Source organism: uncultured Selenomonas sp., assembly GCF_963528755.1.
Lineage (GTDB): Bacteria > Bacillota > Negativicutes > Selenomonadales > Selenomonadaceae > Selenomonas.
This window is the reverse complement of sequence record NZ_CAURXA010000002.1, coordinates 1-113,854: the sequence shown is the minus strand read 5'-3', so window position 1 is coordinate 113,854 and position 113,854 is coordinate 1. Positions and strand designations below refer to the sequence as shown.

Sequence of the window (113,854 nt, the reverse complement as noted above, 5' to 3'; positions counted from 1 at the left end):
GTGCCGTGCGCAATATAGTCGTCGTGGGATTCGGCGGCGAGACGGTGGAAAAGGCGCTTGCGGGTGAGGCGGATTTCGTCACACAGGAAGAGCAGCTCGGCACAGGGCATGCCGTCCTGCAGGCGGAACCGCTGCTGCGCGAGGAAAGGGGCACGGTTCTCGTACTCTGCGGCGACACGCCGCTTTTGACGGGGAAGCTCCTCGAGAAGCTCGCGAAAGAACACGCGGCATCGGGCGCGAAGGCGACCGTTCTGACCGCCGTCATGCCCGATGCGACGGGATATGGGCGCATCATCCGCGCCGCAGACGGCACGGTGGAACGGATCGTCGAGCACAAGGATGCGACGGAGGAGGAGCGCACCGTGCGCGAGGTCAATTCGGGCATCTATTGCTTTGAAGCGCCTGACCTTTTCGCCGCTCTGCACGAGGTCAAAAATGACAATGCACAAGGCGAGTACTATCTGCCCGACGTGCTCGAAATCCTCCGAAAGAAGGGCGAGAAGATCTTTGCCGCCATGGCCGACGACTACGAGGAAACGCTCGGCGTCAACTCGCGCGCCCAGCTCGCTGCCTCGGAGAAGATCCTGCGCCGCCGCAAGAATGAGGCGCTGATGGCAGAGGGTGTGACACTCATGGATCCCGATACGACCTATGTCGACGTCGATGTCATCGTCGGCCGCGACACCGTGATCTATCCGGGCACGTGGCTTGAGGGTGCGACGGTCATCGGCGAGGACTGCGAGATCGGCCCCCATTCGCGCTTTCAGGACGTGAAGGTCGGTGCCCATGTCACGGCGCATTTCTGCTATGCGCATGAATGCGAAATCGCCGACGGTGCGACGCTCGGCCCATACGTCCATCTTCGCCCCGCGACGAAAATCGCTGCGCACGTCAAGATCGGCAATTTCGTCGAGGTCAAGAACTCCGTCGTCGGCGAGGGGACGAAGCTGCCGCATCTCTCGTATATCGGCGATTCCGACATCGGTGCGGGCGTCAACATGGGCTGCGGCACGATCACGGTCAATTACGACGGCAGGCAGAAGTTCCGCACGAAGGTTGGCGACGGCGCTTTCGTCGGCTGCAACTCGAACCTCGTCGCACCCGTCAGCGTCGGTGACGGCGCCTACATCGGAGCAGGGTCGACGATCACGAAGGACATCCCCGCAGGCGATCTCGCCATCGCGCGCGCCCACCAGAAGAATATCACGGGCTGGGCGGACAAGCGCAAAGAAGAAATGGAGGCTACTGGAAAATGACGAACCTTGACAACCTATGCATCATGACGGGCAACGCCAACCCCGAGCTCGCGAAAAAAATCGCATCGCACATCGGCGTGCCGCTTTGCGATGCATACGTCGGTCATTTCAACAACGGCGAGACGCAGGTGATGATCAGCGAGAGCATTCGCGGCAAGGATATCTTCATCATTCAACCGACCTCGCAGCCGGTCAACGACAATCTCATGGAGCTTCTCATCATGACGGACGCCTGCAAGAGGGCGTCGGCGCACAGCATCACGGCCGTCGTGCCGTACTACGCCTATGCGCGTCAGGATCGCAAGACGCGCGGGCGCGAGCCGATCTCGGCGAAGCTCGTCGCGAACCTCATGGAGACGGCGGGCGTCTCGCGCGTCGTGACGGTCGACCTGCATGCAGGTCAGATCCAGGGCTTCTTCGACATCCCCGTCGATCATCTCGGAGCGGCTCCCGTCCTCGCCGCGTATCTGAAGGAGCACAATCTCGAAAATGCCGTCGTTGTCTCGCCCGATCTCGGCGGCGTCACGCGCACGCGAAATCTTGCTGACCGCCTGCACGCACCGATCGCCATCATCGAGAAGCGCCGCCCGCAGCCGGGCGTGGCGGAGGTCATGAACCTCATCGGTGACGTCGAGGGCAAGACGGCAATCCTCATCGACGACATCGTCGACACGGCAGGCTCTCTTTGCGAGGGAGCGAAGGCACTTGCAAAGCTTGGTGCAAAAGAAGTCTACGCCGCCTGTTCCCATGCGATCCTGACCGATCCTGCCATCGAGCGCATCAACGCGTCGGTGCTCAAGCAGTTGATTGTTACGGACACGATCCCCTTGGGCGACAAGAAGTCGGACAAGATCGTCGTGCTCTCGATGGCGGACGCTATCGGCGACGTGCTCATCAGCATACAGGAGCATCGTTCGGTCAGCCACCTGTTCCGATGATGGAGAGCGTCATGGAGGTCAAGGCATACCATCGTGTGAATTTCTACGACACGGACGCCATGGGCGTCGTGCATCATGCGAACTACATCCGTTGGTTCGAGATCGGCAGGGTCGAGTTCCTGCGTGCGCTCGGCATCACATTGGGCGATCTGATGGAGGCGGGCTACGTCTTTCCACTGACTGATGTCAGCGCAAAGTTCGTCGCCTCAGGCAAGTTCGACGATGAACTCGCCATCGTCACGCGCCCGACGGCGTTGACAAAGGTCAAGATGGCGTTCGACTACGAAGTGCGGCGCGCAGCGGACGACGCATTGCTCGTGCTCGGTCATACGCAGAACGTCTTCACGAGCCGAGAGACGGGACGCATCACGAAACTGCCTGCAGAGTTTTATGAAAAGCTTCATGCCGCGTTCTCGGAGGATGCGCCGATGGGCGCAGGAAATACCTGAACGTTTGCTGGGAAGCTTTGGGAGGTCTTGAAAGTTGTATATTGCAGTCGGTGTTGTTCTCGCCGCGATTTTCCTTTGTATCATCGCGGTGAAATTCTTCTTTGTCAAGGAGGGTACGGAAGAGGTCGTCGTGAAACTCGCAGAGCGCACGCCCCTCGAAGTAACGGCGCAGGATGAAAAAAGCGTGACGCTCATCACGAAAATGGAGTTCGCCAATATCGGCAAGCAGGTCGGCACGATCATGGACGCCCTTGTGCGTCCGCTCGTTCCCTACGAACAGTACGACGGGCTTGAGGTGCGCGGCAGAGCCGAGCGGGAGGGCGCGCCGCGCGAGGACGATTACTTCGAGGCGGTGCTCATCGAAGCGGGTGAAAGCATCTTCGTCAAGGCGTATGTGACGCTTACGGCGCGAAAGGGCAGGAGCATCAAGGAGGCGGCCGCGCACATGGTCGATTTCCCGGTGGAGCTCATCTACCAGGAGACAGGCAGACGGCCGTGGCGTTATTCGAAAGTGACGATTCCTGTGCGTGCGGCGGAGGTTGCCGCGCTCGTCGGTGTGACGCTGGCGGACGATTGAGGAGGGGCAAACATGAAAGAGAAAGTAGAGATTCTGCCCGTTCCCACGCGCATTCTGACGGACAGGGATGACATCGTCGACTGCGTGGAGAAGTATACGCGCGGCAAGATCGGCAAGGACGACGTGATTTCCGTGGCGGAGAGCGTCGTCGCCATCACGCAGGGACGCATCGTGCGTCCCGAGGATCTGAAGATTTCCTGCCTCGCGCAGTTCTGCTGCCGCTTCATCCCGGACTACGGCAGCCTTGCGAGCCCACACGGCATGCAGTCCTTGATGAACGTCGAGGGCAAGTGGCGCGTCGCCGCCGCGCTCTTCGCGGGATTCTTGGGCAAGATCGTGGGAAAGAGCGGCCTTTTTTATAAATGGGGCGGCGAGCAGACGGCGCTCATCGACGATGTGACGGGCACGATGCCGCCTTTCGACAAGCATATCGTCTACGGGCCACGTGATCCGGAGGACGTCGTCGCGCGTCTCAAAGAGAGGCTCGGCTGCTTCGGCGCTGTCATCGCTGACGTCAACGATCTCAAGCGCTCGCGCATCGTCGGCGTGACAGACGGCACGAAGGGCGAGCTCGTCGCGAAGCTCCTTATCGACAACCCGTTCGGCAACGCTTCGCAGAAGACGCCGATCTGCATCATAAAGAACTTCCGGCAATATCAGGAGGGATGAAGAGGGGCAGGGCTTGACGCCCTGCCCCTCTTCGAGTGAGAGGAGAGGAACATGCGCTATGCAGAGAATACGCGGACGTGCCGCTGACGCGCTGCGTCCCTTGAAGATGATGCGAGGCTTCCAAAAGGGGCCGGCGGGTTCGGTGCTCATCGAGATGGGACGCACGCGCATCATCTGCGCTGCGTCCGTCGAAGATCGTGTGCCGTACTTTCTGCGCGGCACGGGAACGGGATGGATCAAGGCAGAGTACGCGCTCTTGCCGAGTGCGACTTCGACGCGTACGCCACGCGAGGCCTGCCAAGGCCGCCAGTCGGGGCGCACACAGGAGATCCAGCGTCTCATCGGCCGTTCGCTGCGCTCCGTCGTCGACCTTGCGGCGCTCGGCGAGCGCACGATCGCCTTGGACTGCGACGTCATCGAGGCGGACGGCGGCACGCGTACGGCGGCGATCACGGGCGCTTTCGTTGCGCTCGTAGAGGCGTGCGCGAGCTTCTATGAGAAGGGCAAGACATTCCCTGTGAAAGATTTCCTCGCGGCGGTCAGCGTCGGTCTCGCAAAGGACGGCGAACCGATCCTCGACCTTTGCTACGAGGAGGACAGCACGGCGCTCGTCGATATGAACGTCGTGATGACGGGCGCCTATGACTTCGTCGAGGTGCAGGGCACGGGCGAGGGACGACCCTTCTCACACGAGGAGATGGCGGAGCTCCTCACACTGGCGGAAAAGGGCGTCGACGAATTGATTGCAAGACAAAAGGACGCGCTCGGCGGCGAGCTCGTCTGGAAAGTGGGGCGAATCGGATGAAGAAGATCGTAATCGCTACGAAGAATGAAGGCAAGGTGAAGGAAATCCTTGCAGCTTTTCAAAAGCTCCCTGTGGAGCTTTTGACTCTCAAGGATTTTGGGGAGCTTCCCGATGCTGTTGAGGACGCTTCGACCTTCGAAGGGAACGCGCGCATCAAGGCGCGCTTTTATGCAGAAAGGACGGGATGCGCGTGCCTTGCTGATGACTCGGGGCTTGAGGTCGAAGTTTTGGGCGGTGCGCCAGGCGTTCACTCGGCACGTTACTCGGGGCAGCACGATGATGCGGCGAATAACGAGAAGCTTGTGTCAGAGCTTCAAAAGAGGGGGGCTGTCGAATCCGCCGCCGCCTTTCGCTGCGTGCTCGTCCTGCACGACACGGACGGCACGGAACTCACCTCTGAAGGGACGTGTGTCGGACGCGTGCGCCAAAGCCCTCGCGGTGCGGGCGGCTTCGGCTATGACCCGTATTTCTATCTCGCGAGCGGCAAGTCGCTGGCGGAACTGACGGTTTCTGAAAAGCAGGCGGTCAGCCATCGTGGCGCGGCTCTTCGCCTCATGGCGGCGCAGATGAAGGAGCATCTCACATGAAGATCGGCATTATGAGTGACAGCCACGGCGATCGCCGCGCGATCGACCGCGCTGTGGAACGTGCGGGCAAGGTCGACCTTTGGCTTCATGCGGGAGACTGCGCTCCCGATGCGGCGTACCTCGCGCTCGTCTCGGCAGTGCGCGTGGAAAACGTCGCGGGCAACACGGACTGGCCCGACGGCAAGACGCCTGACGAGATCGTTGTCGAAGCGGCAGGGCACCGCATCTTCCTCACGCACGGTCATATCTACGGCGTGCGCTCGACGCTTGAAATGCTGGTGGCAGCGGCGAAGGAGGCACAGGCGGACATCGCTGTCTACGGTCATACGCATGTGGCGCAGGAGGTCGTGGGAGATGTTCAGGTCCTCAACCCCGGCAGTGTGGCGCGTCCGCGCGATGAGGCGCGGCCTTCCTTCATGCTCGCCGAGCTTGAGGTAGGGAAGTCGCCGCAAGTCGAACTCATCCGCATGGGAAGAACTTGACGGCAGAGGGCTTGCTGGCAAGCGCACGAAAGGAATATCGGGAGATGAATTCCGGTCGCATTTTCGCCGGTTTTCGGCGTGAAAAAAGCGAACGGGATTCATCTTTTTCTCTGCAGAAACTCAAGAAACACAAGGGTTTCGGTGTTGAATGTGCGATGAAAATATGATATGATGGAGCTATGTGAGTATTACAATTTCTTATGGGAGGGTTTATCTTGCGTACAATCGAAGCGAAACAGATTACGGAAGCCGTTGCCGAGATGTGCAAAGAGGCTGCCTACTATCTGCCAGACGACGTCTACGAGGCTTTGAAGCGCGGACGCGAGGCAGAGGAGTCGCCGGTAGGGCGCGACGTGCTCGACCAGATCATCCGCAATGCGGAGATCGCCAAGGCCGAGGATCGCCCCATCTGTCAGGACACCGGCATGACGATCGTCTTCCTTGAGATCGGTCAGGATCTGCACATTGCAGGCGGCGATCTCGAAGAGGCGGTCAATGCCGGTGTCGCCAAGGGATATACGGAAGGGTATCTGAGGAAGTCCGTCGTTGCCGAGCCGCTGTTCAACCGCAAGAACACGCAGAACAATACGCCTGCCGTCATCTACACGAGCATCGTGCCAGGCGACAAGCTCAAGATCACGGTTGGCCCCAAGGGCTTCGGCAGCGAGAACAAGTCGGGCGTCAAGATGCTCGTTCCTGCGGATGGCGTCGAAGGCGTCAAGAAGGCCGTGCTCGACATCATCCTGCACGCAAGCTGCAACCCCTGTCCTCCCATGGTCGTCGGCGTCGGCATCGGCGGCACGATGGACCGCGCCGCTTACTACTCGAAGAAGGCGCTCGTGCGCTCCATCAACGAGCGCAACCCCATGCCCGAGTACGCGAAGCTTGAAGGCGAGCTTCTTGAGATGATCAACAAGACGGGCATCGGCCCTCAGCTCGGTGGCTCCGTATCGGCTCTCGCCGTCAACATCGAATGGGGCCCGACGCACATTGCGGGACTGCCCGTGGCCGTCACGATCTGCTGTCATGCGATGCGCCACAAGGATCGCGTCCTTTAATTGCTCGGGATGGGAGGATAAGAAAAATGGCTGAAAAGATTCGTATCGAAACACCGTTTACCGTGGAGCAGTCCAAGAAGCTCAAGGCGGGCGACAGCGTGCTCATCACAGGCACGATCATCAGCGCACGCGATGCGGCGCACAAGGTCATGTGCGAGGCTCTGGCACGCGGCGAGAAGCTCCCCGTGGACTGGAAGAATGAAATCGTCTACTACCTCGGACCTACGCCTGCGAAGCCCGGCGATCCGATCGGCTCGTGCGGCCCGACGACTGCCGGCCGCATGGACGCCTACACGCCGACGATGCTTGAGCAGGGCATCACGGGCATGATCGGCAAGGGATCGCGCGACCCGAAGGTCATCGAGTCGATGAAGAAGAACGGCGTGACGTACTTCGTCGCCGTCGGAGGCGCGGCGGCTCTGATCGCCAAGTCCGTCAAGAAGTACGAAGTACTCGCCTATCCGGAACTCGGCCCGGAGGCCGTGGCGCGTCTGACCGTTGTTGACTTTCCAGCGATCGTCGGCATCGACTGCGAGGGAAATAACTTCTACGAGATTGGCCAGGCGCCGTATCGTAAGTTATAGGAAGCGCTTGTTTGGCGCTTTCATGGGAGGCGCTGAACTTGTCAGCGCTTCCTGTAATCCGCCCCCGCACGATGCGGGGCGCAAAGAATTTATAGGAGGTATAGAATGATTAACACAACTTTTTACGCCCGCCGCCTGCATTCCCTGGTCGGCTTGCTGGCACTCGGAGGATTTCTCATGGAACACATCCTCACCAATGCTTCGGCTCTGGGCGGTGCTGAAGCCCTGAACGGCAAGCTCGCAATGATGGAGCTGATACCGAAGCCGATTTTCCTCGGACTTGAGGTCGGCGCCGTCGCCATCCCGTTCCTCTTCCATGCGATCTATGGCATCTACATCTGCATGCAGGCGAAGAACAACCCGACGAAGTATGGCTACCTCAACAACTGGAATTTCGCTTTCCAGCGCTGGACGGCATGGTTCCTGCTCGTCTTCCTCGTATGGCACGTCGGCTACCTGCGCTGCTATGTCAAGGGTGTCCTCGGCACACCGATCACCTATGAACTGATCCAGAGCTACGTCACGGGCAGTCCGATCGTCTTCGTCCTCTACCTCATCGGCATGCTCGCAGCGATCTTCCATTTCACGAACGGCATTGCGACCTTCCTCATGACGTGGGGCGTCGTCAAGGGGCCTCGCGCCCAGAAGACGGCGGGGCTCCTCTCCATGTTGCTCTGCGTGGCTCTGAGCCTCGTGACGATTGCCTTCATGGTGAGCTACTTCGTTCCCATGCATTGATCGATTGATTGTGATGTATAGATAAGGAGAGAACCTACATGGCTGAAAAGAAAAAAATCATTATTGTAGGCGGCGGTCTCTCGGGTCTCATGGCGACCATCAAGGTCTGTGAGCTCGGCGGCGAAGTCGACCTGTTTTCCTACTGCCCCGTAAAGCGCTCCCACTCGCTGTGTGCGCAGGGTGGCATCAACGCCTGCATGGACACGAAGGGCGAGCATGACAGCGTTTACGAGCACTTCGATGATACGGTCTACGGCGGTGACTTCCTTGCCGATCAGGTCGCGGTCAAGGGCATGGTCGAGGCGGCGCCGAAGCTCATCAAGATGTTCGACCGCATGGGCGTTCCCTTCACACGCACGCCGGAAGGCAACCTCGACCTCCGCAACTTCGGCGGTCAGAAGAACAAGCGCACCTGTTTTGCCGGCTCGACGACGGGTCAGCAGCTTCTCTATGCGCTCGATGAGCAGGTTCGCCGCTGGGAAGTCAAAGGCGGCGTCAAGAAGTATGAGTTCTGGGAATTCATCCGCATCATCAAGAACAAGGACGGCATCTGCCGCGGCATCGTCGCGCAGAACATGAACTCGATGGAGATCAAGTCGTTCCCCGCCGACGTCGTCATCCTTGCGACGGGCGGCCCCGGCCAGGTGTTTGGCCGCTGCACGGCTTCGACGATCTGCAACGGCTCGGCCGTTTCCGCTGTCTACCAGCAGGGTGCACACATCGGCAACCCCGAGTTCATCCAGATTCATCCGACGGCGATTCCGGGTTCCGACAAGAACCGTCTGATGAGCGAGGCGTGCCGCGGCGAAGGCGGACGCGTCTGGGTCTATCGCGACGGCAAGCCCTGGTACTTCCTGGAAGACATGTATCCGGCATACGGCAACCTCGTGCCGCGTGACGTCGCCTCGCGCGCCATCTTCAAGGTCTGCGTGCACATGGGTCTGGGCATCAACGGCGAGAACCGCGTCTACCTCGACCTCTCGCATATTGATCCGCATTACCTGGAGCGCAAGCTCGGCGGTATCCTCGAAATCTACATGGACTTCGTCGGAAAAGATCCGCGCAAGGTGCCGATGGAAATCTTCCCGTCCGTCCACTATTCGATGGGCGGCATCTGGGTCGATCGCCTGCACCACACGAACATCAAGGGTCTCATGGCCTCGGGCGAGTGCGACTACCAGTATCACGGCGCGAACCGCCTCGGTGCGAACTCGCTCCTTTCCGCTGCTTACTCCGGCACGGTCTCCGGCCCTGAAGCCATGCGCATGGCGAAGTCCGGCGAGCTTGGCGACGCCCTCACGCAGGCGGAGCTTGACAAGGCGCGTCAGGAAGTCGTCGACCAGTTCGAAGGCATCCTCAAGATGGATGGCCCTGAGAACGCGCACAAACTCCACCACGAGCTTGGCGATCTCATGTACAAGTATGTTTCCATCGAGCGCGACAACAACGGACTCGACCAGTGCCTCGTGGAGCTCAAGGAAATCCTCAAGCGTTGGGACAACATCGGCTTGACGGATCGCGGTCATTGGGCGAACCAGGAAGCTATGTTCGTGCGCCAGCTGCGCAATATGATCCTCTACGCGATGTGCATCACGAAGGCAGCTCGCTGCCGCGACGAGAGCCGCGGCGCTCATGCCAAGATCGCCCTCGACGCGAATGGCAAGCGCATGATGGACGGCGACGAGCTCGTCTTCATGCCGCGTGACGACAAGAACTTCATGCGCATCTCCATCGTCGACTACGACCCAAAGACGGAAGAGCCGATCGTCAGCTACGACGAGTTCGATCATTCGCTCATCAAGCCGCGTGCGCGTAACTACGCGGTAGCGAAGAAAGAGTAAGAGGAGGAGATAGCAAATGGCAGAACAGAAGAAAGTAAGATTCATCATAGAGCGTCAGGATGGCCCTGACGCCAGCCCCTACAAGCAGGAATTCGATGTCGACTATCGTCCCGGCCTCAACGTCGTCGCGGCTCTGATGGAGATCCAGAAGAACCCTGTGACGGTCGATGGAAAGACGGTCGCTCCTGTCAACTGGGAGTGCAACTGCCTGGAGAAGGTCTGCGGCGCCTGCATGATGGTCATCAACGGCAAGGCGCGTCAGGCCTGCTGCTCGCTCATCGACGAGCTTGAGCAGCCGATCACGCTCGCACCGGCACGCACCTTCCCCGTCATCCGCGACCTCCTCATTGATCGTTCCGTCATGTTCGAGAGCCTCAAGCGCATCCATGGCTGGATCGAGATCGACGGTTCGTGGGACAACCCCGATGCTCCGCTGCAGAATCCCTATACGGCGGAGACGACGTATGAGATTTCGCACTGCATGACGTGCGGTTGCTGCCTTGAGGCGTGCCCGAACGTCGGCCCGCAGTCCGACTTCATCGGTCCTGCGCCTACGGTGCAGACGCTGCTCTTCAACCTCCATCCGCTCGGAAAGTTCGATGAGCCGAAGCGCCTCGAAGCTCTCATGGGCAAGGGCGGCATCACGAGCTGCGGCAACAGCCAGAACTGTGAGAAGGCCTGCCCGAAGGAGATCAAGCTCACGAAGCACCTCGCACAGCTCAACCGCGACGTCAACAAGCAGGCGCTGAGGAATATCTTCAACAACTAAAAAAGGAACGACGGCGAATTTTTCACCATCGTCCCAAGATGGACGGAGCGCACTTCCCGATTTCGGGGGAGTGCGCTCTTGTCTTGTGCACTCACGGGAAGCGGAAGGTTGAAATATTTCTTTTAGATTCCTTGACAAGCCCCCCATCGCTCTGTATAATACTATTTGTTGCCGACCTTACGGAAGGCGATGGATGGCCCGGTAGTTTAGTTGGTTAGAATGCCGCCCTGTCACGGCGGAGGTCAGGGGTTCAAGTCCCCTTCGGGTCGCCACTTCATGCGGAAGTAGCTCAGTGGTAGAGCACCACCTTGCCAAGGTGGGGGTCGCGAGTTCGAGCCTCGTTTTCCGCTCCATACGGCGACATAGCCAAGCGGTAAGGCAGGGGTCTGCAAAACCCTCATTCCCCAGTTCGATTCTGGGTGTCGCCTCCAAAACGATAGGCAAGACTGCTGCAGAGATTCTGCGGCAGTCTTTTTTTCAAATGACAACGGTGTGGGAGGATGTATTTTGTCGCAGGAAGAATTGAAGAAGGAAATAGAGAAGAGGCGCACGTTCGCCATCATTTCGCATCCGGATGCGGGAAAGACGACACTGACGGAGAAGCTCCTGCTCTACGGCGGGGCGATTCACCTCGCAGGCTCGATCAAGTCGCGCAAGACGCAGCGCCATGCCGTGTCTGATTGGATGGAGATCGAGAAGCAGCGCGGCATCTCCGTCACGTCGAGCGTGCTGCAGTTCGACTACGCAGGCTGCCGCATCAACATCCTTGACACGCCCGGGCATCAGGATTTCAGCGAGGATACGTACCGCACGCTGATGGCGGTCGACAGCGCCGTCATGATTCTCGACGTGGCGAAGGGCGTCGAGGCGCAGACGAAGAAACTCTTCAAGGTTTGCCGCGAGCGCCATATTCCAATCTTTACCTTCGTTAACAAGCTCGACCGCTTTGGCAAGGCGCCGCTCGATCTCATGGCGGAGCTGGAAGATGTCTTGGGCATTCGCTCTTATCCAATGAATTGGCCGGTCGGTACGGACGGCAATTACAAGGGCGTCTACGATCGCGCGAAGCGCGAGGTCGAGCTTTTCGCTGCCGACGCGAGCCACGGGCAGACGGAACGTGTCTCCGTCTGCGGCTCGATCGACGACGAGGCTTTCATGGCGCAGCTGACGGAAGAGGAGCGCCGGACGCTCGCCGACGACATCGAGCTTCTCGATGCAGCGGGCGAGGACTTCGACCGCGAGAAGGTCGATCGCGGCGAATTGACGCCGACGTTCTTCGGTTCTGCCATGACGAATTTCGGCGTTAAGAATTTTCTGGAAGAGTATCTGCGACTCGCGCCAGCGCCTGCGCCGCGCGCTTCGACCGATGGCATCATAGAGCCGACGGACGAGCGCTTCTCGGCTTTCGTCTTCAAAATCCAGGCGAATATGAATCCCGCGCACCGCGACCGCCTCGCCTTCATCCGCATCGTGTCGGGCGCATTTGAGCGCAACATGAGCGTCTGGCACGAAAAGAGCGGCAAGCTGATCAAGCTCGCGCAGCCGCAGCAGTTCCTCGCGCAGGATCGGCAGATCATCGACGAGGCGTTTCCGGGCGACATCGTGGGGCTTTTTGATCCCGGCATCTTCTCGATCGGCGATACGCTGACGGACGCCTCGCACAAGTTCAAATACGAGGATTTCCCCGTGTTTCCGCCCGAGAAGTTTGCACGCGTCTCGGCAAAGGACACGATGAAGCGCAAGCAGTTCGTCAAAGGCGTCGAGCAGCTCACGCAGGAGGGCGCGATTCAGCTTTTCATGCAGGAGGGCGCGGGCGCGGACGCCTACATCGTCGGCACGGTCGGCACGCTGCAGTTTGAAGTGCTCGAATACCGTCTAAAGAACGAGTACAATGTCGATATCGTGCTGCAGATGCAGCCATACGAGGTCGCGCGTTGGATGACATTCGCCGATGGGCGCGAAATCACGCCCGCAACCCTGCACGGCGCAGACCGCGGTATGTTTGTGCGCGACCGCCGGGGCAATCCCGTGCTGCTCGTGAGCAACGAATGGGCGCTCGGCTGGATCACGGAGAACAATCCCGACCTCCTGCTTCATGCCGTACCCGTCGACCGTACGGAGGCATAAAGCCTTGTCGAAGAGGCGAAAAGTATGGTAAAATACCATGATATAACAAAATGAAGGAAACGCTGAGGAGATTGGCGGTTCCCTGAATGAGCAGGAATGGGGGGCTGTTGGCATGAAAAGCATGACGGGGTTCGGCGCGGCGGGCCGGGAGAATGAGGATTACAAGGTTCATGTGGAAGTGAAATCGGTCAATCAGCGGTATCTGGACATATCGTTTTCCATGCCACGCGCTCTCAATGTCTTTGAGAGCGATATGCGCCATGCCATCAAGAGATTCTCGGCGCGCGGCAAGATCGATGTGAACATCGCCTTTCAGGACAAGCGCGAAAAGGAAGCGACCATCGTCGTTGATAAGAACTTGGCACGCGCCTATCAGACGGCGCTTTACGAACTTGGCGATTTCCTGCATTTGACACCGCCCGCCGATGTATGTAAAATAGCCTTGTATCCCGATGTCCTGCGCGTACGCGAGGAGAGCCGCGATGTGCTTGACGCCCGCGGGCTCGTCTTTGACGCCTTGGAAAGTGCTTTGGAACATTTCGCCCAGATGCGAAAAACGGAGGGCGAGCATACGCACCTCGACTTTGAGCCGCGCCTCGATTTCCTTGCCGAGGCAATCGAAAAGCTCTCGGCCTTCGAGTCGGAGATCGTCGAGCGCTACCGCACGCATCTGAGGAACGTCCTCAGCGAAATGCTCAAGGGGCAGGGCATTGATGAGATGCGCATCCTGCAGGAAACGGTGCTCTACGCTGACCGCATCAGCTACAACGAAGAGGTCGTGCGCCTCAAGAGCCACATCGCTCAGTTCCGTGAGACGATCGAGGTGGAGGAAGCGCCCATCGGCAGGAAGCTCGACTTCCTGATTCAGGAGATCAATCGCGAGACAAACACGATTGGCGCGAAGGCGAACTTCACGCAGGCGGCGAAACTTGTTGTCGAGATCAAGAGTGAGGTCGAGAAACTGCGCGAGCAGGTGCAGAACATCGAGTGAGGGGTCAATATGGACATCAAGCTCATCAATATCGGGTTTGGCAACATCGTTTCGGCGAACCGCGTCGTGGCGATCGTCAGCCCTGAATCGGCGCCGATCAAGCGCATTATTCAGGAGGCGCGCGACGGCGGAAGGCTCATTGATGCCACTTACGGCAGACGAACGCGCGCCGTTGTCATCATGGACAGTGATCATGTGATTCTTTCTGCCGTGCAGCCGGAGACCGTGGCGCATCGCGTTCTTGATTCAGACACTCCGGAAACGAAAGGAAGAGAAGACGGAAAATGAGAAAAGGACTTTTGGTCGTCGTTTCCGGCCCGTCGGGTGCGGGCAAGGGCACGATCTGTCAGGCGCTCTTGGAAAAGACGCCGCTTGCCTACTCCGTTTCGGCCACGACGCGAAAGCCGCGCGCGGGCGAGGTCGACGGAGAGAGCTACTATTTCCTCTCGGTCGAGGCATTCGAGGAAATGATTGAAAAGGACGAATTGCTCGAATGGGCAAAGGTCTACGACAATTATTACGGAACGCCATTGAAAAAGGTGGAGGAAAAGCTCGCGGCGGGCGAGGACATCTTGCTTGAGATCGACACGCAGGGCGCGATGAAGGTGCGCGAGAAGTTTCCTGAGGGCGTCTACATCTTCATCTTGCCGCCGTCGCTCGCCGAGCTGGAAAGGCGCATCCGCGGGCGCGATACGGAGACGGAGGACGTCTTGCAGAAGCGCCTCGCCGCGGCGATCGATGAGATTGAAGCGGGAAAGTGCTACAAGTACGTCGTCACGAACGACGAAGTCGATGGCGCGGTCGATTCCGTATGCGCCATCCTTGCGGCGGAGAGGCGCCTTGTCACACGCAATGGAGAGCTTTTTGACGAAATAGAAAAGGGAAGGGAAGATCCGATATGAGCATGGCAGATCCTTCAATCAACAAACTCTTGGAGGTAGTCGACAGTCGCTACACACTCGTCGTCTTGGCGGCGAAGCGTGCGCGTCAGCTTTTGAGCGGCGACGAGCCGAAGGTGGTGGCGAAGTCCTCGAAAGATGTGACGATTGCTCTGGAAGAGATTTCCGAAGGCGATATTCTTTATCGACGCAGCAAAGGCGGCATAAAGTAATGGTTCTTGAGGGCAGGAAGATCCTTTTAGGCGTCACGGGCGGCATCGCCGCCTACAAGGCGGTGGAGATTGCGAGCCGCCTGCGCAAGAAGGGGGCGGAGGTTCACGTCGTCATGACGAAGGAGGCCGCCTGTTTTGTCACGCCGCTGACCTTCCGCGAGATCACGGGACAGCCCGTGTCGCTCGACATGTGGGAAGAGCCTGCGCATTGGAACGTCGAACATATCGCTCTGGCGCGTCTGGCGGATCTTGTGCTCATCGCGCCCGCTACGGCGAACATCATTGCCAAGGCGGCGGCGGGCATAGCCGACGACATGCTGACGACGACGCTGCTTGCTGTCACATCGCCGATTTTCTTCGCTCCGGCGATGAACAGCGCGATGTATGAAAATCCCGTGACGCAGGAAAATATGGCAAAGCTCCAAGCGCGTGGCTGGCATAAGATCGAGCCGGCAGCGGGATACTTGGCTTGCGGCGTCTCGGGCGTCGGGCGTCTGCCTGAGCCTCAGGACATCGTGCGCGAGCTGGAAGAAGCGGGCGCGCGCGGCAAGACGCTCGCCGGCAAGAAGGTGCTCGTGACGGCGGGCGGCACGCTTGAAGCCATCGATCCCGTGCGCTTCATCGGCAATCGTTCGAGCGGCAAGATGGGCTATGCCATCGCGCAGGAGGCGGCGCGCCGCGGCGCTGACGTCGTGCTCGTCGCGGGCGGCACCGTCGCGCTCGCCGATCCCGACGGTGTGCGCGTCCTGCGTACGGAATCGGCGCTCGCCATGCGCGATGCCGTGCTGCAGGAAGCCGAGGACGCTGCGATCGTCATCAAGGCGGCCGCCGTCGCCGACTATCGCCCGAAGGTGCGGCAAGCGCAGAAGATCAAGAAGAACGACGCTGAACTCACGCTTGTCTTGGAGAAGAATCCCGATATTTTGCTGGAACTGGGCGGCCGGAAAAAGGAGAAGCAGATCCTTGTGGGGTTTGCGGCAGAGACGCAGAATCTCCTCGACTACGCGAAGGCGAAGCTCCAAAAGAAGAATCTTGACCTCATCGTGGCGAACGATGTGACGTGCCCCGACGCGGGATTCAATACGGAGACGAATCTCGTGAAGATTGTGGCGCGCGACGGCTCCGTCGAGGAAATTCCTTTGATGAGCAAGCAGAAGGTGGCAGAGGTTCTCCTCGACCGCATCGAATCCCTACAAAAATAGTTGACAATTGAAATGTTTTCTCGTATAATAAAGCCAAATCGAATATCACTCATCAAGAGCAGTGGAGGGACTGGCCCTATGAAACTGCGGCAACCGTTGGCGTAGGCCAAAAAGGTGCCAATTCCTATAGGTATTGCCTATGAGATGGGAGCGAAGGAAGACTCTCTTTTCGTAGGAAGAGAGTCTTTTTTGATGGATGATGTATGCTGCGAATCGGCTTTTGCTGAAGATGTTTCGCGGACGATTTCATGAAAGCGGCGCTTTGAGGCCGCCGGGCAGGGAAGGTCGCACCTTGCTTTTCCAGATATTTGCCGCAGGCGGCAGCGGCGGAATGGAGCATACCATGAGCAAAACGATGTTGTTCACTTCCGAGTCGGTGACGGAAGGTCATCCCGACAAGATGGCCGATCAGATTTCTGACGCCATTCTCGATGCGATTCTCGCAAAAGATCCGCAGGGGCGCGTGGCGTGCGAGACATTGGTGACGACGGGGCAGGTGCATGTCGTCGGCGAGATCTCGACCTCGTGCTATATCGACATCCCGCACATCATCCGCAAGACTGTGGAGAAGATCGGCTACACGCGTGCGAAGTATGGCTTCGATGCAGCGACGTGCGGCATTCTCGTATCGCTCGATGAGCAGTCTGCCGACATCGCACTCGGCGTTGACAAGGCGCTTGAGGCGAAGGAGGGTGAGTCCGATGTCGCCGACTCCATCGGCGCGGGCGATCAGGGCATGATGTTCGGCTATGCGGCGAATGAGACGCCTGAGCTCATGCCGCTGCCGATTGCACTCGCACATCGTCTGGCACGCCGCCTTGCAGAGGTGCGTAAGAACGGCGAACTCGGCTACCTGCGCCCCGACGGCAAGACGCAGGTGACGGTGCGCTACGAGGACGGCAAGCCCGTCGCCGTCGATACCGTCGTCATCTCCACGCAGCACGATCCGGAAGTCGACCTGGCAACGATTCGCAAGGATATGATTGAAAAGGTCATCAAGGTCATCATTCCGGCAGAGCTTCTGACGGCAGACACGAAGTACTTCGTGAACCCGACGGGCAAGTTCGTCATCGGCGGCCCGCAGGGCGATTCGGGTCTCACGGGCCGCAAGATTATCGTCGACACTTACGGCGGCATGGCGCGTCACGGCGGCGGCGCCTTCTCGGGCAAGGATCCCACGAAGGTCGACCGCTCCGCTGCCTACGCCGCGCGCTATGTGGCGAAGAATGTCGTCGCCGCAGGACTCGCCGATCGCTGCGAGATCCAGCTTGCCTACGCCATCGGCGTCGCGCGTCCCGTATCGATCATGGTCGATACGTTCGGCACGAACAAGGTGGACGAAGCTCTGATCGAAAAGCTTGTGCACGAGAACTTCGATCTGCGTCCGGCCTCGATCATCAGCAACCTCGACCTGCGCCGCCCGATTTACGAGCAGACGGCGGCCTACGGCCACTTCGGCCGCACCGATGCCGATCTGCCGTGGGAGAAGACGGACAAGGCGGACGCCTTGAAGAAAGCTGCGGGAATCTGAAAAGGATACATATACAAAACGGGACAGCTGCAAGGCTGTCCCGTTTTGTCGCGCATCATGGCTTCCCTTGTAATGAAGATGTTTTCATAGTATAATGGCAATAGGAGGTGATTCCATGAAGAAGATGCTTTGTGCCGCCCTTCTGGCTATGCTTGCGGTGAGTGCGGCTCCTGTTTTTGCGGCTTCGATGTCATCGGCGAAAGATACGGCAGGCGTGCAGCGCTATAATTGCTGCGGCAGCAGATACTATCGCGACAGCGAACAGAGCGGCCCCTACTGTGACGAGAACGGCTACTGCACTTACGATCGCAGATAAAGCCGAAGCTATGGAGCATTGCTCCGTGCGCCCCGCAGGAAAAAATCCCCTTCGCGACTCTTTTGAGAGAGGCGAAGGGGATTCTTCATTTCCGCATTTGTCCTAGATAGTGCACGACGAATTGCTGCGCCGTGCGGCCGCTGCGTCCGGAGTGCTCAAGCTCCCAGCGATGAGCAAGAACGCGAAGCTCCTCGGGGGCGAGGCGGATGCCTTCCTTTTCAAGGTAGTGGGAGATGATAGCATGATATTGCTCTTGGTCGGGTGCGAGGAAGGTGATGATGAGACCGAAGCGGTCAGAAAGGGAGACGGTTTCGTTCACGCTGTCCTGACGATAGAGTTCGTCCTGTGCCTGATCGCGGTCGCGCCAGCTTTCCTTGATGAGGTGGCGGCGGTTGGATGTCGCGTAGATGAGTACGTTTTGGGGACGCGCCTCGACGCCGCCTTCGATGGCGGATTTCAGATACTTGTACTCCGTCTCAAATGCCTCGAACGAGAGGTCGTCGAGGAAGAGAATGAAGCGCTTGGAGGGAAATCGGCGAAGCGCCGCGAGAATGCGCGGCAGTTCGCCGAGCTGCGATTTCGTGAGCTGCACGAGCCGAAGACCGCGGCCATAGTATTCGTGAGCGAGAGCTTTGACGGAGGAGGACTTGCCCGTGCCGCGCGCGCCGATCAGGAGTACGTTATTGGCAGGACGCCCTTCTAGGAAGGCTTCCGTATTGTCTGTCAGCTGCTTCTTTTGGCGGTCGTAGCCGATGACGTCAGTGAGAGGGAGCGCTTCGAAGTGCTCGACGCCTTGAAGCTTGTGCTCTTTGTCGTTCCAGGAGAACGCCTTGCAGCTCGAAATCTCGCCGCAGCCGTAGAGCCGGTAAAAATCGAGGAAGGCGTCTGCGGCATCTTCTGCCGATGCCGCAGATGCCATGCGTTCGTGGAGGAAGGAGGACGCTTCGCTCGTGCAGCGCTTCGTCGGTTCGTAGTCGTCAAGGAGGTCGCATGGCAGCATGGCGCTTGGCGGCTCGTGAAAGACGTCGGCGAGGATTTCCATATCGCGCACGAAGGCGCGGCGAAGACTGTTGCCGACATTGCCGGAAGATTGTTCCACCGTGCATGCGAAGGTGTTTTCCACATGAGCGAGCACATGGAGAAAATAGGAGCGCAGGATATTTCCGGAAAGGCCGAGCGATTCCGCCTTCTCGATGAGCCCTGCGGTGAAATCGTAAGCGTGCGAAGTGTTCTCAGGATTTTCCAGAAAGCGCAGGAACTTTCCGATGAGCGCATCCTGCAATATGGGACGGCAGATGCAGAGTTCGTGCAGGCGGGGTTTGAGCATGTCTTTCTCCTCTCGTCAGAACGTCAGTTTTTCCTTGATGCGCTCGACTGCTCGCTTCGTATTCTCTCGGTCGCCGAAAGCCGTGAGGCGGAAATATCCTTCGCCGCATGGGCCGAATCCTGCGCCCGGCGTGCCGACGATGTCCGCGCCTGTGAGAAGGTGGTCGAAGAAGTCCCACGAGGAGAGTCCGTGCGGCGTCTTGAGCCAGATGTAGGGTGCGTTTACGCCGCCGTATGCCTCAAGACCGATGGATTCAAGGCCCTCGCGGATGAGTCGGGCGTTTTCGAGGTAGTAGGAAATGGCAGCCGCCGTCTCTCGTTTCCCTTCGGGCGTGAATATGGCCTCTGCGCCGCGCTGGATGATGTAGGAGGTGCCGTTATACTTCGTCGTGTGGCGGCGATTCCAGAGCGGGTTGAGGCTCTTCTTCGTGCCGTCGGCGCTCCTGCCCTGCACGCTCTTCGGCAGCACGATGTAGCCGCAGCGCGTGCCCGTGAAGCCCGCTGTCTTCGAGAAGGAGCGGAATTCGATGGCGACCTCCTTCGCGCCCTCGATCTCGAAGATGGAGTGCGGCAGATCGTCCTCGGTGATGAAGGCCTGATAAGCGGCGTCGAAGAGAATGACAGACTCGTTCTCTCGCGCGTAGGCAACCCATCGGGAGAGAGACTCGCGCGTCATCGCCATGCCCGTCGGGTTGTTCGGTGAGCAAAGATAGATGATGTCGACATGCTCCGTGGGCAGCTCGGGCAGGAAGCCGTTCTCTGCCGTGCAGGGCAGGTAGACCACGCCCGAGAAGTGTCCGTTTTTCTGCAGTGCGCCCGTGCGTCCCGCCATGACATTCGTGTCGAGGTAGACGGGGTAGACGGGGTCGGTGATGGCGATTTTCGCCTTTTCGCTGAAGATTTCCTGGATGTTGCCGCAGTCGCTCTTGGCGCCGTCGGAAATAAACACCTCGTCCGGCTCGATGCCGAGTCCCGGGAAGTTGTTTTCTATGATTTTCTCGATGAGGAAGCCGTAACCTTGCTCGGGTCCGTAGCCGCGGAAGGTCTCGGCTGCAGCCATCTCGTCGACCGCCTTGTGCATGGCGGCGATGCAGGCGGGCGGCAGGGGCTGCGTCACGTCGCCGATGCCGAGCGAGATGACGTTGGCTGCGGGATTCTTTTCCTTATAGTCAGCGACGCGGTGCGCGATCTCGCGGAAGAGATAGCTGCCGGCGAGTTTCAGATAGTTTTCGTTGATGTAAGCCATGGTGATTCCTCCTGATGCTTCATGCAAGGTGGACGGATACGGTTCGCGTCCGTCAGAGTTTACGGCTACCATTGTAGCACATTTCCCGTAAATTCCCATAAAATTTTTGAAAAAAAGACCGCCCTCTTCGGAGCGGCCGTCTGAAAGCACATCATTTTTCTTTTTTCAGCGTGTTCTGGCAGAAGTCGATGAAAGCCTGCGCGGCCTTGGAAACGTAACGATCCTTCTTCCAGGCAAGCCCGACATCGACGAAGACGGGCTTGTCAAAGGGCAGCGTCACGATCCCGGGCGTCTCCTCGACGATGAAGTCGAGCAGGAAGGCGATGCCTGCACCGCTCGCGATCAGCCCCTTGATGGTCTCGATCTGATTCGACTCGAGCACGATGTCGGGCGTGATGCTTTCCTGCTTGAAGGTGTCGAGCAGGAGCTTTCGCAGGAAGGAACCGTCCTTGAGCATGATGAGGTTCACGTCTTCGATGTCGTGCAGGGAGATGGCCTTTTTTTTGGCAAGTGGGTGCTGCTCGGGCAGGCACGCGACGATCTGGCTCTTCGCCATGGGAAGCGTCTGCAGGCTCGCCGCTGCATTGGAGAGGATGACGATGCCAAAGTCCAGCTCATCGCGTTCGAGCTGCTCGCGGATGCGCATCGAGCCTTCTTCGTAGAGATAGACGTCGAGATGCGAGTATTTCTTTTGGAAGCTGGAGAAAATCTTGGGGAAGAGGTAGGCGCCGATCATCGACGGGATGCCGATCTTGATCGTGCCTTTCTGCAGCTGTTTGTAATCGTTGACTTCGAGCACGGCGTCCTGGATATTGCGCAGCGCAAGCTCAATGCGCGTCAGGAATACAGCGCCCTCGGGCGTCAGAGACAGCTGCTTCTGACTGCGGTCAAAGAGCTGAATGCCGAGTTCCGCCTCAAGCTTCTTGATCGCGACGGTGATGTTCGGCTGTGATACGCGAAGCCTTTCAGCGGCGCGCGTAATGTTTTTCAGTCGGCTTGCCATTTGAAAGTATTCGAGTTGTCTTAGTTCCATGCTTGATCGCCACCCATTCCCTGTCGTCCATAAAGATGAATTATTTTCGTTAAACCTATCATACTTCAAAATCATCTATGATACAATAAGAAAAATTTATTTTTTATGATTAAAAACAGATGTAATTTTTTTGAAAATGTTCCTTTACAGCGACACCAATCTAGTGTACACTGTAAAGGAATCACTGATAAATTCCGTCCCGCATCTTCATACATCTGGGCGACTTCATTTATCAGCATTTCCTAAAGTACCGGCTTCAGATTCGCGAGGATGGAAGTTCAAAGAAAAATAGTGGCAAAGTCCTTTAGCGAGTCATGAATTTTTTTTGCATTTGTTTCGATATATATTAAGCAGTGGATTGTGCTCTGCACTTTTGCCATGAAGTTTCGACGGTCATGACCTGCACAGGTCGAGCGGGCTTCGTGTGAGAGGAAGGGCAGCCAAGATGCTCTATCCGACGTACTCCGTCGGTCGCAAGCAAGGATGAAGACGCCGCAAAAATCATCTGCATCGTTTGCGGGTGCTGGATGCAAGTGGGCAGACGGCGTTGCAGGAGACGCCCTGCGTCTCTGCCATTAGGGAAGAGGGGGATTTTTTTGGAAAAATCAACGCTAATCGGACTGTTGTCGGGACTCATCGCTATCTTCGGCGGCATGATCCTCAAGGGGGCTCCAATCAGTTCGCTGAACAATCCGGCGGCATTCATGATCATCATCCTCGGCACGTTTGCCTGTCTTTTCACGGCTTTCCGCATGGATGAGATGAAGATGCTGCCGAAGCTGATAAAGATGACTTTCCAAGCACCGCCTTCGCATCAGAAGGGTGAGCTTCTGCAGCTTTTCATCGAGCTTTCGCAGATTGCACGTCGTGAAGGTATCTTGGCACTGGAGAGCCGCGTCGAGGACATCTCCGATCCGTTCTTCAAAACGGGGCTTAGCATGGTCATCGACGGCATGGATCCGGACTTTGTCAGCGACGTTCTCGATGCTGAGATTTCTGTCATGCAGGAGCGTCACTCCCTGGGGCGTCTGATGCTCATGCAGGCCGGTACCTACGCGCCTACGCTCGGCGTTCTTGGTGCCGTTATCGGTCTGATTGCAGCTCTGAGCAACTTGTCGGACGTCAACGTCGTCGGTCACGCCATCGCGGCCGCGTTCGTCGCTACGATCCTCGGTATCTATACGGCGTACGTTCTTTGGCTTCCGTGGGCAAATAAACTCAAGATCATGTCAGATTCTGAGATCGGTCAGAAGCGAATGATCGTCGAGGGCATCCTGTCTCTGCAGGCAGGTGATTCGCCGACGGCCATCGAGGCGAAGCTCATGGTCTTCATTCCGCAGTCGGAGCGCGATCTACTGAAGAAGGAGGCGTAAGGCATGGCAAGAAAGAAGCGGCATGCACCGCATGAAGAAGAAGCGGGCGAGGCTTGGCTTCTGCCTTACTCCGACCTCATGACGCTGCTCCTTGCCACGTTCATCGCTCTCTATGCCATGTCCGCTACGGACTCGGCCAAGATGGCGCAGATGGCGCAGGCGTTTACAGCGGCTTTCAATACGGGCGGGCCTTCGTTCTTCAGTCAGATGGGGCCGAGCGAAAGCCGCCATGCCGAACGCATGGCGACGGAAGACAAGGGTAACAGCGCCTACATTCAAGAAGCGAAGGCTTTGGAAGAAGTGCAGAAAGAACTTGATAATTACATCAAGCAGAACGGCCTGCAAGGCGAGCTGAACACGACGATGACCGATGATGGATTGATGATCCGCATCAAGGAAAAGGCACTGTTCCCCTCGGGTTCGGCGGAGCTCGTGGGCGAGGCGCAGAAGATCGGTCCTGTCGTCGCAGGCCTTCTCGCGAAGATTCCCGAGCGCGTTGTCATCTCGGGGCATACGGACAATGTGCCGATCGCTACGGCGCGCTACCCATCGAACTGGGAACTGAGTTCGCAGCGCGCCTTGAATTTCATGAAATTCCTCTTTGCGAGCAATGCGTCGCTCAATCCGGCACGGTTCAGTTCCATCGGCTACAGCGAATACCGTCCGATCGCGGACAATAAGACGGACGAGGGCAGGTCACAGAACCGTCGCGTCGAGGTTCTGATCGCCAGGACGTACCAGTTCAATCCCGACAGTTCATCGACGGAAACACTGACGGCAAAACCTGAACTGCCCGATATTTCTCCCAACCTTTCGGGCGGCGGCACGAATCCCGTCATCACGCCGATGCGCCCGACGGCGCCCGGCAATGTCGAGCAGCCGCAGGCGCCTGCGCCTGTACGGCAGGAACAGTAGAATAGTGGATGAAAGCCGGCTTTATTTCTTTCCGCATAAAGCCGGCTTTTCTTGTGGAACGTCTGACTCGCCGTGCATTTTGGCGATGGGCGCGGATTGCGAGCTGGGGTGATGCGATGGTTTTGGGAGTCGGCACGGACATTATCGAGATCGAGCGTATGAAAAAAGCGATGGGGAGAGAGGCATTTCTTGCACGCGTCTTCACGCAGGAGGAACGGGCTTACTGTGATGGACGCGGTGCGGGCCGTGCGGCGTCGTATGCAGCACGCTGGGCCGGCAAGGAAGCTGTCTTGAAGGCGTTTGGCACGGGACTGCGTCAGGGGACGCTGCTGAATGTTGAGATCGTGCCCGATGTGCTCGGCGCACCTGAGGTCCATCTTTCTGGGTTCTTTGCGGCGCTTGCAGAGGAGAGGGGCGTGTGGCGCATACATCTTTCCTTGAGTCACGCCAGGGAATATGCCGTCGCACAATGTATTCTGGAGGGGGAGAAGCATGAAGATCGCTTTGGCAGATGAGATGAAGAAAATCGACAAGAGGGCCATCGAGGAATACGGCATACCAGAGATTCTGCTGATGGAGAATGCGGGACGCGAAGTTGCCGCCGCCTTTGAGGAATACTTGGGCGGCGTCTCGGGCAAGCGTATATGCGTACTCGCAGGAAGCGGCAATAACGGCGGCGATGCCTTCGTCGCTGCACGCCATCTGATGAACCATGGTGCGCAGATCAGCATCTTCCTCGTGGGCAGTGCTGCGCATCTGACGAAGAGTGCGGCGCTCAACCGTGACATCATCATCAAGATGGGCGTCGTCGTACACGTCCTTGAAACGGAGCGCGATTGGGACAAACTGCAAGTGACTCTGCGCTTCGTGGATGGAGTTGTCGACGGCATCCTGGGCACGGGATTCAAGGGCAGTCTGCGCGACGCGGCCGCGCGTGTCGTGCGCATGGTCAATGGTCATGGCAAGCCAGTCGTCGCCGTCGACATTCCGACGGGTGTCGAGGCGGATACGGGGAACGCTTCTCTCGAGGCGATTCGCGCGGATCTCACTGTGACCTTCGGGCTGCCGAAGTTCGGGCATATGATTGGCGCCGGCGAAACGGCGACGGGAAAACTTCTCGTCGATGACATCGGCATACCGAAAGTCTTGCTCGAAGACGATACGATTCGCCAGACCTACCTTGACGATGTGACGGTGGCGCCCATTCTGCTGCCGCGCCCGCTTGATGCGCACAAGGGTTCCTGCGGGCGCATCCTCGTCATTGCGGGTTCGCGCGGCATGACGGGGGCGGCGGCGCTCGCCGCTTCCGCAGTTCTCAGAAGCGGCGCGGGCGTTGCTGTGCTGGCTCTGCCGAGAAGTCTGCAGGAGATGATGGCGGGAAAATTGACCGAGGTCATGACGAAGCCTCTTCCCGAGACGGAGGAGGGCGTGATTGACATCGCGGCGCTCAGCGAGGCATTGGCACTAGCGGAAGGTTTCGACGCCGTCCTCATCGGGCCGGGACTTGGAAGGGCGCAGGAGACGCAGAAGTTTGTGCAGGATTTCTGCGCCGCCGTCAAGAAGCCGTTGATTCTCGATGCCGATGCCGTTTACGCGTTTTGCGGCAAGACGGATCTGTTCAAGAACTTCGCATTCGTGCCGATCTTGACGCCGCATCTCGGCGAGATGGCACACCTTTTGGGACTCGCTGTCAGCGATCTGCGCACGTCGCTTCTTGACATGACTCGTGAAGCCGCACGCGAGTATCATGCCGTGTTCGTCGTCAAGAGCGAATGCACGATCATCGTCTATCCCGACGGACAGGTCTTCCTCACGTCGAAGGGCAATTCGGGTATGGCGACGGCAGGTGCGGGTGATGTGCTTGCAGGTGCGATTGCCGGGCTTATGAAGCAGACGGCGGCGGGGCTTGCGCCGCTCGCAGGTGTTTACATCCATGGTCTTGCCGGAGATCTGGCGGCGAAGGAGAAGGGCTATGGACTCATCGCCTCCGATATTTTGGAGAATCTACCGTGTGCACTGTGCACCTTGGTTTGAAATGGGTCTTTTGGGCAAATTCGTTTTCTCGAAAGGATTTCCCTGCACACGAGAAGAAATAGGTTTTATGTTCAACTATGGTGGGATGCTTTTCTAGGGGTTTTGTTTATGCCGTTCCATATTCCGATTCACTTTCAAGGAATCTTGTCGACGATCAGCTTGTTGGACGTTCTTGACATCCTAATCGTGGCATTGATTCTTTACAAACTCTATGTGATGCTGCAGGATACGCGCGCCATCACATTGGTGAAGGGGCTGCTCGTGCTCCTAGGGCTCACGATTGTCTGCAACTGGCTGTCGCTGCACGTCATCTATTGGCTCTTGCAGCAGACGCTGACCTTGCTCTTCGTCGCGCTTCCCATTGTATTTCAGCCGGAACTTCGCCGTACGCTTGAGCATTTGGGTCAGGGACGCTTCTTCGGCAAATCACTTTTTCTCGATGACAACGAGGCGCGGTCACTCGTCAATGAGCTTGACAAGGCGGTGATGCTCCTGTCCTCGCGCAAGATCGGCGCCTTGCTCGTCTTTGAACGTGAGATGGGACTCAACGACATCAGCGCCACGGGCGTCCAGATCGACGGTCTCATCACGGCGGATTTTCTCATGAACGTCTTCATTCCGAACACGCCCTTGCACGACGGTGCCGCTGTCATACGCGGTAAGCGCCTGATCGCGGCGGGATGCCTTCTGCCTTTGACAGAAAATCGCACGCTGAGCACGGAACTTGGCACGCGTCACCGCGCTGCCATCGGTCTTTCTGAACAGTGCGATGCTCTTGTTGTTGTCGTCAGCGAGGAGACGGGCACGGTCTCCGTCGCGGAAAATGGCAGGATCGTGCGTCGTCTTAGCTCAGAGCATCTGAAATCTTATTTGCGCCCTATCTTCACGCCCAAGACGACAGGTATCAAGGACATGGTGTTGAATTGGAGGAAGGGGAAATGATGACACGATTGCGTGCGCTCGTCCAGCGCAACCTCCCGGCAAAAATCATCGCCCTTGTTGTCGCCGTCGTGCTCTGGCTTTTCGTCATGAACGAGCAAAATCCGCAGATCGAAGGCAGTTTTACTGTCGCTGTTGAGTTGCGCAATGTGCCTGAGGGATACAAGATTACGCAGTCAGAGAAAAGTGTGAAACTCAAGGTGCGCGGAGCGCGCTCCTTCTTTGTTTCAGCAGAGCCGGAAGGATTCAAGGCTTACGCTGATCTTGAAGGGCTTGGCTCAGGCGAGCACGAGGTCAAGGTCAAGGCCGTTCTGCCGCAGGGATTCGAACTCGTCGACGCGCAGCCTGAGACCGTTTCGGTCACCTTGGACAAGATCGTGCGGCGATCGGTTCGCATCGATCTCATCGTCACGGGTTCGGCGTCTGCAGGCTACACTGTGGGCAAGATTTCGCAGTCGGCGAACACCACGGTCATCGAGGGCCCTGAGTCGCGCATTGCGGAGGTCGACCGCGTCATCGGCTACGTCGGCCTTTCGGGAAATCGTGACGATTTCACCTTGCAGGTGCCGTTGACGCCGATCAACAGCGACGGCAAGGCGGTCGACGATGTGGAGCTTCTCGCGCGTACGGTTGAGGTTTCCGTACAGCTTGCGCGTGGGTTGACGCGCAAGATTGTCAGCATCCATCCGGTTCTCGACGACGTTCTGCCCGAGGGCTTCACTCTGGGCGAGGTGCAGGTCGAGCCGACAAAGATCGAAATCGCGGGCGATGCCGCTCTCATCAGCAAGGTGGCGAGTATCGACACGGAGAAGATCGTCATCTCAGACATGAAAGAGAGCGGCAAGAAGACTGTACATCTTGCGATACCCAATGGCGTTGCGATTTCCAATCGAGAGGTCACGGTTACGGTCGAGTTGAAACCGAAGGCGCAGGCAAAGGGAGCGGACGCGCCATGATCCGAATCAGCAGCTATGCTGTTCCCTTGAGCGACGAACGTCCATTTGCGGTTCTTGCCGCTGAGCGTTTGGGTGTTTCTCCAGACGATATTCTTGCAGTGCGCATTGTGCGAAGGGCGCTCGATGCGCGACGCTACCATGGAGCGCCGCTCGCCTTCCTCTATACGCTCGATGTGCGCATCCAGGGCAGTGAGAAAAAGCTGTTGGCGCGCTTGCGGCGTGACCGCCATGTTGCGCTTGCCGAAAAGGAAGAGAAGCTTGACCTTGCACGCTTTTCCCCGCTCGTGCCGGGCGAGGCGCGTCCTGTCGTCGTGGGCTTCGGCCCTGCCGGCATATTCGCCGCGCTGACGCTCGCACGCGCGGGGCTTTCCCCGCTCGTCCTAGAGCGCGGCTATGACGTCGAGGCGCGTCATGCGGCGATCGAGCGCTTCTGGCAGACGGGAATGCTCGATGTGCGCTCCAACGTCCAATTCGGTGAGGGCGGCGCGGGGACGTTTTCTGACGGCAAGCTGACGACGCGCATCGGCGATTCCCTCATAAGCGAGGTGCTCGACGCTTTCGTGGCGGCGGGTGCCCCCGAGGAGATCAAGTATCTGCACAAGCCGCATGTCGGTACAGACCTCCTGCGCGGCATCGTCAAGAACATCCGTGAGAAGATCCGCCGCCTGGGCGGCGAGATTCGTTTTTTGGCTCAAGTGACAGACATTGAGCTGAAAGACGGCGCGCTCCACGCGCTCATCGTCAACGGCGAGGAGCGCGTGAAGGCCGGAGCAGCTTTCTTCGCTATTGGACATTCAGCGCGCGACACCTATGAGATGCTTCTTTCGCGCGGGCTTTTTCTGGAGGCGAAGGCGTTTGCCGTGGGCGTGCGCATTGAGCATCCCCAAGAATTCATCGATCGCGTGCAGTACGGGGAGGATGCTGGGAATGTGCGCCTGCCTGTCGCCGACTATAGTCTCACTTATCAGGACAAGTTGCGCGGCAGGGGCGCGTACTCCTTCTGTATGTGCCCAGGCGGGCAGGTCGTCGCGGCGGCGTCCGAGCTTTCCCGCGTCGCGACGAACGGCATGAGCTGCTACAAGCGCGATTCGGGCGTGGCGAACGCTGCGCTTCTCGTGCAGGTCGGCCCGAAGGATTTCGGCGGCGAGGTGCTCGCAGGAATGGAATTTCAAAGGCAGTGCGAGAGCCTCGCCTTCAAGCTTGCAGGTGCAGACTACCGTGCGCCCGTGCAGTCCGTTGGTGACTTTCTTGCACACCAAAAGGGCGCAGCGGACTTCCTCGTGCAGCCGACGTATTTGCCTGGCGTGCGCCCCGTCGATTTGCACGAGTGCCTGCCGCGCTTCGTTACGGATACGCTGGAAGACGCCCTCTGCGCCTTCGACGGGCGCATGAAGGGATTTTCCGCGCCCGATGTGCCGCTGACGGGTGTCGAGACGCGTTCTTCTGCGCCGTGCCGCATCGTGCGCGAGAAGGAAAACTTTTTGGCGCATGGCCTTTCGGGGCTTTACCCCATCGGCGAGGGTGCGGGCTACGCGGGCGGCATCATGAGTGCTGCCGTCGACGGCATGAAGGCGGCGCTCGCCTTTCTGACGCAAAGGGAGTCTATGGAATAAGATCGCCAAGGGCGATGAAGAATAGGAGAGAATTTCATGGCAAGACTTTTTGGTACGGACGGTGTTCGCGGAGAAGCAAATGTGGCGCTCTGCCCAGAGTTGGCATATCGTCTCGGCTGGGCGGCAGCCCTGTACTTCGGCGAAAAGGTGCAGCAAAACCCTTTGATCATTATCGGGCGTGACACGCGCATCTCGGGCAACCTCTTTGAGTCCGCTCTCGCGACGGGCATCTGCTCAGCTGGCGGGCGCGTTGAGATCATCGGCGTCTGCCCGACGCCCGCCATTGCCTATCTGGCGAGGACGCACAAGGCGGCTGCGGGCATCGTCATCTCGGCGTCGCATAATCCCTTCTATGACAACGGCATCAAATTCTTCGGCGGCGACGGCTACAAGCTGCCCGATGCTGTGGAGGACGAGATCGAGAACCTCGTGCGCCGCATCGAGGCGGGCGAGAAGCTGCCGCGTGCGACGCGCGAGAACATCGGCCGCATCAAGCGCCGCAAGGAGTATGTGCGTGAATACATCGACTTCGTGCAGGGCACGGCAGGCGTGCAGCTCAACGGCTTGAAGGTCGTGCTCGATTGTGCGAACGGTGCGGCGTATGACTGCATGCCGCGCGTCCTGCGCCGCTTGGGCGCCGACGTGCATGTGATTCATGCAGAGCCGGACGGCGTCAACATCAACGAAGCTTGCGGCTCAACGCATCTTGAATCGTTGCAGAAAATGGTGCTTGCGGATGGCGCGGATATCGGCATCGCGCACGACGGAGATGCTGACCGCTGCCTGTGTGTGGATGAGAAGGGCGAGGTCATCGACGGCGACCACATCCTCGTCATGTGTGCCAAGGACATGATGGAGAAGGGAACGCTCACGGGGAATACCGTCGTGACGACGGTCATGGCGAACATCGGCTTTCACAAGGCGATCGAGAAAGCGGGCGGGCGTGCGGAGATCACGCAGGTAGGTGATCGCTATGTGCTCGAAAACATGCGCGAGCATGGCTACCGTCTCGGCGGCGAACAGTCGGGGCACATCATCTTTTCCGACTTCAGCACGACGGGCGACGGACTCATCACCGCCCTGCAGGTGCTCGCAGCGCTGAAGCGCACAGGGCGCAAGGCGTCGGAGCTTTCCACTCTGATGAAGAGCTATCCGCAGCTTCTCGTCAACGTCGTCGTCGCTTCGAAAGAAGGCTGGGAGGAGAATGCGGCGATTGCTGCGGCCATTCGCGCAGGAGAAGAAGAGCTTGGCGGTGATGGCCGCATCCTCGTGCGCCCGTCGGGCACGGAGCCTTTGATCCGCGTGATGGCGGAAGGCCCTGACCAGACGCAGCTTGAGACGATCTGCCGCCGCATCGCTGACATCGTCAAGAAGGAGCAGGGGTGATGCGCCCTGCTATCGTCGTCACGAGCTTTGGCGTCAGTGCGTCTGAGGCACGGGAGAAAAGCCTCGTGCCAATCGTGCGCGAGATCACGGAGGCCTTTCCGGACTTCACGGTTGTCGAGGCGTATACGTCCGCCTTCATCCGTCGCCGCCTGCAGGAGGCGGGAATCGATATGGCTTCTTTGGCGGAGCGTTTGGAAGAACTTGGTCGGGCGGGTGTGCGTGAAGTCTATGTGCAGCCGACGCATTTGACGCCAGGAGAGGAATACGAGAACAAGATTCTCAAGGAAGCGGAAGCGTTCTCTTCGCGCTTTGACGTGCTCAAGGTCGGCGAGCCTGTGTTCTTTCGCGCAGATGGTACGGAAAACGATGATATCGCGCATGGTTTGGCCGCGATCTTTTCTGGTCTTGCTCCGCAGACAGGAGAGGCGACAGTGCTCCTCGGCCACGGTTCGCCGCACAGACACAATCCCGTCTACAGGCTGCTGCAGCAGCGTGCCGATGAAGAGGGGCTGCCCGTACATATCGGCGTGTTGGAGGAGGCGGATGTGCCGAACTTCGCCATGGTGCTTGAGCGCCTTGAAAAGAGCGGGAAAAAGCACGTGCTGCTAGCCCCGCTCCTCTTGGCGGGCGGACGCCATGTCACGCACGATCTGGCAGGGGAAGAGGACGGCTCGTGGAAGAGCCGCCTGCAGAAGGCGGGATTTTCCGTGCGGCTTGACAGGAGGACGCTTGGAGAAAGAGCCGCCTTTCGGAGAATCTATGTGGAAAAAGTACGTTGTCTTATCATAGGATAACTAAAAGTTATTCTTTTCATTCATATAATATATTTTAAGTTTTTTGAAAATTCATCTATAATAGAAATGAGGAAACGATACACTTCCTTGCAAGACGCAGCATTTTCATCTATCAAGAATGAGGTGAGTGTATGTCACAGCCAGTAACAACGAATCCTTTGATCATCATGCTGATCAACATGACCGTCGTATTCATCGTCTTGATCTCGCTGAGTCTCCTGATTCGGCTGATCCATGCCGTTGATCCGACGCGCAAGAAGGAAACGCCGGTTTCCGTTGCAGCCCCCGCAGCAGCACCGATTGCCGCGCCGGAGCCTGTGCGCGCTCCCGAGCCGGAAGGCCTTTCGGCGGAGGTTGTCGCGGCGATTGCGGCGGCCGTCACGCTCGCGGGATTTTCGGCAGGCGCGATCCGCACGATCCGCCCGCTGGCGCGCGATGGCTGGAAGAACTCCGGCCGCGCCCTGCGCTAGATCATCGGATGCAAAGGAGGCAAAATCATGGAATTCCTCAATGCTTTTATCGTATCGCTGCAGGCCGTCTGGGCAGGATCGGGCTTTTCCCACTTCACGATGGGCAACGGCATCATGATTCTCGTCGGACTCGTGCTTCTTTATCTGGCCTTTGCCAAGGAGTTCGAGCCGCTGCTCCTTGGCCCGATCGCTTTTGGCTGTATCTTGGCGAATTTTCCGGAGACGGGCTTCTTCGCTGAAGAGATGAACGTCATGAAGGCGATCAACTTCGGCATCACCTACGAAATCTTTCCGCCGCTGATCTTCCTCGGTATCGGCGCGATGACGGACTTCGGCCCGCTGATCGCCAATCCGAACACGCTCCTCTTGGGAGCGGCGGCGCAGATCGGCGTCTTCGTAGCCCTCGGTCTCGCCATGGTATTATTCGGTTTCTCTGTCGAGGAATCCGCCGCCATCGGCATCATCGGCGGCGCTGACGGACCGACGTCCATCTATCTGGCGACGAAGCTCGCGCCGAATCTCTTGGGGGCGATCGCTGTCGCAGCGTACTCCTACATGTCGCTCGTGCCGCTCATCCAGCCTCCCGTCATGAAACTCCTCACGACGAAGACGGAGCGCGAGGTCGTCATGGAGCAGCTGCGTGACGTCACGAAGTTCGAGAAGGTCATCTTCCCGCTCGTCGCGACCATCTTCATCAGCTTGCTGCTGCCGTCGATCGCAGCGCTTTTGGGCATGCTCATGCTCGGCAACCTCTTCCGTGAGTCGGGCGTCACCGACCGCCTTTCGGATACGGCGCAGAATTCGCTGTGCAACATCATCACGATTTTCCTCGCCACGGGCACGGGCATGACGATGTCGGCGGAGCACTTCCTCACGCGCGACACGCTGCTCATCATCATGCTCGGATTCGTCGCCTTCATCGCCGGTACGGCGGGCGGCGTCATCTTCGGCAAGATCATGTACGTCGTTTCGGGTCACAAGGTCAACCCGCTGATCGGCTCCGCCGGCGTCTCCGCTGTGCCAATGGCAGCGCGCGTCAGCCAGGTCGTCGGTGCAAAGGCGAAGCCCGGCAACTTCCTGCTCATGCACGCCATGGGACCGAACGTCGCCGGCGTCATCGGCACCGCCGTCGCCGCAGGCACGATGCTCGCGATGCTCGGGCGGTAAAAGGAAAAATATAGCAAAAGTCATACTGCTTTTGAGGCGGCAGGAGTTCGGACTCCTGCCGCTTTTGTGTGCGATAAAGAAAAACGCTGCTGAGCATTTTCAGCAGCGTTTTTGTATCGTTACTTCATTTCAATCCCCTTGACCTTCTCGCGAATCTCTTCGAGCTGCTCCTTGCTCGGCACATTCGCGATGCGGATCATGTCGAGGCAGATGTTGCATCCGGCGGCCTTGAGCTCGTCCTCGACGAGCTTGATGCTCTGGCCGCCCCAGCCGTAAGAGCCGAAGGCGAAGGCTTCGCGTCCTTTCGGCGCGAGTCCCTTGAGGTAGCAGAGGAAACCCGCGATGGTCGGCATCATCTGGTTGTTGATGGTCGGCGAGCCGACGGCAAGGTAGCGGCTCGTGAGGACGTCGACGACGATGTCGGACATATGCGTCTTCTTGATGTCATAGAACTGCGTGGGCAGACCCTTTTCAGCGAAGGCCTCGGCGATGGCGCGCGCCATCTTTTCCGTCGAATGCCACATGGAGTCGAAGACGACGACGGCCTTATCTTCCAGCTCGCCCGTACTCCACTTCTGGTAGGCGGCGAGAATGTCGGGGATATGGGAGCGCCAGAGTCGGCCGTGTCCTGTGGCGATCATCTCGATGTCGATCCCTGCGAGCGCTTTCAAGGCCGTCTGCGCCTGGCGTCCGTAGAGCATGAGGATGTTCGCATAGTACTTTTTCGCCTCTTCCATGAGTACGGCGAAGTCCACTTCATCGTCGAAGAGCTTGGAAGCGGCAAGGTGCTGACCGAAAGCGTCGTTCGAGAAGAGAATCTTCTCTTCGGGGCAGTAGGTGACCATGCTGTCGGGCCAGTGGAGCATGGGCGTCGGCACGAACGTGAGCGTGCGCTTGCCGAGGCTCAGTGTGTCACCCGCCTTGACGCCGTGGTAGGGAAGATCGCCGTAGTGGGCGGTCAATCCCTTGAAGCCGTTGGGATCGCTCGTATAGATTTCCGCCTTGGGGCAAAGCTTCATCATCGCAGGGATAGAGCCGGAGTGATCGGGCTCGACATGGTTTGAAACGATGATGTCGATCTTGGCGGGGTCGATGACGGAAGAGATGCGTGAAATCAGCTCATCACGGAACGGTTCTTTCACCGTGTCGATCAGCGTGATTTTCTCGTCGAGGATGAGGTAGGCATTGTAGCTTGAACCGCGTCCCGTCTCGTAGCCGTGAAAACTGCGCATCGACCAGTCGATGGCGCCGACCCAGTAGATGCCTTTCTTGATTTCGATTGCCTGCATGAATATGACCGCCTTTCTTTTGGAACGGAACATGTCCGTGTATTTTGAATCTATACTCCCTATTCTATATCGGAAGAGAGATAAATACAACATATTCTCCCTAATATATTGTCATTGCGTCCAAAAACCTACTGCACGGGAAGTCGGTCAGCCTGCTGCTTCGCTTCCTGCCAGGCGCGGTTGACCGTCTGGGCGATGAGCTGCTTTCCGATCACGTCCTCGTGCAGTCCGTCCAGAGCCAGTTCCGTCGGCAGCAGGGGATGGGTGGAGAATGCCGCCGCCACATCGATGTGCACCTCGGTGCGCAGGAAGGCGTTGACGAGGGAGAACTGCGTCTGCCAGTCATCCACCGTCGGCTCGTCAAAGGCGCGTGCGATGTTCTCGGGGTTGATCGGCGGCAGCGTGAGGAAGATGGGGCGGATGCCGTTCGCGAGGCAGCGTGCCTTGAGTTCTTCAAGGTCGGCGATGACCTCGGCGGCGCTGACGCCCGCACGCAGGCTGTTCGTGCCATTCAGGATAAGCAGGTAGCGCGGATGGAAGGGCAGGACGTCCGTTTCGAAGCGTTCGAGCATTGTCACGCTCGTATCGCCGCTCATCGAGAGGTTGATGGCAGGAAAGTCGAGATAGGAGAGCCAGCTGAATTCGTGGTCGGCGGGCCCGTAGGAGATATGACCGCCGCCGTGGCTGATGCTGTCGCCGAAAACAGCGATTTCCCAGTTGTCTTGGGGGTCGTTGCGGAACTTCAGCACGGGAGACCAGTCGCTTGCGGGTTCGTCTGCCTCGTCGAGCGAACGCACGCGCCAGTAGAAGAATCCAGAGCCGATGCGGGGCTTCTGGTCGTAGATTTCAGAAAGCCGCGTCGTCATCGTGTCGATCGGCTCGGCGTCGGGGGTTTCCGTCGGATCTTCTGCGTAGAGTGCGACCTCGAAGGCATGCGCACGATAGGGGCGCACCCAATGGTAGACGGGATAGAGAAGAGGCGCTGTGAGCTCGGAGAAGGCGATGGGAAGTGGCACGGTCATGACGCTCGGCGCGACGGCGGCGCTCGTGTAGAGCGGCATGACGGCACTGAAAAGCGAGACGGGCGTGCCGTCGAAGTCGAGGGCGCGCACGCGCCAATAGAGCGGCGCACGCCCCAAGAGATCGGCAGCGAAGAGGAAGAGCGGCGGGTTGTAGCTGCTCGCATAGACGTCATCGGAGCGCCAGACGGCTTCGGAGGACGCCGTATCGGGATAGCAAATGGCAGGCTGTTCGCGGAAGAATTCGATTTCGTAGTGCGTGGCATTGACGTTCTTCTCCCACGAGAGAATGGGGGAGAAGGACAGAGGATGCAGCATGGATGTCTCCGTTATGGCGCGAAGCGGCGCCTTGGCATAGAGAGCTTCGTCACTTTCGATGACGGTTGCCCAAAGGATCAGAGGGACGATGAGTGCGGGCACGAGAGGCCTCAGGCGGTGAAGGTGATGCAAGCGATTCCACTCCTAGCTTTCTTGGCGGTCTTGGTGCAGTTTTCATAATGGTTTCTATTATATCGGGAGGTGGACGCAAGGTCAATCAATCGATGATTTTCTCCTATTTTTCCGAATTGTTCCTCATGCTGTTTATTTACAACAGGAATGGTTCGGTGTATAATAGGTCATAGCGGGTATTACCCACATTTATGTGTTTTGTATCTTTTTATAAAGAGGGGAGCAATTCAAAACATGAGCAAAAAAATGAAGACCATGGACGGCAACACGGCTGCGGGATATATTTCCTACGCATTCACCGATGTTGCCGCCATCTACCCGATCACGCCGTCCTCGCCGATGGCGGAGCATGTCGACGCTCTGGCGGCGAAGGGAACGAAGAACATCTTCGGTCAGAAGGTGCGCGTCATCGAGATGCAGTCCGAGGCAGGCGCTGCAGGCGCTGTGCACGGCTCTTTGCAGGCAGGCGCTCTGACGACGACGTACACGGCTTCGCAGGGCTTCCTGCTGATGATCCCGAACCTCTACAAGATTGCCGGCGAGCTCCTTCCCGGTGTCTTCCATGTGAGCGCCCGTGCTCTGGCGACTTCCTCCCTCAATATTTTCGGCGATCAGCGCGATGTCATGGCAGCGCGTCAGACGGGCTGTGCGATGCTGTGTGAGGCGAGCGTGCAGGAGGTCATGGATCTCGCCGCTGTCGCGCATCTCGTCGCCATCAAGGGCCGCGTGCCTTTCATCAACTTCTTCGACGGTTTCCGCACGTCGCATGAGATTCAGAAGATCGAAGTCATCGACTTTGACGATCTTGCGAAACTCCTCGACTGGGATGCGGTCAAGGAGTTCCGTGCACGCGCACTGAACCCGAATCATCCGGTCATCCGCGGTACGGCGCAGAACCCGGATATCTACTTCCAGTCGCAGGAAGCCGCCAACAAGTACTATGAAGCGCTGCCTGAGCTTGTCGAGGAAGCCATGGCAGATCTCGCGAAGATCACGGGACGCGAGCACCATCTCTTCGACTATCATGGTGCAAAGGATGCCGAGCGCATCATCATCGCCATGGGCTCGATCTGTCAGACGGCCGGCGAAGCCGTGGATTATCTCAATTCCAAGGGTGAAAAGGTCGGCCTTCTTTCCGTGCATCTCTATCGTCCGTTCTCGCTCGAGCATTTCTTCAAGGTTCTGCCGAAGACGGTCAAGAAGATCGCTGTCCTCGACCGCACGAAGGAGCCGGGCGCGATCGGCGAGCCGCTCTACCTCGATGTCAAGGCGGCGTTCTACAACTCCGACATGAACCCTGTCATCGTCGGCGGCCGCTACGGTCTCGGCGGCAAGGACACGACGCCCGATCATGTCCTCTCGGTCTACGAGAAACTCAAGAAGGACGATCCGAAGCACGGCTTCACGATTGCCATCGACGATGATGTCACGCATACGTCGCTCGCTGAGTATCCCGAGGACGTCGATCTCACGCCGGAAGGCACGACGGCCTGCAAGTTCTGGGGTCTTGGCTCGGACGGCACGGTCGGTGCGAACAAGAGTGCCATCAAGATCATCGGCGACAAGACCGACATGTATGCGCAGGCGTATTTCGCCTACGACTCGAAGAAGTCGGGCGGTATCACGATGTCGCATCTGCGCTTCGGCAAATCTCCGATCAATTCTCCGTATCTCATTCACAATGCGAACTTCATTTCGTGTTCGCAGCAGTCGTATGTGACGAAGTACGATCTCCTCGCAGGTCTCAAGCGCGGCGGCAAATTCCTGCTCAACACGGTCTGGAGCGAGGAGGATCTCTCGAAGCACCTGCCCGCCTACATGAAGCGCTACATTGCGAAGAACGACATCGAGTTCTACACGGTCAACGCTGTGGAAATCGCCAAGGAGCTCGGCCTCGGCGGCCGCTTCAACATGGTCATGCAGTCCGCGTTCTTCAAGCTCGCGAACATCATTCCGATTGAAACGGCTGTCAAGTACCTCAAGGATGCTGTCGTCACATCGTACGGCAAGAAGGGTCAGAAGATCGTCGACATGAACAACGGCGCCATCGACAAGGGCATCGAGGCTCTGCATCGCGTCAATGTTCCTGCGGACTGGGCGAATGCTGAGGACGAGAAGGAAGAAGCACATGATATTCCGGCGTTCATCACGGGCGTTCAGAACGTCATGAACCGTCAGGAAGGCGACCGTCTCAAGGTTTCGCAGTTTGCTGAGGAAATGGTTGACGGCACGTTCCCCGTCGGCGGCGCGGCTTACGAGAAGCGCGGCACGGCGATCAATGTTCCCGTATGGAATGCCGAGAAGTGCATCGGCTGCAATCAGTGCTCCTACGTCTGCCCGCATGCGACCATTCGTCCCGTGCTCACGACGGACGCCGAGAAGGATGCGGCGCCGGAGGGCTTCCCGTGGAAGAAGACCAAGGCGATCAAGGACTACAACTTCACGATTGCCGTCTCCACGATGGACTGCCTCGGCTGCGGCAACTGCGCGCAGGTCTGCCCGGCGAAGGCGCTCGACATGAAGCCGCTCGACGACGATCTCAAGGCGAAGCAGGTCTACTTCGACTATGGCGTCGATGCGACGAAGGTCGCACCGAAGAAGAACCCGATGAAGAAGGATACGGTCATCGGCTCGCAGTTTGAGAAGCCGCTGCTCGAATTCTCGGGCGCTTGCGCAGGCTGCGGCGAGACGCCGTACGCGAAGCTCCTCACGCAGCTCTTCGGTGATCGCATGATGATCTCGAATGCTACGGGTTGCTCGTCGATCTGGGGCGGCAGCGCACCGGCGATGCCGTACACGAAGAACGAAAAGGGCTATGGCCCGGCTTGGGCGAACTCCCTCTTCGAGGACAACGCAGAGTTCGGTCTCGGCATGTTCCTCGGCGTTCGTGCGATCCGTGACCGCATTGCGGCCGATGTCGATGCGGCGCTTGCGGACGGCAAGGGCAGCGCAGATCTCCAGGCTGCTTTGAAGGACTGGAAGGACAACATGGCCGAGGGCGAAGGCACGCGCGAGCGTGCTGACAAGCTGACGGAACTGCTCGAAAAGGAGAAGGGCACGGACGAGCTTCTGAACAAGATTTACGATGAGCGCGACTACTTCGTGAAGCGTTCGCAGTGGATCTTCGGCGGCGACGGCTGGGCTTACGATATCGGTTACGGCGGCGTCGACCATGTGCTCGCTTCGGGCGAGGATGTCAACATCTTCGTGTTCGATACGGAAGTCTACTCCAATACGGGTGGTCAGGCTTCGAAGTCCACGCCGGCGGCTGCGATCGCAGAGTTCGCTGCGACGGGCAAGAGGACGAAGAAGAAGGATCTCGGCATCATGGCGATGTCCTATGGCTACGTCTATGTCGCACAGGTCAACATGGGCGCCGACCACAACCAGGTCTTGAAGGCGATCAAAGAGGCCGAGGCTTATAAAGGACCGTCGCTCATCATCGCTTATGCGCCGTGCATCAACCATGGCATCCGCATCGGCATGGGCTGCAGCCAGGAAGAGGGCAAGCGTGCCAACGCCTGCGGTTACTGGGCGAACTACCGCTTCAACCCGACGCTCGTCGGCACGGACAAGAATCCGTTCACGCTCGACTCGAAGGAGCCGGATTTCAGCAAGTTCCAGGAATTCCTGCAGGGCGAAGTCCGCTATGCTTCCCTGAAGCGCAGCTTCCCCGAGGCTGCCGACGCACTCTTCGAGAAGACGGAGAGCGACGCAAGGATGAGAATCGAAGGCTACAAGAAGCTCGCTGGCAAGTAAGGCGAGGTTTGCTGCAAAGAAAAGAGGCTGCCGCACGATTTGTGCGGCAGCCCTTTTTTCTTTGACGGATGCTGTTTTGTGTCGCAGAAAGGCGTTAATAAAACTTTAGGAATCACTGATAAATTCAGCCACCCATCTTCACACATCTGCGCTGTCCTCTCGTCGTCGACAAATCCTCGACGTAGCACCGCTACGCCTGCGGTTTGTCTCCTTGCTGAGCCGTCCAAGAGTCAAGTCCGAAGGACGCAGACGATTGGGCAACGGCTCGTATGCGAAAACGTCCCAAGAATGCAAGTGCGAAGCGCGCCGCATGATTGGTTGACGTTGACCGCTATAGATACAGCGCATCTGTGCAAATCTGGGTGACCTCATTTTATCAGCGCTTCCTTTATTCTTGAATTGCAGTGCGAAGTACGATATAATGATATAGATTATCATTGATAATAGCTTTGCATATCATTGCCTAAAGATTCGCTAAACTTATCATGGAATCCAACCGGAAAATATTGAGGAGGTGCGGACATGGATGCGAAAAGCGCTTTGCTGCGTCTGTGGGAGTTGGATGAAGAGGAGCATGGCAGGCTTCTCTTTTCGATTTTCCTTTCTGTTACGGCAGTGCTCTGCGGACTTGTGCCGTATTTCGTCGTATCGTCACTCCTCGCGGCGCTTCTGGCAGGACGAGGGCTGCAAAGGGATGAGGTTTTTCTGCTGTGCTTCGCCGCGTTTGTCGGCTATCTTCTGCGCAGCATCCTCTATGCGTACGCGCTTTCCGTCTCGCATAAGGCGGCGTTTTCCATTCTGCGCGAAGTTCGCTGGAAGATCCTGCAAAAACTGCCGAAGCTGCCGCTCGGCACGGTCGCGGATCTGCCTGTCGGCGAGGTCAAGCATATCATCGTCGATCAGGTGGAGAGCACGGAGCGCACGCTCGCGCATCTTCTGCCCGAGCTGACGGCGAATCTCGTCGGCCCTTTCTGCATCTTCTGCTATCTGCTTGTGCTTGATTGGCGCATGGCGCTTCTGGCAATCGTTTCCATCCCCGTCGGGCTCTTCTGCCTGAGCTTTGCCATGCGCGATTACAAGGAGCGCTTCGAGGCGTCGGTGGCGGCGACGGAGACGATGAATGCCGCTATCGTCGAGTACATCGGCGGCATCGAGGTCATCAAGGCGTTCAACCAGGGCGCGGCGTCCTACGAGAAGTTCTCGCGCAGCATCGCGGCGAACGCCGCGTATTTCTATCAGTGGATGAAGGACTGCCAATTTCCCATCTCCTTGGCGATGACGATCGCGCCGACGACGCTTCTGACGGTTTTGCCCGGCGGCTGGCTTCTTTACATGCAGGGGTGCATGAGCATGGAGGTGTTCGTGACGGCGGTGATCCTTTCGCTGGGGGTCGCAGGGCCGTTGATCGAGGCCATGGGGTTTATTGACACGGTGTCGCAGGTCGGGACAGTCGTCGCTTCCGCTGACAAGCTGCTGAGAGCGGAGGAACAGCATCATGGCACATCGGATGTCGAGCTTCTCGATGCTGGCATCGAGCTTACGGATGTGCGCTTTTCTTACCAAGATGGCAAGGAAGTGCTGCATGGCGTGAGCCTTGCGCTTGCACCGCATACCTTGAATGCATTCGTCGGACAGAGCGGCAGCGGCAAGACGACGCTCGCACGCCTGATTGCCGGCTATTGGGATATAGATTCGGGCAGCTTGAAGATCGGCGGCAGGGAGAGTACGGATATTCCACTCGCGCAGCTCTACGATCTCGTTTCCTTCGTTGCACAGGACGCCTATCTCTTCGACGACAGCATTCGTGAGAACATTCGCATGGGCAGGCCGCAGGCCTCCGACGAGGAGGTCGAGCGCGCCGCGCGAGCTGCGGGATGCGAGGACTTCATCCTGCGGCTTGCGCATGGTTATGACACGCGCGTCGGCACGGGCGGCAGTCATGTATCGGGTGGTGAGCGTCAGCGTATCGCCATCGCGCGCGCCGTCTTGAAGGATGCGCCGATCGTCGTGCTCGACGAGGCGACGGCCTATGTCGATCCTGAGAACGAGGCGATCCTGCAGCGGGCGGTCGCACGCCTCATCGCGGGGAAGACGGTCATCATCATCGCGCATCGGCTGTCGACGATTACGGACGCCGACAAGATCTTCCTCGTAGAAGCGGGCATGGTTGCGGCGAGCGGCACGCACGAGGAGCTGCTTGAAAAGAGCACAGCGTATCGCGCGATGTGGCACGCGCATGTCGGGGCAAAGGATGGTGATTGCCATGCTTGAAGCGCTGAAGATGATTTGGCATTTTGCGGGAAAGGAGAGGGGAAACCTCAACAAGTCGCTCGCTCTGGGTGTTGTTTACGCGCTCTTCCACATCTTGCAGATCACGGCGATCTACATCGTCCTGCGAGCCTTGGTCGAAGGAAGGGCTACGGCGGAGGCGGCGCTTTCTTCTCTGGGGCTGCTCGCATTGAGCGTGACGGGCAGGGCGGTTGCCCATTATTTTTCGCAGCTGCAGCGCGTCCATGCCGGCTACTTCATGGTGGCACAAAAGCGCATCGCCATCGGCGACAAGCTCAAGACGGTTCCCATGGGCTATTTTGATGAAAGCAGCAGAGGTGAGCTTACGGGCGTTGCGACGACGGTTCTGAACGATGTGGAGAACACGGCGCCGCGCCTCTTGGTCACCCTTTTGAGCGGCTTTTTGAATACGTTGATCCTCATGCCCATGCTGCTTTTCTGGCAGTGGCGCATCGGCGTGCTCTTTATTCTCGGCGTCTTCTGCTACTTGTTCGTGACCTCCTCGGTGGAAAAGAAGTCGCGCAGCCTTGCGCCGAATCGGCAGAAGGCGCAGGCGAAACTGGTCGAGGCGGTTCTCGAGCAGATCGAGGGAATGCCCGTCATCAAGGCGTTCAACCTGCGCGGCAAGGGCGATGCGCGCGTGCGCGAAGCCCTTGATGAGAGCCGTGCGGCGAATCTCGCCATCGAAAGGATCTTCACGCCGTACGCCATCGCACAGGAGACGACGCTGCGCCTCTTCAGCGTCTTGATCATGTTCGTCGCCTTGTTTTCTTACGAGGCAGGTACGATGGATCTTCTGACAGCTCTCATGGGACTGGTGCTCTCGTTTCTGATTTTCTCGCAGATTGAGTCTACGGGAAGCATGCTGATGATCCTGCGCGTTGTGACAAGCTCCATCGAGCAGGCGGAGCGGGCGACGGATCTGCCGCAGATGGATTCGGGCGGCACGGACATCGAGCCGGAGCATCACGATGTTTCCTTCGAACACGTCGACTTTTTCTACGGTACGCGAAAGGTTCTCGACGATGTGTCGCTGACTATCCCTGAGCGCGCCTTGACGGCGATCGTCGGCCCGAGCGGCTCGGGCAAGACGACGCTCTGCCATCTCATCGCACGCTTCTGGGATGTGGCGGACGGCAGCATCAAGGTCGGCGGACATGATGTGCGCGACTATACGCTCGAATCTCTGATGCGACAGATCAGCATCGTTTTCCAGAACGTCTATCTTTTCCGCGATACGATAGAAAACAATATCCGCTTCGGCAAGCCGACGGCAACGCACGAGGAAGTTGTCGCCGCTGCACGCGAGGCCTGCTGCCACGACTTCATCGAGGCGCTGCCCGAGGGCTACGATACTGTGATCGGAGACGGTGGTGCGAGCCTTTCGGGCGGTGAGCGCCAGCGTATTTCCATCGCGCGTGCCATCTTGAAGGACGCACCGATCATCATCTTCGACGAGGCGACGGCGAATGTCGATCCCGAGAACGAAGACCGTCTGCAAAAGGCGATGGAATCGCTGACGAAAGGCAAGACGGTCATCATGATCGCGCATCGGCTCAACACCGTGCGGAACGCGCGGCAGATTATCGTCGTCTCTGAGGGAAGGATTGTGCAGCGCGGCACGCATGAGGAACTTTTGCAAGAGCGCGGCATCTACGCCGATTTCATCCGTGCGAGGCAGGCAGCGCTCGGCTGGAAGGCGGCGCGTGGGGAAACGGGCGTTTGAACGAAGATTCATTCCTGCCATTGACAAGCCGCCGCATCCTTTGCTAAACTAATGGAAGCACTGATAAATTCAGCCACCCATCTTCGCACATTTGCACTGTCCTCGCGTCGTCGACAAATCCTCGATAGATACAGCGCACCTGTGCAAATCTGGGCGACTTCATTTTTATCAGCGTTTCCTAAACATGCGATGAAGAAGAAAAGGAACTTCCGTACAGCGAGACGGTGGCAGTGGAAGACCGTCAGGGCGGCGCACGATTCTTGCGCGGTTCTTGGGAGTGACGGGCGCTTTGGAGCAGCAGTTCAATAAAATTCAAGGTGGGCGTTTGCCGTAGCATGCTTTGCTGCACGGCGGCGCCAATCAGGGTGGAACCGCGGGATACGTCTCGTCCCTGTGACATTTTTGTTGCGGGGCGGGGCATTTTTTTGTCCGTTTCGCGAGATAAGGAGTTGTTCGATTTGAAGTTTCAGGAGATCATCCTCGCTCTGCAGAAGTTCTGGAGCGAGCAAGGCTGCATCCTGGCGCAGCCGTACGACGTGGAGAAGGGCGCGGGCACGATGAATCCGTCGACCTTCCTGCGCGTCTTGGGGCCAGAGCCGTGGAACGTCGCCTATGTCGAGCCTTCGCGCCGCCCGGCGGACGGGCGCTACGGCGACAATCCGAATCGTCTGTATCAGCACCATCAGTTCCAAGTCATCATGAAGCCGTCGCCCGACAATATCCAGGAGCTTTACCTCGAAAGTCTTGAAAGCCTCGGCATCGATCCCAAGCAGCACGACATCCGCTTCGTCGAGGACAACTGGGAGTCGCCGACCTTGGGCGCATGGGGTCTTGGCTGGGAAGTCTGGCTCGACGGCATGGAGATCACGCAGTTCACCTACTTCCAGCAGGTCGGCAGCGTAGACGTCAAGCCCGTCTCTTCAGAGATCACCTATGGGCTGGAGCGTCTTGCCATGTACATCCAGGGCGTCGAGAACGTCTTTGACATCCAGTGGACGGCAGATTATACGTACGGTGACGTCTTCCATCAGAACGAGGTCGAGCAGTCGGCGTATTCCTTTGACCTGTCGGATGAGGTTCTTCTCTTCGATCTCTTTGACAAGTACGAGAAGGAGGCCGTGCGCATCATTGAGCTGGGGTGCGTCCATCCCGCCTACGATTACGTTTTGAAGTGCTCGCACGCCTTCAATCTGCTCGACGCGCGCGGCGCGATCAGCGTGTCGGAGCGCACGGCGTTCATCGGACGCGTGCGCAAACTCGCGCGCCTCTGCGCCCAGTGCTATTTGAAGCAGCGCGAGGAACTCGGCTATCCGATGCTGAAGAGGGGGGCGAAAGCATGAGCAAGGATTTGTTGTTGGAGATCGGTACGGAGGAAATTCCGGCACATGCGATGCCCGGGATGCTCAAGGAGCTTGGCGAGAACGCGAAGAAGGCTTTGAAGGAACTGCGCCTCGCGCACGGCGCGGTGCGGACGCTCGGCACGCCGCGCCGCCTCGCGCTCGTCGTCGAAGGACTCGCGGAAAGGCAGGAGGACGTCGCCGAGGAGAAGCGCGGCCCCTCCGTACAGGTGGCATTCGATGCGGCAGGCAAGCCGACGAAGGCGGCGGAAGGCTTCGCGCGCGGGCAGGGATTGAAGGCGCAGGATCTCGTCGTGCGTGACGGCTATGTCTACGCGCTCGTCGAAGAAGCGGGCGAGAGTGCGGAAAAGGTGCTGGCAAAGATGCTGCCCGAGCTCATTTCAGGTCTTCCGCTTCCGAATAGCATGCGCTGGGGCGACCTCGACTTCCGCTTCATCCGTCCCCTGCGCTGGCTCGTTGCGCTCTACGGCGATAGGATCGTGCCCTTCGAGCTTGCATGTGTCAAGAGCGGCAATACATCGCGCGGCCATCGCTTCCTCAGCACGGGCGACTTCACGATTGAGGATGCCGCGCATTACGAGGAGGCGTGCGAGAAGGCCTTCGTCATCGTTGACCCCGCGCGGCGTAAGGCTCTGATTGAGGAGGGACTCGTCGAAGCGGCGAAGGCGCATGGCGGCACGGCGGAAATCACGCCGAACCTCCTCGAAGAGGTGCTTTACCTCGTCGAGTATCCGACAGCGCTTGCGGGAAGCTTCGAGGACAAGTATCTCGCTCTGCCGCCCGATGCCGTCATCACGCCGATGCGCGATCATCAGCGCTACTTCCCCGTGAAGTCGGCGGACAGCAAGCTCCTGCCGCTCTTTCTCACGGTGCGAAACGGCGGGAAAGAGTACCTGGAGACGGTGCAGCACGGCAACGAGCGCGTGCTGCGCGCGCGTCTTGCCGACGCGCAGTTCTTCTTCGACGAGGACAGGAAGAAGAGCCTTGCAGAGCATTTGGACAAGCTCAAGACCGTCGTATTCCAGGAAGGGCTTGGCACGGTCTATGACAAGTCGCTGCGTCTCGAAAAGCTCGCAGAAAAAATCGCTGACGCCATCGATGCGAATGATGCCGAGAAGAAGGCGGCGATGCGTGCAGCGCTCCTTTCCAAGGCGGATCTCGTGACGGGAATGGTCACGGAGTTCACGGAGCTGCAGGGCGTCATGGGCAAGGAGTACGCACGTCTCGACGGCGAGGGTGAGGACGTAGCCCTCGCGATCGACGAGCACTACATGCCGCGCTTTGCGGGCGATGCGCAGCCGAAGACGCGTGCGGGGCTCGTCGTGAGTCTCGCGGACAAGATGGACAACATCGTCGCGACGTTCAGTCGCGGCCTGATTCCGACGGGTTCTCAAGATCCCTTCGCCCTGCGACGGCAGGCGCTCGGCATGGTGCACAGCATCATTGAAGCGGGAGTCACCGTTTCCTTGCACGACCTTGTGGACTGGACGATGGATCTGCTCAAGATCACGGATGCGGCGGTGCGCGAGAAGATGCAGGCGGATGTCGCTGACTTCATGCGCCTGCGCCTCAAGAACGTGCTTGCCGAAGAAGGCATACGCTACGACATCGCTGATGCTGTGCTCGGCAATGTCGACGACGTGTGCCGCGTGCTGCTCGCGGCGAAGGCGGTCAGAGATCAGCTTGCCGCGCTCGGCATGGCGGACGCCGTGCAGGCCTTCGTGCGCGTGGCGAACCTCGCGGCAAAGGCGGAGAAGGGTGAAGCGCACGTCGATGCAGCGCTCTTCGAGACGGACGAGGAGAAGGAACTGATGAAGGCCTACACCTCTGCCAAGAGCGCAGCTGAGAGCCTCATCGAGGCGCACGACTTCGTCGGCGCCATCGACGATTTCAAGGATCTTGCCGAGCCGATCAACGCCTTCTTTGACGCCGTCATGGTCATGGCGGACGACGAGAAGATTCGCAAGAATCGCCTCGCCCTCTTGAAGGGCGTCGACGATCTCCTGCGCGAGGTTGCTGACTTCAGCAAGATCGTGCAGGCGTAAGAAGAGATCGCTGCAAGTACGCGCGGTCTCCCCGATATGGCGCATGACCTCAATGTGGCGGCCGCCAAGTTCAAGACCTGAAGGGCGGCACGAAATGAAAAATGGGCGATGCATGTCTATGCATCGCCCATTTTTGACTGTTCATGCTGCGGGTTCTCTTACTTCATGCGCGCCTGACGAAGCATCCACAGCGACTTGGCGTATTTCTTGATGAGGTCGTCCATGAGCATGGAAGTGACGTAGCGGTTCGCCTCGTCGGCAGCTTTCTTGAGGCTGCGCACCTGCTCGTAGATATAGGAGAAGTCCTTCTCGACTTCAGCAAGGATCTCGTCCGAGGTCACGAAGCCGGGCTTCGCTTCCTCAATCTTCGCGGTTGCGAGGAAGTCCTTGAGGGACGACAGCGGTTCGTGGTTGATCTGCAGCAGGCTCTCGGCGATGGCGTCGATGTCTTCGCGCACGCCGTCGTAGTAGCTTTCCAACTGCGCGTGAACGGGGAAGAAGTCGGGACCCTTGACGTACCAGTGGTAGTGCTGAAGTTTGTGATATTCGACGACGAGGTCGGAAAGAAGCTGGTTCAACATCTTGTGCATGAAAAATCCTCCTTTGCGATATAGGGGCGGAACTTTGCCCGCAAATTCATCGCTCCCATTATAGCATAAATGGTACGGATTCACAAATAAGATTTATTATCTTTTATAATTCAAGGATTCATGGGTGGGCAGTGATTCCGCAAGTTTGCGAATGGAAAGAGCAATCCTTTTTGTTCCAACGACGCGGCAACTGTGGTATAATGTTCCCATTCAATATCTCGTAAGGAGAATTAGGGGGATTCTGTGTGGATTTAAGTATTATGGAGCTTTTGAAAACGGTTGTCCTGGGCATTGTCGAAGGGCTGACGGAGTGGCTGCCGATCAGCAGCACGGGACATATGATTCTTGTCGATGAGTTCATCAAGCTCGACGTGTCGAAGTCCTTTATGGACATGTTCCTCGTCGTCATACAGCTCGGCGCCATCCTTGCCGTCGTCGTGCTGAACTTTGAGAAGCTCAACCCGTTTTCGAGCTGGAAGTCAAGCTGGGAGAAGCGTGCTACGTGGCAGCTCTGGTACAAGGTCATCCTTGCCTGCGTGCCGGCGGCGGTCATCGGACTTTTGTTCAACAAGTTCATGGAAGAGCACTTCATGACGGCGCCTGTCGTCGCGGCGACCTTGATCTTCTACGGCGTCATGTTCCTCGTCGTCGAGACGTACAATAAGCGTCGCACGCCGCGCGTGCGCGAGATCGAGCGGCTCGACTACAAGACGGCGTTCATCATCGGCCTCTTTCAGGTGCTGTCTCTCGTGCCGGGCACGTCGCGCTCGGGCGCGACGATCTTGGGCGGCATCCTCTTCGGCACGTCGCGCTATGTGGCGGCGGAATTCACGTTCTTCCTCGCCATTCCCGTCATGTTCGGCGCGAGTCTCTTGAAGATGGTCAAGTTTGGCTGGCACTACACGGGCAGCGAGATCTTGATTCTCGTCGTGGGCATGGCGACGGCATTCGTCGTGTCGATCCTTTCGATCAAGTTTTTGCTGCGCTACATCAAGAACAATGATTTCAAGGCGTTCGGCTGGTATCGCATCGTGCTCGGCATCATCGTCGTCCTCTATCTCTACTTCGTCGGCGATCCCGTGCAGGGCTGAGGGGGAAATATCATGCGTTTTGTATCATGGAATGTCAATGGTCTGCGCGCTTGCCTCGGCAAGGGCTTCATGCAGTCGTTCAAGGCGCTTGACGCCGACGTCTTCGGCGTGCAGGAGACGAAGATGCAGCCGGAGCAGGCAATCTTGGAGCTTACGGGCTACAAGCAGTATTGGAACAGTGCGGAGAAGAAGGGCTACTCGGGCACGGCGGTCTTCAGCCGCATCGAGCCGCTTTCCGTCAGCTACGGTCTCGGCATCGAAGAGCACGATCACGAGGGACGCGTCATCGCGCTGGAGTTCGACGATCTCTACTTCGTGACAGTTTACACGCCGAATTCGCAGCGCGGCCTTGAGCGTCTCGCCTATCGCATGACTTGGGAGGAGGCGTTCCGTGACTATCTTTTGGCGCTTGACGCGAAGAGGCCCGTCGTCGTCTGCGGCGACCTCAACGTGGCGCATACGGAAATCGACCTCAAGAATCCCAAGACGAACCGCAAGAATGCAGGCTTCACCGACGAGGAACGCGAGAAGATGACGGAGCTTCTCCAAGCGGGCTTCACCGACACGTTCCGTGCGCTCTACCCCGACAAGACGGGCATCTATACATGGTGGTCGTATCTTCGCAAGGCGCGTGAGACGAATGCAGGCTGGCGCATCGACTACTTCCTCGTTTCCGACCGCCTCGCGCCGAAGATCAAGGAGGCGACGATCCACAACGAGGTCTTCGGCAGCGATCATTGCCCTGTGGGACTGGTGCTGGGGTGAGGGAGAGGATTTCTCCCTAAAAGGTCAAAAAATCAAAAAAAGTCCTTGACTATTTGTTGAAAAATGAGTAATATAAGAACTGTGATTAGCACTCAAGCAATGCGAGTGCTAACAAAAAGAATTTAGGAAGAGCTGATTCGTCAGCGATTCCGTTGATTTGGGAGGAAGATAAACATGATCAGGCCATTGGGCGACAGAGTTGTCATCAAGGTTTCGGAAGGCGATATGAAGACGGCGAGCGGCATCGTGCTGCCGGACACGGCGAAGGAGAAGCCGCAGGAAGGCGAAGTCGTCGCAGTCGGCACGGGCAAGATGCTCGACAACGGCACGCGTGCGCAGATGGAAGTCAAGACGGGCGACAAGGTTATCTTCTCGAAGTACTCGGGTTCTGAAGTCAAGGTCGACGAGCAGAACTACTTGATCGTTCGCGAGAGCGACATCCTCGCGGTTCTCTGAGATTTGTCTGAGAGAGCGCAGATTCGATAGATTCGATAGATATTGGGAGGTTTTACCATGGCAAAGCAGGTTTTGTTCAATGAAGAAGCGCGCCGTGCGCTCGGCAAGGGCGTCGACGCTTTGGCAAATGCCGTAAAGGTCACGCTTGGGCCTAAGGGTCGCAACGTCGTTCTCGACAAGAAGTTCGGCGCACCGACGATCACGAACGACGGCGTGACGATTGCGAAGGACATCGAACTCGAAGATCCGTTTGAGAACATGGGCGCACAGCTCGTCAAGGAAGTCGCGACGAAGACGAACGACATCGCGGGCGACGGCACGACGACGGCTACGCTCCTCGCGCAGGCAATGATCCACGAGGGCATGAGGAACGTCGCTGCGGGCGCGAACCCGATGATTCTCAAGAAGGGCATCGACCAGGCGGTCAAGAAGCTCGTCGATGAGATCAAGAGCAACTCGAAGAAGGTCGAGGGCAAGGCGGCGATCGCGCAGGTCGCGGCAATTTCCTCGGGCGACGAGGAAGTCGGCGAGCTGATCGCCGAGGCGATGGAGAAGGTCGGCAAGGACGGCGTCATCACGGTCGAGGAGTCGAAGTCTATGGACACGAACCTCTCGGTCGTCGAGGGCATGCAGTTCGACCGCGGTTACATCTCCCCCTACATGGTCACGGATACGGACAAGATGGAAGCCGTTCTCGACAATCCGTACATCCTCATCACGGATCGCAAGATTTCGGCGATTGCCGACATCCTGCCGATTCTTGAGAAGGTCGTAAAGCAGGGCAAGGAACTGATGATCATCGCCGAGGATCTCGACGGTGAGGCGCTTGCGACGCTCGTCGTCAACAAGCTGCGCGGCACGTTCAAGGCTCTTGCCGTCAAGGCTCCGGGCTTCGGCGACCGCCGCAAGGCGATGCTCGAAGACATCGCTATCCTGACGGGCGGCACGGTCATCTCCGAGGAAGTCGGCAGGAAGCTCGACAGCGTCGAGATTGAGGATCTCGGTCAGGCGCGTCAGGTTCGCGCATCGAAGGAAGAGACGACGATCGTCGATGGCTCCGGCGACAAGGCTGCGATCGACGCTCGTGTCGAGCAGATCAAGAAGCAGGTCGCGGAGACGACTTCGGACTTCGACAAGGAGAAGTTGCAGGAGCGCCTCGCAAAGCTCGCGGGCGGCGTCGCCGTCATCGAGATCGGCGCTGCGACCGAGGTCGAGATGAAGGACAAGAAGCTGCGCATCGAGGACGCGCTGAACGCTACGCGTGCGGCAGTCGAAGAGGGCATCGTCGCCGGCGGTGGCACGACGTTCGTCGACATCCTGCCTGCGCTTGACGCTTTGAGCGCCGAGGGTGACGTGCAGACGGGCATTAACATCGTGAAGCGTGCCATCGAGGAGCCGGTTCGCCAGATTGCGAACAACGCGGGTCTCGAAGGTTCTGTCGTCGTCGAGAACGTCAAGAAGTCGGCGAATGGCACGGGCTTCAACGCTCTGACGGGCGAGTACGTCGACATGATCGGCGCGGGCATCGTCGACCCGGCGAAGGTCACGCGTTCCGCTCTGCAGAATGCGGCGAGCATCGCGGCGATGGTCCTGACGACGGAGACGCTCGTGGCAGACAAGCCGGAGAAGGAGCCTCCGATGCCGATGGGCGCACCGGGCATGGGCGGCGGTATGCCGGGCATGATGTAAGGCGCGGAATTCCCTCACAAGCAACTTGAAAATAGAAAAGCTTCCTGCTGCACCGCTGTAGCAGGAAGCTTTTTTGTGTCCGTATTTTTTAGCCGCGGCTTCGCGCGAGCCAAGCGTTCATGGCGGCGACGAAGACGAGGGAGAAGAGGACGAGAGCCGTCGCCCATTGGAAGGCGAGGTCGTAGTCGTTCGCCTGTACGGCGGCGTAGATCGCTGTGGACATCGTCTGCGTCGTACCGGGGACGTTGCCTGCGAACATGATCGTCGCGCCAAACTCGCCGAGCGCACGCGTGAACGTCAGCACGAGTCCCGCAACAATGCCGTGCTTGGCATTCGGTACGAGGATGCGCCAGAAAATGCGCCACTCGGAGATGCCGAGCGTGCGTGCCGCATAGACGATGTTCTTGTCGAGCTGCTCGAAGGCGCCGCGCGCCGTGCGGTACATGAGGGGCAGTGAGACGACGACGGCGGCGATGACAGTCGCCTTCCATGTGAAGACGAGCGGCATGCCGAAGTCGAGGAGCATCTGCCCGAGGGGGCTTTTCCTGCCGAAAACGAGTAGGAGGAAAAAGCCGACGACGGTCGGCGGCAGCACCATGGGCAATGTGATGATGGCGTCGGCAATGCCTTGGAAGCGCCTCATGTGAAGGACGGCGTAGGCAAGTGCGATGCCGAGGAAGAAGGAGATGAAGGTGGCGGCTGTCGCCGTCTTCAAGGTGATCCAAAAGGGAGAAAATTCCATGTGCGCCTCCTATCGTTCGAGCAAGATGAGCCGATCGGCGGGAAAATGCAGATAGAATTCTTTTTGCCCCAGCCCTTGCCAAGCGATTTTTTCAATCTCCCAACGCACGGGCGCGGCGTCTGAATCCGCCTTCTTCGCCATGACGAGGTAGGAAAAAGCATCCTCGATGATCTGCACAGCTTCCATGCGCGGCGTGTTTTCCGCCGCTTCTTCGCGCAGGGAAAAGAAGTGGGCGCGGATGCCGACGTAGCGGAGATTCTCGGGCACGGGAGCGGCAGAGTGCAGCGTGATCTGCCAGTCCTCGGCGAAGAGCTCATGCTCTGCTGTGCGGCGTGCGCGGGAGACGTTCTTACAGCCCGTGAGGAGAGTCGCCGCGAGTGTGCCGGGCTGCTCGAAGAGCGCGTGCTTCGTGCCGAGCGATTCGAGGGCGCCGCTGCTCAGGACGGCGATGCGATCGGCCAGGCGGTAGGCTTCGCCGCGGTCGTGCGAGACGAGGACGGCGGCGCGTCCGTAGTCGTCGAAGAGGTGCAGCAGTTCCAGCTCCAACTGCCACTTGAGGTAGCTGTCGAGCGCGGAAAATGGCTCGTCGAGCAGCAGCAGTTCGGCATCGGAGGCGAGGATGCGCGCGAACGCCGTGCGCTGCTTCTGCCCGCCCGAGAGCTCCTTGGGGTAGGAGTTTTCGAGTCCCGCAAGCGAAAAGCGCGCAAGCTCCCTTTCGAGGAGCTTGCGCTTTTCTTCTTTCGTGCCGCGTGCCGAGAACGTGATGTTCTCGGCCACGGTCATGTTGGGAAAGAGGGCGTAGTCTTGGAACAGGTAGCCGACGCGGCGCTCCTGCGGCGCGAGGTTCACGCCCTTTTCGCTGTCGAAGAGCGTGCGCCCGTTGAGCAGGATGCGACCTTCATCGGGCTTTTCGATGCCCGCGATGCACTTCAAGGTCATGCTCTTGCCGCAGCCCGAGGCGCCGAGCAGCGCGAGCACCTCGTCGCGCACGGAAAATTCCACGGCAAGATCGAAGCCGCGCAGCTCCTTGCGGATTTTGACTTCAAGCTCCATCACTTGCCAGCGGCTTTGAAGCCGTACTTTTCAAGGATTGCCGTGCCCTTTTCCGAGGAAACGAAGTCGAGGAAGGATTTCGCCTCGTCCATGTGCTTCGTGTCCTTCAAGATGGCAGCGGGATAGATGACGGGCTTGTGCGAGCCTGCCGGAGCTTTCGCTGCGACCTTGACCTTGTCGGAAATGGCAGCGTCCGTCGCGTAGACGACGCCGCAGTCCGCGTCGCCCGTCTCCGTCCACGAGAGAACTTGGCGCACGTCGGAGCCGTAGACCGCCTTGGCCTTCACCTGGTCGAGAATGCCGAGCTTCGTGAGGATTTCCTCTGTGTACTGGCCGACGGGAACGCCCTTCGGCTCGCCGAGAGCGATGCGCGAAGCTGCGGGCGTCGCAAGCGCGTCAAAGGAGGTGATCGCCTTGCCGCCATCCTTGGGAATGATGAGCACGACCTCGTTTTCGAGGAGGTTCTTGCGCGTGCCGTCGGCGAGAAGCCCCGCCTTTTCGAGCGCATCCATCTGCTTCTGCGCCGCCGAGAAGAAGAGGTCGGCGCTGCCGCCATTCTCAATCGCCTGCTGCAGGGCGCCGCTGCTGCCGAAGTTGAAGACGACCTTCGTCTGAGGATGCTCCTTCGCGTACTCGGTCGCCAGCTCATTCATCGCGTCGGTCAGGCTCGCGGCAGCGGAGACCTGCAGCTCGACGGAATCTTTCTTCGCGTCCGAAGCGCTCGGTGCAGTGCCGCAGCCCGCGAGAACGAAGAGGGCGAGGCACGAGAGGAGAAGGGCGATTTTTTTCATGGAAAAACTCCTTTCTTCGGTGAAAATCATTATACCATATCATCTTAGTATAGCATAAGAAAAGCGACTTGCAGTAATATTTATCACTGCATATCCCATATTCGATAGAAAATTTTTCATCTGTGATATTTGTTACAAGACAAATCCGAGAAAATTTTGCTATAATAAATCGGATTAAAAGATTTAGAGAAATGCGGATGAAATATCCGTATTCCTTAAGGAAATGAGATTTCCTCAGGAGGGAGATGGAGAAGTGAGCAGCATTTTCCAGAAGTTCCGTTATCTTATCCCGAAGGAGCGGACGGCGAGCGGTCACCAACAGATTCATGAGGGCGGGCGCGACTGGGAGAACATGTACCGCGACCGCTGGTCATTCGACAAGCGGGTGCGCTCGACGCACGGTGTGAACTGTACGGGGTCGTGCAGCTGGAACATCTATGTGAAGGACGGCCTCGTGGCTTGGGAGAACCAGGCGCTCGACTATCCAGAGACCGCGCCCGACATGCCGGACTTCGAGCCTCGCGGCTGTCCGCGCGGTGCTTCGTTCTCGTGGTATCTCTACAGCCCACTGCGCATCAAGTACCCGTACCTTAGGAGCGATCTCGCCGAGCTTTGGCGCGAGGCGAGAAAGAATCATAAAACGGCGCTTGAGGCGTGGCGCAGCATCGCCGACGATCCCGCGAAGAAGAAGCGCTACAAGGCGGCGCGCGGCATGGGCGGCTTCGTGCGCTCGAATTGGGACGAGGTGTCGGAGCTCATCGCCTCGTCGCTTCTCTATACGGTGGAAAAGTACGGCCCGGACCGCAACTTCGGCTTTTCCGTCATTCCCGCGAAGTCGATGCTCAGCTATGCCGCAGGGCTTCGCTTCATGCAGCTCATGGGCGGCGCGGGTCTTTCCTTCTATGATTGGTATGCCGATCTGCCGCCGGCAAGCCCGCAGGTCTGGGGCGACCAGACGGATGTGCCCGAGTCGAGCGATTGGTACAATGCGGGCTACATCATCACGTGGGGCTCGAACGTGCCGCTGACGCGCACGCCCGATGCGCATTTCTTGACAGAGGTGCGCTACAAGGGTACGAAGGTTGTCTCCGTCGCGCCCGACTACGCGGAGTCGACGACGGTCGCCGATACGTGGATCAGCCTGCATACGGGCAGCGACGCCGCCCTCGCCATGGCGATGGGACACGTCATTCTGAAGGAGTACTACATCGACAGGAAAGTGCCTTTCTTCGTCGACTATGTGCGCCGCTTCACGGACTTCCCGTTCCTCGTGCTCCTCGACGAGAAAGAAGACGGCAGCTTCCTGCCCGGACGCTTCCTCAACGCGAAGGACATGGGACGCGCCGACGAGAAGCACGCCGACTTCAAGTTCTACGTCGTGGATGAGATGACGGAAAGGCTCGTCGTGCCGAACGGCACGATGGGTGACCGCTGGGATCGCCAGGCGAAGTGGAATCTCAAGGAGGAGGACAGCGACACGGGCGAGGCGATCAAGGCGCGTCTTTCCGTCCTCGACATCAAGGATGACGCGGTCGAAGTCACTCTGCCGTACTTCGGCACGGAGCGCGAGGAAATGCTCTTAAAGCGCATGGTGCCCGTAAAGAAGATCAAGACGGCGGCGGGCGAGCGCCTCGTGACGACGGTCTACGATCTGACGATGGCGAACTATGCGATCGATCGCGGCCTTGGCGGCGAGGCGGCGTCGTCCTACGAGGATGATGTGCCGTACACACCGCATTGGCAGGAAAAGTACACGGGCATCTCGCCCGAGCTTGCCATTCATACGGCGCGTGAGATGGCGGACAACTCGATCAAGACGGACGGCAGAACCATGGTCATCATGGGCGCGGGCATCAACCACTGGTACAATGCCGACATCATTTACCGCACGATCTTGAACCTCCTGCTCTTCATCGGTGCGGAAGGCAGGAACGGCGGCGGTTGGGCGCACTACGTCGGGCAGGAGAAGCTGCGTCCGGCGGAGGGCTGGGCGCGTGTCATGACGGCGACGGACTGGCAGCCGGCGGCGCGCCTGCAGAACAGCACATCGTTCTTCTACTTCGGCACCGATCAGTGGCGGAGCGACGAGATCGACACGCAAGAGATTGTCGCGGCGACGGGCAAGCCGCGCTACCGCCACCCCGGCGATTACAACGTGCTTGCGGCACGTCTCGGCTGGCTTCCGTTCTACCCGACGTTCAACAAGAGCGGGCAGAAGATCATCGACGAGGCGAAGGCCGCGGGGCATGAGGACTTCGAGGACGTGAAGAAGTTTGTCGCCGAAAGCCTCAAGAAGGGTGAGCTGAACTTCTCGGCGGAAGATCCCGACGCGCCCGAGAATTTCCCGCGCAACCTCTTCATTTGGCGTGCGAACCTCATCACCTCGTCGTCGAAGGGGCACGAATACTTCCTCAAGTATCTGCTCGGCACGAAGAACGGTCTTTTCGCCGAGGAGAAGTGCCCGACGCGTCCGACGGAGATACGTTGGCGCGAGGAGCAGGAGATCAGTAAGCCCGGCGGCGCGGCCGAGGGCAAGCTCGACCTGCTCATCGACCTCGATTTCCGCATGGCCGGCTCGGCACTCTATTCCGACGTCGTGCTGCCGACGGCGACGTGGTACGAGAAGACCGACCTTTCTTCGACGGACATGCATCCGTTTGTCCATCCGTTCCAGCCTGCCGTCGATCCCTTGTGGGAGGCGCGCACGGACTGGGACATCTTCCGCACGCTCGCCGAGGCCGTCTCGCGCGTCGCCAAGGAAGCGGGCATGAAGCCGTACACAGATGTCGTCGCCGTGCCTCTGCAGCACGATACGGAAGGCGAGACGGCGCAGCCTGAGGGCAGGATTCGCGACTGGAAGAAGGGCGACTGCGAGCCGATCCCGGGCAAGACGATGCCGAATCTCGTCAAGGTGGAGCGCGACTATACGAAGGTTTACGAGAAGTGGATCGCGCTCGGCCCCAACGTGGAGAAGGGCATGGGCGCACACGGCCTCTCGTGGGAATCGAAGGAGGACTACGAGGAGATCCGAAAGCGCAACGGCGTCATTGAAAACAAGGATTTCGTTTCTTACGGCATGCCGTCGATCTTCGAGGCGCGCCAGGCCGCCGACGCCGTCATGGGGCTTTCGTCGACGACGAAAGGCTCCGTCGCCGTGCGCGCATGGCAGTCGATGGAGAAGCGCACGGGTCTGACGAATCTCACGCGGCTTGCCAAGGATCGCGAGATCGAGCGCTTCACGTTCGATCAGGTCGCCGTGCAGCCGCGCCAGACGATCACGACGCCGACGTTCACGGGCAGCAACCGCAATCGCCGCTATACGCCGTTCACGACGAACGTCGAGGAGCTCGTGCCTTTCCGCACGGTGACGGGACGCCAGTGCTTCTACGTCGATCACGAGCTCATGCAGGAGTGGGGCGAGGCGATGGCGACGTACCGCCCGATCTTGGAGAACCGTCCGATCGAGAAGAAGCTCGGCGAGGGCAAGGAAATCACGCTGCGCTATCTGACGCCGCACAACAAGTGGAGCACGCACAGCATGTACTTCGACAGCCAGCAGCTCCTGACGCTGTTCCGCGGCGGGCAGACCGTGTGGTTCAACGAGAAGGACGCTGCCGATATCGACGTCAAGGACAACGACTGGGTCGAGCTTTACAACCGCAACGGCGTCGTCGCCTCGCGCGTCGTGACCTCGCCCCGCCTGCCGCGCGGCGTCGTATTCATGCACCACGCGCAGGATCGCCACATCAATGTGCCCGGCTCGAAGATTTCGGGCACGCGCGGCGGTACGCACAACACGCCGACGCACATCATGATGAAGCCCACGCACATGATCGGCGGCTACGGGCAGTTCAGCTACGGATTCAATTACTACGGCCCGACGGGCAACCAGCGCGATACCTACGTCGTCGCGCGCAAGATGAAGGAGGTCGATTGGCTTGAGGATTAAAGCGCAGATAGCGATGGTCATGAACCTTGACAAGTGCCTCGGCTGCCATACTTGCTCGATCACGTGCAAGAACGTCTGGACGAACCGCGAGGGCGCGGAGTACATGTACTTCAACAACGTCGAGACGAAGCCGGGCATTGGCTACCCGAAGAATTGGGAAGATCAGGAGAAGTGGAAGGGCGGCTGGAAGGTCAAGGACGGCGAGCTTTCGCTCGCCTCCGGCGCGAACAAGGCGGTGCGCCTCATGAAGCTCTTCTACCATCCCGATCAGCCCGAGCTTGACGACTACTACGAGCCGTGGACATACGACTACGAGACGCTGATCCATTCGGGACGCAAGAACCATCAGCCCGTGGCGCGCCCGCGCTCCTTGATCACGCAGAAGCGCATGGAGATCAAGTGGGGGCCGAACTGGGAGGACGATCTCGCGAGCGGCGAGTCAGCGCGCAATGATCACAATTTGAAGAAGCTCGGCGAGAAGATCAAGCTGGAATTTCACGATCTCTTCATGAAGTATCTGCCGCGCCTCTGCAACCACTGTCTGAATCCCGCCTGCGTCGCCGCGTGTCCTTCGGGCGCGATCTACAAGCGCGACGAGGACGGCGTCGTCCTCATCTCGCAGGATGTCTGCCGTGGCTGGCGTCACTGCGTGCCCGCCTGTCCGTACAAGAAAATCTATTACAACTGGAAGTCGAACAAGGCGGAGAAGTGCGTCTTGTGCTATCCGCGTCTGGAAAACGGCCTCCCGACGGTCTGCACCGACACCTGCGTCGGGCGCATCCGCTACATGGGCGTGATTTTCTACGACATGGACAAGGTGGAAGAGGCGGCAAAGACGGAAAATGCCGCGCACATTCCTGCGAGCGAGCGCGGCATCTTCCTCGATCCGCACGATCCGGACGTGCAGAAGGCGGCGCGTGAGGCGGGCATTTCCGATGCGTGGATTCATGCGGCGGAGCGTTCGCCCGTCGACAAGATCATCCGTCAGTGGCAGATCGCTCTGCCGCTGCATCCCGAGTACCGCACGTTGCCGATGGTCTGGTACATCCCGCCGCTCTCGCCGATCTTGAAGCATGTGGAAGCGGAGGTCTATCTGCCCGACGCAGCGGACATGCGCATCCCGCTCGAATATCTGGCGCAGCTCTTCGCGGCGGGCGACGTCGCCGTCGTCAAGAATACGCTCGCGCGGCTCTTGGAAATGCGCACGGTCATGCGCTACAAGGAAACGAAAGAGTCGCTTCCCGAAGAGCTTTCCCTGCATGAGGCGGAGTACGAGAAGATGTACCGCTTGCTTGCCATCGCCAAGCGCAAGGATCGCGTCGTCATTCCGGCGGGACTGCAGGCGGAGACGCACGAGCGTCTGCGCGAGCTGCAGGGCAGCGCGGGCTATGTCTGCCCGGGAGGTTGCTGATGGAAGAGTACAAGAAGCTGCTGAAGCTCGCGGCATATCTTTTGGAGTATCCGAGCGAGGCGTGGTGGCAGGATTTCGATGCCTGCCGCGCCGCGGCGGCAGAGATTGAAACGAAGCAGGCGCGAGAGGTCTTGGAAGAGCTTTTTGACTACGCGCAGGAGCTCGGCAATAAGGCTTACGAAGAGCAGTATGTGCGCTCTTTCGAGTTCTCGCCGAACACGAATCTTTATCTGACGACGCAGGATCGCACGGACTTCGGCAAGCAGGCGAGCGAGATGCACGTCTACAAGCAGCTGTTTCTCAAGAACGGCTTCGACACGCAGAACGAGCTTCCCGACTATTTGCCGGCGCTCTTGGAGCTTGCCGCCGCCCTGCCCGAAGAGAAGGCGGCGGAGGTCTTTCGCACGATGAAGGACAAGCTCAAGCTCTTGCGCGACCGCTTCATCGAGGCGAAGCTTGCCTATGCTTTTCTTTTGGACGTCGTGCTCATGCAGGCGGAGAGATGGGAAGGGGATGCAGCATGAATGAGTTCTTTTGGGGCGTACTGCCCTACATCGCTTTCACCGTGCTCATAGGCGGCACGATAGCGCGCTACGTCTTGATGGAGCGCGGTTGGACGACGAAATCGAGCGAATTTCTCTCGAAGAATGATTTGAAGATCGCCGGCCCGATGTTCCACCTCGGCCTCTTCATGGCTTTGGGCGGTCACATCATCGGCGTGCTCATCCCGAAGGTCTGTACGGAAGCGGCGGGAATCAACGAGCATCTCTATCACATCATCGCGCTGGCGGGCGGCATACCGGCGGGCATCCTGTTTTTCCTTGGCTTCCTGCTGCTTTTGAAGCGCCGCTTTCTGGGCAAGGACTACATGCAGGTCAACACGTCGTGCATGGATCGCTGGCTCTACCTCGTGCTCTTCCTCGCCATCCTGACGGGCTGCGCGGGGACGCTGTCGAACGCCCTGGGCGGCTTCGCTTTTGACTACCGCGCGACGATCTCGCCGTGGTTCCGCTCGCTCCTTGCGTTCTCTCCCGACGTTTCGCTGATGGAGGGCGTGCCGTTCGTGTTCCGCGCGCACATGCTGCTGTGGATGGTGACGGCAATCCTCTTTCCGTTCACGCGCCTCGTGCATTGTCTGAGTTTCCCGTTCCTCTATCTGACGCGCAGTCCCATCGTCTATCGCAGGAAGGAGAGCCGCTCGTGAGCGCCTTGGCGATGCAGGAAATCGCCGTGGAAGATGCGGTCGGGCAGATCCTCTGTCACGACATCACGGAGATCGTGCGCGGCGTGAGGAAGGGGGCACGCTTTCGCAAGGGGCATGTCGTCGAGGCGGCGGATATCCCCGTGCTGCTCTCTTTGGGCAAGGAGCATCTCTACGTCTGGGAAAACGACGGCACGCTGCTGCACGAGAACGAAGCGGCGGAGATCCTGCGCGGCTTCTGTCAGAACGAGGGAATGGAAGCCTCTGAGCCGAAGGAGGGCAAGATCGAGCTTCGGGCGCTTCATGACGGCGTATTTGCCGTCGATGTTGAGCGCTTCCATCGGCTCAACGATTTTGATGACATCATGGTGGCTTGTGCGCCGCAGTACATGGCGGTCAAGAAGGGCGACTTGCTCGCGGGCATGCGCGTGATTCCGCTTGCCGTGAAAAAGGCTTTGATGGATGAGGCGGCGCGAGCTGTCGGCGAGGAGCCGATCTTTCGGCTTCTGCCGTACCGCTCGCTGAAGGTCGGTGTCGTGACGACGGGATCGGAGGTCGCGCACGGCAGGATCAAGGACACGTTCACGCCTGTCCTTGCGGCGAAGCTTCGCGCCTTCGGGCTTTCGGTCAACGAGCACCGCATTTCTGACGACGCTTTGGAGCACACGCAGGCGGCGATCGAGGAGCTTCTTGACCTCGGCATGGACATGGTGCTGTGCACGGGCGGCATGAGCGTCGATCCCGACGACCGCACGCCCGCCGCGATTCGCGCTGCGGGTGCGGAGGTCGTGACGTACGGCGCTCCCGTCCTGCCCGGTGCGATGTTCCTTCTCGCCTATGCCGAGCGCGACGGGCGCACGGTGCCCGTGCTCGGCCTGCCGGGCTGCGTCATGTACAGTGCGGCGACGATCTTCGACATCGTCCTGCCGCGCATCTTGGCGGGCGAGCGCGTGACGCGCCGCGAGATTCGCCGCCTCGGTCTCGGCGGACTGTGTCTCGCGTGCGAGACGTGCCACTATCCGCGCTGCACCTTCGGCAAGTGGGAGTAGGTGGAGCGATGCAGGACATATCATTGGAAAAGGCGCAGGAGCTTCTTTTGCGCGAGGTGCGCGAGATTCCGCTGTCGGAAGCCGAGCCCGTGCCGCTTCTTGCGGCGCTCGGACGAAGGCTCGCCGAGGATTGTTGCGCCGCTTTCGACCAGCCGCCATTTGACCGCTCGCCGCTCGATGGCTATGCGCTCTTGGCCGCCTGCACGCAGGGGGCGTCGGCGGATGCGCCCGCGCGCTTTCGTGTCATCGGCGAGGAGTGTGCGGGCAGCTTCTTCGCCGGCAAGGTGGGCGCGGGCGAGGCGCTTCGTCTGATGACGGGCGCGGCGATGCCCGAGGGCGCGGACACCGTCGTGCGGCAGGAAGACGTGCGCGTGGAGGGCGAGGAAATTCTCGTGCCTTATGCGCTCAAGCATCACGAGAACTTCTGCTTTCGCGGGGAGGATGTGGAAGAAGGCGCCGTGCTCGCCAAGGCGGGCGATCGTCTGACGGCGGCGCACATCGCCGTCCTGGCAGGGCAGGGGAGGAAGCGTCTTCCTTGCGTGCGCCGCGTGCGCATCGTTTTGGCGAGCACGGGCGACGAGCTTGTCGAGCCGGGCGAGCCGCTCTGCCCCGGCAAGATCTACAACAGCAATCTCTACCTGCTCGCGGCAAGACTTAAGGAGATGGGCTTCGAGGCAGAAATCCTCGGTGCGCTGCCCGACGATGCGGAGGAGGTTGCGCGTGCGCTCGTGAGTTCTGCCGAGCCGCCCGATCTCGTTCTGACGACGGGCGGCGTTTCCGTGGGCAAGAAGGACATCATGCACGACGTCGTCAAGGAACTGAATGCCGAGCGTCTTTTCTGGCGCGTTCTGATGAAGCCCGGAGCGCCCGCAATCGGCTATACGTTTTCGGCGGCGGGCGACTCGCGCCGCACGCTCGGCATCGCCCTGTCGGGCAATCCGTTTGCCGCTTCGGCGACGTTCGAGCTTCTCGTGCGTCCCGTGCTCGCAAAATTGACGGCGCAGGACGTGCTCCTGTCGAGGCGCCGCCGCGCCGTCTTGCGGGACGGCTTTTCCAAGGAGAGCCGCGGCAGGCGCTTCGTGCGAGCGCAGTATGCGCAGGGCGAGGTGCATCTGCCCGAGAAGCACGCTTCCGGCATGTTCTTCTCCGCCGTCGGCTGCAACGCGCTCGTCGATATTCCCGCCGGCTCGCCGCCCCTTGCGGCGGGTGCGGAGGTCGATGTCATCTTGTTGTGACGTTGTTGCACGTTGATTGCGAGTCTGCCGATGCGTCTGCGCCCTTTGGGTCTGATTATCGGATATTCATGGTAAGAGAGGCGTCGTATGCTTGATTTTTATCGCCGAAGAATCGAATATGTGCGCATTTCCGTGACGGATCGCTGCAATTTGCGCTGCCGTTACTGTATGCCGGCAGATGGCGTGGAGAAGCTCTCCCACGAGGATATTCTGTCCTTCGAGGAGATCGTGCGCGTCGTGCGTGCTCTCGCGCAGCTCGGCATACGCAAGGTGCGTCTGACGGGCGGCGAGCCGCTCCTTCGGCGCGGCATCGTCGATCTCGTGCGCGAGATCAAGGCGGTCGAGGGCATCGAGCGCGTCGCTCTGACGACGAACGGCGTTCTCCTCGCCGACCTCGCAGAGGAACTTCGCGCGGCAGGGCTTGACGGTGTGAACATCAGCCTCGATACGCTGGCAGAGGACGCTTTCTCTGACATCACGCGCCGTTCTGCTTCGCTGCTGCCTGCCGTGCGCCAGGGCATGGAGGCGGCGCTCGCCGCAGGGCTGAAGACGAAGCTCAACTGCGTGCCGCTTAAGGGAGTCAACGAAGCGGAACTTGTTTCGCTCGCCGCCCTCGCGAAGGAGCACCCGATCGACGTGCGCTTCATCGAGCTCATGCCGATCGGCATGGCGAAGGAGGCGGGGCTGACGGGCGTGCCGACCGCTGAGGTGCGCCGCATCTTGGAGGAATCTTTCGGTGCGCTCGTTCCTGTAGTCAAAGAAGCGCTCACCGGTCCCGCCGCGTGCTTTCGACCGGCAGGATTTCGCGGTGCGCTCGGCTTCATCGACGCGCTGGAGCATAAGTTCTGCAGCTCGTGCAACCGCGTGCGCCTGACGGCGGAGGGCTATCTGAAGCTGTGCCTTGCGTTGGAGGCAGGGCTTGATTTGCGCACACTTCTGCGCGCGGGTGCGGATGACGCGGCGCTCTTCAGGAAGCTGCGGCAGGTGATTGCCGAAAAGCCGCGCGAGCATCACTTTGAAGCGGCGGGCGGCGCGGGCGAGGAGAAGCGGCGCATGTACCAGATCGGAGGGTGAGGATTGGGAAAGATTGTAACGATTGCCGCGAGCGAGCGGCGCGGCACGAAGAAGAAACCGCTGGAAAAAGCGCTCTTTCATGTGGGGCACGGCATCGTCGGCGATGCGCACGCGGGGAAATGGCACCGGCAGGTGAGCTTTCTGGGCGCGGCGGAGATCGAGGCGTTTCGCGCACGCGGTGCGACGGTCTCCCACGGCGATTTCGGCGAGAACATCGTCGCAGAGGGCTTCTCCTTCCGTGAGCTTCCCGTCGGTACGCGCCTCGCGGCGGGCGATGTCATCTTCGAAATCACGCAGATCGGCAAGGAGTGTCATGCGCACTGCGCCATCTACGCGGCGGTCGGTGACTGCATCATGCCGCGCGAGGGCGTCTTTGCACGCGTGCTGCACGGCGGCACGCTGAAGCCCGGCGACGAGCTGCACCTTTTCGAGGGCAAGCTGCCGCTTGATGCCGCCGTCATCACGGCGAGCGACAAGGGTGCGCGCGGCGAGCGCGAGGACAAGAGCGGCGACTTGGCGCAGCATCTGTTGGAGGAGGCGGGCTATCGCATCGCACGGCGTGTGATTTTGCCCGACGATGAGGAGGCGCTCGCGAAGGAGATGCAGGAATGCGCCGATCTCGGTCTCGCACTCGTCGCTACGACGGGCGGCACGGGTTTTTCCGAGCGCGATGTGACGCCCGAGGCGACGCGAGCCGTCATCGAGCGCGAAGCGCCGGGCATCGCCGAGGCGATGCGCGCCCTTTCGATGCAGGTGACGCCGCGCGCCATGCTGAGCCGCGCCGCCGCCGGTATATGCAAGCGCACGCTGATCGTCAATCTGCCGGGCAGCGCCAAGGCGGTCGAGGAGTGTCTCGGCTTCGTCCTGCCGCAGTTGGCGCACGGCATCGAGATCCTGCGCGGCGACGCGGGCGAGTGCGCGAGAAAGTGAGGCCGCAGAGCCTCGCCGATGTGACGCTTCTCGTCGTCGCGGGCGGCGGAAGCCGGCGCATGGGCGAGGACAAGCGTTGGCTCGATGTCGGCGGCGTGCCGCTGTTGGAGGGATTGCTGCAAAAGGCGGCTGCTGCGGGATTTGCAGAAATCTTCCTGTGCGTCGAAGAGAGGAGCGAGCGCCTGCAGGCCTTGGCAAGCCGTTATGGCGCGAGGATTCTCGTCGATGAAACGGCGGGGCAGGGACCTGTGGCGGGGCTTTCACGCGGCCTGGCGGCGAGTTCTCATACTTGGTCCTTCGCCGTGTCGGCGGATATGCCCCTTTTCTCCTTCGACGCAGCGAGAGAACTTCTGCCCAAGGCAAAAGGCGCGGCACGAGCTGTCGTGCCCGTCGCCGAAGGACGGTGCGAGCCGCTTGCCGCGCTCTACCACAAGGAAACGGCGCATGTGTTCTCTGCAGCTATGGCGGCAGGCGAGCGCAGCCTTCGGCGAGCGGCCGCCGCGCTTCCCGTGCTTGACGTTCCCGTTCGCGCGGGCGCATGGTTTTTCAACGTGAACACGCCCGCCGCCCTTCGCTTGGCGCGCGGCCGAGCGGCGAACCTCGTGCGCCGCGTGCCCATCGTATCCATCGTTGCTCCCGCCTCGGGCACAGGCAAGACAACCTTTGTTGAAAAGCTCCTGCCGCTCTTGACCTCGCGCGGCGTGCGCGTCGGTGTCGTCAAGAGCGATGCGCACGGCATTGTCCTGAACGACGAGGCGAAGGACAGCGGACGTTTCCGCGAGGCGGGCGCGTCGAGCGTCGCCGTCGTCGCGCCCGCGGGCTTCTGGCTCTACGAGCGCACGCAGGAGAAGCTCTCGCTGGAAGCGGCCGCCACACGCATGACGGGCGTCGACCTCGTGCTCATCGAGACGCGCTCGCACGGCGTATTTCCCGCCTTGTCGCTCTGGCGCGGGCTGGAAGAGCCGCTGCTCGACGAGCGCGTCGCGGCGCTCTTCTCCTCTTGCCATGAGCGGCAGGTGGAAGGGATTTTGCAGCTTGACCTCGAAGCTATGAAGGACGCCGCACATCTCGTCCTTTTTCTGATGGGGCGGGAGGCAGGATTCGATCTGCATCGAATCGCATGGGACGGCGGCCACAGCGGAAAGGGAGGCACATAGCGCATGAATGATATCGAAAAGAAAGAGCGCAAGGTGCAGCGCGCGTATCGCCAGCTCGGCAATATCGCGCGCCTATACGACGGCATGATGACGAATACGAGTTGGGCGGGGCGCTTTGCCATCCGCTGGCTCTGGGGCTTCGCCTCCTATCCGGAGTTTCTGGCGATGGCGTATCGCGGACTCCCCGCAGATTTTCGCGGCAGGCTGCTCGAAGTTCCCGTCGGCACGGGCGTGCTGTCGTTTCCGCATTATGAGAAGATGAAGGAGGCGCAGATCACCTGCCTCGACGCTTCGGAGACGATGCTGGAGGCGGCGAAAAAGCACGCGGCGAACTTTTCTCTCGGCGCGACAGACTTTGCGCTCGGCGATGTCGGCGATTTGCAGTATGCGGATGAAACTTTTGATTTCGTATTGTCCGTCAACGGCTTTCACGCGTTTCCCGAGAAGGAGAAGGCGTACCGCGAGACGGAGCGCGTCCTAAAGCGCGGCGGCATATTTTCCGGCTCGATGTATGTGCGCGGCAAGAGCCGGCGCACCGATTTTTTCGTCAAGCAGTTCTGCGAGCGGCGCGGCTTCTTCTCGCCGCCCTACGAGACGGAGGAGAGCCTGCGGGAAAGGCTTCAGGCGATGTACGGCGAGGTCGACATCATGACGATCGGCTCATTCGCAGGCTTTCGTTGCAAGAAGATTTAAGTTGTTTTCATGAGGAGTGTTGAATCAATGGCTGATGAAATGGCATGGAAGAATCTCGGTCCCAATCCATCGCGCAAGGAGATCCTTGCATGCTGGAATCCCGAGGACGCGGGCTTTTGGGAGAAGTATGGCAAGCGTATCGCGACGCAGAATCTCTACACCTCGACTTGGGCGCTCGTCCTGAGCTTCGTTGCGTGGACGCTCTGGGCGACGATCGCGGCGAAGCTCAAGTTTATCGGCTTCAACTTCTCGGACGATCAGATTTTCACGCTCGCGGCGCTGCCCGGTCTTGTCGGCGCGACGGGACGCCTGTTTTACACGTATCTGCCGGGGCTGATTGGCGGCAGGAACTCCACTTTCATCACGACGGCGCTTCTTCTGCTGCCGCTCTTCGGCTTGGGTCGCGCTCTGCAGGATCCCACAACGTCGTATGAGACGTTCGTCCTTCTCGTGTCTTTCATCGGCATCGCGGGCGCAAACTTCTCCGCTTCGATGGCGAATATCGGCTTCTTCTTCCCCAAGGCGAACAAGGGATTCGCGCTCGGCATCAATGCGGGCATCGGCAACCTCGGCGTATCGCTCATCTATCTGACGACGCCGATCCTCTTGGGCTGGAATCTCTCCTCGTTCTTCGGCGAGGGCGTGCCGGGTCCTGACGGCATGATGTATGTGCAGAATGTCTGCTACTTCTGGACGATTCCGACGGCGCTGACGCTCGTCCTCGTCTGGCTCTTCATGGACAACCTGCCGCTGCCGAAGCAAAGCCCCAAGAGCATGATGTCCATCTTCGGCAACAAGCATACGTGGCTCATGTGCTGGATCTACACCTGCGGCTTCGGCTCCTTCATTGGCTTTTCGGCGGCGCTCGGACTGCTCGTCGCGAAGGAGTTCCCCGAGATGCCCTTTTCTTACGCCGCTTTCCTCGGCCCCTTCATCGGCGCGGGCATCCGTCCCGTCGGCGGTCTTCTGGCAGACAAGATGAACAGCGGTTCGCGCGTCACGCTCATCTCGCTCTTCGTCATGCTCGGCGCGAGCTTCCTCGTGCTCTTCGGCGTGGAGGCGCATCGCTTCCCTGTGTTCTTCGGCGCATTCCTGCTGCTCTTCTTGACGACGGGTTTCATCAACGGCGCTTCCTTCCGCATGATTCCTTACATCTTCAACAATCCGTTCCACTCCTCGCTCGTCACGGGCTTCACGGCGGCGATCGGAGCCTACGGCGCGTTCTTCATCCCGAAGCTCTTCGGCTTCGCCTACGCGAACTACGGCGTCGTCGCTCCCGCCTTCTACATCCTCATCGCGTTCACGGTCAGCACCATCGTCATCACATGGTACTTCTACGACCGCAAGGGTTCGGGAATCCGTTGCTAGGATGAGGTGCGTTTCATGGTAAACGAATTGACGCATTTTGATGCGGCGGGCAACGCGCACATGGTCGATGTCAGCGAAAAGAAGGAAACGGAACGCATCGCGCGTGCGAGCGGCCGCATCCTCGTAAGCCCCGCCGTCTACGAGGCGATTGGGAGCGGAACGGCAAAGAAGGGCGACGTCCTCGGCGTCGCGCGCATCGCCGGCATCATGGCGGCGAAGAAGACGAGCGACGCGATCCCGCTGTGCCATCCGCTGCCGCTGACGCGCGTGAGCATCGACTTTGGGCTTCTGCCCGAAGCATCTGCGGTCGAAGCGCGTGCCGAGGTCAAGACGCGCGGCGTCACGGGCGTCGAGATGGAAGCGCTACACGCTGTGAGCGTCGCGCTCTTGACGATCTACGACATGTGCAAGGCGCTCGACAAGCGCATGGAAATCACCGCGCTGCACCTAGACGCCAAGAGCGGCGGCAAGAGCGGCGATTTTCGGCGCTGATGGAAAATCAGCAAACGGCAATAAAAATCCCGCGCACTTTTGAGGTGCGCGGGATTTTTATTGCATCGCCGATGGTTGATGATGTTTTTCAATTCAAATTGGGCATCTTTTGGTGCAAGGCTTTGATTTCAGTCTCTTCCCGACAGCATACGCAGCAAATCGAGAATCTCAACGTAGAGCCAGATAAGCGTCACGAGCAGCGAGAAGGCGCAGTACCATTCGTAGTCTTTCGGCAGACCTTCCTGCACGCTGCGGTTGATGAGCTCGTAGTCCATGAAGAGGCACAGCGTCGCGACGCCGATGATGACGAGTTCGATGGCGATGGCGACGATGCCACCGTCGTGCAGCATGGGGAAGTGGATGCCGAAGAAGCCGAGCACCATTTCCGCGATGTACGTGAGGACGACGCCCGTCAGAGCGATCATCGTGATACGCATGAACTTCGAGTTGACCGTCACGAGGCCGCGCGCGTAGACGAGTCCGGCGGCGATGGCGATGCCGAAGGTCAGCATGACGGCATTGACGAGTATGCTCGGCGAGATGAACGCGACCGTCACGGACAGGCACGCGAGGCACATGCCCTCAAGGATCGCATAGAGCGGCGCGAGAAGCCCTGCCGTGCCGGGCTTGAAGGAAACGATCAAGGCCGTGATAAGCCCCATGACGGCGGTGACCATCGTCGTCGTCGGCGTTGCATAGCCCGTGAGCCAAGTGATGACGGCAGATGCCGCGACGATGAGGACAAGCCCCGTGCTCTTTATGGCGATGCCGCTGTAGCTTGCGGCTTCGCCCGAAAAGACGGCGTCCGTTGCTCTGCTCACTTTGGATAACATGGGATTGTTCAAGAGATCAGCTCCTTTGCTGTAGTTGATGAACCAAGGCGCAGACAAGCTGCGACTTTCTTCTATTATAAAGGGAGGCAGATGTTTTGTCTACGTTCCTCATGAAATGTAAAGGAAGCGTTGATAAAACGAGGTCGCCCAGATTTGCGAAGATGGGTGGCTGAATTTATCAGTGATTCCTATAGAAACGGTGCACCACGAGCGGCGAAAGAGGGCGCGTGAATCCTATTGACAAATCAGGGAAGATAAACTAAAATAGCAAAAATATACATCATGCGGTGCATGGAAAAAATGCTTTCATGCGCTGAATATGAGCGGTCTGCCTGTCGGCTGCGGTGATGGGAAGGAGCATGGGAGAACGGGAAAAGGCGCATGCCTTAGCGCGAGACCTTGCAGGAGCGTACTGCAAGGGGACGAGGAAGAGGTTGTCGAACATTCAGCGGATGCCTCTCGGCTGCATCGGTCGTAAAAAGCTGCAAAGCCCCTTGGTGACGAGGGGGACAAGGCAGTTCATAAGATGGGCAGGAACAGAAATGAATATGGAATGGCAGGCGGTTTGCCTGCCGGAAACTTGGGAGGTTTTTGCCTATGTGTGGAATCGTTGGTTATGTCGGCAAGCGTCAGGCGACGCCGTTTCTCATCGAGGGGCTGACGAAGCTTGAGTATCGCGGCTATGATTCGTCGGGCATCGCCGTCTTGAATGACGCGAAGATCCGCGTGGAAAAATGCGTGGGTCGTCTTGCTGAACTCAAGCGAATCATCGAAGGAAATGAGCCGGCAGGTCATATTGGCATCGGTCATACGCGTTGGGCGACGCATGGACGTCCGTCGGACAGCAACGCACATCCGCATACGGACTGCGCGGGCAATTTTGCCGTTGTGCACAACGGCATCATCGAAAACTATATGTCGCTGAAGGAAGATTTGATTGAAAAAGGTCATTCCTTCAAGTCGGAGACGGATACAGAGGTCGTCGCACACCTGTTGGAGGAGGTCTACAACGGCGACTTCGAGGCCTCGGTGCGCGAGGTGCTTTCGCGCATCGAAGGCTCTTACGCTCTCGTATTCATGTCGCGCGAGCATCCCGATCGCCTGATCTGCACGAAGCAGGATAATCCGCTTGTCATCGGTCTCGGCGAAGGGGAGAATTTCATCGCGTCCGACATCCCCGCGATCATCGCGCGCACGCGGCGCACCTACATCGTCAATGACGGTGAGATGGCGGTCGTCAAGGCGGACGGCGTGCATATCACGAATCGCCGCGGCGAAGTTGTGACGAAGAAGGTCTTCGAGGTCAACTGGAATGCCGAGGCGGCGGAAAAGGGCGGCTACGAGCACTTCATGCTCAAGGAGATTCACGAGCAGCCGAAGGCCGTACGCGACACGATGTCGCCGCGCATCTCCAAGGACGGCAAGCATATCGTCATGGATGAACTGCGCTGGAGCCGCGAATTCCTCGACTCGTTCAATAAGGTTTACATCGTTGCCTGCGGCACAGCGTATCATGCGGGTCTTGTCGGCAAGTACTACATCGAGAAGCTCGCACGCATCCCCGTCGAGGTTGACGTTGCATCGGAATTCCGCTACCGCTCGCCGATTATCGACGAGAACACCTTGATGATTGTCGTCAGCCAGTCGGGCGAGACGAGCGACACGCTTGCCGCTTTGAAGGAAGCCAAGCGTCTGGGCGCGAAGAGCCTCGCCGTCACGAACGTCGTCGGCTCGTCCATCGCGCGTGAGGCCGCGCAGGTGCTTTACACTTGGGCGGGACCGGAGATCGCTGTTGCCTCGACGAAGGCGTATACGACGCAGCTCATCTTGATGTTCATGCTCGCCGTCTACATGGCAGACCTCAAGGGAACGCTCGCGAAGGAGCGCAGCGAGGCTTTGATCGAGGGACTTACGAAGATTCCCGCGCAGATCAGCGAGACGCTGAGCGACGTCGAGCCGATCAAGACCTTTGCGAAGCAGTACGGCTTCAACGAGGACGTCTTCTTCATTGGACGCGGTCTCGACTATCATGTGGCGCTTGAAGGCTCGCTGAAGCTCAAGGAGATTTCCTACATTCACGCTGAGGCCTATGCGGCGGGCGAGCTCAAGCACGGCACGCTCGCGCTCATCGTCGAGGGCGTGCCCGTCATCGCGCTCGCGACGCAGAAGAGCGTCTACGAGAAGACCTTGTCGAACATCAAGGAAGTCAAGGCGCGTGACGCCGTTGTCATCGGCATCGCCGCCGAGGGCGATACGGAACTCGAAAAGTACGTCGATCACGTCATCCATGTGCCCGAGACGGATGAACTTCTGATTCCTCTCTTGACGGTCGTGCCGCTGCAGCTGCTCGCCTACTTCGCCGCTATCACGCGCGGCTGCGATGTGGACAAGCCGCGCAACCTCGCGAAGTCCGTCACGGTCGAATGATGCTAGAAGAAATGAGGGGTTAAAATGGCATATTATTTCACAGAGCCGTCGCATACCTTTGGTGAATACTTGCTCGTGCCCGGGTACTCCTCGGAGCAGTGCGTTCCGGCGAATGTCTCGCTTCAGACGCCGCTCGTGAAGTTCCGTCGCGGAGAAGAGCCGAAAATCAAGATGAACATTCCGATGACCTCGGCGATCATGCAGGCGGTATCGAACGACACGATGGCGATCGCTTTGGCGCGCGAGGGCGGCGTTTCCTTCATTTACGGTTCGCAGACGCCCGAACAGGAAGCGGCGATGATCTCGCGCGTCAAGAACTACAAGTCAGGATTCGTGAGCAGCGATTCGAACATCAAGCCGACGACGACGCTCGGCGAGGTCTTGGCGCTCAAGGACGCGACGGGACATTCGACGATGGCGGTCACGGAGGACGGCACGCCGAACGGCAAGCTCGTCGGCATTGTCACGAGCCGCGACTACCGCGTGACGCGCATGAGCTTCGACACGCCCGTCAAGGATTTCATGACGCCGTTCGAACGCCTCATTTACGCGGATGCGAATCTCACGCTGCCGCAGGCGAACGATCTCATCTGGGAGCACAAGCTCAACATGCTGCCGCTCATTGACGAGAACCAGCGTCTGCGCTACATGGTGTTCCGCAAGGACTATACGGACAACAAGGAGAATGAGCTTGAGCTGATCGACGAGCGCAAGCGCTACATCGTCGGCGCGGGCATCAACACGCGCGACTATACCGAGCGCGTGCCGGCGCTCCTTGAGGCGGGCGCGGACGTCCTTTGCATCGACTCTTCCGAGGGATATTCGGAGTGGCAGAAGAAGACGCTTGAGTACATCCATAAGGAGTTCGGCGAGGATGTCAAGGTCGGTGCGGGCAACGTCGTTGACGGCGAAGGCTTCCGCTTCCTCGCGGACGCGGGCGCGGACTTCGTCAAGGTTGGCATTGGCGGCGGCTCGATCTGCATCACGCGCGAGACGAAGGGGATCGGCCGCGGTCAAGCTACGGCGGTCATCGACGTCTGCCGCGCGCGTGACGAATATTTCAAGGAGACGGGCGTCTACATCCCCGTCTGCTCGGACGGCGGCATTGTGCACGACTACCACATGACGCTCGCCCTGGCGATGGGCGCGGACTTCATGATGCTCGGCCGCTACTTCTCGCGCTTCGACGAGAGCCCGACGGACAAGGTCAAGGTCAACGGCACCTACTACAAGGAATATTGGGGCGAAGGCTCGAACCGCGCGCGCAACTGGCAGCGCTACGACCTCGGCGGCGACCGCAAGCTGTCGTTTGAAGAGGGCGTCGACTCTTACGTTCCCTATGCCGGTTCCCTGCGCGACAACATCCACATCTCGCTGAGCAAGATCCGCTCGACGATGTGCAACTGCGGTGCGCTCAACCTCAGTGAACTGCGCGACAAAGCGAAGATCACGCTCGTATCCTCGACGAGCATCGTCGAGGGCGGCTCGCACGACGTTATCCTGAAGGACAAGTTCGGACGCGATTGATTTTTTGCGATAAACAGCATGGCAAAAGCCCTTCCGCATCGGCGGAAGGGCTTTTGACGTGGTGCGCTGCATTGCGGACGAGGGGCTATATCAAGGAGCTGTTGACGACGAGAGGACAGCGCGGATGTGCGAAGATGGGTGCTGAACTTGTCAGCGCCTTCCAGTATTTTCCGTTTCTCGGCTTATAATAATAGGTGTGTTTAAGAAAAAAGAGATTATTCGATAAAAAAGACGAAAGGGTTTGATTGCCAGGGAGGGAATTGACATGACTTGCTTTGATGTGGGGGCATGGAAACAGGCATATACACGAGTTCGCTGGTCTTGTAATATGCAGACGGGAAAAACCTCATACTGGGTCGCGGACGATCCGCGCCTGCGCGCCAGCGTGCGTTCAACACATCAGAAAACTCCTGCCTGCACGGTAGAGCTTGGTTGGGACAAGCTCTACGATACATTTGATGATGCTCTTGCTGTCGCTAATCGTGTCTATGGGCAGGCACAACAGACGTATTATCGCACTGCTTTGGCGGATGACTATATTCTCCATGAATCGTATATTTGTCATCGTTCGTTTGCTCACTACGCTGGACATGATGAGTATGCGAAGAATCTTTCCTATGCACGGGAATTTTGGGATGATTTTCAGCTTTCGAGCGCCTACAGCAAGATGATGGGTCAGGGGGGCACGAAAAGCCAGAAGGATGTCGACGAGTTGATGGCGGCGGCAGAGGCGTATCGTTGGGAGAAAGCCTATCGGAAATTCGATGTCTACGATGAAGATATGTTTGAATTTGCCGATAAGATGCGCCGGGATACGGGCGTCACGGTTACAACGCGTGGTGGCAATGGTAGTCTGGCAATTTATCGCTATTTTGGCGATAAGCTTTGTAAAATGGGAAATACCACGTTTCAGTTTATGGCGAAGCATCAGGAGCATATCGATATCTGGGAAGATGCCGTCCGTGGGAAGTATGCAACGTTTGATGAACTTCATGAAGCTGTCTTGCAAACAGGAGATAAGCAGTTGGAAGCCGATTGGCAGGTGATGATGCGCGGCACAAAAGGAGGGCTGATTGATTCTGTAGAGCATAGAAGATGGCTTTACAACACAGTGGGTCAACCGCCGAGTGTAAGCGCGAGCAAAGGGGGGTATGACTCTTTAGAAGAGGGAAAGACAGCGCTTGATTTTTGGAATGAATTCCGCTATGATCGCGGTTTGACCGATACGTATGAGAATCATCGTTCAGTGAAGGACTTCTTCTGGGAGAATAGTCTCCATTGGATAAAGGATCGCAGACTGAGTGAATTTGCTGACGAGCTGTTCGATAAGAGTGATGCGGAAGTTCCGTATCTGACGGGAGCCAATGAACGGAGCGGCAGAAGTTATTTTGATGCACAGATCGATATCCTTCGTGATCGCATTCAAGGGCTGCGTCGCAAACTTGCTGCAGCTAAGAAAGGAAGTGTCATCAGCGGAGGAAATACGAAGACCGAGGCGGAGTACAAGAGCCAGATTGCTGCTTTGGAGACGCAGATTGCCACGATTAAGAAGCAGCAGGAATTGGAGCAGAAATATAAGAAGTATAGATGAAGTCCGTCGTTGCAAGGTGTCGTTTGCTGCATGTTTTTTGCAACAGGCGGCATCTTTTTGCTTGTTGTAAATTTCCCAATAAATCTCCCTAGGGATTTGGTCATCTAAAGCGTTTGACTTTTCCCGTCTCCTATGATATTATCTTACGGTAAATGTGTGCGTCTTTCACGCAGCATTTTTCAACCGCTCGGCGAGGTTTTGAAACGGCTTTGCCGTACCGTAGTCGGCGAGTAACACGCAGGGAGGTGTTTTCATGTACGCTATTATCAAGACCGGAGGCAAGCAGTATCGCGTTGCCGAGGGCGATGTCATCCGCATCGAGAAGCTCAGCGCTGAAGAGGGCGAGGGCGTGACGTTCGATGAGGTTCTGACGGTTGTTGACGGTGATACCGTCAAGGTTGGCCGTCCGCTCGTCGAGGGCGCGAAGGTGACGGGCAAGGTTCAGGCGCAGGGCAAGGACAAGAAGATTCTCGTCTTCAAGTACAAGGCGAAGTCGAACTACCGTCGTCGTCAGGGCCATCGTCAGCCTTTCACGAAGGTCGTTATCGAAAAGATTGAAGCTTGATGATCGAGATCGAGATCGAGCGTCAAGACGGGAAAATATCGGGCTGCCGGGTCAAGGGGCACAACGGCGAATATGGCGCCGACATCGTCTGTGCGGGAGTTTCCTCCATCGTGCAGACAGCTCTTCTCGGCATAGGAAAGCATCTGCATCGCGAGGTAAGCTATCGTGTCGCGAGCGGGGACTTTTTCCTGAAGCTCAAGGAAGCGCCCGACGATTTCACCGAAGCTGTGTTGGAAACAATGCGGCTGGGGTTGGAGGAGATCGAAAAGATCGAGCCCGACGCCGTAAAGATTTCATACAAAGAGAGGTGAGATCCATGTTTAAGTTTGATTTGCAGCTTTTCGCGCATAAGAAGGGCGTGAGCAGCACGCGCAACGGCCGTGACAGCGAGTCCAAGCGCCTCGGCGTAAAGGAGCACGCGGGCACGGTGGTGACGGCGGGCAGCATTCTCGTGCGTCAGCGCGGCACGCATTTCCATCCGGGTCACAACGTGGGCATCGGCAAGGACGATACGCTTTTCGCCAAGGTGGCGGGCAAGGTCGCTTTTGAGCGCAAGGGTCGCTACAACCGCCAGGTCAGCGTTTATCCGACGGCTTAAGGCTTAAGGAGGTGCTGAGTTTATTGGCGCTTCCTTAAATATGTTGCAAGAAAGAGTACCTGCGCCTTTTGCGACGCAGGTATCTTTTTCTATCTGAGGATTGGGGCGCTTGGCGCTCATGCTCCAGCGCCGCAGGTTTTGCGGCGCTGAGGCATGTGCATCAAGGGCGCAGGGACGACGTCGAGGGCATTCTTGAAAGGAGGCAGCGATGCAGTTTATCGATCGCGCGAAGATCAGCGTGAAGGCAGGGGACGGCGGCAAGGGAAAGTCGGCGTTCCGCCGCGAGAAGTTCATTCCCAAGGGCGGTCCTTCGGGCGGTGACGGCGGCCGCGGTGCGGATATCGTCTTCGTCGTCGACCGCAATATGAACACCTTGCTCGATTTCCGCTATCATCGGAAGTTCAAGGGCAAGGACGGCGGCAACGGGGACATCAAGAATATGACGGGCGCGAACGCCGAACCGTGCTACATCAAGGTGCCGCCGGGAACGCTCGTCAAGGATGCGGCGACGGGCGCGGTGCTCGCCGATCTCACGGAGGTCGGTCAAGAGGCCGTCATTGCGAAGGCGGGGCGTGGCGGGCGCGGCAATGCACGCTTCTCCAATCCGGCGAACCGTGCGCCAACGTTTGCGGAGCTTGGCGAACCGGGAGAGAGCAAGGAGCTTCTGTTGGAGCTCAAGCTGCTCGCCGATGTCGGACTCGTCGGCTATCCGAGCGTCGGCAAGTCGAGCCTCATCACGGCGGTTTCGGCGGCGCGTCCCGAGGTTGCCGCTTACCACTTCACGACGCTCGTGCCCGTGCTCGGCGTTGTGCAGACGGACTACGAGAAGAATTTCGTCATTGCGGACATCCCGGGACTCATCGAGGGCGCGGCGGACGGTGCGGGCCTCGGGCACGACTTCCTGCGCCATGTCGAGCGCACGCGTCTCATCCTGCATCTTGTCGATGCTTCCGGCATCGAGGGGCGCGATCCTGTCGAGGATTACTACCGCATCAATGCGGAGCTCAAGAAGTACAGTGAGAAGATCGCCTCGCGCACGCAGATCCTCGTCGCTAACAAGATGGACTTGCCCGAAGCGGCTGAGAATCTGCCTCGTCTGGAAGCCCTCGCAAAGAAGGAGGGCATTCGCATCTTCGCCGTTTCAGCGGTCGCGCATCAAGGCTTGAAGGAACTCATCGACTATGTGGGCGAGACGCTCGAAACCTTGAAGGAAGAGCCGCAGGAGAAGGCGGAAGAGGTGCGCGTCTACGATGCGTCCTTTGAAACGGCAGAGGAGGACGCCGTGACGATCACGCGCAACGACCGCGCCGATTTCATCGTCTCGAACAAGGCGTTGGAAAAACTCGTCGCCATGACGAACTTCGGCAACGACGAGGCGGTGCGCCGCTTCCAGTATATATGGCGCATGAAGAAGATCGACGCGCTCTTGAAGGAGCGCGGCATCAAGGAAGGCATGACGGTTCATATCGGCGATATGGAGTTCGAGTACCGCGAGTAGCGGTAAAAAGGGAAGCGCAAATGTGTGAAGACAGGCGGCTGAACGTATCAGCGGTTCTTCGAGGGAGGCATGATGTATGAATGCACGCGAACGTCTGCGCGAGGCGAAGCGCATCGTCGTCAAGGTCGGTACGAGCACGCTCGTGCGCACTTCGGGAAAGCCTGACTTTCGGCGCATGGATCGCCTCGTGCGCGAGATTGCCGACCTCAAGAACGCGGGGCGCGAGATGGTTCTCGTGAGCTCGGGCGCCATCGCCATCGGCATGGACAGCATCGGCCTGCAGAAGAAGCCGGCGGAGATTCCCGCACGCCAGGCCTTGGCGGCCATCGGGCAGTCGAGCCTCATGACGCTTTATAAAAAGTTTTTTGCCGACTACGGACAGACGGCGGCGCAGGTGCTCCTGACGAAGGAGAATGCCGCGCGTCACCACCAGTACGCCAATTCGCGCAACGCGCTCCTGGAGCTTCTTGCCATGGGCGCCGTGCCCGTCATCAACGAGAACGATGTCGTCGCCGTCGACGAGATCAAGATCGGCGACAATGACACGCTGTCGGCGACGGTCGCGACGCTTATCGACGCCGACGCCTTGCTCATTCTTTCGGATATTGACGGGCTTTACACGGCAAATCCGCAGGAAGACAAGACAGCACGATTGATTCCTGAGGTCGCGGAGATCACCCCAGAGATTGAGCGCATGGCGGGCGGTGCCGGCTCTTCCTTCGGCACGGGCGGCATGGCGACGAAGATCGAGGCGGCGAAGATCGCCGTGAATGCGGGCGCGACGTTTGTCATCGCTCCGAGTGCGAAGGATGACGTGATTTCCGCTGTCCTTGCGGGTGAGTCTGTGGGCACGGTGTTCCCTGCGAAGGATTCGCATCTTCGGGTCAGAAAGAGCTGGCTTGCCTTCGGCAAGCGCATCGCGGGTGACGTCATCGTCGACGAGGGGTGCGAGGAGGCAATGCGCACGCATGGCTCAAGCCTTCTGGCAGCGGGCATCGTCGCCGTCGATGGCGGCTTCGCGGCGGGCACGACGGTGCGCGTGCTGTCGGCGCGACAGCAGGAGATTGCGCGCGGCATCGTCAATTATAGTGCGCAGCAGATCGAGACAATTGCAGGGCGCAAGAGTCGTGATTTTGCAGGACTTATCGAGGGCGAGATCCACGAGGAGGTCATCCACCGCGACAATATGGTTCTGATGGTCTGAAGGCCTGCATAGCGGTGGGGCTGCAGTATTGGGAGGGGTTCATCATGGACATTGAGGCGTTGGTCAGGGAAAAGGCACAGGCGGCGAAGGAGGCATCGAGACTTCTGGCAGTCATGAAGCCTGAGGACAAGAACAGGGCGCTTTATGCCATGGCGGATATGCTCGAAAAGCGCGCGAAGCTTATCTTGGATGCGAATGCCGAAGATCTTGAAGAGGCGCGCATGAAGAAGGCGATCAAGCGCTCCTACCTCGACCGCCTTATGCTTGATGAGAGCCGCATTCACGCGATGGCGCAGGGCCTGCGCGAGACAGCGGCTCTTGCCGATCCCGTCGGGCGCGGCGACTTCTCGACGGTGCGCCCCAATGGCCTCGAAATCCGTCGCGTGCGCGTGCCGCTCGGGGTCGTCGGCATCATCTACGAGGCGCGTCCCAATGTGACATCAGATGCGGCTGGGCTTTGCCTGAAGTCGGGCAACGCCGTGCTGCTGCGCGGCGGCGCAGACGCGATCCGCTCGAATACGGCGATCGCGTCGCTTCTCGCGCAGGCGGCGCAGGAGGCGGGAGTGCCTGCGGGTGCGATCGGCTTCATCGACTCGACCGACCGGCAGGGGGTCGAGTCGATGCTGCACCTCGACGGCCTCTTGGATGTCGTGATTCCGCGCGGCGGTGCGGGACTTATCCGCGCTGTGGTGCAAAACAGCACGGTGCCTGTCATTGAGACGGGATGCGGCGTCTGCCACACCTTCGTCGACGAGAGCGCCGATCTTGCCATGGCGGAGAAGATCGCTCTGAATGCGAAGGTTTCGCGCCCGTCGGTCTGCAATGCGATGGAGACGCTGCTCGTGCACGAAAGTATCGCTGAGGAATTTCTGCCGCGCCTCGTGCGGGCGATGGAAGAGGCGGGCGTCGAGCTGCGTGGCTGTGAAAAGGCGCGTGCCGTCTGCACTTCGTTCAGGGAGGCGCAGGAGGAGGATTGGTCGACGGAGTACGGCGATCTCATCCTCTCCGTCAAGGTCGTGCGTGATCTGGGAGAAGCCATCGCACACATCAACCGCTACAATACGGGGCATTCGGAGACGATCGTCACGAACGACGTCAAACATGCGCATCGCTTTCAGGCGGAAGTCGACGCGGCGGCGGTCTACGTCAATGCCTCGACGCGCTTCACGGACGGCGGCGAGTTCGGCTTCGGCGCGGAGATCGGCATCAGCACGCAGAAGCTGCACGCGCGCGGCCCCATGGGACTTCTGGAGCTGACTTCGATGAAGTATCTGATCTACGGCGAAGGACAGGTGCGCGAATGAAGCGCCTCCTCGGCTATGCGCGTGCCATCAGGCAGTATCTGGCGACGGAAAAGGGCGCGTACGATTTCTACGATGCCGTACGTGCCGTCCTCGTCATCTTCCTGAGCATGGCGGCGGCGCTGGCCGTGGCGTTCTTTCTCTTCGGCTGATTCACGAAGGGAGCTCTCGCTGAATCTGTTCGTCGCATTCGTTTGTCGCATAGGAAGCGGGGTGAGGTCGTGGCACAGGAGAAGAAGCGCGTCGGCATCATGGGCGGCACCTTCGATCCCATCCATCTCGGGCATCTTGTCATCGCGGAGGCGGCTCGGGAGGAACTGGCGCTCTCCGAGGTGATCTTCATTCCGGCGGCGCAGCCGCCGCACAAACCCGGACGGAAGGTGGCGGCGGCTGTGCACCGCCTGCGTCTCGTGCAGCTTGCCGTGGAAGGCAATCCCTTCTTCCGTGCGCTCGACGTGGAGATGCGGCGCGAGGGTCCGTCGTATTCTTACGATACGCTGCGTGACCTCGTCGAAACGCATGGCGAGAGCGTGGACTTCTATTTCATTGTCGGCGGCGATGAGATCAGCGCCATCCTCACATGGCATCGCGTCGCCGAGCTTTTCTCCCTTTGTCGCTTTGTGGCGGCGAGGCGCAAGGGTTCGTCACTTTCCCTAGATGAGGTGCGCACGCATCTCGGCGAGGAAGCGCTCTCACGCATCCGACTCGTGCAGGCGCCGGAGCTGGAAATCTCCTCTACGGACATCCGGTGCCGCCTGCAGGAGGGGCGTTCGATTCGCTATCTCGTGCCCGAAAAGGTCGAAGCCTACATCTATAAAGAAGGTCTGTATTCATGAATTACGAGGCGATGAAAGAAGAACTCGCTCAGCGGCTGCAAAAGAAGCGCTACGAGCACTCCCTCGGCGTCGCGGACACCGCCGCCATGCTCGCCGGGCGCTTCGGCGTGGACGTGGAAAAGGCGCGTATTGCGGGGCTTCTGCATGACTGCGCACGCGAATATCGGACGGCGGATCTTCCCGCTGAGGCGGCGCGGCGCTCGATTGTCTACGGCGAGGTTGAGCGCGCGATACCGCTCCTCCTTCATGCCTACGTGGGCGCAAGGCGTGCGGAGGAACTGTACGGCGTGACGGACGCGGAGATTCAGCAGGCGATCTGGCGTCATACGGTCGGCGGTGAGCGCATGACGAAGCTCGATAAGATCATCTACTTCGCTGACATGATCGAGCCGCAACGCGACTATCCCGAGGTCGAGGAGTTGCGTGCGCTGTCACGCACGGCGGGCCTCGATGTGATGGTGCTCGAAGGGCTTTCCCAGTCCATCGCCTTCGTCCTGCAGTCGGGGAGACTCATTCATCCGGCGACGGTGGCGGCACGCAACGAAATTCTCCTTCGCGCCCGTGCGAAAGAGGGTCATGCGCCATGACGCAGAAAAAGAGGAGCCGCACGCAGGAAAACATCCGATTGAAGCGCAAGGAGCAGGCACGTCGCCGCCGCATCGCTCGCGCACGCTTCCTCGTGCTGATGTTCTTCCTTACCATATTTATCGCCGTGCTCGCCGTCGCAGGCTACTTTCTCTACGGCATCGGACACAGCATTTATCAGGAGATCGACGCCGTCTACCAGGGCTACGAGGAGCGGCGACAGGAGCGCGACCGTCACATCGATGCGAAGTTTGACGGCTACACGAACGTCCTCGTGCTCGGCATTGACGACGGCGCGGATGAGAACGGCACGGAAGGGCAGCACGCCGACACGATCCTTCTCCTCAGCATGGAAAATGCGACTGGGCGTCTGCGTGCCATCACGGTGCCTCCCAATATGATCGTGCAGCTGCCGCAGAAGGGCGGCGAGATACGTGCAACCGATCTCTATGCGCACGGCGGCGCTCCGACGATGGTGCAGGCGCTGTCGGATCTTCTCGGCGTCTCCATTCATCAGTATGTGACGCTCGATACGCACGCTCTCGCTGATCTCGTCGATGTCTTAGGCGGCGTCGACCTCTACGTCGAGGACGAGATGAACTACGACGACCCCGAGGCGGGGCTTTCCATCCACATCCCCAAGGGATTTCAACACTTAGACGGTGACACGGCACAGAAGTATCTGCGCTACCGCAGTTCGGAGCTTGGCGAGGTCGGCAGGCTGCATCGCCAGCAGCGCTTCGCCAAGGCGCTCTACGAGAAGTTCCTGCAGGTCGACACGATCCCGAAGCTGCCCGATGTGGCGGACATCTTCAAGTACCGCATGACGACGAGTGCGGAGATTTTCGATTCGGCGCGTCTTGCGAAGGTCTTGAAGAATCTCGGCGATGAGCCGCCGACGACGCTGCTTCTTCCCACCGTGCAGCGCGACGGCTATTGGTTGCCGGATCGCGCGGCGATCGGGCAAAAGATTGAAGAATTATTCCCAGAATTGGTAAAGCATGAGGGAGAAAATGACGATAATAAGTGAAGAGCAGTAGGAGGCATGGATTTTGAGCAACACACCGGAAGAAATGAGTCGGGCGATCGCCAGAGCTGCGAGTGACAAGAAGGCGGAAGATATCGTCATCATGCGCATGGCGGAGCTCACGACAGCGGCGGACTATTTCATCGTCTGCTCGGCGAATACGGCGACGCAGGTGCGCGCTATCGCTGACAATATCGAAGACGAGATGCTGGAAAAGCACGAGAAGCCGTATCTGCACAAGGAAGGCTACCGCGAGGGCGAGTGGGTTCTCCTCGACTACGGCGATTGTGTCGCGCATGTTTTCATGACGGAAAGCCGCGCGTTCTACGCTTTGGAAAGGCTATGGAGCGATGCGCCGGTCGAGCATTATGAGGACTAGATGATGGCGGAAGAAAAGCGCAGGAAGTACGGACCGAGTACAGTCGCCAAGCTTCGCGTCGCGCGTCTTGGCGACTTCGGTGTGTTCCTTGACGCTGAGACAGGCAGTACATCGGATGACATCCTGTTGCACAAGACACAGCAGACGCGCGAACTCTCCGTCGGAGAAGAGGTCGAAGTGTTCCTCTACCTCGATCCCAAGCATCGCCTGACGGCGAGCATGAGGACGCCGCGCATGAAGGAAGGGCAGGTCGCACGGCTCACGGTCATTAATGTGAGTCGCGACGGTGCTTTTCTCGATGTCGGCGCTGAGCGCGGCATCTTCCTGCCTTATGCGGGAATGCGCGGCAGGCCGCAGATCGGCGAAGTCGTCTGGGCGAAGCTCTACACGGACAAATCGGGCAGGCTTGCTGTGACGATGGAGGTTGAGGACGAACTGCGGCGCGCCTCGAAGCCCGCGACAGATGTGCGTGTTGGCGCCCGTCTATCTGGCTCGATCTACAACATCACGGAGAGCGGCGCATTTATTTTCACGAACGAACGTTACATCGTGTTCGTTCCCCACAAGGACATGCGCGAGCGGCCGCGTGTAGGCGAGGAAGTTACCGTGCGCATCACCTATGTGCGCACGGACGGCAGGCTCAATGGCTCCCTGCGTGAGCCGAAGGAGAAGGCGCTCGTCACGGACGCCGAGAGGATCCTCACCTATCTTGAGGAGCACAAGGGCAGGATGCCCTACAGCGACAAGACGACGCCTGAGATCATCAAGGCGAAATTCCAGATCAGCAAGGCGGCGTTCAAGCGCGCTCTCGGGCATCTGCTCAAGGCGGGAAGCATCGAGGAGAAGGACGGCTGGACGCTTCTTAGAGACGGGGCTTCGCTTGAGGAGGGCGAGGGGAAGCGCGAAAATAATCCGTGATTCCCTGCAAATAAAAGAAGGATTTCAGAGCTTTTTAACGAATTGAATCTTTATGAAGTATGAAATAGGGGGCGGATTTTTCATGGCAGAAGGAAAAGACGAGAAGAAGGGCATTTTGCTGGAAACCGGTACAAATGAGTTTGAAATCATCGAGTTCAACATCGGCGCTGTCGATTATGGCATCAACGTCGCGAAGGTGCGCGAGGTCATCAAGGCCTCGGACTTCCCCGTGACGACGATGCCGCAGGCGCATCCGTACATCAACGGGCTTTTCACCCTGCGCGGCAGGGCTGTGCCGCTCGTCGATCTGCCGCGCTGCCTCGGCGTCATGAGCGGACAGGCGGCGGGACGCTCGCAGAACATCATTGTGACGGAGATTAACGGCTATGACATGGGCTTCCTCGTCGACAATGTTTCGCGCATCCATCGCATCTCGTGGAAAAACATGGAGCCGGCTCCGGAAGTCGGCGACCAGTCGCGCGTCGTCGGTCTCGTGAAGATGGAAGGCAAGATCGTCCTCCTGCTCGACTTCGAGACGATCATGGCGGAGATCAATCCCGAGATCAACCAGAAACTCACGACGGTCGACGACACGTCGGAAGACATCAAGCAGAGGCGTGCCTCGCAGCACATCATCGTGGCGGAGGACTCGGTGCTCCTGCGTGACCTCCTTGTCAATACGCTGCACGGCGCCGGATATACGTTCGTGCGCGACTTTGGCAACGGCGAAGATGCGTGGAACTTCCTTAGAGAGGTTGCGGAGAAGACGGAGCCTCAGCAGATTCCCGAGAAGGTGCGCATCATCATCTCCGATGTCGAGATGCCGAAGATGGACGGACATCGTCTGCTGAAGCTCGTGCGCGACGACGACCGTCTGCGTCAGATTCCGCTCATCCTCTTCTCATCTCTAATCTCCGAAGAAATGCGCCGCAAGGGTGACGACCTCGGTGCAAGCGCCCAGATTTCGAAGCCCGAGATCAACCAGCTCATCCATACGATTGACAAGCTGATCTTCGGCGTCGACACGACGGGCATGGGCGATGACTTTTAAGGAACAACTCTTCTTTTTGCCGCAGCGCCTTTGTGGTGCTGCGGTTTTTTGCGTCAGGGAAAAGAAAATTTTCGCGAATCCCTTGCAAAGCCATGGTGTATCGTGTATAATCCTATTGTTGTCGATTTGCTGATGTAGCTCAGTCGGCAGAGCGTATCCTTGGTAAGGATAAGGTCACCGGTTCAATCCCGGTCATCAGCTCCATCATAATAGGGCGGCATAGCTCAGTTGGCTAGAGCATGCGGTTCATACCCGCAGTGTCCGGAGTTCGAATCTCTGTGCCGCCACCATTTTCAAGCCCCGCGAGGGGTTTTTGTTATGTTGGCGGGAAGTTCGGGGATTTTTCCTTGCATATTGTTGACACTCGGTATTAAGTGTGATAAAGTATGTTAGTGATTTTATGGAAGGGAAGGAGTGCTGAAACATGCGCAACGCCGTTACGTTGGCCTGCACGGTTTGCAAGAACCGCAACTATCAGACCAACAAGAACAAGAAGAACGATCCCGATCGGCTTGAATTCAACAAGTATTGCAAGTTCTGCAAGAAGCATACGCCGCATAAGGAAACGAAGTAAGCCCTGCGGCTTGCAGCAATATGATACGGGGTGTGAATGCTTTGGCGGATGAAAGATCGTCAGCGCCGCAGTCTTCTTCGGGCGGTTTCAACCTTTTCCGTTTCTTGGGCGAGGTCAAGGCGGAGATGAAGAAGGTGACATGGCCGACTCACAGAGAGCTGGTGACGTATACCGGTGTCGTGGGGGTGGCGGTCGTTGTCGTCTGTGCGCTGATTTGGGTATGCGATACGTTTTTTGCAAGACTGTTTAAACTTATTCTGCAATAGAAGGCTGGAGGCGCGATGGAATCTGAGAAGAAATGGTATGTGATTCATACCTATTCCGGATATGAGAACAAGGTCAAGGCGAATCTTGAGTCTCGCGTCCATACCATGGGGATGGAGGACAATATTTTCAACGTCATCGTCCCGATGGAGGAAGAGGCCGAAATCAAGGACGGCAAGAAGAAGCTCGTCAAGAAGAAGGTTTTCCCCGGCTACGCCTTGGTTGAGATGATCGTCAATGACCGCTCTTGGTACGTTGTGCGCAACACGCCGGGTGTCACGGGATTCGTTGGCTCGGGAACGAAGCCGATTCCGCTGTCGGAAGCAGAAGTAAAGCATATCTTGAAATCTATGGGGACGGAGGAAGAGAAGCCCGTCGCCCACATCGATCTCGAGGTCGGGCAGGCCGTACATATTAATTCAGGTGCTTTTGAGAATTTCGCCGCTACGGTGGCGGAGGTCTTCCCTGAAAAGGGTATGGTCAAAGTCCTCGTCGATATGTTTGGACGCGAGACTACGGTTGAGCTGTCGTACAACGAGGTTGAAAAAATCTAGGGAATCGCTCGGTGTCTCGATATGAGAAGCAGCATAAACCCCTTTTAAGGAGGTGTTAAAAAGTATGGCAAAGAAGGTCGCAAAGCTCGTCAAGTTGCAGGTTGTTGCCGGCAAGGCAAGTCCGGCTCCTCCGGTAGGTCCGGCGCTCGGTCAGGCAGGCGTCAACATCATGGCTTTCGTCAAGGAATTCAATGAGAGGACGGCCAAACAGGCTGGTCTTGTCATTCCGGTCGAGATCACGGTCTTCGAGGATCGTTCGTTTACGTTCATCACGAAGACGCCGCCCGCCGCAATTCTTTTGAAGAAAGCTGCCGGCATTGAAAAAGCTTCCGGTGAGCCGAACAAGACGAAAGTCGCTAAGGTGCCGCGCGCGAAAGCGCAGGAGATTGCGCAGTCGAAGATGCAGGATCTCAATGCGGCAGACCTCGAAGCTGCTACGCGCATGATCGAGGGAACGGCTCGCAGCATGGGCATCGAAATCGTCGATTGATTCGAGGCGCTCATGCTCGTGGCAGGAAACTACGCGCACAGACATCCACTTTGTGGACATTGTGCGCCGCTCTTACATGAAACCAGCCAATCGGTCTGCGCCTTCGGCTTGATCTCTTGGGGTTTCATTGTAAAAAACCGCTATGACCACGAAAGGGGAATTTTGAATGGCAAAACACGGCAAGAAATATCAGGATGCCGCGAAGCTTCTGGAAGACGGGAAGTTCTACAGTGTCGCTGAGGCCATGGAACTCGTGAAGAAAACTGCGACGGCAAAGTTCGATGAGACGATCGAGCTGCACGTCCGTCTCGGCGTTGATCCGAAGTACGCGGATCAGCAGGTTCGCGGTGCTATGGTTCTGCCGCACGGCACGGGCAAGGCGAAGAAGGTTCTCGTCTTTGCCAAGGGCGAGAAGGTCAAGGAAGCCGAGGATGCAGGTGCTGATTACGTCGGCTCGGACGAGATCGTCACGAAGATTCAGGGCGGTTGGTTCGACTTCGATGTCGCCGTCGCTACGCCCGATATGATGGGTACGGTCGGCCGCCTCGGTAAGGTCTTGGGTCCTCGCGGTCTCATGCCGAACCCGAAGCTCGGTACGGTCACAATGGATCTTGTGAAGGCGATCAGCGAGATTAAGGCCGGTAAGGTCGAGTACCGCACGGACAAGGCCGGCAACGTGCATGTCCCGATTGGCAAGGCTTCGTTCGATGTCGATAAGCTCAAGGCGAATTATCAGGCGCTCATCGACACGCTCGTCCGCGTTCGCCCGGCAGCAGCGAAGGGGCAGTACATCCGTGCGATCACGGTCAGCTCCACGATGGGCCCCGGCGTTCCGATTGCTACGCTTGCTTAATCCGATAAAACAGCATACGATGACTGTAGACAGCAGGTATGGATCTTCCATCTAACGAGCAAGTTGCTCGCCCGCCGAGGTCGGATTCAGGCGCATTGCTTCAAAAGATGCGGCTTCCGGCATACAGTTGGGAGCCGTTTTATTTTGTTGAATCTCATTGAGAGGGGGTGCAAGAATGAATGCAAAGGTAAATGCAAAGAAGGAAGCGGTCGTCGCTGAGCTGAAGGAAAGGCTTCAGACGGCGAAGGGAGCCGTTTTTACAAGCTACAAAGGCCTGACGGTAGCGCAGGACACGGCGCTTCGCCGCGCGCTTCGTGAGGCAGGCGTTTCGTATCATGTTGTCAAGAACACGATGACGCGCATCGCCGCGAAGGAACTCGGGCTCGACGAACTTTGCGATCACTTAGAGGGGACGACGGCTCTTGCCGTTTCCACTGACGACGCTGTGGCGCCGGCGAAGGTCATCTGCGAGTTTATGAAGAAGAACAAGCTCGATGAAGCCGGCATCCTGACGCTCAAGGCAGGTCTTCTCGACGGACGCGTCATCGACGTCGCCGAGGTCAAGGCTTTGGCCGATCTGCCGTCGCGCGAGGTTCTTCTCGCAAAGCTCTTGGGCAGCATGCAGTCTCCGATTGCGGGTACGGTCAACGTACTCCAGGGAGTCATCCGCAATGCGGTCTATGTGCTTGAGGCGATCCGTAAGCAGAAGGAGGAGCAGGCTTCTGCCTGAACCTTATAGAGTGCAGCGGTTGGGCAGATGTCCGCCGCTTGCAAGCTGAATACATTTGAAGAAAACAATTTTATGGAGGTACAATCATGACTAAAGAAGAAATCCTGCAGGCCATTGAGGGCATGACCGTCCTCGAACTTTCCGAACTCGTCAAGGATATGGAAGAGAAGTTTGGTGTCAGCGCTGCGGCTCCGGTCGCTGTTGCTGCTGCCGGTGCTGCTCCGGCCGCTGCTGGCGGCGAGGAGAAGACCGAATTCACGGTCGTTCTCGCTGCTGCTGGCGACAAGAAGATCAATGTCATCAAGGCTGTCCGCGAAGCTACGGGTCTCGGTCTGAAGGAAGCGAAGGAACTCGTTGATGGCGCTCCCGCTCCGATCAAGGAGAACGTCGCGAAGGCAGAGGCAGAAGAGCTCAAAGCGAAGCTCGAAGAGGCTGGCGCAAAGGTCGAGCTCAAGTAATTTGGGCGCGGCAGAAGCTGCATAAGAAACCGCCCTTGCAAGTCGATTTCCGACTGCAAGGGCGGTTTTGTTTGGTTGGTTTATGCTTCCTGCTGCAGAGAAAGCGGATGTTCGCTTTCCGCTTGTGGTGTCTTTCGCTCACCGTTCCAGTGGTATTGGATCGTCAGCACCGTAAGCGCGGCGACGAACATGAAGAGCGCCATGAGGAAGTATCCCGTGTCGAAGGATCCTGTCTCCGTCTTGAGCCAGCCCATCATGTAGGGGCCTACCCAGCCGCCGAGATTGCCGCAGGAGTTGATGAGGGCGACGCTGCCGGCGGCGGCGGAGCCAGAGAGAAAGCTCGTCGGGATCGTCCACCAGACGCCCATGGCGGCGTAGATGCCGATGGCGGACAGGCAGACGAGGAAGAGCGCCGTATACATGTCATCAGCAAAAGGGCTGAGTCCGAGGCCGACGGCGCCGACGAGGAGAGCGCCCGCGACGTGCCAGACCTTATCACCCGTCTTCGTCGAGGTCTTGCCGATGATGACCTGCACGAGGAGCGCCGCCGTCATCGGAATGGCGATGGCGCCGCCGAGGAATCCGGTTGACCAGCCTGAAAGCCCCTTGAGCACCGTCGGCATCCAGAAGTTGAAGCCCCAGAAGCCGATGACCCACATGAAGTAGATGAAGCAGAGCTTCAAGACCTTGGGATCGGAGAAAGCCTGGAAGATCGTGTACTTCTTAACGCTCTGCATACGCGCCTGCTCTTCTTCGTACTGGCGGTTCAAGTATTCCTTTTCTTCTGCACTGAGCCAAGAAACCTGGTCGGGCTTGTCCTTGACAAAGTAGAAGAAAAATACGGCAAAAGCGAGGGCGGGCACTGCCTCCAAGATGAACAGCTCCTGCCAGCCGTGCATGCCGAAGAAAGAGGTCTGCAGCAGGAAGCCCGCGAGTGGTGCGCCGATGATCGTTGAGATGAGAAGTGACGTCAACATGAGGGAATTGGCGCGTGCTCTCTCCCTTTCGGAAAACCAGCGTGCGAAGAGCACGGAGTAGATGACGGGATATAGGCTCGCTTCCGAGGCGCCGAGCAGGAAGCGGCAAAGGTAGAACTCCGTCTGCGTCTGCATGAATGCCATGAAGATGCAGACAAGCCCCCAGGTGAACATGATGCGTGCAATCCACTTCGAGGCGGAGAAGCGGGCGGCGATGAGTGCGCCAGGGATTTCCAGGAGCAGATAGCCCATGAAGAAAATGCCCGCACCTGCACCGAAGATTTCGGGCGTGATCCAGTCGAGATCCTGCGTCATCGTCAGCGCTGCATAGGCGATGTTCACGCGGTCGATGCAGGCGATGATGGACACGAGGAAGACGGGCAGGATGATGTGCAGGTCGCGCTTTCGTCTGAGACGAGCGAGATCTAAATTTTCCATAATGATTCCTCCTAAAATAATGCGGGATGATAAACAAAAACTCCGCCCCTTGAAAGGGACGGAGAATTATCCGCGGTACCACCCAGATTCCCGCATGAAGCGGGCGCTTTCCGCGTACAGTCATACGCGCTTCCTCTAACGCGGAAGGGACGGCTCGGCTTACTCGATTTCAGCTTTGCTTCTCGGGGAGGATTTTCTTCGTGAGGCTTTCTGCCGCTTTTCAGCACAGGAGCGGCTCTCTGTAAGACAGCGTATCACGAATACTCTTTCCCGTCATAGAATTTTGGCGATGTATTCTTTTACCATGAAAGTCCAAGAAGTCAAGCCGTAGGCGCAGACTGATTGGCTCTTTCATGTAAGGGCGGCGCACAATGTCCACAAAGTGGACGTTTGTGCGTGTAGTTTACCATGAAGCCCCGAGAGGTCAAGCCGAAGGCGCAGACCGATCGGCTAGGCTTCTGTAAGGCGTGAGGACATATGTACAGCGTGACTCCTTGATGACGCCGTTGTCAGAAGCGGCGGTGGAAGCAAGTCCTGCCGCTCTGCTTCACGGCTGAACATGTGTCCTGAAAGTTTGCGTCGTAGCTTGTTAAGTTGTAACCTCGATGAAGCATAATATACTCCTCGGAAAGAAGGTTGTCAAGCATTTGGAGAAAATTTATTTTCGCTTGGTCGATCGGGCTGCTTTTTCATGTAAGGATGGCGCACAATGTCCAAAAAGTGGACGTTTGTGCGTGTAGTTTGCTATACTAAAAGGGAAGTACTGACTTTATCGGTGCGTCTTGGAAGGGCATGCCGACTGCCGCGCTGGTAAGAAGCGCAGAAGAGAGGGGAAAACTCATGTATTTTCGCACACAGCAATATTATCACATCAACCGTCAGCTGAAAAAATCTTACCATGCCTGCATCCGAAACGGCGGCACGGAAGAAGAGGCGCGAGCGATCCGTGAGACGAATGCGCACATCGTCGAACTTTTTACCCATGGCGGACTCATCGGTCATGAATGGGCGGCAGCCTTGGGGCATAGGCATGGACATGATCTGGACTCATAATGTAAGAGGATTGTCCCCAATATGGTAAAATATAATTGACAGGAAATGAGGGATATGATAAACTGATTATTTTCTTCCAACTTCTGAAGATTTGTGCTATAATGTATGCGGATAGTTTTTTAATTCCATGCGTTTTGCATGGGGAAAGGGCAGGAGGTGTAGCATTGCTTCAGGTTGGTGACACGGTTGTCTATCCGATGCATGGGGCGGGCGTGATTTCCGGCATAGAGGATTGCGAGGTGCTCGGCGAGGGCAAATCCTATTATGTGCTTCAAATGCCATTGGGCAACATGAAGGTCATGATACCGACGGACAACGTGGATAATATGGGTCTTCGAGACGTGATTCCCGAAACGCAGGTCGAAGAGGTCAAGGACATTCTGCAGATGGCTCCCGAGCGTGCGACGGGAAGCTGGAACAAGCGCTTTCATGCGAATCTTGAGCGTATGAAGAGCGGTGACATCTGCGATGTGGCGGCTGTCGCGCGAAATCTCGTCCTGCAGGATCGCCTGCGCAAGATTTCGAGCGGCGAGCGGCGCCTTCTGGATCTCGCGCGGCAGATCATCGTCAGTGAGCTTGTTTATGCCTGCAGCAAATCGCCCGAGGAAGTCAAGTCGTGGATGGATGGCATCCTTGCGGAAAACGATTTTGCCTGATGCTGACGATCGCCGGGAAGACCCCAGCGATTCGAGAGTGATTTCTTTTGACAAAGCCGAATAGATTTAGTATGATAAATCTGTTTGGCTTTGTCATTTCCATTATATGGGGAGGGATGTTTATTGCTCGAAAAAGTATTGCGTTTTTTCATCACGCTGATCTTCGCCATTCTCGGCGGAGCGCTCATGCAGCTTGCCAGTCCGCTTCTGACCTTGTTTCTGAGCACGGAAGTTCTCAAACTGGATCTCGGACTCTTCGGCCTGACGCTCGCTTCGCTCGTCTGCATCCTTGTCGGTGCTGTTTTGGGCGGAGTTCTCGGCTTCATCACGACGCCACTTTTCACGGCTACGCTCAAGCGCTTCACCTATTGGGTCGAAACGCAGCTGAGCAAGATGCCGATTCATGATGTTATCGCAGGCGCAGCGGGGCTGGCCATCGGACTTATCATTGCAAATTTATTGGGAGCGGCGTTTTCCAAGATCCCGCTCGTCGGTGCATATTTTCCTGTCGTTTTCAGCATCGTGTTCGGCTATCTCGGCATTCATATCACGATCAAAAAGCGCAAGGAAGTCGGCGACCTTCTCGGCACGTTGCCGAATCTGATCAGCAAGAGCCGCGAGGCGAAGGCGCAGGCGAAGGCTAAGGAAGCACTGGGGCAAATCGGTAAGGAACAGAAATCGTCCAAGCTCTACAAGCTGCTCGATACAAGCGTCATCATCGACGGACGCATCGCCGATATATGTGAGACGGGCTTCATTGACGGTACATTGCTCATCCCTGAGTTCGTCTTGGAAGAACTGCAGCATATTGCCGATTCCTCAGATGCGTTGAAACGCGTGCGCGGCAGGCGCGGACTCGATGTCCTGCAGCGCATACGCACGGAATCGAAGATGGAGGTCGAGATCACGAGCCAGGATTTCGACGACATCGCCGAGGTCGACTCGAAGCTCGTGCGCCTCGCGCAGGTCGTGGGCGGCAAGCTCATCACGAACGATTTCAACCTGAACAAGGTTGCAGAGTTGCGCGACGTGCCCGTCCTCAACATCAACGAGCTTTCCAATGCCGTGAAGCCCGTCGTCATTCCGGGCGAGACGATGCGCGTTTCCGTCGTCAAGGAAGGCAAGGAGCCGGGACAGGGCGTCGCCTATCTCGATGACGGCACGATGATCGTCATCGAGAACGGTCGCCGCCATATCAACAATACGATTGAAGTGGAGGTCACGTCGGCGCTGCAGACAGCAGCCGGACGCATGATTTTTGCAAAGCCCAGACATTGGTGAATGAGAGTGCCGCCGATAGGTCATGCGACTTATCGGCGGCGCGTTTATAAGGCAGTATATGCAAGGAGGCTTTATGGTTTCCGTGATTTTTCCGGCGGCGGGTGCAGGAAGGCGCATGAAGGCGGACAGAAACAAGGTGTTTCTGGAACTTTTAGGCGTGCCGATCCTGCTTCGCACGCTGCGGCGCTTTTCCGCCGTGCCTGCAGTCGCCGAACTGATCGTCGTCGTCGCCAAGGACGAGGTCGCTTTTGTCGAGGAGATGCTGGAGAAGGCGCAGGGCTTGAAGCCCTGGCGCGTCGCTCAAGGCGGCGCTGAGCGCCAGTATTCAATCGCGAACGGCATGGCGCATCTCGCCGCAGATGCCGACATTGTGCTCGTGCACGATGCGGCGCGGCCTTTAGTGAGCCTTGCTGCAATCGAGGCGGTCATCTCTGCGGCGCGTGAGAAGGGCGCGGCCATCGCTGCCGTGCGTGCGAAGAACACGATCAAGGTCGTCGGCGAGGACGGGCGCGTCGAGGCGACGCCGTCGCGTGCAAGTCTCTGGGAGGTGCAGACACCGCAGGGATTTCGCCGCGAGATTTTGCAGCGCGCCTATGAGAAGGCGGCGCAGGACGGCTTCCTCGGCACGGACGACGCGAGTCTCGTCGAGCGAATCGGCGCGGCGGTCTTCGTCGTCGAGAGCGACTACGGCAATCTGAAGATCACGACGCCTGAAGATTTGTGGATGGCGGAGGCGCTTTTGGCGCATTCTGCAGGAATTGTGGATGAAATGAAGGTGACGATATGACGAGATTTGGCATGGGATACGACGTGCACCGCCTGGTGACAGGGCGCAAGCTCATCGTGGGCGGCGTCGACATCCCGCATGAATATGGGCTCCTGGGACATTCGGACGCCGATGTGCTGCTGCATGCCGTCGAGGACGCCCTCTTGGGCGCGGCGGCGCTCGGCGATCTCGGCAGGCACTTTCCCGACAGTGACGATCACTGGAAAGGCGTGTCGAGCATGAAGCTCTTGGAGCATGTCGCGGAGATGATTCGCGCGAAGGGCTATCGCGTCGGCAACATCGACGCGACGATCGTGGCGCAGCGTCCGAAGTTCGCGCCCTACATCGAGGAGATGCGCCGAAACATCGCCGAAAAGCTCGATTTGGAGCTTGATCAGGTGAACGTGAAGGCGACGACGGAAGAAAAGCTCGGTTTTACGGGCGAGGAGAAAGGCATATCCGCCTACGCTGTCGCTTCTTTGGAGCGAATGGAGGAAAAATAAATGCTGAGGGTTTACAATACGCTGACGCGCGAGAAAGAGGAGTTCAAGCCCCTTGAGCCGGGCAAGGCGAGCATCTACTGCTGCGGCGTGACGCCGTACAACGACCCGCATATTGGCAACGCGCGTCCCTTTGTCACATGGGACGTCGTGCGCCGCTATCTGGAGAAGAAGGGCTATGCTGTGCGCTACGTGCAGAACTTCACGGACATTGACGACAAGATCATCCGCCGCGCAAAGGAGGCGGGTGAGACGTGGAAGGAACTCGCCGATCACTACATCGCGGAATATTTCAAGGCGATCGACGCGCTCAACGTGCGCCGCGCCGACGCTTATCCGCGCGTTTCGGAGCATATTGCGGACGTGCTCGCCGTGATCGAAAAGCTCATCGAGAAGGGTTACGCCTATGCGCTCGACGGCGACGTCTACTACAGCGTGGAGCGCTTCGCGGGCTACGGCAAGCTTAGCGGCCGCTCACTGGACGACATGCAGGCGGGCGCGCGCGTCGGTGTCGACGAGCGCAAGCATCATCCGATGGATTTCGCGCTGTGGAAGGCGGCGAAGCCAGGAGAGCCGTCTTGGGACAGTCCGTGGGGCAAGGGGCGTCCAGGCTGGCACATCGAGTGTTCGACGATGTCGATGAAGTATCTGGGCGAGACGTTCGATTTTCACGGCGGTGGCAGCGATCTCATCTTCCCGCATCACGAGAACGAGATCGCGCAGGCACAGGCATGCACGGGCGACGACCATAGCTTCGCTCGCTACTGGCTGCACAACGGCTTCATCACGATCCATGACGAGAAGATGTCGAAGTCGAAGAACAACTTCTTCACGGTCAAGGACATTTTGGAGAAATACGCGGGAGAGGTCGTGCGCTTCTTCATCGTGCAGACGCACTACCGCAGTCCGCTCGATTTCACCGACGAGCGTCTGGCGGAGGCGAAGACGAGCCTCGCACGCCTCAAGAATTCGTGGGACAATGCCGCGGAACTCTCGTCGCGCAAGGACGAGGGCGCTGGCAGCGCGAAGTCGCTTTTGGCAGCGGCGATGGAAGCCAAGGCGGCGTTCTATGAAGCGATGGACGACGATTTCAATACGGCGCTCGCCATCAGCCACATCTTCTCCCTGTCGAAGGAAATCAACATCTATTATAACGAGGTCACGACGGGCGCAGCTGCTTTCGACGCGGCGAACTTCGCCAAGGTTCGTGCCGTTTACGCCGAGATGGCGGAAGTCATCGGCATCTTCGAGGCGAAGGAAGAAAAGGTGGACGACGGGCTTGTCGACAGCCTCATGGAACTTCTCCTCAATCTGCGCCAGAAGGCGCGTGAGGAGAAGAATTGGGCGCTCGCCGATCATCTGCGCGACGAACTCAAGGCTCGCGGTGTCGTCATCGAGGATACGCCGCAGGGCGCACGGTGGAAGCGCGCATGAGGTTCGATCGCTTTCGCGCCATCGTCGGCTCGATGTTCACGCCCGACGGCGAGGGCGGCATCGCCGAGCGCTACGAAGGAATCGATGTGCGCCTTGCCAGCCCCCTCGTGCTTGCCTACATCGGCGACGCCTACTTCCATCTCTTCGTGCGCACGCGCCTTCTATCCTTCGAGCAGTCGCAGGTGCACATCCTGAGCGATTTCGCCGCGCAGATCGTCTCGGCGGTTTGGCAGGCGAAGGCATATCACGCGATTGAGGAGCGCCTGACGGAGCGCGAGCGCGGCATCTTCCGCCGCGGCAGGAACGCGAAGAGTCATGCGCCGCGCCGCGCGAGCGTCGCCGAGTATCATGCGAGCACGGGCTTCGAGGCGCTTCTTGGCACGCTATTTTTGGAAAAAGATACGGAGCGTCTTGACGAGATCGCCGAATGGGCGTTTCAGGCCATCGCGCAGGACATGATGGCAGAGATTGCCGCTAAACGCGGACAGCGCGTGAAAAAAGGGGCGGCTGAATGACGGCACGCCTTACGAAGAGGAAAGGAAAAGAGCCTTGGAAATACAGTTGATTGCAAAGACGCCGAATTACCTCAAAACGTGCTGGACGGCAGCGCGTACCTGCTACAGCGCGGATTCGCCCATCGAGCTTCTGGCTGAGGAAAAGAGCGAGGCGGACATGCTGCGCCTGTTGGAGCGCATCATGACGAGCAAGCACCTCTCGGTCGTCGAGCACTGCTCGATGACGTTTGCCGTCAAGGGCGTTTCGCGCACGCTTCTCGCGCAGTATTCGCGCCACCGCATCGGCGTGTCCTTAAGCGTCCAGAGCCAGCGCTATGTTTCGGAGCAGTCGGAAAAGCAGGCGGACGGCATCTTCGCCCACGTCGTGCCCGAGACGATTCGTGAGAAGGAAGCGGCGTATGCGCGCTATCTTGAGACGATGCAGGTGATTCAGAGAGCCTACGACGATCTTCTCGCGCTCGGCGTGGCGAAGCAGGATGCACGCTTTGTTCTGCCGGGCGCGGCGTGCACGAACTTCGTGACGACGCTCAACCTGCGTTCCTTTATGGACGTCTACGAAAAGCGCGTGACGACGCCGGGCGCACAGTGGGAGATTCGCGACATGATGCTCCGGATGCGCGACCTCCTCGTCGAAGAAGAGCCGTGGCTCGCGAGGTACATCGTGAAGCCTGAAGCGCGCTGAATGAAGAGCAGAAGATGGTGCAAAGTGATGGAAACGAAGCAGAAGAAACGGACTGCAAAGGAGGAGAGGGCAGCCTTGAGACGCGACGGGAGACAGGAAGAGCGGCGCGATGCGCCTTCTGCCGATGAGATTCTCGTCGGCAGGAACGCCGTCTTCGAGGCGCTGAAGGCGGGGCGCGGCATCAATCGCATTCTCGTCGCACAGGGCGCGAAGGAGGCGGCGCTCGCGCCGCTCCTCTCGCTTGCACGCGAGCAGGGAGTGCCCGTGCGGGCGAGCAAGCGAGAGAAGTTCGATCAGCTCGCGCCCGACATGCGCCACCAGGGTGTCATCGCCTACGCTGCGCCCGTTGCTTACGCCTCGCTCGATGACGTCTTCGCGTGCGCCGAGGAAAAGGGCGAACCGCCTCTCCTCCTGCTGCTCGACGAGATCGAAGATCCGCACAACTTCGGCGCACTCCTGCGCACGGCGGACGCGGCGGGCGTGCACGGCGTGCTCGTGCCCGAGCGCCGCGGCTGCGCGCTGACGGCGACGGTTGCCAAGACCTCGGCGGGCGCCGTCGAGCATGTGCGCGTCGTGCGCATCGGCAACATCGTGCAGGAGATGAAGCGTCTCAAGGAGCGCGGCCTCTGGTTCGTCGGCGCCGATATGGCGGGCGATGAGGACATGTTCCATGCCGACTTGACGGGGCCTTTGTGCATCGTCATCGGCAGCGAGGGTAAGGGACTCGGCCGCCTCGTCAAGGAGACGTGCGACTTTCTCGTGCGCATCCCGATGCATGGAGCGATCAACTCGCTCAACGCTTCCGTCGCCGGGGCGCTCCTCATGTACGAGGCGAGGCGCGCACGCCTCTTGGGCAAGGGGTAAGGCGATGGCGAAGAAGCGTGAACACTTCATCATCGACGGCTACAATGTCATCCATGCGCTGCCCGAGCTGGCCTCCCTTGCGGGCGACCTTGCAGAAGCGCGTGACCGCTTGCTTCACCTGCTCATGGAGTACGGCGCTTACGAAAAATACGATATGACCGTTGTCTTTGACGCTCTCTTTGCAAGCGGTGAGGAGCACAAGGAACAGGTCGCGCCGCACTTCGAGGTCATCTACACGGGCGAAGGCGTGACGGCGGACAGCTGCATCGAGCGCCTTGCCTACGAATCCGTGCGCACCTCGCGCGAGGTGCACGTCGTGACCTCCGACGGTGCCGAGCAGTCGGCGATCCTCGGTGCGGGCGCCTATCGCATCTCATCGGCGGAGCTTTGGCGGCGCGTGAAGAAGACGAAGAAAAAAATTGCCGACGAGTACTTGGGCGAAGTGACGCTTCCCCTTTCGCGTAACGAAGTCGGCTCGCGCATCGACAGCTGCACGGCGGCGAAGCTAGACGCTCTGCGAAAGCGAAGACGCTGAAATGTACGGGAAAAGGTGCGTACAAATGAGAAATATGCGCAGCAAAATGCGCCAAAGGCGGAAAAAGCCGCGCCGCGCTTGACGTTTCGGGCATCTGTGGAGTATAATCAAAGCAGTCGAGGGGAGGCTGAAGAATTGGCCCCCCTCTGGGGACATCGTTTTCTTCAGAAGTGGAAAACAACACGAATGGGGTCGATGCTATGGAAGCGGAAATGAGAGACAGCAGCAATGATACACGGTTTGAAGGATTTGACGGCCTGACGGATGAGGAAGTCATTTCTCGGATCAAGGAAAATTGCAGCAACATCGCTCTGGATTACTTGATCAACAAGTATCGTAACTTCGTTCGCGCAAAGGCGCGCTCCTACTTCCTCATCGGTGCTGACCGTGAGGATATCGTGCAGGAGGGCATGATCGGCCTTTACAAAGCGATTCGTGATTTCCGCAACGACCGCCTTTCGTCCTTTCGCGCGTTTGCTGAGCTCTGTGTGACACGCCAGATCATCACGGCGATCAAGACGGCGACGCGCCAGAAGCATATCCCGCTGAATTCATACATATCGCTCAACAAGCCGATTTACGATGAGGATTCTGACCGCACGCTCCTCGATATTCTGCCAGGAGCACGCGTTTCAAATCCCGAGGAGCTCGTCATCAGTCAAGAAGAGTTCGTCGACATCGAGGAAAAGATGGAAGAGATTCTGAGCGATCTCGAATGGCGCGTGCTCATGAGCTACCTCGACGGCAAGTCGTATCAGGAAATCGCCGTCGACCTTGACCGCCATGTCAAGTCCATCGACAATGCGCTGCAGCGCGTGAAGCGCAAGTTGGAGCGCTATATGGAAAACCGCGGGGACGAGGTTGACATCACGACGGTCTACCGAGGTTTGAGCACGATCAATCATCGTATGCACGATGCCCTTGACGCCCAGATGCAGCGGAAATAGAGAGGGCAGCCGCTTTCAGCCAAGGCGCTTGGCATGGGAGCGGCTTTTTCGCATACAGGGGGAGGGCGCTCGGAAATCGGACGGCGAGCGCCTCTTGACGGTGGGTTCGCGTGAGCTTTCCGATGCAAAAGCGTGCAGGAAAAGCAAGGGGAAAGGTGAAATGCATGGAAAAACTGAAAAGAATACGCAAGCTCGATTGGTTCATCCTCGTCGTGGCCGTTTGGCTCATGGCCACGCTTGACTATGACAATTTGCAGACCATCGACATCGCCTATCTCGTTTCGATGGCGCTGTGGACCGTGTTCCTCATCATGCGCGTCGTCTTCGATCTGCCGCATGAGAAGAAGAACGAGGTCGGCGAAGAGAAATGAGAAAGGCGGTTTTCTTCGACCTCGATGGCACGATCATCGATGTCATGCACAAGAGGCCGCTGCCCACCGAGGCGGTGCGCACGGCGATTCGTCGTCTGCAAGAAGCAGGGCACTATGCCTTCGTTGCCACAGGGCGTCCGTACAGCTTCATTGAGCAAGGGTTGCTCGACTTCGGCTTCGACGGTTTCGTGCTCATGAACGGCGCCGTCGTCATGGTCGGCGGTGAACTCATTTTTCAGAAGCCTCTGCCGCCGCCGCTCGTCTGCCGCATCGTGCGCCTGGCGCAGGAGAAGGGCCTGGACTTCTGCCAGGAGAGCGTGGACTTTACCTACATGGGTGCGGAATGCAAGGGGTTGGAAGCCTTCTTCAAGAGCTTCGATGTTCCGCTTGACTTCTTTCGCCGCGATTTTTCCTGGCGCGATGTTGTGACCTACAAGATGGAGTTTTATGCCGCAGAGCGCACGTCCTTTGCAGCCTTTCTGCAGCTTCCGGGCGTCACGGGTCTCGTCGATGCGGCGCACGGCAGGAACTTCGAGCTGTATTCCGCGCACGAATCGAAGGGCACGGGCATCCTTCATGCGCTCGAGCATATCGGCGTTCCCGTGGAAGAAAGCTACGCTTTCGGCGACGGCGAGAACGACATCGAGATGATGCAGACCGTCGCGCACGCCCTCGTCATGGGGAACGCCAACGAGAGGTTGTTGCCTCATGCTGAGACCGTCGTGCCTACGGTGCTGGAAGACGGTGCGGCGTGGGGAATCGAACACTGTATCTTGCAAGACGATTGAGATGTGACAGCTCAGACGAACGATAGGAGAATCCTTATGAAGAAAATGCTGGGCATGCTCGCCGCACTCGTTTTTGCCTGCACATTGCTGACAGGCTGCATGGGAGCACCGAACGCGGCGCAGGAAGCGGCGCAGGCAAAGGTCGACGCTCTAAACGTCAAAGTGCTCGACATCGGGCAGGGCGACGCCATCCTCATACGAACGGCCGATCAGACCATATTCATCGACACGGGCGACCTCGACGAGCATCCGAAGCTTGAAGCGGCGCTCAAGAAGGAAAATGTCAAGACGGTCGACAAGCTCATCATCACGCACCCCCATGCCGACCATCTGGGCGGCGCCTCCGTCCTCTTCAAGAACTGTGAGGTCAAGGCGGTCTATGACAACGGCGAGCCGACGACGGCGAAGTTCTACCGCGACTACCTGAAGACCATCAAGTCGAAGAACATTCCCTACAAGGCTCTCGTCGACGGCGATGTGCTCGACTTTGGCGGCGGCGTTTCGTTTCACGTTCTGAGTCCGACGGCGCAAATGGTGAAGGAGGGTGGCAAGAAGAACGGCAAGCCGAATCTCAACATCAACTCGATTGTCGGCAGGCTCGAATACGGCGACTTCACGATGCTCTTCACGGGCGATGCAGAAAAGGAGACGGAGAACTCGACGCTTTCGCGTCACAGCGCGGCCGATCTCAAGAGCCTCGTTCTCAAGGCGCCGCACCACGGCAGCAAGACTTCGTCGACGGTGGCGTTTTTGAAGGCGACGGCTCCCGAGGTCGTCGCGATCTCCTGCGGTGCGGGCAACGACTACGGGCATCCGCACAAGGAAGTCCTCGAAAGATACAAGAAGTTCAACATCAAGGTCTATCGCACCGATCAAGGCGGCACGATCGCCATAACCTCGGACGGCAAGGCCTACAGCGTGAAGGAGGAAAAGTAAATGGCGTTTGCCGTCATCGATCGCTTCGAGGAAGAAAAGGCGGTTCTCCTCGTGGGAGAGGAAGAGAAGAAAGTTGTATTTCCTGCGGACGAACTGCCCGCGGGGCTTTCGGAGGGCGATTACATCCGCTGGGAGATTTCCTTTGACGAAGAGCGTACGAGAGAAGCGCGTGAAGAAGCGGCGGATCTCTTAAGGAGCCTCAAGGGAGAATGAGAAGTGAGATGGAAATTCGGAGCTTGACGCTCTTATGAGATTGACGATAGGAGTGGTTTTTTTGTTCAAACGATTTTTTTTATCCGTCAGCCTTTTTCTGATGGCGCTCATGCTCTTTGCCCCCGAGGCTTTCGCCGCGAGGGCACTTGAGCTCAATGACCTCCAGTATCAGGTGGTTGAGGAGGATGGACGCAGCGTGCTGCGCATCGAGATTGGCATGAATCGTGCGGATGCTTCCTATATGGTTCAGAAAGATCCGGCGAAGCCCAAGCATCTGATCGTGGCCGTGCAGGATGCGAAACTCGGCGCCATGCGCACGGACGCGACGCTCGACGGCGCACTCGGACGCTTCATGACGCTGCGCGAGGAGGGGCGGCGCGGCGTGGAGATCATGGTTTCCTTCGCCTCGGAGGTGGAAGAGCAGAATTACGCCGTCTACACGCTGCCTGCCGATCGCAGCGCGAAGAAGCCGGATCGCCTCGTCATCGACGTGATGACGCCCGTCGCTCTTCCTGTGCCGGCATTCGTCGCACCCGATGGCATCGAAGGCGTCGCTGGGCATACGATCGTGCTCGATCCCGGGCACGGTGGCAGCGATTCGGGTGCGGTCGGCCCAAACGGCGTGCGTGAAAAGGATGTGACTCTCCAGGTAGCGCAGAAGGTGCAGCGGCTCTTGGAAGGTGCAGGTGCGCACGTCGTGATGACGCGCACGACGGATCGCGACGTCTACGGCCCAAATGCTTCGGATGGACAGGAATTGCAGGCACGTGTCGACGTCGCCGAGCGCACGCCGGGAGCGGATCTGTTCTTGAGCATCCACTGCAACGCTTTTTCCAACCCGATGGCGAACGGTACGGAAACGTATTCGTATTATGGCTCGATCGAGGGCGGCAGACTCGCCGCGATCCTGCAGGAAGAGCTTCTTACAGCAGGTGGCCTGCAGGATCGCGGTGCGAAGGAGGCAAACCTCTACGTGCTCAAGCATTCGAGCATACCTGCCTCTCTTGTCGAGCTTGCTTTCATCTCGAACGAACGTGAAGAAGCCTTGCTGACCTCGGAGGATTTTCAAAATAAGATGGCATTTGCCATAGCGAAGGGGCTGAGCCGCTTCTTTGTGGGCGAATAAGTGAAAAGAAAGGCGGTTTTTTAGAATGAAAATCATGAAATCCATGCTCGCGCTCTTCATGCTTCTGATGCTTCTCCTTGCTGTGGGCTGCGGGGCAGACGATAAATCCAAGGGCGCGGACACGTCGGCGGCAGACAAGCCAGCGGCGACGGACAAGAAGGACGCGGGGACGAAGAACGGTGCGGCCAAGCAGGCGGAAAAGATTGGCATCAAGGTCTACTATCCCGACGACAACGGCATGAAACTCGTAGCTGAGACGCGCACGGTCGAGACGACGCAGGACGGCAAGTACAAGGTAGCGATGGAATCCCTGCTCTCGGGCACGAAGGCGAAGGGCGTCGTCACGATCATCCCCAAGAAGGCGAAACTCAAAAGCGTCGCAGTCAAGGACGGAATTGCGACCGTCGATTTTAACGAAGACCTCGTTAAGAACTTTGCAGGAGGCTCGACGGGCGAAGAAATGCTCGTCGGCTCCATCGTCAACACCTTGACCGAGTTCCCCGAGGTGAAGTCCGTGCAGATCCTTCTCGAAGGAAAGAAAGTCGACTCTCTGGCCGGTCATCTCGACACATCGAAGCCGCTCAAGCGCATGACAGACCTTCTGTGAGAATAATCCCGATGATTTCGGGATGAGGAGCGATATTTCTCTATGGAAAAGGGGCTGCCGCACATGATCTAAGTGCGACAGCCCCTTTTGTTTGCTGTAAGACGGTCATTTATCTCTGTAGTGAGAGCCGCATTGGACGATCTTCATCGTATCATGCTTGCAGTTTAAGAGACAACAAAAAAAATTCGATGAAATAAAGAAGAACAGCGGAAGATTACCTCTCAGCATAGGGAAGGGATGAGGAAATGAGCATGAGAATCGGAACTGTCGTGCGCGGGCGCGAGGCGAGCGCTTCTTTTGTATCTGAGCCCTCCTCTGCCATGGCATTGAAGGGCAAGGAGAAGGAGAAGACGCATCTCGGCAGTGCAGCGGAGGTATGGATCAGCAGGAAGGCGCGGCTTCTGCAGCTTGGGGAAAAGGACGCGAAGGAGATTCTGCGCGACGCCGAGGAGCGGGACGACATGTCGGCACGCGGCAGGATCGAAAGTGTGGAGGACACGCGGGATGTCGTCAAGGCGGAGAAGGAGCGCGTCGTTGCCATCAAGGAACTGCTCAAGGATGATACCTTGACCGACGATGAAAGAAAGGTGCTCAAGGAGGAGAAGGAAAAGCTCCTGTCACACATCGTCGCGACCTCGTACGACGACAAGATCTCCATGATTTATGACCTTAAAACAAAGTTGGAGAAGAAGGTGACTGAAGCGCGTGCAGAAGTCGAGGAAGACCGCCTGTGTGCGCCTTTGCCGAAGGATGAGGACGAGGATTTCAATTGGTTTGAAGCCAGCCACGAAGAAGTGGAAAAGATGATTGAGAAGATAAACAAAAGAGAGGAGGCGCGGATGGCAGGCCGGCGTATAGAGGATCCTCTAGGGCTGCGGGGCAGAGAACAGAGAGACTTTGATGAACTCGATGCGAGTTTTTCAAAACTCAATATATGGCTTGAGGACACACAGGCTTTGGCGGAAGATCTGGAGTGGACGCTTCTGAAGCTTGCCGAATGCGGTCGTCAGGAAGACTCGGATGAGGCCACCGAGAAGATGAAGGAAGAGCAGAAAAAGCTCGAGGAAATCGCGAAAATGAAAGAAGGTCTTCTGCCTCTGCCGCCTGAAAAGAAGCAGAAGGAAGATGCCGACACCGATGATGCTGATGGAAAAGACAAGGGCAAGATTGCCGGCACCGCTGCCCCGACTGCATCGCCCGCTGCCCGCGCAGCCGTCCGCATCGCCATGGCTCGCTATGCGGCGAAACATTGAAACATGAAAAAAGAACGGTCATCAGAAGCTCCTGAGGTGCTTCCGGCGACCGTTCTTTTTCTCGTTTCGGAACTATATCTATATCTCGCTCTTTCCCACGGCGTCGAACGTGTCCGTGATGCTCTTTGCAGGCTCTTTATCCAAGAGGCTCACGACATAGATGGCGCAGAGGGCAAGGACGAAGCCCGGGATGATCTCGTAGAGGCCGAAGAGGGCGAACTGCTTCCATACGAGGACGGTGATGCCGCCCGTGATGATGCCCGCGAGGATGCCGTTTCTCGTGGCGCGGCGCCAGAAGAGCGAGGCGAGCAATGCGGGGCCGAAGGCGGCGCCGAAGCCTGCCCAGGCGTAGGCGACCATGTCGAGGATGAGGCTCTCGGGGTTCATGGCAAGCGTCAGAGAGAGGGCGGCAATCGCGAGGACGGAGAGGCGACTGACCCAGACGAGTTCGCTTTGGCTCGCGTTCTTATGAAGCAGCGAGCGGTAGAAATCCTGCGCGAAGGCTGAAGCTGCGACGAGGAGTTGCGCCGATGCTGTGCTCATGATGGCGGCGAGGACGGCGGAGAGGATGAGTCCGGCGACGAAGGGGTTGAAGATCGAATCCGTCATCACGAGAAAGACCGTCTCCGTTGCTGTGCCGAAGAGCGGCTCGGTAAGGTAGGCGCGTCCGACCATGCCGACGAGGACGGCGGCAGCAAGCGAGATAGCGACCCACGTCATGGCGATGTGCATGGCGCGTTCAAGCTCAGCGGATGAGCGGATCGCCATGAAGCGCACGAGGATGTGCGGTTGACCGAAGTAGCCGAGTCCCCAGCCCATGAGCGAGATGAACTCGATGAAACCGAGCGTCGAGCCGTCGGGTTTCTGGAAAGGATTGAAAAACGACGGCTCCATCGTGTAGATGGCGGCGAGCGTCACAGATGGACCGCCGAGCAGATAGGAGGCGGCAGCGGGCACGAGCAGGATGGCGAAGAACATCATGACGCCTTGAATGAAGTCTGTCCAGCAGACGGCGAGGAAGCCGCCCGCGAGCGTGTAGAAGACGACGACGAAAGCGCCGAGAAATAGCGCTTCTGTGTAGGGAAGCGCGAAGATCGTCTCGAAGAGCTTGCCGCCTGCGACGAAGCCCGACGATGTGTAGATGATGAAGAAGAGCAAGATGAAGACGGCGGGAATGATGCGCAGAAGGTTTGATTTGTCCTCATAGCGATTCTGCAGAAAATCGGGCAGCGTCAGCGAATTGTTGGCAAGCTCCGTATATTTTCTAAGACGTGCAGCAACGAACTTCCAGTTCGCATAGGTGCCGAGCGCAAGCCCCAAGGCGATCCAGCCCGCATTGAGTCCCGCGATGTAGGCAAAGCCCGGCAGCCCCATGAGCATCCAGCCGCTCATGTCGGAGGCCTCGGCGCTCAAGGAGGTGACCCACGCACCGAGCTTGCGGTTGCCGAGGATGTAGTCCGCCATGGAACGCGTGCGCCGATAGTAGTAGATGCCGATGAGCATCATGAGGCCGAGGTAGACGATGAATGCGATGACGATCGCCATGTTGTTTGTCAAGATAAATCCCCCTAAAGGAAGTACGGATGAATTCTACGGATATACTTTCTTATTATAATGAAAAGCGTCCCTTTATGCAACGAATCCCTTGCATAAAGGAACTTCTTCCTATATAATACCAATTGTAGAAGAGTGAGCGGATGGGAGGCGACGAGGTGAAAAAATACGATGTCGCCATCGTGGGCGCGGGTCCGGCGGGCGTTTTCGCGGCGTATGAGCTGGCAGAGAAGAAGCCCGGCCTTTCCATCGTCGTCTTAGAGAGCGGCAACGACATATATCATCGCTGCTGTCCGATTGCGGCGGGCAAGGTCAAGAGTTGCATCGGCTGCAAGCCTTGCAGCATCATGCGTGGCTTTGGTGGCGCGGGCGCCTTTTCTGACGGAAAGTACAACTTTACGACGCAGTTCGGCGGCTGGCTCGGCGAGTACATCAGTTCCGCTGAGGTCATGCGTCTCATCGAGTACGTCGATGCGATCAACATGCGCCACGGTGCTCCTGCAAAGGTGTTCAGCACGAAGGGAAGCCGCATCGGCAAGCTTGCCTTGGAGCATGATCTGCATCTTTTGGAAGCGAGTGTGCGCCACCTTGGCACGGAAAACAACTTGAAAATGCTCGAAAAAACGTACGAGTACATGAAGGATCGCGTCGAGTTCCGCTTCCATGAACCCGTCAGGAATATCCTTTCCGACGGCGAGGGAGAAAACGCCTTGGAACTGGAAAGCGGCGAGCGCATCGCCGCTGAATATCTCGTCGTCGCGCCGGGGCGCTCGGGCGCCGAATGGTTTTCCGAGGAGTGTCGGCGGCTGCGCGTCGAGCAGAAGAACAATCAGGTCGATGTCGGTGTGCGCGTCGAAGTACCCGATGAGATCTTCGACCATATCACGTCGGAGGTCTATGAGGCAAAACTCGTCTATCGCACGAAGCGCTACGGCGATTCCGTGCGAACCTTCTGCATGAATCCGCACGGTCATGTCGTCATGGAAAACACGGGTGGCATCATGACGGTCAACGGTCACTCGTACAGCGATCCAAAAATGCAGAGCCACAATACGAACTTTGCGCTCCTGGTGTCGAACCATTTCACGGAGCCGTTCAACGAGCCGCACAAGTACGGTAAGAGCATCGCGTCTTTTTCCAATATGCTCGGCGGCGGCATCATCATGCAGCGTTACGGCGATCTCGTCAAGGGCAGGCGCACGAACGCGCACCGCATGAGCCACAGCTTCATGGAGCCGACGCTTCATGCGACGCCCGGCGATCTCTCGCTGATTCTGCCCAAGCGTCATCTCGACAACATCATGGAGATGGTGCAGGCGCTCAACGCCGTTGCACCGGGCATGACGAACGACGACACGCTGCTCTATGGCGTCGAGGTCAAGTTCTACAGTTCGCGCATCGTGCTGTCCAATGAGCTTGAAACGCGCCTTAAGAACGTTTTTGCCGTCGGCGACGGCGCCGGCGTTACGCGCGGCCTTTCGCAGGCGGGCGCGAGCGGCGTGCACGTCGCCCGCGTCATACTCTCGCGCATGGGCGCAGATTGAGAAAGTGCTTAATCTTTTAGTGACTTTGGCCGATAGGATAATATAAGGGAGTATGTTCTTTTTTTAGGCAATATCTTATTGGACGGAAAGAATAGGGTGAGCTTAGTGAATAAAATCAAGATCATGATTGTCGACGACTCGCGCGTCAGCCAGGCGATGCTTGAGGGCATCCTCAAGAAGGCGGGCTTCGAGGTCTGCGCCATAGCAAGCAACGCTGCCGAGGCCGTTGAGAAATACAAGGAGACGCGTCCAGCCGCTGTGACGATGGACATGAACCTGCCCGATGCCAACGGCATTGAGACGAGCCGCCGTATCCTCGCCTTCGATCCTGAAGCCACGATCGTCATGATCAGCGCGATGAAAGATGCGAGCCTCATGACGCAGGGGCGCGAGGCGGGTATCCATGCTTTCCTGCAGAAGCCCGTGAAGCCCAATGAGATCATCGACATACTGATCATTTTGTGCCAGAAGAAGGGCGGTGCTGCCGTCACCATGCTGCGTGATTCCTACGTGACGACATTTGCGCAGGCACTGCAGCGCAGTTTGTTTAGCTTGCTCGGCATGGAGAGCGAGATCGAGATTTCCGTTGATGAAAGCCCCTATCTGATGATCAAGGGCATCGCGGTCATCATCGGACTTACGGGTTCGCCCATGGGACGTGCCGTCATTCATATGGATACTGATACCATGCGCCGGTTTGCTCTGCGCATGCTCGCGATGGATGAGCATGATGACATTGAGGAGGACGAGATCAATGATTCGGTCGAAGAGTCGGCGAACATTATCGTCGGCCGTGGCGTATCAAAGGTCAATGATATCTTCCGCGATAAGGAAATGCGCTTGACTCCGCCGGGGACGATCAGCGGCGCGAATATCCGCATCGCCAATCCGAAGCTCACCTCGTTCGAGGTTGTCGCGAAGACGGAGATCGGAAATATCTGCTTGAATCTCGGATTTGCGGAGGGGGAATAAAGAAAGATGGATGCAAAACTTGTCAATCCTTTTATTGACGCCTTCACCGCCGTCATGCCGCAGATCGGCTTCCCAGAGCCGAAGCGTGCCAAGGTCACGGTAAAGCAGAAGAATGCCGTGAGTCTCGGCGTTTCCGTCATCGTCGGCTTCACGAAGCAGATTCGCGGCAATGTCGTTTACAACATGACGGAGAGCACGGCGAAATTCATCGCCTCCACGATGATGATGGGCATGCCCGTCGAGAACTTCGACGAGATGGCGCAGAGCGCGATTTCCGAGCTCAGCAACATGCTGACGGCGAACACGGCGACGCATATTGCAGGACTTGGCTTGGAGGTCGATATCTCCACGCCGTCGCTTTCCATCGGCGAGGACTTCCAGATCAAGATCAGTAGTGACAGCTACCTTGCCGTCGATATGGATCTCGGCGGTCATATCGTCGAGCTTGACATTTCCGTAGCAACTACCTGACGCCGCCCTGTATGAAAGAGGCAGCGCTGCTGTTTGATGCCGCAGTTTCCCTCGTGAGAGGGGATTGCGGCATTTGATCTTTTAAAGATAATGTTTCGCAGTGCAAGAAGGAATATGTTATAATGGGAGAAAAGCGCATGAGAGATCCAGGCTCGATGCGCGACGATTTTTTGCATGACGCTTTGCGTCATGCGTGCGAGGAGCAATGAAATGACGAGAAACGATTTGTGCTGGTGCGGCAGCGGCAAGAAGTATAAGAAATGCCATATGGACTTCGATGAGCGTATTCGTTCGATGAAATTTGATATCTATCGCGGGCAGGTGCGCCCGCCGCACAGTATCATCAAGAATGCGGCGGACATTGAGGGCATCCGAAAGAGCGGTGTCGTCAATGACGGGGCGCTCGACCTCATGGGCGAAATGGTGCAGCCGGGCATCGATACGGCGACGCTCGACAAGGCGGCGCACGACTATATCACCGATCACGGCGGCATTCCCGCGTGCCTGAATTTCGAGGGCTTCCCCAAGAGCGTCTGCATTTCGATCAATGATGTCGTCTGCCATGGCATCCCATCGAAGAAGACGGTGCTGAAGGAAGGTGACATCGTGAACGTCGACATCACAACGATTTTGGATGGTTACTATGCCGACGCGTCGCGCATGTACATCGTCGGCGGCAAGACGACGCCAGAAGCGGCGCGTCTCGTCGAGGTGGCGAAGGAGTGCATGAACCTTGGCATTGAGGCGGCCAGGCCGTGGCACTTCCTCGGTGACATCGGCGCAGCGTGTGACGCGCACGCGCGCGCCAACGGCTGCTCCGTCGTGACGCAGCTCGGCGGACACGGCGTGGGCAAGGATTTCCACGAAGAGCCATTCGTGCCGCATGTGGGTGAGGTCGACACGGGCATGTTGCTCGTGCCGGGCATGGTGCTGACGGTCGAGCCGATGATCAACGCAGGTAAGTACAAGGTGACGGTCGACAAGAAGGATGGCTGGACGGTGCGCACGAAGGACGGTTCCCTTTCGGCGCAGTGGGAAAAGACGATTCTCATCACGGAGACGGGAACGGAGGTACTTTCGAGTTGAATTTTTCAGAACTTCACTGCCCGGAAGTGTTGGTAGATGCTCTCGCGCGTCAAGGTATACGCGAGGCGACTCCTGTGCAGGAGCAGGCGATTCCCGCCGTGCGTTCAGGACGCGACGCCATCGTGCAGGCGCAGACGGGCACGGGCAAGACGCTCGCCTTCCTGCTGCCCTTGATCGAACGCATCAAGGGAAATGCCCAGATAGCGCAGGCTCTTGTCGTCAGCCCGACGCGCGAGCTGGCCATGCAGACGGCGCACGTTGCCAAGATGCTTGCGGATGCGGCCGGCATACGAACGGCGCTCGTTTACGGCGGACAAGATATCGAGCGGCAGAAGGATAAGCTTCGCCAGAAGCCGCAGCTCATCATCGCGACGCCCGGCAGGCTTCTCGATCACCTGCGCCGCCACTCGGTTGAACTCTCGCAGGTCAACAAGATCGTCTTCGACGAAGCCGACGAGCTCATGCGCCTCGGCTTCGTCGAGGATGTGGAAACGATGCTCGAAGCGCTGGCGGGTGACCACCAACTCATGCTCTTTTCGGCTACGATGCCTGAGCGCATACGGGCACTCACGCGCCGCTACATGAAAGAGCCGCGCGAGATTACGGTGCAGCCCGAGTGTGTGACGCTCGCGAATATCGAGCAGGTCATTGTCGACACGCGCGAGGAGACGAAGCTTGACAAGCTCTGTGAACTGCTGAACAAATACCAGCCGTACCTTGCGATGGTCTTTTGCCATACGAAGCAGAAAGTCGCGCATGTGACGCTGGAACTCGCGGGGCGCGGCTATCTCGTCGACGAGCTGCACGGTGACCTCACGCAGACGCAGCGCAACCTCGTCATGCGCCGTTTCCGCGAGGCGAAGCTGCAGATCCTCGTCGTCACCGACATCGCGGCGCGCGGACTAGACATCGAGGGCGTCACGCACGTATTCAATTACGATCTGCCGCAGGATACGGAATGGTACATTCACCGCATCGGCAGGACGGGGCGTGCGGGGGCAAAGGGACTTGCGGTCACCTTCGTCAATGCGCATCAGTACGATCAGCTGCGCCGCATCGAGGCGGGCATCAAGGCTCGCCTCACCAAGGAAAAGTCGGAGAGAAGCGGCGGCAAGAACGTACGACGGAAGACAGCGGCGAAAGCGGCAGCGGCGAAGCAGGAGAATGCAGACGAAAAGTGTACAGCGCCAGCGAAGAGCGCACCGCCGCCCAAGCGCGGCAAGGCGGCGCAGCGTGCACGCCGTGTCGCCAAGAAGCGCGCGGGGCGTCCTGCGGCACGCTCCAAGAGCGGTACGAAGACGAACGCCGGCAGGCGTTCGCACCTCGGCAAACGGTAGTTTTATTGGAACATGCGAAAGAGCGACGGCTGACGATGCTGCCGCTCTTCTCTTTCGCGTGGGAACTTTCTTTCGACTTCTCCTCGTTTGCGGCAGGAAATTTACCTTTTTGACAGAATAAAGGAAGTATGTTCAATATGAAGCAATAAAATTTATGCGCGAAATGGAAGAGGGGGCTTTTTCATGATCGGAATCAAGAATGTCATTGCCATTATCTGTGGCGGCGGGCCAGCGCCCGGCATCAACAGCGTCATTTCCGCCGTGACCATCGAGGCTGACCGCCATGGCTGGGACGTACTCGGCATCTACGATGGTTTTTCGCGCCTCGCGCGCGGCGAGAAGAAATATGTGCGCCTCGACATGGAGCGCGTGAACCGCATCCATCTGACAGGCGGCTGCATCCTGCAGATGTCGCGCTATAACCCGACGAAGAAGGAATCCGACCTGCGCACAGTTGTCGATACTTTGACGGAACTTGGCGTTACGCACGTCGTGACGATCGGTGGTGATGACACGGCGTACAGCGCTATGGCGGTGTCGAATTACGCGCGCCAGATCGGTAAGACGATCAACGTCGTCCATGTGCCGAAGACCATCGACAACGACCTGCCACTGCCCGAGGGCATCCCGACGTTCGGTTTCGAGACAGCGCGTGCTTTCGGCACGGAGGAAATTGAAAACCTCATGGAAGACGCACGCACGAGCAACAATCGCTGGTACTTCACGATCGCCATGGGGCGCACTGCGGGACACTTGGCGCTCGGTATGGGACGCTCAGCGGGCGCGGCTCTGACGATCATTCCCGAGGAGTTCGCGGCGCAGTCGATTCCTCTGCAGCAGGTCGTCGACATCATCACGGGGTCGATTGTCAAGCGCTACTTGACGGGGCACAACTACGGCGTCGCCGTCATCGCCGAGGGTGTTATCGAGAAGATCGCACAGGAGGATTTCCAGAAACTTGGCAATCTCGTGCTCGACGAACATGGCCACATTCGCTACGCGGAATTGGACTTCGGCGAAATCTTAAAGCAGGCGGTGCTCGCCGAGGTCAAGAAGATCGGCATCAAGATCGCCATCGTGGACAAGGAAATCGGCTACGAGCTTCGCTGTGCCGCGCCGATCGCCTACGACATCGACTATGCACGCTCTCTGGGTTACGAGGCCGTGCAGTTTCTCATGCGCGGTGAGACGGGAGCGCTCATCACTCTGCAGGACAACCAGGCGAAGCCGCTCTTCTTCGATGAGATCAAGGATCCTGAAACGGGCAAGACGAAGGTGCGCAAGGTCAATATTGAGTCCGTCCACTACAAAATTGCGCGTGGCTTCATGATGCGCATGGAAAAGGAGGATCTCGACGATCCTGGCCTCGCTAATGCCTATCATATGGAAAGAGACGAGTTCAAGGAGAGGTATGCCTATCTTTTTGAGTGATTGGGATGAGGTTTTGATGAAAAAGTCGCCGATGCCGCATGTTTCGGCGACTTTTTCCTTTTTGCACCCTTTACAAAGTTCTTTCACTATAGTATAATTGTTTCCTGTCAGCCGATGGTTTACGGTGTGACAAAATATCGCGGGATGGAGCAGTTGGTAGCTCGTCGGGCTCATAACCCGAAGGTCAGAGGTTCAAGTCCTCTTCCCGCAACCAACGCGAGATGCGGCGCATGCCGTTTTGATATATGGGTAGGTGCCCGAGTGGTTAAAGGGAACAGACTGTAAATCTGTCATCTTCGG

At 58.4% G+C, this 113,854-nt stretch carries 112 protein-coding genes, 6 tRNA genes, 1 riboswitch and 1 other annotated feature (1 of these 120 cut by a window edge); of the genes, 106 read left to right on the top strand and 12 right to left on the bottom strand.

Annotated elements, in window-relative coordinates; genetic code table 11:
• The 24 genes from glmU to RWS31_RS02565 all read left to right on the top strand — a co-directional run.
• Window positions 1-1,256: the 3' portion of a bifunctional UDP-N-acetylglucosamine diphosphorylase/glucosamine-1-phosphate N-acetyltransferase GlmU gene (glmU, locus tag RWS31_RS02680; RefSeq protein WP_314595871.1), read on the top strand. The gene continues 133 nt to the left of window position 1, outside the view; only the last 1,256 of its 1,389 coding nucleotides appear in the window; the start codon falls outside the window, past its left edge; the stop codon is at window positions 1,254-1,256.
• On the top strand, window positions 1,253-2,194 hold the full coding sequence (locus RWS31_RS02675) for a ribose-phosphate pyrophosphokinase (protein ID WP_009645597.1): 942 nt from the start codon (window positions 1,253-1,255) through the stop codon (window positions 2,192-2,194). The genes glmU and RWS31_RS02675 overlap by 4 nt, the downstream gene beginning before the upstream one ends.
• An 11-nt stretch (window positions 2,195-2,205) precedes the next feature.
• On the top strand, window positions 2,206-2,643 hold the full coding sequence (locus RWS31_RS02670) for a thioesterase family protein (protein ID WP_013740918.1): 438 nt from the start codon (window positions 2,206-2,208) through the stop codon (window positions 2,641-2,643).
• 34 nt (window positions 2,644-2,677) lie between these two features.
• Window positions 2,678-3,220 (top strand): hypothetical protein, encoded by a 543-nt coding sequence (locus RWS31_RS02665; RefSeq protein ID WP_314595867.1) that lies wholly within the window; start codon window positions 2,678-2,680, stop codon window positions 3,218-3,220.
• A gap of 12 nt (window positions 3,221-3,232) precedes the next feature.
• Window positions 3,233-3,889: a coenzyme F420-0:L-glutamate ligase gene (locus tag RWS31_RS02660; protein ID WP_314595865.1), complete on the top strand. Its 657-nt coding sequence runs from the start codon at window positions 3,233-3,235 to the stop codon at window positions 3,887-3,889.
• A gap of 58 nt (window positions 3,890-3,947) precedes the next feature.
• Complete coding sequence (rph, locus tag RWS31_RS02655; RefSeq protein WP_314595863.1) at window positions 3,948-4,694, top strand: ribonuclease PH; 747 nt, start codon at window positions 3,948-3,950, stop codon at window positions 4,692-4,694.
• On the top strand, window positions 4,691-5,281 hold the full coding sequence (rdgB, locus tag RWS31_RS02650; protein ID WP_314595862.1) for an RdgB/HAM1 family non-canonical purine NTP pyrophosphatase: 591 nt from the start codon (window positions 4,691-4,693) through the stop codon (window positions 5,279-5,281). The genes rph and rdgB overlap by 4 nt, the downstream gene beginning before the upstream one ends.
• Window positions 5,278-5,763: a metallophosphoesterase gene (locus RWS31_RS02645; RefSeq protein WP_314595860.1), complete on the top strand. Its 486-nt coding sequence runs from the start codon at window positions 5,278-5,280 to the stop codon at window positions 5,761-5,763. The genes rdgB and RWS31_RS02645 overlap by 4 nt, the downstream gene beginning before the upstream one ends.
• 215 nt (window positions 5,764-5,978) lie before the next feature.
• Window positions 5,979-6,821: a fumarate hydratase gene (locus tag RWS31_RS02640; RefSeq protein WP_314595858.1), complete on the top strand. Its 843-nt coding sequence runs from the start codon at window positions 5,979-5,981 to the stop codon at window positions 6,819-6,821.
• Between the two features lie 26 nt (window positions 6,822-6,847).
• On the top strand, window positions 6,848-7,405 hold the full coding sequence (locus RWS31_RS02635) for a Fe-S-containing hydro-lyase (protein ID WP_009645610.1): 558 nt from the start codon (window positions 6,848-6,850) through the stop codon (window positions 7,403-7,405).
• Between the two features lie 105 nt (window positions 7,406-7,510).
• A complete protein-coding gene (locus tag RWS31_RS02630) occupies window positions 7,511-8,143 on the top strand; it encodes a succinate dehydrogenase (protein WP_314595855.1) in 633 nt (210 codons plus the stop codon).
• A 38-nt stretch (window positions 8,144-8,181) separates the two neighbouring features.
• Window positions 8,182-9,984, top strand: a complete 1,803-nt coding sequence (gene sdhA / locus RWS31_RS02625; protein ID WP_314595853.1) for a succinate dehydrogenase flavoprotein subunit — start codon at window positions 8,182-8,184, stop codon at window positions 9,982-9,984.
• A gap of 16 nt (window positions 9,985-10,000) precedes the next feature.
• Window positions 10,001-10,753 carry a succinate dehydrogenase iron-sulfur subunit gene (gene sdhB / locus RWS31_RS02620; protein ID WP_314595850.1) on the top strand — a complete coding sequence of 251 codons (753 nt, stop codon included), beginning with the start codon at window positions 10,001-10,003 and terminating at the stop codon, window positions 10,751-10,753.
• 195 nt (window positions 10,754-10,948) lie between these two features.
• Window positions 10,949-11,025: transfer RNA gene (locus RWS31_RS02615), tRNA-Asp, on the top strand.
• A 6-nt stretch (window positions 11,026-11,031) separates the two neighbouring features.
• A tRNA-Gly gene (locus RWS31_RS02610) sits at window positions 11,032-11,106 on the top strand.
• Between the two features lie 3 nt (window positions 11,107-11,109).
• Window positions 11,110-11,184: transfer RNA gene (locus RWS31_RS02605), tRNA-Cys, on the top strand.
• Window positions 11,185-11,260: 76 nt separating this feature from the next.
• On the top strand, window positions 11,261-12,880 hold the full coding sequence (locus tag RWS31_RS02600) for a peptide chain release factor 3 (protein ID WP_314595848.1): 1,620 nt from the start codon (window positions 11,261-11,263) through the stop codon (window positions 12,878-12,880).
• Between the two features lie 112 nt (window positions 12,881-12,992).
• Window positions 12,993-13,871 carry a YicC/YloC family endoribonuclease gene (locus RWS31_RS02595; protein ID WP_314595846.1) on the top strand — a complete coding sequence of 293 codons (879 nt, stop codon included), beginning with the start codon at window positions 12,993-12,995 and terminating at the stop codon, window positions 13,869-13,871.
• 9 nt (window positions 13,872-13,880) lie between these two features.
• Window positions 13,881-14,159 carry an extracellular matrix/biofilm regulator RemA gene (gene remA / locus RWS31_RS02590; RefSeq protein WP_314595844.1) on the top strand — a complete coding sequence of 93 codons (279 nt, stop codon included), beginning with the start codon at window positions 13,881-13,883 and terminating at the stop codon, window positions 14,157-14,159.
• A complete protein-coding gene (gmk, locus tag RWS31_RS02585) occupies window positions 14,156-14,773 on the top strand; it encodes a guanylate kinase (protein ID WP_314595842.1) in 618 nt (205 codons plus the stop codon). Before remA ends, gmk begins: the two co-directional genes overlap by 4 nt.
• The gene (gene rpoZ / locus RWS31_RS02580; protein ID WP_006191407.1) at window positions 14,770-14,982 is read left to right on the top strand and encodes a DNA-directed RNA polymerase subunit omega; all 213 of its coding nucleotides are present in this window, start codon (window positions 14,770-14,772) and stop codon (window positions 14,980-14,982) included. Before gmk ends, rpoZ begins: the two co-directional genes overlap by 4 nt.
• Window positions 14,982-16,184 (top strand): bifunctional phosphopantothenoylcysteine decarboxylase/phosphopantothenate--cysteine ligase CoaBC, encoded by a 1,203-nt coding sequence (gene coaBC, locus RWS31_RS02575; protein ID WP_314595840.1) that lies wholly within the window; start codon window positions 14,982-14,984, stop codon window positions 16,182-16,184. Before rpoZ ends, coaBC begins: the two co-directional genes overlap by 1 nt.
• A gap of 46 nt (window positions 16,185-16,230) precedes the next feature.
• A riboswitch (SAM riboswitch) is annotated at window positions 16,231-16,335 on the top strand.
• Between the two features lie 192 nt (window positions 16,336-16,527).
• Complete coding sequence (metK, locus tag RWS31_RS02570; RefSeq protein WP_264919881.1) at window positions 16,528-17,715, top strand: methionine adenosyltransferase; 1,188 nt, start codon at window positions 16,528-16,530, stop codon at window positions 17,713-17,715.
• Window positions 17,716-17,830: 115 nt separating this feature from the next.
• Window positions 17,831-18,031, top strand: a complete 201-nt coding sequence (locus RWS31_RS02565; RefSeq protein WP_264918669.1) for a conotoxin LiCr95 — start codon at window positions 17,831-17,833, stop codon at window positions 18,029-18,031.
• 85 nt (window positions 18,032-18,116) lie between these two features.
• On the opposite strand, the gene RWS31_RS02560 is transcribed toward RWS31_RS02565, so the two are convergent.
• From RWS31_RS02560 to RWS31_RS02550, 3 genes are all read right to left on the bottom strand, one after another.
• Window positions 18,117-19,358, bottom strand: a complete 1,242-nt coding sequence (locus RWS31_RS02560; RefSeq protein ID WP_314595837.1) for an ATP-binding protein — start codon at window positions 19,356-19,358, stop codon at window positions 18,117-18,119.
• A 15-nt stretch (window positions 19,359-19,373) separates the two neighbouring features.
• Window positions 19,374-20,603, bottom strand: coding sequence for an LL-diaminopimelate aminotransferase (locus RWS31_RS02555; RefSeq protein WP_314595835.1), 1,230 nt, complete (start codon window positions 20,601-20,603; stop codon window positions 19,374-19,376).
• Between the two features lie 151 nt (window positions 20,604-20,754).
• Window positions 20,755-21,636 carry a LysR family transcriptional regulator gene (locus RWS31_RS02550; RefSeq protein WP_037370641.1) on the bottom strand — a complete coding sequence of 294 codons (882 nt, stop codon included), beginning with the start codon at window positions 21,634-21,636 and terminating at the stop codon, window positions 20,755-20,757.
• A gap of 596 nt (window positions 21,637-22,232) precedes the next feature.
• Here RWS31_RS02550 and motA point away from each other — a divergent pair.
• The 11 genes from motA to RWS31_RS02495 all read left to right on the top strand — a co-directional run bounded on the left by motA (window position 22,233) and on the right by RWS31_RS02495 (window position 33,283).
• Window positions 22,233-23,009, top strand: a complete 777-nt coding sequence (gene motA / locus RWS31_RS02545; RefSeq protein WP_314595832.1) for a flagellar motor stator protein MotA — start codon at window positions 22,233-22,235, stop codon at window positions 23,007-23,009.
• Window positions 23,010-23,012: 3 nt separating this feature from the next.
• The gene (locus tag RWS31_RS02540) at window positions 23,013-23,924 is read left to right on the top strand and encodes a flagellar motor protein MotB (RefSeq protein ID WP_314595831.1); all 912 of its coding nucleotides are present in this window, start codon (window positions 23,013-23,015) and stop codon (window positions 23,922-23,924) included.
• Window positions 23,925-24,040: 116 nt separating this feature from the next.
• Window positions 24,041-24,439: a holo-ACP synthase gene (gene acpS / locus RWS31_RS02535; RefSeq protein ID WP_314596277.1), complete on the top strand. Its 399-nt coding sequence runs from the start codon at window positions 24,041-24,043 to the stop codon at window positions 24,437-24,439.
• Complete coding sequence (locus RWS31_RS02530) at window positions 24,417-25,958, top strand: NAD(P)H-hydrate dehydratase (RefSeq protein WP_314595829.1); 1,542 nt, start codon at window positions 24,417-24,419, stop codon at window positions 25,956-25,958. Before acpS ends, RWS31_RS02530 begins: the two co-directional genes overlap by 23 nt.
• A gap of 108 nt (window positions 25,959-26,066) precedes the next feature.
• Window positions 26,067-26,900, top strand: coding sequence for a diadenylate cyclase CdaA (gene cdaA / locus RWS31_RS02525; protein ID WP_314595826.1), 834 nt, complete (start codon window positions 26,067-26,069; stop codon window positions 26,898-26,900).
• Window positions 26,897-27,853 carry a CdaR family protein gene (locus RWS31_RS02520; protein WP_314595824.1) on the top strand — a complete coding sequence of 319 codons (957 nt, stop codon included), beginning with the start codon at window positions 26,897-26,899 and terminating at the stop codon, window positions 27,851-27,853. Before cdaA ends, RWS31_RS02520 begins: the two co-directional genes overlap by 4 nt.
• The gene (locus RWS31_RS02515) at window positions 27,850-29,466 is read left to right on the top strand and encodes an FAD-dependent protein (protein WP_314595822.1); all 1,617 of its coding nucleotides are present in this window, start codon (window positions 27,850-27,852) and stop codon (window positions 29,464-29,466) included. The genes RWS31_RS02520 and RWS31_RS02515 overlap by 4 nt, the downstream gene beginning before the upstream one ends.
• Before the next feature lie 36 nt (window positions 29,467-29,502).
• Window positions 29,503-30,852, top strand: coding sequence for a phosphoglucosamine mutase (gene glmM, locus RWS31_RS02510; protein ID WP_314595820.1), 1,350 nt, complete (start codon window positions 29,503-29,505; stop codon window positions 30,850-30,852).
• Window positions 30,852-31,646, top strand: coding sequence for a sirohydrochlorin cobaltochelatase (locus RWS31_RS02505; protein ID WP_314595818.1), 795 nt, complete (start codon window positions 30,852-30,854; stop codon window positions 31,644-31,646). Before glmM ends, RWS31_RS02505 begins: the two co-directional genes overlap by 1 nt.
• 131 nt (window positions 31,647-31,777) lie before the next feature.
• Window positions 31,778-32,116: an OadG family transporter subunit gene (locus RWS31_RS02500; protein ID WP_013740913.1), complete on the top strand. Its 339-nt coding sequence runs from the start codon at window positions 31,778-31,780 to the stop codon at window positions 32,114-32,116.
• Window positions 32,117-32,143: 27 nt separating this feature from the next.
• A complete protein-coding gene (locus RWS31_RS02495; RefSeq protein WP_314595816.1) occupies window positions 32,144-33,283 on the top strand; it encodes a sodium ion-translocating decarboxylase subunit beta in 1,140 nt (379 codons plus the stop codon).
• 119 nt (window positions 33,284-33,402) lie between these two features.
• On the opposite strand, the gene RWS31_RS02490 is transcribed toward RWS31_RS02495, so the two are convergent.
• Window positions 33,403-34,572 (bottom strand): FprA family A-type flavoprotein, encoded by a 1,170-nt coding sequence (locus tag RWS31_RS02490; RefSeq protein WP_314595814.1) that lies wholly within the window; start codon window positions 34,570-34,572, stop codon window positions 33,403-33,405.
• Window positions 34,573-34,700: 128 nt separating this feature from the next.
• Window positions 34,701-36,041, bottom strand: a complete 1,341-nt coding sequence (locus RWS31_RS02485) for a GDSL-type esterase/lipase family protein (protein ID WP_314595812.1) — start codon at window positions 36,039-36,041, stop codon at window positions 34,701-34,703.
• Between the two features lie 234 nt (window positions 36,042-36,275).
• On the opposite strand from RWS31_RS02485, the gene nifJ reads away from it, so the two are divergent.
• The 5 genes from nifJ to glyS all read left to right on the top strand — a co-directional run bounded on the left by nifJ (window position 36,276) and on the right by glyS (window position 47,218).
• A complete protein-coding gene (nifJ, locus tag RWS31_RS02480) occupies window positions 36,276-39,800 on the top strand; it encodes a pyruvate:ferredoxin (flavodoxin) oxidoreductase (protein ID WP_314595810.1) in 3,525 nt (1,174 codons plus the stop codon).
• Window positions 39,801-40,322: 522 nt separating this feature from the next.
• Entirely contained in the window at window positions 40,323-42,071 is a 1,749-nt protein-coding gene (locus RWS31_RS02475; protein WP_314595808.1) for an ABC transporter ATP-binding protein, read from the top strand.
• The gene (locus RWS31_RS02470; RefSeq protein WP_314595806.1) at window positions 42,064-43,815 is read left to right on the top strand and encodes an ABC transporter ATP-binding protein; all 1,752 of its coding nucleotides are present in this window, start codon (window positions 42,064-42,066) and stop codon (window positions 43,813-43,815) included. Before RWS31_RS02475 ends, RWS31_RS02470 begins: the two co-directional genes overlap by 8 nt.
• 458 nt (window positions 43,816-44,273) lie before the next feature.
• Window positions 44,274-45,155, top strand: a complete 882-nt coding sequence (glyQ, locus tag RWS31_RS02465) for a glycine--tRNA ligase subunit alpha (protein ID WP_314595803.1) — start codon at window positions 44,274-44,276, stop codon at window positions 45,153-45,155.
• Window positions 45,152-47,218 carry a glycine--tRNA ligase subunit beta gene (glyS, locus tag RWS31_RS02460; protein ID WP_314595801.1) on the top strand — a complete coding sequence of 689 codons (2,067 nt, stop codon included), beginning with the start codon at window positions 45,152-45,154 and terminating at the stop codon, window positions 47,216-47,218. The genes glyQ and glyS overlap by 4 nt, the downstream gene beginning before the upstream one ends.
• Before the next feature lie 158 nt (window positions 47,219-47,376).
• Here the strand turns inward: glyS and RWS31_RS02455 are convergent, their stop codons facing one another.
• A complete protein-coding gene (locus RWS31_RS02455) occupies window positions 47,377-47,808 on the bottom strand; it encodes a DNA starvation/stationary phase protection protein (protein ID WP_265070078.1) in 432 nt (143 codons plus the stop codon).
• Window positions 47,809-48,068: 260 nt separating this feature from the next.
• Here RWS31_RS02455 and RWS31_RS02450 point away from each other — a divergent pair, with 260 nt between their 5' ends.
• The 4 genes from RWS31_RS02450 (at window position 48,069) to groL (ending at window position 51,809) form a co-directional block, all read left to right on the top strand.
• Window positions 48,069-48,899 carry an undecaprenyl-diphosphate phosphatase gene (locus RWS31_RS02450; RefSeq protein ID WP_264919885.1) on the top strand — a complete coding sequence of 277 codons (831 nt, stop codon included), beginning with the start codon at window positions 48,069-48,071 and terminating at the stop codon, window positions 48,897-48,899.
• Window positions 48,900-48,911: 12 nt separating this feature from the next.
• A complete protein-coding gene (locus RWS31_RS02445; protein ID WP_314595799.1) occupies window positions 48,912-49,664 on the top strand; it encodes an exodeoxyribonuclease III in 753 nt (250 codons plus the stop codon).
• Window positions 49,665-49,838: 174 nt separating this feature from the next.
• Window positions 49,839-50,120, top strand: coding sequence for a co-chaperone GroES (groES, locus tag RWS31_RS02440; RefSeq protein ID WP_006193124.1), 282 nt, complete (start codon window positions 49,839-49,841; stop codon window positions 50,118-50,120).
• 57 nt (window positions 50,121-50,177) lie between these two features.
• Complete coding sequence (gene groL / locus RWS31_RS02435) at window positions 50,178-51,809, top strand: chaperonin GroEL (protein ID WP_009647022.1); 1,632 nt, start codon at window positions 50,178-50,180, stop codon at window positions 51,807-51,809.
• Between the two features lie 88 nt (window positions 51,810-51,897).
• On the opposite strand, the gene modB is transcribed toward groL, so the two are convergent.
• The 3 genes from modB to modA are packed head-to-tail and all read right to left on the bottom strand — an operon-like array spanning window position 51,898 to window position 54,395.
• Window positions 51,898-52,551, bottom strand: a complete 654-nt coding sequence (gene modB / locus RWS31_RS02430; protein WP_314595796.1) for a molybdate ABC transporter permease subunit — start codon at window positions 52,549-52,551, stop codon at window positions 51,898-51,900.
• A 9-nt stretch (window positions 52,552-52,560) separates the two neighbouring features.
• Entirely contained in the window at window positions 52,561-53,604 is a 1,044-nt protein-coding gene (locus RWS31_RS02425) for an ATP-binding cassette domain-containing protein (RefSeq protein ID WP_314596275.1), read from the bottom strand.
• Complete coding sequence (gene modA, locus RWS31_RS02420) at window positions 53,604-54,395, bottom strand: molybdate ABC transporter substrate-binding protein (RefSeq protein ID WP_313971693.1); 792 nt, start codon at window positions 54,393-54,395, stop codon at window positions 53,604-53,606. The genes RWS31_RS02425 and modA overlap by 1 nt, the downstream gene beginning before the upstream one ends.
• Before the next feature lie 253 nt (window positions 54,396-54,648).
• On the opposite strand from modA, the gene RWS31_RS02415 reads away from it, so the two are divergent.
• The 12 genes from RWS31_RS02415 to moaC all read left to right on the top strand — a co-directional run bounded on the left by RWS31_RS02415 (window position 54,649) and on the right by moaC (window position 68,954).
• Window positions 54,649-58,344, top strand: a complete 3,696-nt coding sequence (locus RWS31_RS02415) for a nitrate reductase subunit alpha (RefSeq protein ID WP_314595794.1) — start codon at window positions 54,649-54,651, stop codon at window positions 58,342-58,344.
• Window positions 58,334-59,755 carry a nitrate reductase subunit beta gene (gene narH / locus RWS31_RS02410; protein ID WP_313971691.1) on the top strand — a complete coding sequence of 474 codons (1,422 nt, stop codon included), beginning with the start codon at window positions 58,334-58,336 and terminating at the stop codon, window positions 59,753-59,755. The genes RWS31_RS02415 and narH overlap by 11 nt, the downstream gene beginning before the upstream one ends.
• Window positions 59,755-60,279, top strand: a complete 525-nt coding sequence (gene narJ / locus RWS31_RS02405) for a nitrate reductase molybdenum cofactor assembly chaperone (protein ID WP_264918693.1) — start codon at window positions 59,755-59,757, stop codon at window positions 60,277-60,279. Before narH ends, narJ begins: the two co-directional genes overlap by 1 nt.
• Window positions 60,276-60,959, top strand: a complete 684-nt coding sequence (gene narI / locus RWS31_RS02400; RefSeq protein WP_265070071.1) for a respiratory nitrate reductase subunit gamma — start codon at window positions 60,276-60,278, stop codon at window positions 60,957-60,959. The genes narJ and narI overlap by 4 nt, the downstream gene beginning before the upstream one ends.
• An 11-nt stretch (window positions 60,960-60,970) precedes the next feature.
• Window positions 60,971-62,005, top strand: a complete 1,035-nt coding sequence (locus tag RWS31_RS02395; RefSeq protein WP_314596274.1) for a molybdopterin-binding protein — start codon at window positions 60,971-60,973, stop codon at window positions 62,003-62,005.
• An 8-nt stretch (window positions 62,006-62,013) separates the two neighbouring features.
• Entirely contained in the window at window positions 62,014-63,240 is a 1,227-nt protein-coding gene (glp, locus tag RWS31_RS02390) for a gephyrin-like molybdotransferase Glp (protein ID WP_314595791.1), read from the top strand.
• An 87-nt stretch (window positions 63,241-63,327) separates the two neighbouring features.
• Window positions 63,328-64,314, top strand: a complete 987-nt coding sequence (moaA, locus tag RWS31_RS02385) for a GTP 3',8-cyclase MoaA (protein ID WP_314595789.1) — start codon at window positions 63,328-63,330, stop codon at window positions 64,312-64,314.
• A gap of 3 nt (window positions 64,315-64,317) precedes the next feature.
• Window positions 64,318-65,244: a molybdopterin-binding protein gene (locus RWS31_RS02380; RefSeq protein WP_314595788.1), complete on the top strand. Its 927-nt coding sequence runs from the start codon at window positions 64,318-64,320 to the stop codon at window positions 65,242-65,244.
• The gene (gene mobB / locus RWS31_RS02375) at window positions 65,229-66,401 is read left to right on the top strand and encodes a molybdopterin-guanine dinucleotide biosynthesis protein B (protein WP_314595786.1); all 1,173 of its coding nucleotides are present in this window, start codon (window positions 65,229-65,231) and stop codon (window positions 66,399-66,401) included. Before RWS31_RS02380 ends, mobB begins: the two co-directional genes overlap by 16 nt.
• A gap of 3 nt (window positions 66,402-66,404) precedes the next feature.
• On the top strand, window positions 66,405-67,094 hold the full coding sequence (locus tag RWS31_RS02370) for a class I SAM-dependent methyltransferase (RefSeq protein ID WP_314595784.1): 690 nt from the start codon (window positions 66,405-66,407) through the stop codon (window positions 67,092-67,094).
• 27 nt (window positions 67,095-67,121) lie between these two features.
• The gene (locus RWS31_RS02365; protein WP_294175525.1) at window positions 67,122-68,462 is read left to right on the top strand and encodes an MFS transporter; all 1,341 of its coding nucleotides are present in this window, start codon (window positions 67,122-67,124) and stop codon (window positions 68,460-68,462) included.
• 15 nt (window positions 68,463-68,477) lie between these two features.
• Complete coding sequence (moaC, locus tag RWS31_RS02360) at window positions 68,478-68,954, top strand: cyclic pyranopterin monophosphate synthase MoaC (RefSeq protein ID WP_314595782.1); 477 nt, start codon at window positions 68,478-68,480, stop codon at window positions 68,952-68,954.
• 128 nt (window positions 68,955-69,082) lie between these two features.
• Here moaC and RWS31_RS02355 read toward each other — a convergent pair whose 3' ends face one another.
• Window positions 69,083-69,799 (bottom strand): Bax inhibitor-1/YccA family protein, encoded by a 717-nt coding sequence (locus RWS31_RS02355; RefSeq protein WP_314595779.1) that lies wholly within the window; start codon window positions 69,797-69,799, stop codon window positions 69,083-69,085.
• Window positions 69,800-70,384: 585 nt separating this feature from the next.
• On the opposite strand from RWS31_RS02355, the gene glmS reads away from it, so the two are divergent.
• From glmS to rplL, 25 genes are all read left to right on the top strand, one after another.
• Window positions 70,385-72,214 carry a glutamine--fructose-6-phosphate transaminase (isomerizing) gene (gene glmS, locus RWS31_RS02350; RefSeq protein ID WP_314595777.1) on the top strand — a complete coding sequence of 610 codons (1,830 nt, stop codon included), beginning with the start codon at window positions 70,385-70,387 and terminating at the stop codon, window positions 72,212-72,214.
• 24 nt (window positions 72,215-72,238) lie between these two features.
• Complete coding sequence (locus RWS31_RS02345) at window positions 72,239-73,741, top strand: IMP dehydrogenase (RefSeq protein WP_314595774.1); 1,503 nt, start codon at window positions 72,239-72,241, stop codon at window positions 73,739-73,741.
• A gap of 265 nt (window positions 73,742-74,006) precedes the next feature.
• Window positions 74,007-75,332 carry a hypothetical protein gene (locus tag RWS31_RS02340; RefSeq protein WP_314595772.1) on the top strand — a complete coding sequence of 442 codons (1,326 nt, stop codon included), beginning with the start codon at window positions 74,007-74,009 and terminating at the stop codon, window positions 75,330-75,332.
• Window positions 75,333-75,585: 253 nt separating this feature from the next.
• Window positions 75,586-75,897, top strand: coding sequence for a 50S ribosomal protein L21 (rplU, locus tag RWS31_RS02335; protein ID WP_009646866.1), 312 nt, complete (start codon window positions 75,586-75,588; stop codon window positions 75,895-75,897).
• Window positions 75,897-76,208: a ribosomal-processing cysteine protease Prp gene (locus RWS31_RS02330; protein WP_006193089.1), complete on the top strand. Its 312-nt coding sequence runs from the start codon at window positions 75,897-75,899 to the stop codon at window positions 76,206-76,208. Before rplU ends, RWS31_RS02330 begins: the two co-directional genes overlap by 1 nt.
• Before the next feature lie 5 nt (window positions 76,209-76,213).
• Window positions 76,214-76,495 carry a 50S ribosomal protein L27 gene (gene rpmA / locus RWS31_RS02325; RefSeq protein WP_006193088.1) on the top strand — a complete coding sequence of 94 codons (282 nt, stop codon included), beginning with the start codon at window positions 76,214-76,216 and terminating at the stop codon, window positions 76,493-76,495.
• Window positions 76,496-76,703: 208 nt separating this feature from the next.
• On the top strand, window positions 76,704-77,993 hold the full coding sequence (gene obgE, locus RWS31_RS02320; protein WP_294175520.1) for a GTPase ObgE: 1,290 nt from the start codon (window positions 76,704-76,706) through the stop codon (window positions 77,991-77,993).
• Window positions 77,994-78,069: 76 nt separating this feature from the next.
• Window positions 78,070-79,197 (top strand): glutamate 5-kinase, encoded by a 1,128-nt coding sequence (gene proB / locus RWS31_RS02315; protein WP_314595770.1) that lies wholly within the window; start codon window positions 78,070-78,072, stop codon window positions 79,195-79,197.
• A gap of 44 nt (window positions 79,198-79,241) precedes the next feature.
• Window positions 79,242-80,501 carry a glutamate-5-semialdehyde dehydrogenase gene (locus RWS31_RS02310; protein ID WP_314595768.1) on the top strand — a complete coding sequence of 420 codons (1,260 nt, stop codon included), beginning with the start codon at window positions 79,242-79,244 and terminating at the stop codon, window positions 80,499-80,501.
• The gene (locus RWS31_RS02305) at window positions 80,498-80,650 is read left to right on the top strand and encodes a hypothetical protein (protein WP_009646818.1); all 153 of its coding nucleotides are present in this window, start codon (window positions 80,498-80,500) and stop codon (window positions 80,648-80,650) included. Before RWS31_RS02310 ends, RWS31_RS02305 begins: the two co-directional genes overlap by 4 nt.
• A gap of 69 nt (window positions 80,651-80,719) precedes the next feature.
• On the top strand, window positions 80,720-81,334 hold the full coding sequence (nadD, locus tag RWS31_RS02300) for a nicotinate-nucleotide adenylyltransferase (protein WP_314595767.1): 615 nt from the start codon (window positions 80,720-80,722) through the stop codon (window positions 81,332-81,334).
• Complete coding sequence (gene yqeK, locus RWS31_RS02295) at window positions 81,331-81,921, top strand: bis(5'-nucleosyl)-tetraphosphatase (symmetrical) YqeK (protein ID WP_314595765.1); 591 nt, start codon at window positions 81,331-81,333, stop codon at window positions 81,919-81,921. The genes nadD and yqeK overlap by 4 nt, the downstream gene beginning before the upstream one ends.
• A complete protein-coding gene (locus tag RWS31_RS02290) occupies window positions 81,918-82,949 on the top strand; it encodes an LCP family protein (RefSeq protein ID WP_265070043.1) in 1,032 nt (343 codons plus the stop codon). Before yqeK ends, RWS31_RS02290 begins: the two co-directional genes overlap by 4 nt.
• Window positions 82,950-82,992: 43 nt before the next feature.
• Window positions 82,993-83,325, top strand: a complete 333-nt coding sequence (gene rsfS / locus RWS31_RS02285) for a ribosome silencing factor (protein ID WP_314596272.1) — start codon at window positions 82,993-82,995, stop codon at window positions 83,323-83,325.
• On the top strand, window positions 83,326-84,243 hold the full coding sequence (locus RWS31_RS02280; RefSeq protein WP_314595763.1) for a S1-like domain-containing RNA-binding protein: 918 nt from the start codon (window positions 83,326-83,328) through the stop codon (window positions 84,241-84,243). It begins immediately after the preceding gene.
• An 82-nt stretch (window positions 84,244-84,325) separates the two neighbouring features.
• Window positions 84,326-85,294: a chemotaxis protein gene (locus RWS31_RS02275; RefSeq protein ID WP_314595761.1), complete on the top strand. Its 969-nt coding sequence runs from the start codon at window positions 84,326-84,328 to the stop codon at window positions 85,292-85,294.
• A gap of 128 nt (window positions 85,295-85,422) precedes the next feature.
• Window positions 85,423-85,498 (top strand) — tRNA-Thr (locus tag RWS31_RS02270).
• 9 nt (window positions 85,499-85,507) lie between these two features.
• Window positions 85,508-85,584 (top strand) — tRNA-Met (locus RWS31_RS02265).
• Window positions 85,585-85,718: 134 nt separating this feature from the next.
• Window positions 85,719-85,868: a 50S ribosomal protein L33 gene (gene rpmG / locus RWS31_RS02260; protein ID WP_006192858.1), complete on the top strand. Its 150-nt coding sequence runs from the start codon at window positions 85,719-85,721 to the stop codon at window positions 85,866-85,868.
• Window positions 85,869-85,909: 41 nt separating this feature from the next.
• Window positions 85,910-86,134, top strand: a complete 225-nt coding sequence (gene secE, locus RWS31_RS02255) for a preprotein translocase subunit SecE (protein ID WP_232208275.1) — start codon at window positions 85,910-85,912, stop codon at window positions 86,132-86,134.
• A gap of 15 nt (window positions 86,135-86,149) precedes the next feature.
• Complete coding sequence (nusG, locus tag RWS31_RS02250; protein ID WP_314595758.1) at window positions 86,150-86,686, top strand: transcription termination/antitermination protein NusG; 537 nt, start codon at window positions 86,150-86,152, stop codon at window positions 86,684-86,686.
• Window positions 86,687-86,750: 64 nt separating this feature from the next.
• Window positions 86,751-87,176, top strand: coding sequence for a 50S ribosomal protein L11 (gene rplK / locus RWS31_RS02245; RefSeq protein WP_006192855.1), 426 nt, complete (start codon window positions 86,751-86,753; stop codon window positions 87,174-87,176).
• Window positions 87,177-87,342: 166 nt separating this feature from the next.
• Complete coding sequence (gene rplA / locus RWS31_RS02240) at window positions 87,343-88,029, top strand: 50S ribosomal protein L1 (RefSeq protein ID WP_314595756.1); 687 nt, start codon at window positions 87,343-87,345, stop codon at window positions 88,027-88,029.
• A 175-nt stretch (window positions 88,030-88,204) separates the two neighbouring features.
• Window positions 88,205-88,759, top strand: coding sequence for a 50S ribosomal protein L10 (rplJ, locus tag RWS31_RS02235; protein ID WP_009646856.1), 555 nt, complete (start codon window positions 88,205-88,207; stop codon window positions 88,757-88,759).
• An 86-nt stretch (window positions 88,760-88,845) separates the two neighbouring features.
• Window positions 88,846-89,217 (top strand): 50S ribosomal protein L7/L12, encoded by a 372-nt coding sequence (rplL, locus tag RWS31_RS02230; protein ID WP_314595755.1) that lies wholly within the window; start codon window positions 88,846-88,848, stop codon window positions 89,215-89,217.
• An 80-nt stretch (window positions 89,218-89,297) separates the two neighbouring features.
• Here rplL and RWS31_RS02225 read toward each other — a convergent pair whose 3' ends face one another.
• Window positions 89,298-90,632, bottom strand: coding sequence for an MFS transporter (locus RWS31_RS02225; protein ID WP_314595753.1), 1,335 nt, complete (start codon window positions 90,630-90,632; stop codon window positions 89,298-89,300).
• Between the two features lie 51 nt (window positions 90,633-90,683).
• Window positions 90,684-90,918, bottom strand: a binding site (T-box leader).
• A gap of 554 nt (window positions 90,919-91,472) precedes the next feature.
• Between RWS31_RS02225 and RWS31_RS02220 the strand changes: the two genes are divergently transcribed.
• The 18 genes from RWS31_RS02220 to RWS31_RS02135 all read left to right on the top strand — a co-directional run bounded on the left by RWS31_RS02220 (window position 91,473) and on the right by RWS31_RS02135 (window position 105,159).
• The gene (locus RWS31_RS02220) at window positions 91,473-91,685 is read left to right on the top strand and encodes a hypothetical protein (RefSeq protein WP_314595751.1); all 213 of its coding nucleotides are present in this window, start codon (window positions 91,473-91,475) and stop codon (window positions 91,683-91,685) included.
• Window positions 91,686-91,849: 164 nt separating this feature from the next.
• The gene (locus RWS31_RS02215; protein WP_009646831.1) at window positions 91,850-92,341 is read left to right on the top strand and encodes a CarD family transcriptional regulator; all 492 of its coding nucleotides are present in this window, start codon (window positions 91,850-91,852) and stop codon (window positions 92,339-92,341) included.
• Window positions 92,342-92,464: 123 nt separating this feature from the next.
• A complete protein-coding gene (locus RWS31_RS02210) occupies window positions 92,465-93,622 on the top strand; it encodes a PIN/TRAM domain-containing protein (protein ID WP_314595750.1) in 1,158 nt (385 codons plus the stop codon).
• A gap of 73 nt (window positions 93,623-93,695) precedes the next feature.
• Complete coding sequence (gene ispD, locus RWS31_RS02205; protein ID WP_314595748.1) at window positions 93,696-94,409, top strand: 2-C-methyl-D-erythritol 4-phosphate cytidylyltransferase; 714 nt, start codon at window positions 93,696-93,698, stop codon at window positions 94,407-94,409.
• The gene (gene ispF, locus RWS31_RS02200; RefSeq protein WP_314595746.1) at window positions 94,406-94,891 is read left to right on the top strand and encodes a 2-C-methyl-D-erythritol 2,4-cyclodiphosphate synthase; all 486 of its coding nucleotides are present in this window, start codon (window positions 94,406-94,408) and stop codon (window positions 94,889-94,891) included. Before ispD ends, ispF begins: the two co-directional genes overlap by 4 nt.
• Window positions 94,892-96,322: a cysteine--tRNA ligase gene (gene cysS, locus RWS31_RS02195; protein WP_314595744.1), complete on the top strand. Its 1,431-nt coding sequence runs from the start codon at window positions 94,892-94,894 to the stop codon at window positions 96,320-96,322. It begins immediately after the preceding gene.
• Window positions 96,319-96,837: a ribonuclease III domain-containing protein gene (locus tag RWS31_RS02190; protein ID WP_314595742.1), complete on the top strand. Its 519-nt coding sequence runs from the start codon at window positions 96,319-96,321 to the stop codon at window positions 96,835-96,837. The genes cysS and RWS31_RS02190 overlap by 4 nt, the downstream gene beginning before the upstream one ends.
• A gap of 34 nt (window positions 96,838-96,871) precedes the next feature.
• A complete protein-coding gene (thyX, locus tag RWS31_RS02185) occupies window positions 96,872-97,519 on the top strand; it encodes an FAD-dependent thymidylate synthase (RefSeq protein WP_314595741.1) in 648 nt (215 codons plus the stop codon).
• Between the two features lie 27 nt (window positions 97,520-97,546).
• Complete coding sequence (rlmB, locus tag RWS31_RS02180; RefSeq protein WP_314596270.1) at window positions 97,547-98,383, top strand: 23S rRNA (guanosine(2251)-2'-O)-methyltransferase RlmB; 837 nt, start codon at window positions 97,547-97,549, stop codon at window positions 98,381-98,383.
• A 4-nt stretch (window positions 98,384-98,387) separates the two neighbouring features.
• Window positions 98,388-98,918, top strand: coding sequence for an NYN domain-containing protein (locus RWS31_RS02175; protein WP_314595739.1), 531 nt, complete (start codon window positions 98,388-98,390; stop codon window positions 98,916-98,918).
• Between the two features lie 200 nt (window positions 98,919-99,118).
• A complete protein-coding gene (sigH, locus tag RWS31_RS02170) occupies window positions 99,119-99,865 on the top strand; it encodes an RNA polymerase sporulation sigma factor SigH (RefSeq protein ID WP_314595737.1) in 747 nt (248 codons plus the stop codon).
• A gap of 164 nt (window positions 99,866-100,029) precedes the next feature.
• Window positions 100,030-100,236, top strand: coding sequence for a hypothetical protein (locus tag RWS31_RS02165; protein ID WP_314595735.1), 207 nt, complete (start codon window positions 100,030-100,032; stop codon window positions 100,234-100,236).
• Window positions 100,233-101,024, top strand: coding sequence for an HAD family hydrolase (locus tag RWS31_RS02160; protein WP_314595733.1), 792 nt, complete (start codon window positions 100,233-100,235; stop codon window positions 101,022-101,024). Before RWS31_RS02165 ends, RWS31_RS02160 begins: the two co-directional genes overlap by 4 nt.
• 36 nt (window positions 101,025-101,060) lie before the next feature.
• Entirely contained in the window at window positions 101,061-101,960 is a 900-nt protein-coding gene (locus RWS31_RS02155) for a ComEC/Rec2 family competence protein (RefSeq protein ID WP_314595731.1), read from the top strand.
• Entirely contained in the window at window positions 101,961-102,173 is a 213-nt protein-coding gene (locus tag RWS31_RS02150) for a DUF3006 domain-containing protein (protein ID WP_314595729.1), read from the top strand.
• A 52-nt stretch (window positions 102,174-102,225) separates the two neighbouring features.
• A complete protein-coding gene (locus RWS31_RS02145) occupies window positions 102,226-103,299 on the top strand; it encodes an N-acetylmuramoyl-L-alanine amidase (RefSeq protein WP_314596269.1) in 1,074 nt (357 codons plus the stop codon).
• A gap of 25 nt (window positions 103,300-103,324) precedes the next feature.
• On the top strand, window positions 103,325-103,906 hold the full coding sequence (locus tag RWS31_RS02140) for a GerMN domain-containing protein (protein WP_314595727.1): 582 nt from the start codon (window positions 103,325-103,327) through the stop codon (window positions 103,904-103,906).
• Between the two features lie 251 nt (window positions 103,907-104,157).
• Complete coding sequence (locus RWS31_RS02135) at window positions 104,158-105,159, top strand: hypothetical protein (protein WP_314595725.1); 1,002 nt, start codon at window positions 104,158-104,160, stop codon at window positions 105,157-105,159.
• Window positions 105,160-105,237: 78 nt separating this feature from the next.
• On the opposite strand, the gene putP is transcribed toward RWS31_RS02135, so the two are convergent.
• On the bottom strand, window positions 105,238-106,716 hold the full coding sequence (gene putP / locus RWS31_RS02130; protein ID WP_314595723.1) for a sodium/proline symporter PutP: 1,479 nt from the start codon (window positions 106,714-106,716) through the stop codon (window positions 105,238-105,240).
• 140 nt (window positions 106,717-106,856) lie between these two features.
• On the opposite strand from putP, the gene RWS31_RS02125 reads away from it, so the two are divergent.
• The 7 genes from RWS31_RS02125 (at window position 106,857) to RWS31_RS02095 (ending at window position 113,768) form a co-directional block, all read left to right on the top strand.
• On the top strand, window positions 106,857-108,257 hold the full coding sequence (locus RWS31_RS02125; protein ID WP_314595721.1) for an NAD(P)/FAD-dependent oxidoreductase: 1,401 nt from the start codon (window positions 106,857-106,859) through the stop codon (window positions 108,255-108,257).
• A gap of 105 nt (window positions 108,258-108,362) precedes the next feature.
• A complete protein-coding gene (locus RWS31_RS02120; protein WP_314595720.1) occupies window positions 108,363-109,229 on the top strand; it encodes a response regulator in 867 nt (288 codons plus the stop codon).
• A 6-nt stretch (window positions 109,230-109,235) separates the two neighbouring features.
• Entirely contained in the window at window positions 109,236-109,700 is a 465-nt protein-coding gene (locus RWS31_RS02115; protein WP_314595717.1) for a chemotaxis protein CheX, read from the top strand.
• 210 nt (window positions 109,701-109,910) lie between these two features.
• The gene (gene map / locus RWS31_RS02110; RefSeq protein ID WP_314595715.1) at window positions 109,911-110,786 is read left to right on the top strand and encodes a type I methionyl aminopeptidase; all 876 of its coding nucleotides are present in this window, start codon (window positions 109,911-109,913) and stop codon (window positions 110,784-110,786) included.
• Window positions 110,783-112,123 (top strand): DEAD/DEAH box helicase, encoded by a 1,341-nt coding sequence (locus tag RWS31_RS02105; RefSeq protein WP_314595713.1) that lies wholly within the window; start codon window positions 110,783-110,785, stop codon window positions 112,121-112,123. The genes map and RWS31_RS02105 overlap by 4 nt, the downstream gene beginning before the upstream one ends.
• A gap of 183 nt (window positions 112,124-112,306) precedes the next feature.
• Window positions 112,307-113,554 (top strand): diphosphate--fructose-6-phosphate 1-phosphotransferase, encoded by a 1,248-nt coding sequence (gene pfp, locus RWS31_RS02100; RefSeq protein WP_314595711.1) that lies wholly within the window; start codon window positions 112,307-112,309, stop codon window positions 113,552-113,554.
• Window positions 113,555-113,692: 138 nt separating this feature from the next.
• A tRNA-Met gene (locus RWS31_RS02095) sits at window positions 113,693-113,768 on the top strand.
• Window positions 113,769-113,854 lie beyond the last annotated feature (86 nt).

Bases quoted from the DNA above. Each gene is read 5' to 3' on its own strand.
- rplL (WP_314595755.1), top strand. From the start codon at position 88,846: ATGACTAAAGAAGAAATCCTGCAGGCCATTGAGGGCATGACCGTCCTC.
- RWS31_RS02340 (WP_314595772.1), top strand. From the start codon at position 74,007: ATGACTTGCTTTGATGTGGGGGCATGGAAACAGGCATATACACGAGTT.
- glp (WP_314595791.1), top strand. From the start codon at position 62,014: ATGCAGGACATATCATTGGAAAAGGCGCAGGAGCTTCTTTTGCGCGAG.
- rplJ (WP_009646856.1), top strand. From the start codon at position 88,205: ATGAATGCAAAGGTAAATGCAAAGAAGGAAGCGGTCGTCGCTGAGCTG.
- RWS31_RS02550 (WP_037370641.1), bottom strand. From the start codon at position 21,636: ATGGAACTAAGACAACTCGAATACTTTCAAATGGCAAGCCGACTGAAA.
- RWS31_RS02455 (WP_265070078.1), bottom strand. From the start codon at position 47,808: ATGCACAAGATGTTGAACCAGCTTCTTTCCGACCTCGTCGTCGAATAT.
- RWS31_RS02310 (WP_314595768.1), top strand. From the start codon at position 79,242: ATGGACATTGAGGCGTTGGTCAGGGAAAAGGCACAGGCGGCGAAGGAG.
- RWS31_RS02305 (WP_009646818.1), top strand. From the start codon at position 80,498: ATGAAGCGCCTCCTCGGCTATGCGCGTGCCATCAGGCAGTATCTGGCG.
- RWS31_RS02540 (WP_314595831.1), top strand. From the start codon at position 23,013: ATGGCAAGAAAGAAGCGGCATGCACCGCATGAAGAAGAAGCGGGCGAG.
- rpmG (WP_006192858.1), top strand. From the start codon at position 85,719: ATGCGCAACGCCGTTACGTTGGCCTGCACGGTTTGCAAGAACCGCAAC.
- RWS31_RS02290 (WP_265070043.1), top strand. From the start codon at position 81,918: ATGACGCAGAAAAAGAGGAGCCGCACGCAGGAAAACATCCGATTGAAG.
- acpS (WP_314596277.1), top strand. From the start codon at position 24,041: ATGGTTTTGGGAGTCGGCACGGACATTATCGAGATCGAGCGTATGAAA.
- RWS31_RS02490 (WP_314595814.1), bottom strand. From the start codon at position 34,572: ATGCAGGCAATCGAAATCAAGAAAGGCATCTACTGGGTCGGCGCCATC.
- rplA (WP_314595756.1), top strand. From the start codon at position 87,343: ATGGCAAAACACGGCAAGAAATATCAGGATGCCGCGAAGCTTCTGGAA.
- RWS31_RS02395 (WP_314596274.1), top strand. From the start codon at position 60,971: ATGCAGGAAATCGCCGTGGAAGATGCGGTCGGGCAGATCCTCTGTCAC.
- metK (WP_264919881.1), top strand. From the start codon at position 16,528: ATGAGCAAAACGATGTTGTTCACTTCCGAGTCGGTGACGGAAGGTCAT.
- remA (WP_314595844.1), top strand. From the start codon at position 13,881: ATGGACATCAAGCTCATCAATATCGGGTTTGGCAACATCGTTTCGGCG.
- ispF (WP_314595746.1), top strand. From the start codon at position 94,406: ATGACGAGATTTGGCATGGGATACGACGTGCACCGCCTGGTGACAGGG.
- nifJ (WP_314595810.1), top strand. From the start codon at position 36,276: ATGAGCAAAAAAATGAAGACCATGGACGGCAACACGGCTGCGGGATAT.
- gmk (WP_314595842.1), top strand. From the start codon at position 14,156: ATGAGAAAAGGACTTTTGGTCGTCGTTTCCGGCCCGTCGGGTGCGGGC.
- obgE (WP_294175520.1), top strand. From the start codon at position 76,704: ATGCAGTTTATCGATCGCGCGAAGATCAGCGTGAAGGCAGGGGACGGC.
- sigH (WP_314595737.1), top strand. From the start codon at position 99,119: ATGGAAGCGGAAATGAGAGACAGCAGCAATGATACACGGTTTGAAGGA.
- modA (WP_313971693.1), bottom strand. From the start codon at position 54,395: ATGAAAAAAATCGCCCTTCTCCTCTCGTGCCTCGCCCTCTTCGTTCTC.
- cysS (WP_314595744.1), top strand. From the start codon at position 94,892: ATGCTGAGGGTTTACAATACGCTGACGCGCGAGAAAGAGGAGTTCAAG.
- pfp (WP_314595711.1), top strand. From the start codon at position 112,307: ATGATCGGAATCAAGAATGTCATTGCCATTATCTGTGGCGGCGGGCCA.
- RWS31_RS02630 (WP_314595855.1), top strand. From the start codon at position 7,511: ATGATTAACACAACTTTTTACGCCCGCCGCCTGCATTCCCTGGTCGGC.
- RWS31_RS02345 (WP_314595774.1), top strand. From the start codon at position 72,239: ATGGCATATTATTTCACAGAGCCGTCGCATACCTTTGGTGAATACTTG.
- RWS31_RS02370 (WP_314595784.1), top strand. From the start codon at position 66,405: ATGAATGATATCGAAAAGAAAGAGCGCAAGGTGCAGCGCGCGTATCGC.
- rpmA (WP_006193088.1), top strand. From the start codon at position 76,214: ATGTTTAAGTTTGATTTGCAGCTTTTCGCGCATAAGAAGGGCGTGAGC.
- narJ (WP_264918693.1), top strand. From the start codon at position 59,755: ATGGAAGAGTACAAGAAGCTGCTGAAGCTCGCGGCATATCTTTTGGAG.
- RWS31_RS02160 (WP_314595733.1), top strand. From the start codon at position 100,233: ATGAGAAAGGCGGTTTTCTTCGACCTCGATGGCACGATCATCGATGTC.
- RWS31_RS02635 (WP_009645610.1), top strand. From the start codon at position 6,848: ATGGCTGAAAAGATTCGTATCGAAACACCGTTTACCGTGGAGCAGTCC.
- RWS31_RS02675 (WP_009645597.1), top strand. From the start codon at position 1,253: ATGACGAACCTTGACAACCTATGCATCATGACGGGCAACGCCAACCCC.
- RWS31_RS02115 (WP_314595717.1), top strand. From the start codon at position 109,236: ATGGATGCAAAACTTGTCAATCCTTTTATTGACGCCTTCACCGCCGTC.
- sdhB (WP_314595850.1), top strand. From the start codon at position 10,001: ATGGCAGAACAGAAGAAAGTAAGATTCATCATAGAGCGTCAGGATGGC.
- RWS31_RS02135 (WP_314595725.1), top strand. From the start codon at position 104,158: ATGAGAATCGGAACTGTCGTGCGCGGGCGCGAGGCGAGCGCTTCTTTT.
- RWS31_RS02450 (WP_264919885.1), top strand. From the start codon at position 48,069: ATGGAGCTTTTGAAAACGGTTGTCCTGGGCATTGTCGAAGGGCTGACG.
- RWS31_RS02175 (WP_314595739.1), top strand. From the start codon at position 98,388: ATGGCGAAGAAGCGTGAACACTTCATCATCGACGGCTACAATGTCATC.
- rpoZ (WP_006191407.1), top strand. From the start codon at position 14,770: ATGAGCATGGCAGATCCTTCAATCAACAAACTCTTGGAGGTAGTCGAC.
- RWS31_RS02520 (WP_314595824.1), top strand. From the start codon at position 26,897: ATGATGACACGATTGCGTGCGCTCGTCCAGCGCAACCTCCCGGCAAAA.
- RWS31_RS02475 (WP_314595808.1), top strand. From the start codon at position 40,323: ATGGATGCGAAAAGCGCTTTGCTGCGTCTGTGGGAGTTGGATGAAGAG.
- RWS31_RS02495 (WP_314595816.1), top strand. From the start codon at position 32,144: ATGGAATTCCTCAATGCTTTTATCGTATCGCTGCAGGCCGTCTGGGCA.
- RWS31_RS02365 (WP_294175525.1), top strand. From the start codon at position 67,122: ATGGCTGATGAAATGGCATGGAAGAATCTCGGTCCCAATCCATCGCGC.
- RWS31_RS02565 (WP_264918669.1), top strand. From the start codon at position 17,831: ATGAAGAAGATGCTTTGTGCCGCCCTTCTGGCTATGCTTGCGGTGAGT.
- RWS31_RS02645 (WP_314595860.1), top strand. From the start codon at position 5,278: ATGAAGATCGGCATTATGAGTGACAGCCACGGCGATCGCCGCGCGATC.
- RWS31_RS02125 (WP_314595721.1), top strand. From the start codon at position 106,857: ATGGGAGGCGACGAGGTGAAAAAATACGATGTCGCCATCGTGGGCGCG.
- RWS31_RS02275 (WP_314595761.1), top strand. From the start codon at position 84,326: ATGGCAGAAGGAAAAGACGAGAAGAAGGGCATTTTGCTGGAAACCGGT.
- RWS31_RS02425 (WP_314596275.1), bottom strand. From the start codon at position 53,604: ATGGAGCTTGAAGTCAAAATCCGCAAGGAGCTGCGCGGCTTCGATCTT.
- glmM (WP_314595820.1), top strand. From the start codon at position 29,503: ATGGCAAGACTTTTTGGTACGGACGGTGTTCGCGGAGAAGCAAATGTG.
- RWS31_RS02530 (WP_314595829.1), top strand. From the start codon at position 24,417: ATGAAGATCGCTTTGGCAGATGAGATGAAGAAAATCGACAAGAGGGCC.
- RWS31_RS02155 (WP_314595731.1), top strand. From the start codon at position 101,061: ATGAAGAAAATGCTGGGCATGCTCGCCGCACTCGTTTTTGCCTGCACA.
- yqeK (WP_314595765.1), top strand. From the start codon at position 81,331: ATGAATTACGAGGCGATGAAAGAAGAACTCGCTCAGCGGCTGCAAAAG.
- RWS31_RS02280 (WP_314595763.1), top strand. From the start codon at position 83,326: ATGATGGCGGAAGAAAAGCGCAGGAAGTACGGACCGAGTACAGTCGCC.
- RWS31_RS02445 (WP_314595799.1), top strand. From the start codon at position 48,912: ATGCGTTTTGTATCATGGAATGTCAATGGTCTGCGCGCTTGCCTCGGC.
- groL (WP_009647022.1), top strand. From the start codon at position 50,178: ATGGCAAAGCAGGTTTTGTTCAATGAAGAAGCGCGCCGTGCGCTCGGC.
- rlmB (WP_314596270.1), top strand. From the start codon at position 97,547: ATGGAAACGAAGCAGAAGAAACGGACTGCAAAGGAGGAGAGGGCAGCC.
- proB (WP_314595770.1), top strand. From the start codon at position 78,070: ATGAATGCACGCGAACGTCTGCGCGAGGCGAAGCGCATCGTCGTCAAG.
- coaBC (WP_314595840.1), top strand. From the start codon at position 14,982: ATGGTTCTTGAGGGCAGGAAGATCCTTTTAGGCGTCACGGGCGGCATC.
- RWS31_RS02555 (WP_314595835.1), bottom strand. From the start codon at position 20,603: ATGGCTTACATCAACGAAAACTATCTGAAACTCGCCGGCAGCTATCTC.
- map (WP_314595715.1), top strand. From the start codon at position 109,911: ATGACGAGAAACGATTTGTGCTGGTGCGGCAGCGGCAAGAAGTATAAG.
- RWS31_RS02470 (WP_314595806.1), top strand. From the start codon at position 42,064: ATGCTTGAAGCGCTGAAGATGATTTGGCATTTTGCGGGAAAGGAGAGG.
- rplU (WP_009646866.1), top strand. From the start codon at position 75,586: ATGTACGCTATTATCAAGACCGGAGGCAAGCAGTATCGCGTTGCCGAG.
- groES (WP_006193124.1), top strand. From the start codon at position 49,839: ATGATCAGGCCATTGGGCGACAGAGTTGTCATCAAGGTTTCGGAAGGC.
- ispD (WP_314595748.1), top strand. From the start codon at position 93,696: ATGGTTTCCGTGATTTTTCCGGCGGCGGGTGCAGGAAGGCGCATGAAG.
- modB (WP_314595796.1), bottom strand. From the start codon at position 52,551: ATGGAATTTTCTCCCTTTTGGATCACCTTGAAGACGGCGACAGCCGCC.
- RWS31_RS02505 (WP_314595818.1), top strand. From the start codon at position 30,852: ATGCGCCCTGCTATCGTCGTCACGAGCTTTGGCGTCAGTGCGTCTGAG.
- glyS (WP_314595801.1), top strand. From the start codon at position 45,152: ATGAGCAAGGATTTGTTGTTGGAGATCGGTACGGAGGAAATTCCGGCA.
- nusG (WP_314595758.1), top strand. From the start codon at position 86,150: ATGGAATCTGAGAAGAAATGGTATGTGATTCATACCTATTCCGGATAT.
- RWS31_RS02515 (WP_314595822.1), top strand. From the start codon at position 27,850: ATGATCCGAATCAGCAGCTATGCTGTTCCCTTGAGCGACGAACGTCCA.
- RWS31_RS02560 (WP_314595837.1), bottom strand. From the start codon at position 19,358: ATGCTCAAACCCCGCCTGCACGAACTCTGCATCTGCCGTCCCATATTG.
- RWS31_RS02220 (WP_314595751.1), top strand. From the start codon at position 91,473: ATGTATTTTCGCACACAGCAATATTATCACATCAACCGTCAGCTGAAA.
- RWS31_RS02150 (WP_314595729.1), top strand. From the start codon at position 101,961: ATGGCGTTTGCCGTCATCGATCGCTTCGAGGAAGAAAAGGCGGTTCTC.
- moaC (WP_314595782.1), top strand. From the start codon at position 68,478: ATGGTAAACGAATTGACGCATTTTGATGCGGCGGGCAACGCGCACATG.
- narI (WP_265070071.1), top strand. From the start codon at position 60,276: ATGAATGAGTTCTTTTGGGGCGTACTGCCCTACATCGCTTTCACCGTG.
- RWS31_RS02670 (WP_013740918.1), top strand. From the start codon at position 2,206: ATGGAGGTCAAGGCATACCATCGTGTGAATTTCTACGACACGGACGCC.
- cdaA (WP_314595826.1), top strand. From the start codon at position 26,067: ATGCCGTTCCATATTCCGATTCACTTTCAAGGAATCTTGTCGACGATC.
- rsfS (WP_314596272.1), top strand. From the start codon at position 82,993: ATGAGTCGGGCGATCGCCAGAGCTGCGAGTGACAAGAAGGCGGAAGAT.
- RWS31_RS02500 (WP_013740913.1), top strand. From the start codon at position 31,778: ATGTCACAGCCAGTAACAACGAATCCTTTGATCATCATGCTGATCAAC.
- RWS31_RS02165 (WP_314595735.1), top strand. From the start codon at position 100,030: ATGGAAAAACTGAAAAGAATACGCAAGCTCGATTGGTTCATCCTCGTC.
- rph (WP_314595863.1), top strand. From the start codon at position 3,948: ATGCAGAGAATACGCGGACGTGCCGCTGACGCGCTGCGTCCCTTGAAG.
- moaA (WP_314595789.1), top strand. From the start codon at position 63,328: ATGCTTGATTTTTATCGCCGAAGAATCGAATATGTGCGCATTTCCGTG.
- RWS31_RS02330 (WP_006193089.1), top strand. From the start codon at position 75,897: ATGATCGAGATCGAGATCGAGCGTCAAGACGGGAAAATATCGGGCTGC.
- rplK (WP_006192855.1), top strand. From the start codon at position 86,751: ATGGCAAAGAAGGTCGCAAAGCTCGTCAAGTTGCAGGTTGTTGCCGGC.
- sdhA (WP_314595853.1), top strand. From the start codon at position 8,182: ATGGCTGAAAAGAAAAAAATCATTATTGTAGGCGGCGGTCTCTCGGGT.
- RWS31_RS02225 (WP_314595753.1), bottom strand. From the start codon at position 90,632: ATGGAAAATTTAGATCTCGCTCGTCTCAGACGAAAGCGCGACCTGCAC.
- RWS31_RS02190 (WP_314595742.1), top strand. From the start codon at position 96,319: ATGAGGTTCGATCGCTTTCGCGCCATCGTCGGCTCGATGTTCACGCCC.
- rdgB (WP_314595862.1), top strand. From the start codon at position 4,691: ATGAAGAAGATCGTAATCGCTACGAAGAATGAAGGCAAGGTGAAGGAA.
- RWS31_RS02660 (WP_314595865.1), top strand. From the start codon at position 3,233: ATGAAAGAGAAAGTAGAGATTCTGCCCGTTCCCACGCGCATTCTGACG.
- glmS (WP_314595777.1), top strand. From the start codon at position 70,385: ATGTGTGGAATCGTTGGTTATGTCGGCAAGCGTCAGGCGACGCCGTTT.
- RWS31_RS02595 (WP_314595846.1), top strand. From the start codon at position 12,993: ATGAAAAGCATGACGGGGTTCGGCGCGGCGGGCCGGGAGAATGAGGAT.
- RWS31_RS02140 (WP_314595727.1), top strand. From the start codon at position 103,325: ATGAAAATCATGAAATCCATGCTCGCGCTCTTCATGCTTCTGATGCTT.